123 protein-coding genes, 5 tRNA genes and 1 riboswitch (2 of these 129 only partly in view) are annotated in these 114403 nt (G+C 46.7%); of the genes, 83 read left to right on the top strand and 45 right to left on the bottom strand.

The window, feature by feature from the left end:
* On the top strand, window positions 1–3026 hold the 3' portion of the coding sequence (locus tag CTN_RS04255; protein ID WP_038067249.1) for a diguanylate cyclase. Its footprint begins 598 nt before the window's first position; 3026 of the gene's 3624 nt are visible here — the last part of the coding sequence; its start codon lies beyond the left edge, outside the window; it ends in the stop codon at window positions 3024–3026.
* On the opposite strand, the gene CTN_RS04260 is transcribed toward CTN_RS04255, so the two are convergent.
* The 7 genes from CTN_RS04260 to CTN_RS04290 all read right to left on the bottom strand — a co-directional run bounded on the left by CTN_RS04260 (window position 2992) and on the right by CTN_RS04290 (window position 5236).
* Window positions 2992–3735: a P-loop NTPase gene (locus CTN_RS04260; protein ID WP_041437606.1), complete on the bottom strand. Its 744-nt coding sequence runs from the start codon at window positions 3733–3735 to the stop codon at window positions 2992–2994. The two genes, CTN_RS04255 and CTN_RS04260, sit on opposite strands and share 35 nt — an antisense overlap.
* Window positions 3736–3745: 10 nt before the next feature.
* Window positions 3746–4102 carry a 50S ribosomal protein L20 gene (rplT, locus tag CTN_RS04265; protein WP_015919360.1) on the bottom strand — a complete coding sequence of 119 codons (357 nt, stop codon included), beginning with the start codon at window positions 4100–4102 and terminating at the stop codon, window positions 3746–3748.
* Window positions 4103–4115: 13 nt separating this feature from the next.
* The gene (gene rpmI, locus CTN_RS04270; RefSeq protein ID WP_015919361.1) at window positions 4116–4313 is read right to left on the bottom strand and encodes a 50S ribosomal protein L35; all 198 of its coding nucleotides are present in this window, start codon (window positions 4311–4313) and stop codon (window positions 4116–4118) included.
* Window positions 4314–4327: 14 nt separating this feature from the next.
* The gene (gene infC / locus CTN_RS04275) at window positions 4328–4861 is read right to left on the bottom strand and encodes a translation initiation factor IF-3 (RefSeq protein ID WP_015919362.1); all 534 of its coding nucleotides are present in this window, start codon (window positions 4859–4861) and stop codon (window positions 4328–4330) included.
* Between the two features lie 123 nt (window positions 4862–4984).
* Window positions 4985–5060: transfer RNA gene (locus CTN_RS04280), tRNA-Lys, on the bottom strand.
* Between the two features lie 19 nt (window positions 5061–5079).
* A tRNA-Arg gene (locus tag CTN_RS04285) sits at window positions 5080–5154 on the bottom strand.
* Between the two features lie 6 nt (window positions 5155–5160).
* Window positions 5161–5236: transfer RNA gene (locus CTN_RS04290), tRNA-Ala, on the bottom strand.
* A gap of 182 nt (window positions 5237–5418) precedes the next feature.
* Between CTN_RS04290 and CTN_RS04295 the strand changes: the two genes are divergently transcribed.
* From CTN_RS04295 to CTN_RS04305, 3 genes are all read left to right on the top strand, one after another.
* Window positions 5419–5619 carry a cold shock domain-containing protein gene (locus tag CTN_RS04295; protein WP_015919363.1) on the top strand — a complete coding sequence of 67 codons (201 nt, stop codon included), beginning with the start codon at window positions 5419–5421 and terminating at the stop codon, window positions 5617–5619.
* Window positions 5620–5736: 117 nt separating this feature from the next.
* Complete coding sequence (rpmE, locus tag CTN_RS04300) at window positions 5737–5952, top strand: 50S ribosomal protein L31 (RefSeq protein ID WP_038067253.1); 216 nt, start codon at window positions 5737–5739, stop codon at window positions 5950–5952.
* A gap of 32 nt (window positions 5953–5984) precedes the next feature.
* A complete protein-coding gene (locus CTN_RS04305) occupies window positions 5985–6347 on the top strand; it encodes a S1 RNA-binding domain-containing protein (RefSeq protein ID WP_015919365.1) in 363 nt (120 codons plus the stop codon).
* 32 nt (window positions 6348–6379) lie between these two features.
* On the opposite strand, the gene CTN_RS04310 is transcribed toward CTN_RS04305, so the two are convergent.
* The 9 genes from CTN_RS04310 to thiI are packed head-to-tail and all read right to left on the bottom strand — an operon-like array spanning window position 6380 to window position 13786.
* Window positions 6380–7528: a L,D-transpeptidase family protein gene (locus CTN_RS04310; protein WP_244857407.1), complete on the bottom strand. Its 1149-nt coding sequence runs from the start codon at window positions 7526–7528 to the stop codon at window positions 6380–6382.
* The gene (gene coaBC, locus CTN_RS04315) at window positions 7488–8672 is read right to left on the bottom strand and encodes a bifunctional phosphopantothenoylcysteine decarboxylase/phosphopantothenate--cysteine ligase CoaBC (protein ID WP_015919367.1); all 1185 of its coding nucleotides are present in this window, start codon (window positions 8670–8672) and stop codon (window positions 7488–7490) included. The genes CTN_RS04310 and coaBC overlap by 41 nt, the downstream gene beginning before the upstream one ends.
* A gap of 3 nt (window positions 8673–8675) precedes the next feature.
* Entirely contained in the window at window positions 8676–8915 is a 240-nt protein-coding gene (locus tag CTN_RS04320) for a DNA-directed RNA polymerase subunit omega (protein WP_015919368.1), read from the bottom strand.
* Window positions 8900–9523: a guanylate kinase gene (gene gmk / locus CTN_RS04325; protein WP_015919369.1), complete on the bottom strand. Its 624-nt coding sequence runs from the start codon at window positions 9521–9523 to the stop codon at window positions 8900–8902. The genes CTN_RS04320 and gmk overlap by 16 nt, the downstream gene beginning before the upstream one ends.
* Before the next feature lie 11 nt (window positions 9524–9534).
* A complete protein-coding gene (locus CTN_RS04330) occupies window positions 9535–9813 on the bottom strand; it encodes a DUF370 domain-containing protein (RefSeq protein WP_015919370.1) in 279 nt (92 codons plus the stop codon).
* A 12-nt stretch (window positions 9814–9825) separates the two neighbouring features.
* Window positions 9826–10704, bottom strand: coding sequence for a YicC/YloC family endoribonuclease (locus CTN_RS04335; RefSeq protein WP_015919371.1), 879 nt, complete (start codon window positions 10702–10704; stop codon window positions 9826–9828).
* 33 nt (window positions 10705–10737) lie between these two features.
* Window positions 10738–11892 carry a cysteine desulfurase family protein gene (locus CTN_RS04340; protein ID WP_038067258.1) on the bottom strand — a complete coding sequence of 385 codons (1155 nt, stop codon included), beginning with the start codon at window positions 11890–11892 and terminating at the stop codon, window positions 10738–10740.
* 5 nt (window positions 11893–11897) lie between these two features.
* Complete coding sequence (locus CTN_RS04345) at window positions 11898–12632, bottom strand: lysophospholipid acyltransferase family protein (RefSeq protein WP_015919373.1); 735 nt, start codon at window positions 12630–12632, stop codon at window positions 11898–11900.
* Window positions 12629–13786, bottom strand: coding sequence for a tRNA uracil 4-sulfurtransferase ThiI (thiI, locus tag CTN_RS04350; protein WP_038067261.1), 1158 nt, complete (start codon window positions 13784–13786; stop codon window positions 12629–12631). Before thiI ends, CTN_RS04345 begins: the two co-directional genes overlap by 4 nt.
* A gap of 107 nt (window positions 13787–13893) precedes the next feature.
* Here thiI and CTN_RS04355 point away from each other — a divergent pair, with 107 nt between their 5' ends.
* Genes CTN_RS04355 through CTN_RS04375 form a run of 5 tightly spaced genes read left to right on the top strand, consistent with a single transcriptional unit; the run spans window position 13894 to window position 19928 of the window.
* Entirely contained in the window at window positions 13894–14967 is a 1074-nt protein-coding gene (locus tag CTN_RS04355) for a tetratricopeptide repeat protein (protein WP_038067262.1), read from the top strand.
* On the top strand, window positions 14952–15674 hold the full coding sequence (locus tag CTN_RS04360) for a prepilin peptidase (protein WP_015919376.1): 723 nt from the start codon (window positions 14952–14954) through the stop codon (window positions 15672–15674). The genes CTN_RS04355 and CTN_RS04360 overlap by 16 nt, the downstream gene beginning before the upstream one ends.
* Complete coding sequence (locus CTN_RS04365) at window positions 15675–16844, top strand: class I SAM-dependent rRNA methyltransferase (protein ID WP_015919377.1); 1170 nt, start codon at window positions 15675–15677, stop codon at window positions 16842–16844.
* A gap of 1 nt (window position 16845) precedes the next feature.
* Complete coding sequence (locus CTN_RS04370; RefSeq protein ID WP_015919378.1) at window positions 16846–18048, top strand: pyridoxal phosphate-dependent aminotransferase; 1203 nt, start codon at window positions 16846–16848, stop codon at window positions 18046–18048.
* Complete coding sequence (locus tag CTN_RS04375; RefSeq protein ID WP_231556016.1) at window positions 18006–19928, top strand: HD-GYP domain-containing protein; 1923 nt, start codon at window positions 18006–18008, stop codon at window positions 19926–19928. The genes CTN_RS04370 and CTN_RS04375 overlap by 43 nt, the downstream gene beginning before the upstream one ends.
* Here the strand turns inward: CTN_RS04375 and CTN_RS04380 are convergent.
* The gene (locus CTN_RS04380) at window positions 19915–20517 is read right to left on the bottom strand and encodes an HAD family hydrolase (RefSeq protein WP_015919380.1); all 603 of its coding nucleotides are present in this window, start codon (window positions 20515–20517) and stop codon (window positions 19915–19917) included. The two genes, CTN_RS04375 and CTN_RS04380, sit on opposite strands and share 14 nt — an antisense overlap.
* A gap of 72 nt (window positions 20518–20589) precedes the next feature.
* Here CTN_RS04380 and CTN_RS04385 point away from each other — a divergent pair, with 72 nt between their 5' ends.
* Together CTN_RS04385 and CTN_RS04390 are read left to right on the top strand one after the other, a co-directional pair.
* On the top strand, window positions 20590–21954 hold the full coding sequence (locus tag CTN_RS04385; RefSeq protein ID WP_038067266.1) for an MATE family efflux transporter: 1365 nt from the start codon (window positions 20590–20592) through the stop codon (window positions 21952–21954).
* Window positions 21955–21975: 21 nt separating this feature from the next.
* Window positions 21976–22359 carry a hypothetical protein gene (locus CTN_RS04390; protein WP_015919382.1) on the top strand — a complete coding sequence of 128 codons (384 nt, stop codon included), beginning with the start codon at window positions 21976–21978 and terminating at the stop codon, window positions 22357–22359.
* Between the two features lie 2 nt (window positions 22360–22361).
* On the opposite strand, the gene CTN_RS10200 is transcribed toward CTN_RS04390, so the two are convergent.
* The 13 genes from CTN_RS10200 to murB are packed head-to-tail and all read right to left on the bottom strand — an operon-like array spanning window position 22362 to window position 32978.
* The gene (locus CTN_RS10200) at window positions 22362–22934 is read right to left on the bottom strand and encodes an LTA synthase family protein (RefSeq protein WP_280381587.1); all 573 of its coding nucleotides are present in this window, start codon (window positions 22932–22934) and stop codon (window positions 22362–22364) included.
* Window positions 22918–24120 carry an LTA synthase family protein gene (locus tag CTN_RS10205; RefSeq protein WP_015919384.1) on the bottom strand — a complete coding sequence of 401 codons (1203 nt, stop codon included), beginning with the start codon at window positions 24118–24120 and terminating at the stop codon, window positions 22918–22920. The genes CTN_RS10200 and CTN_RS10205 overlap by 17 nt, the downstream gene beginning before the upstream one ends.
* A 3-nt stretch (window positions 24121–24123) precedes the next feature.
* Window positions 24124–25866, bottom strand: coding sequence for a peptidyl-prolyl cis-trans isomerase (locus CTN_RS04400; protein ID WP_015919385.1), 1743 nt, complete (start codon window positions 25864–25866; stop codon window positions 24124–24126).
* The gene (gene lysS, locus CTN_RS04405; protein WP_015919386.1) at window positions 25863–27371 is read right to left on the bottom strand and encodes a lysine--tRNA ligase; all 1509 of its coding nucleotides are present in this window, start codon (window positions 27369–27371) and stop codon (window positions 25863–25865) included. Before lysS ends, CTN_RS04400 begins: the two co-directional genes overlap by 4 nt.
* Window positions 27372–27384: 13 nt before the next feature.
* Window positions 27385–27855 (bottom strand): transcription elongation factor GreA, encoded by a 471-nt coding sequence (gene greA, locus CTN_RS04410; RefSeq protein WP_015919387.1) that lies wholly within the window; start codon window positions 27853–27855, stop codon window positions 27385–27387.
* On the bottom strand, window positions 27852–28322 hold the full coding sequence (gene nrdR, locus CTN_RS04415; RefSeq protein ID WP_015919388.1) for a transcriptional regulator NrdR: 471 nt from the start codon (window positions 28320–28322) through the stop codon (window positions 27852–27854). The genes greA and nrdR overlap by 4 nt, the downstream gene beginning before the upstream one ends.
* The gene (gene whiA / locus CTN_RS04420) at window positions 28319–29206 is read right to left on the bottom strand and encodes a DNA-binding protein WhiA (RefSeq protein WP_015919389.1); all 888 of its coding nucleotides are present in this window, start codon (window positions 29204–29206) and stop codon (window positions 28319–28321) included. Before whiA ends, nrdR begins: the two co-directional genes overlap by 4 nt.
* On the bottom strand, window positions 29200–30144 hold the full coding sequence (locus tag CTN_RS04425; protein WP_041437609.1) for a gluconeogenesis factor YvcK family protein: 945 nt from the start codon (window positions 30142–30144) through the stop codon (window positions 29200–29202). Before CTN_RS04425 ends, whiA begins: the two co-directional genes overlap by 7 nt.
* Window positions 30145–30146: 2 nt before the next feature.
* Complete coding sequence (gene rapZ / locus CTN_RS04430; protein ID WP_015919391.1) at window positions 30147–30992, bottom strand: RNase adapter RapZ; 846 nt, start codon at window positions 30990–30992, stop codon at window positions 30147–30149.
* Entirely contained in the window at window positions 30989–31255 is a 267-nt protein-coding gene (locus CTN_RS04435) for a cell division protein ZapA (RefSeq protein WP_015919392.1), read from the bottom strand. The genes rapZ and CTN_RS04435 overlap by 4 nt, the downstream gene beginning before the upstream one ends.
* Window positions 31233–31499, bottom strand: coding sequence for a hypothetical protein (locus CTN_RS04440; protein ID WP_038067275.1), 267 nt, complete (start codon window positions 31497–31499; stop codon window positions 31233–31235). Before CTN_RS04440 ends, CTN_RS04435 begins: the two co-directional genes overlap by 23 nt.
* Window positions 31500–31518: 19 nt before the next feature.
* Window positions 31519–32094, bottom strand: coding sequence for an IMPACT family protein (locus tag CTN_RS04445; RefSeq protein WP_015919394.1), 576 nt, complete (start codon window positions 32092–32094; stop codon window positions 31519–31521).
* Window positions 32073–32978 carry a UDP-N-acetylmuramate dehydrogenase gene (gene murB, locus CTN_RS04450; protein ID WP_015919395.1) on the bottom strand — a complete coding sequence of 302 codons (906 nt, stop codon included), beginning with the start codon at window positions 32976–32978 and terminating at the stop codon, window positions 32073–32075. Before murB ends, CTN_RS04445 begins: the two co-directional genes overlap by 22 nt.
* Before the next feature lie 47 nt (window positions 32979–33025).
* Between murB and rlmN the strand changes: the two genes are divergently transcribed.
* Genes rlmN through rpe form a run of 4 tightly spaced genes read left to right on the top strand, consistent with a single transcriptional unit; the run spans window position 33026 to window position 36214 of the window.
* Window positions 33026–34057, top strand: a complete 1032-nt coding sequence (gene rlmN / locus CTN_RS04455) for a dual-specificity RNA methyltransferase RlmN (RefSeq protein ID WP_015919396.1) — start codon at window positions 33026–33028, stop codon at window positions 34055–34057.
* Window positions 34015–34668 (top strand): PASTA domain-containing protein, encoded by a 654-nt coding sequence (locus CTN_RS04460; RefSeq protein ID WP_231556017.1) that lies wholly within the window; start codon window positions 34015–34017, stop codon window positions 34666–34668. Before rlmN ends, CTN_RS04460 begins: the two co-directional genes overlap by 43 nt.
* Window positions 34665–35552 carry a ribosome small subunit-dependent GTPase A gene (gene rsgA / locus CTN_RS04465; protein WP_015919398.1) on the top strand — a complete coding sequence of 296 codons (888 nt, stop codon included), beginning with the start codon at window positions 34665–34667 and terminating at the stop codon, window positions 35550–35552. The genes CTN_RS04460 and rsgA overlap by 4 nt, the downstream gene beginning before the upstream one ends.
* Window positions 35552–36214 (top strand): ribulose-phosphate 3-epimerase, encoded by a 663-nt coding sequence (gene rpe, locus CTN_RS04470; protein WP_038067283.1) that lies wholly within the window; start codon window positions 35552–35554, stop codon window positions 36212–36214. The genes rsgA and rpe overlap by 1 nt, the downstream gene beginning before the upstream one ends.
* Here the strand turns inward: rpe and mutS are convergent.
* Together mutS and CTN_RS04480 are read right to left on the bottom strand one after the other, a co-directional pair.
* The gene (mutS, locus tag CTN_RS04475) at window positions 36183–38588 is read right to left on the bottom strand and encodes a DNA mismatch repair protein MutS (RefSeq protein WP_015919400.1); all 2406 of its coding nucleotides are present in this window, start codon (window positions 38586–38588) and stop codon (window positions 36183–36185) included. The two genes, rpe and mutS, sit on opposite strands and share 32 nt — an antisense overlap.
* Window positions 38585–39025 carry a GNAT family N-acetyltransferase gene (locus CTN_RS04480; RefSeq protein WP_015919401.1) on the bottom strand — a complete coding sequence of 147 codons (441 nt, stop codon included), beginning with the start codon at window positions 39023–39025 and terminating at the stop codon, window positions 38585–38587. Before CTN_RS04480 ends, mutS begins: the two co-directional genes overlap by 4 nt.
* A gap of 58 nt (window positions 39026–39083) precedes the next feature.
* Here CTN_RS04480 and CTN_RS04485 point away from each other — a divergent pair, with 58 nt between their 5' ends.
* Genes CTN_RS04485 through CTN_RS04495 form a run of 3 tightly spaced genes read left to right on the top strand, consistent with a single transcriptional unit; the run spans window position 39084 to window position 42264 of the window.
* Window positions 39084–40256 carry a hypothetical protein gene (locus tag CTN_RS04485; protein WP_038067291.1) on the top strand — a complete coding sequence of 391 codons (1173 nt, stop codon included), beginning with the start codon at window positions 39084–39086 and terminating at the stop codon, window positions 40254–40256.
* A gap of 3 nt (window positions 40257–40259) precedes the next feature.
* Window positions 40260–41126 carry a DMT family transporter gene (locus CTN_RS04490; protein ID WP_015919403.1) on the top strand — a complete coding sequence of 289 codons (867 nt, stop codon included), beginning with the start codon at window positions 40260–40262 and terminating at the stop codon, window positions 41124–41126.
* Entirely contained in the window at window positions 41110–42264 is a 1155-nt protein-coding gene (locus CTN_RS04495) for an amidohydrolase (RefSeq protein ID WP_038067293.1), read from the top strand. The genes CTN_RS04490 and CTN_RS04495 overlap by 17 nt, the downstream gene beginning before the upstream one ends.
* 6 nt (window positions 42265–42270) lie before the next feature.
* On the opposite strand, the gene fabG is transcribed toward CTN_RS04495, so the two are convergent.
* On the bottom strand, window positions 42271–43011 hold the full coding sequence (fabG, locus tag CTN_RS04500; protein WP_038067295.1) for a 3-oxoacyl-[acyl-carrier-protein] reductase: 741 nt from the start codon (window positions 43009–43011) through the stop codon (window positions 42271–42273).
* Between the two features lie 139 nt (window positions 43012–43150).
* On the opposite strand from fabG, the gene CTN_RS04505 reads away from it, so the two are divergent.
* The 27 genes from CTN_RS04505 (at window position 43151) to CTN_RS04635 (ending at window position 68974) form a co-directional block, all read left to right on the top strand.
* Window positions 43151–44218: a metallophosphoesterase family protein gene (locus CTN_RS04505; RefSeq protein WP_015919406.1), complete on the top strand. Its 1068-nt coding sequence runs from the start codon at window positions 43151–43153 to the stop codon at window positions 44216–44218.
* On the top strand, window positions 44219–44542 hold the full coding sequence (locus CTN_RS04510) for a hypothetical protein (protein ID WP_015919407.1): 324 nt from the start codon (window positions 44219–44221) through the stop codon (window positions 44540–44542).
* A gap of 4 nt (window positions 44543–44546) precedes the next feature.
* A complete protein-coding gene (locus CTN_RS04515; RefSeq protein ID WP_015919408.1) occupies window positions 44547–45590 on the top strand; it encodes a V-type ATPase subunit in 1044 nt (347 codons plus the stop codon).
* A gap of 2 nt (window positions 45591–45592) precedes the next feature.
* Window positions 45593–47446 carry a V-type ATP synthase subunit I gene (locus CTN_RS04520; RefSeq protein WP_038067297.1) on the top strand — a complete coding sequence of 618 codons (1854 nt, stop codon included), beginning with the start codon at window positions 45593–45595 and terminating at the stop codon, window positions 47444–47446.
* A gap of 14 nt (window positions 47447–47460) precedes the next feature.
* Window positions 47461–47892, top strand: coding sequence for an ATP synthase subunit C (locus tag CTN_RS04525; protein ID WP_038067300.1), 432 nt, complete (start codon window positions 47461–47463; stop codon window positions 47890–47892).
* Window positions 47889–48209, top strand: coding sequence for a V-type ATP synthase subunit F (locus CTN_RS04530; RefSeq protein WP_015919411.1), 321 nt, complete (start codon window positions 47889–47891; stop codon window positions 48207–48209). The genes CTN_RS04525 and CTN_RS04530 overlap by 4 nt, the downstream gene beginning before the upstream one ends.
* Window positions 48202–48786: a V-type ATP synthase subunit E gene (locus tag CTN_RS04535; protein ID WP_015919412.1), complete on the top strand. Its 585-nt coding sequence runs from the start codon at window positions 48202–48204 to the stop codon at window positions 48784–48786. Before CTN_RS04530 ends, CTN_RS04535 begins: the two co-directional genes overlap by 8 nt.
* Complete coding sequence (locus tag CTN_RS04540) at window positions 48783–50546, top strand: V-type ATP synthase subunit A (RefSeq protein WP_015919413.1); 1764 nt, start codon at window positions 48783–48785, stop codon at window positions 50544–50546. The genes CTN_RS04535 and CTN_RS04540 overlap by 4 nt, the downstream gene beginning before the upstream one ends.
* Before the next feature lie 4 nt (window positions 50547–50550).
* The gene (locus CTN_RS04545) at window positions 50551–51933 is read left to right on the top strand and encodes a V-type ATP synthase subunit B (protein WP_015919414.1); all 1383 of its coding nucleotides are present in this window, start codon (window positions 50551–50553) and stop codon (window positions 51931–51933) included.
* Window positions 51930–52541, top strand: coding sequence for a V-type ATP synthase subunit D (locus CTN_RS04550; RefSeq protein ID WP_015919415.1), 612 nt, complete (start codon window positions 51930–51932; stop codon window positions 52539–52541). Before CTN_RS04545 ends, CTN_RS04550 begins: the two co-directional genes overlap by 4 nt.
* 13 nt (window positions 52542–52554) lie before the next feature.
* Entirely contained in the window at window positions 52555–53667 is a 1113-nt protein-coding gene (locus CTN_RS04555; RefSeq protein WP_015919416.1) for an alanyl-tRNA editing protein, read from the top strand.
* Window positions 53658–54452 (top strand): Rossmann-like and DUF2520 domain-containing protein, encoded by a 795-nt coding sequence (locus tag CTN_RS04560; protein ID WP_015919417.1) that lies wholly within the window; start codon window positions 53658–53660, stop codon window positions 54450–54452. The genes CTN_RS04555 and CTN_RS04560 overlap by 10 nt, the downstream gene beginning before the upstream one ends.
* Complete coding sequence (panB, locus tag CTN_RS04565) at window positions 54418–55230, top strand: 3-methyl-2-oxobutanoate hydroxymethyltransferase (RefSeq protein ID WP_015919418.1); 813 nt, start codon at window positions 54418–54420, stop codon at window positions 55228–55230. The genes CTN_RS04560 and panB overlap by 35 nt, the downstream gene beginning before the upstream one ends.
* Window positions 55227–56438, top strand: a complete 1212-nt coding sequence (gene ompA2, locus CTN_RS04570) for an outer membrane anchor protein OmpA2 (RefSeq protein ID WP_015919420.1) — start codon at window positions 55227–55229, stop codon at window positions 56436–56438. Before panB ends, ompA2 begins: the two co-directional genes overlap by 4 nt.
* A 111-nt stretch (window positions 56439–56549) precedes the next feature.
* Window positions 56550–57554, top strand: coding sequence for a Holliday junction branch migration DNA helicase RuvB (ruvB, locus tag CTN_RS04575; RefSeq protein ID WP_038067307.1), 1005 nt, complete (start codon window positions 56550–56552; stop codon window positions 57552–57554).
* Window positions 57555–57565: 11 nt separating this feature from the next.
* Complete coding sequence (locus CTN_RS04580) at window positions 57566–58255, top strand: YggS family pyridoxal phosphate-dependent enzyme (RefSeq protein WP_015919422.1); 690 nt, start codon at window positions 57566–57568, stop codon at window positions 58253–58255.
* Window positions 58256–58552, top strand: coding sequence for a YggT family protein (locus tag CTN_RS04585; RefSeq protein WP_015919423.1), 297 nt, complete (start codon window positions 58256–58258; stop codon window positions 58550–58552). It begins immediately after the preceding gene.
* Complete coding sequence (locus tag CTN_RS04590; RefSeq protein ID WP_015919424.1) at window positions 58549–59325, top strand: NAD(+) kinase; 777 nt, start codon at window positions 58549–58551, stop codon at window positions 59323–59325. The genes CTN_RS04585 and CTN_RS04590 overlap by 4 nt, the downstream gene beginning before the upstream one ends.
* Complete coding sequence (phoU, locus tag CTN_RS04595; RefSeq protein WP_015919425.1) at window positions 59322–60029, top strand: phosphate signaling complex protein PhoU; 708 nt, start codon at window positions 59322–59324, stop codon at window positions 60027–60029. Before CTN_RS04590 ends, phoU begins: the two co-directional genes overlap by 4 nt.
* Window positions 60013–63198 carry a YjgP/YjgQ family permease gene (locus CTN_RS04600; protein ID WP_041437619.1) on the top strand — a complete coding sequence of 1062 codons (3186 nt, stop codon included), beginning with the start codon at window positions 60013–60015 and terminating at the stop codon, window positions 63196–63198. Before phoU ends, CTN_RS04600 begins: the two co-directional genes overlap by 17 nt.
* Before the next feature lie 11 nt (window positions 63199–63209).
* On the top strand, window positions 63210–64565 hold the full coding sequence (gene dnaB / locus CTN_RS04605; protein WP_038067313.1) for a replicative DNA helicase: 1356 nt from the start codon (window positions 63210–63212) through the stop codon (window positions 64563–64565).
* A 37-nt stretch (window positions 64566–64602) separates the two neighbouring features.
* On the top strand, window positions 64603–65439 hold the full coding sequence (locus CTN_RS04610; RefSeq protein WP_038067316.1) for a purine-nucleoside phosphorylase: 837 nt from the start codon (window positions 64603–64605) through the stop codon (window positions 65437–65439).
* A gap of 9 nt (window positions 65440–65448) precedes the next feature.
* Window positions 65449–66186 carry a ZIP family metal transporter gene (locus tag CTN_RS04615; protein WP_015919429.1) on the top strand — a complete coding sequence of 246 codons (738 nt, stop codon included), beginning with the start codon at window positions 65449–65451 and terminating at the stop codon, window positions 66184–66186.
* Between the two features lie 4 nt (window positions 66187–66190).
* Window positions 66191–67099, top strand: coding sequence for a DNA double-strand break repair nuclease NurA (locus tag CTN_RS04620; protein WP_038067318.1), 909 nt, complete (start codon window positions 66191–66193; stop codon window positions 67097–67099).
* Between the two features lie 4 nt (window positions 67100–67103).
* Window positions 67104–67571, top strand: coding sequence for a Mini-ribonuclease 3 (locus CTN_RS04625; protein ID WP_015919431.1), 468 nt, complete (start codon window positions 67104–67106; stop codon window positions 67569–67571).
* Window positions 67477–68205 (top strand): 23S rRNA (guanosine(2251)-2'-O)-methyltransferase RlmB, encoded by a 729-nt coding sequence (gene rlmB / locus CTN_RS04630; protein ID WP_038067321.1) that lies wholly within the window; start codon window positions 67477–67479, stop codon window positions 68203–68205. Before CTN_RS04625 ends, rlmB begins: the two co-directional genes overlap by 95 nt.
* A complete protein-coding gene (locus CTN_RS04635) occupies window positions 68195–68974 on the top strand; it encodes an HAD-IIA family hydrolase (protein WP_015919433.1) in 780 nt (259 codons plus the stop codon). The genes rlmB and CTN_RS04635 overlap by 11 nt, the downstream gene beginning before the upstream one ends.
* Here the strand turns inward: CTN_RS04635 and CTN_RS04640 are convergent.
* A complete protein-coding gene (locus CTN_RS04640; protein WP_038067324.1) occupies window positions 68954–69778 on the bottom strand; it encodes an aldo/keto reductase in 825 nt (274 codons plus the stop codon). The genes CTN_RS04635 and CTN_RS04640 overlap by 21 nt on opposite strands.
* A gap of 93 nt (window positions 69779–69871) precedes the next feature.
* On the opposite strand from CTN_RS04640, the gene ltaE reads away from it, so the two are divergent.
* The 10 genes from ltaE to CTN_RS04690 all read left to right on the top strand — a co-directional run bounded on the left by ltaE (window position 69872) and on the right by CTN_RS04690 (window position 77558).
* Window positions 69872–70903 (top strand): low-specificity L-threonine aldolase, encoded by a 1032-nt coding sequence (gene ltaE / locus CTN_RS04645; protein ID WP_038067327.1) that lies wholly within the window; start codon window positions 69872–69874, stop codon window positions 70901–70903.
* Window positions 70904–70980: 77 nt separating this feature from the next.
* Window positions 70981–71580, top strand: a complete 600-nt coding sequence (locus CTN_RS04650) for a coiled-coil domain-containing protein (RefSeq protein WP_015919436.1) — start codon at window positions 70981–70983, stop codon at window positions 71578–71580.
* Between the two features lie 160 nt (window positions 71581–71740).
* Window positions 71741–72814: a butyrate kinase gene (gene buk / locus CTN_RS04655; RefSeq protein ID WP_015919437.1), complete on the top strand. Its 1074-nt coding sequence runs from the start codon at window positions 71741–71743 to the stop codon at window positions 72812–72814.
* Window positions 72811–73677: a phosphate acyltransferase gene (locus tag CTN_RS04660; protein ID WP_015919438.1), complete on the top strand. Its 867-nt coding sequence runs from the start codon at window positions 72811–72813 to the stop codon at window positions 73675–73677. The genes buk (CTN_RS04655) and CTN_RS04660 overlap by 4 nt, the downstream gene beginning before the upstream one ends.
* Window positions 73670–74827 (top strand): butyrate kinase, encoded by a 1158-nt coding sequence (gene buk, locus CTN_RS04665; RefSeq protein WP_015919439.1) that lies wholly within the window; start codon window positions 73670–73672, stop codon window positions 74825–74827. The genes CTN_RS04660 and buk (CTN_RS04665) overlap by 8 nt, the downstream gene beginning before the upstream one ends.
* An 18-nt stretch (window positions 74828–74845) precedes the next feature.
* The gene (locus CTN_RS04670) at window positions 74846–75079 is read left to right on the top strand and encodes a 4Fe-4S dicluster domain-containing protein (protein ID WP_038067330.1); all 234 of its coding nucleotides are present in this window, start codon (window positions 74846–74848) and stop codon (window positions 75077–75079) included.
* 11 nt (window positions 75080–75090) lie between these two features.
* A complete protein-coding gene (locus tag CTN_RS04675; RefSeq protein ID WP_038067333.1) occupies window positions 75091–76146 on the top strand; it encodes a 3-methyl-2-oxobutanoate dehydrogenase subunit VorB in 1056 nt (351 codons plus the stop codon).
* Complete coding sequence (locus tag CTN_RS04680; RefSeq protein WP_015919442.1) at window positions 76143–76886, top strand: thiamine pyrophosphate-dependent enzyme; 744 nt, start codon at window positions 76143–76145, stop codon at window positions 76884–76886. Before CTN_RS04675 ends, CTN_RS04680 begins: the two co-directional genes overlap by 4 nt.
* A 1-nt stretch (window position 76887) precedes the next feature.
* A complete protein-coding gene (locus tag CTN_RS04685) occupies window positions 76888–77442 on the top strand; it encodes a 2-oxoacid:ferredoxin oxidoreductase subunit gamma family protein (protein WP_015919443.1) in 555 nt (184 codons plus the stop codon).
* A gap of 38 nt (window positions 77443–77480) precedes the next feature.
* Window positions 77481–77558: transfer RNA gene (locus CTN_RS04690), tRNA-Asp, on the top strand.
* 15 nt (window positions 77559–77573) lie between these two features.
* On the opposite strand, the gene uvrB is transcribed toward CTN_RS04690, so the two are convergent.
* Complete coding sequence (uvrB, locus tag CTN_RS04695) at window positions 77574–79568, bottom strand: excinuclease ABC subunit UvrB (protein ID WP_015919444.1); 1995 nt, start codon at window positions 79566–79568, stop codon at window positions 77574–77576.
* 116 nt (window positions 79569–79684) lie between these two features.
* Here uvrB and CTN_RS04700 point away from each other — a divergent pair, with 116 nt between their 5' ends.
* The 14 genes from CTN_RS04700 to CTN_RS04765 all read left to right on the top strand — a co-directional run bounded on the left by CTN_RS04700 (window position 79685) and on the right by CTN_RS04765 (window position 94633).
* A complete protein-coding gene (locus tag CTN_RS04700; protein WP_015919445.1) occupies window positions 79685–81592 on the top strand; it encodes a transketolase in 1908 nt (635 codons plus the stop codon).
* Between the two features lie 74 nt (window positions 81593–81666).
* The gene (gene efp, locus CTN_RS04705; RefSeq protein ID WP_015919446.1) at window positions 81667–82224 is read left to right on the top strand and encodes an elongation factor P; all 558 of its coding nucleotides are present in this window, start codon (window positions 81667–81669) and stop codon (window positions 82222–82224) included.
* A 16-nt stretch (window positions 82225–82240) separates the two neighbouring features.
* Window positions 82241–82597, top strand: a complete 357-nt coding sequence (locus CTN_RS04710; RefSeq protein WP_015919447.1) for an Asp23/Gls24 family envelope stress response protein — start codon at window positions 82241–82243, stop codon at window positions 82595–82597.
* Window positions 82598–82621: 24 nt separating this feature from the next.
* On the top strand, window positions 82622–83050 hold the full coding sequence (nusB, locus tag CTN_RS04715) for a transcription antitermination factor NusB (RefSeq protein ID WP_038067336.1): 429 nt from the start codon (window positions 82622–82624) through the stop codon (window positions 83048–83050).
* Between the two features lie 5 nt (window positions 83051–83055).
* Window positions 83056–84690, top strand: a complete 1635-nt coding sequence (locus CTN_RS04720; RefSeq protein ID WP_231556026.1) for a formate--tetrahydrofolate ligase — start codon at window positions 83056–83058, stop codon at window positions 84688–84690.
* Window positions 84691–84703: 13 nt separating this feature from the next.
* Window positions 84704–85519, top strand: a complete 816-nt coding sequence (locus CTN_RS04725; RefSeq protein ID WP_038067341.1) for a bifunctional 5,10-methylenetetrahydrofolate dehydrogenase/5,10-methenyltetrahydrofolate cyclohydrolase — start codon at window positions 84704–84706, stop codon at window positions 85517–85519.
* Window positions 85516–86697, top strand: a complete 1182-nt coding sequence (gene xseA / locus CTN_RS04730) for an exodeoxyribonuclease VII large subunit (protein ID WP_015919451.1) — start codon at window positions 85516–85518, stop codon at window positions 86695–86697. The genes CTN_RS04725 and xseA overlap by 4 nt, the downstream gene beginning before the upstream one ends.
* Window positions 86698–86922, top strand: a complete 225-nt coding sequence (locus tag CTN_RS04735) for an exodeoxyribonuclease VII small subunit (RefSeq protein ID WP_015919452.1) — start codon at window positions 86698–86700, stop codon at window positions 86920–86922.
* Complete coding sequence (dxs, locus tag CTN_RS04740; RefSeq protein WP_041437623.1) at window positions 86888–88714, top strand: 1-deoxy-D-xylulose-5-phosphate synthase; 1827 nt, start codon at window positions 86888–86890, stop codon at window positions 88712–88714. The genes CTN_RS04735 and dxs overlap by 35 nt, the downstream gene beginning before the upstream one ends.
* Window positions 88711–89040, top strand: coding sequence for an Asp23/Gls24 family envelope stress response protein (locus tag CTN_RS04745; protein WP_015919454.1), 330 nt, complete (start codon window positions 88711–88713; stop codon window positions 89038–89040). Before dxs ends, CTN_RS04745 begins: the two co-directional genes overlap by 4 nt.
* Before the next feature lie 16 nt (window positions 89041–89056).
* Window positions 89057–90643 carry a DAK2 domain-containing protein gene (locus CTN_RS04750; protein WP_015919455.1) on the top strand — a complete coding sequence of 529 codons (1587 nt, stop codon included), beginning with the start codon at window positions 89057–89059 and terminating at the stop codon, window positions 90641–90643.
* Window positions 90640–92256, top strand: coding sequence for a tetratricopeptide repeat protein (locus CTN_RS04755; protein WP_015919456.1), 1617 nt, complete (start codon window positions 90640–90642; stop codon window positions 92254–92256). The genes CTN_RS04750 and CTN_RS04755 overlap by 4 nt, the downstream gene beginning before the upstream one ends.
* A gap of 2 nt (window positions 92257–92258) precedes the next feature.
* Window positions 92259–93464 (top strand): 2,3-bisphosphoglycerate-independent phosphoglycerate mutase, encoded by a 1206-nt coding sequence (locus CTN_RS04760; RefSeq protein WP_015919457.1) that lies wholly within the window; start codon window positions 92259–92261, stop codon window positions 93462–93464.
* Window positions 93461–94633, top strand: coding sequence for a ComEC/Rec2 family competence protein (locus tag CTN_RS04765; RefSeq protein ID WP_015919458.1), 1173 nt, complete (start codon window positions 93461–93463; stop codon window positions 94631–94633). The genes CTN_RS04760 and CTN_RS04765 overlap by 4 nt, the downstream gene beginning before the upstream one ends.
* Here CTN_RS04765 and CTN_RS04770 read toward each other — a convergent pair.
* From CTN_RS04770 to CTN_RS04785, 4 genes are all read right to left on the bottom strand, one after another.
* Window positions 94524–95006: a Fur family transcriptional regulator gene (locus CTN_RS04770; RefSeq protein WP_015919459.1), complete on the bottom strand. Its 483-nt coding sequence runs from the start codon at window positions 95004–95006 to the stop codon at window positions 94524–94526. The genes CTN_RS04765 and CTN_RS04770 overlap by 110 nt on opposite strands.
* A gap of 21 nt (window positions 95007–95027) precedes the next feature.
* Window positions 95028–96062, bottom strand: a complete 1035-nt coding sequence (gene nusA / locus CTN_RS04775; protein WP_015919460.1) for a transcription termination factor NusA — start codon at window positions 96060–96062, stop codon at window positions 95028–95030.
* Between the two features lie 12 nt (window positions 96063–96074).
* The gene (rimP, locus tag CTN_RS04780; RefSeq protein ID WP_015919461.1) at window positions 96075–96527 is read right to left on the bottom strand and encodes a ribosome maturation factor RimP; all 453 of its coding nucleotides are present in this window, start codon (window positions 96525–96527) and stop codon (window positions 96075–96077) included.
* A gap of 57 nt (window positions 96528–96584) precedes the next feature.
* Window positions 96585–96675: transfer RNA gene (locus CTN_RS04785), tRNA-Ser, on the bottom strand.
* Between the two features lie 948 nt (window positions 96676–97623).
* Window positions 97624–97802, top strand: a riboswitch (Lysine riboswitch).
* Window positions 97803–97891: 89 nt separating this feature from the next.
* Between CTN_RS04785 and CTN_RS04795 the strand changes: the two genes are divergently transcribed.
* Genes CTN_RS04795 through CTN_RS04845 form a run of 11 tightly spaced genes read left to right on the top strand, consistent with a single transcriptional unit; the run spans window position 97892 to window position 107399 of the window.
* Window positions 97892–98869, top strand: a complete 978-nt coding sequence (locus CTN_RS04795) for an aspartate-semialdehyde dehydrogenase (RefSeq protein WP_015919463.1) — start codon at window positions 97892–97894, stop codon at window positions 98867–98869.
* A 4-nt stretch (window positions 98870–98873) separates the two neighbouring features.
* The gene (gene dapF, locus CTN_RS04800; protein ID WP_015919464.1) at window positions 98874–99587 is read left to right on the top strand and encodes a diaminopimelate epimerase; all 714 of its coding nucleotides are present in this window, start codon (window positions 98874–98876) and stop codon (window positions 99585–99587) included.
* Window positions 99572–100456: a 4-hydroxy-tetrahydrodipicolinate synthase gene (gene dapA, locus CTN_RS04805; RefSeq protein WP_015919465.1), complete on the top strand. Its 885-nt coding sequence runs from the start codon at window positions 99572–99574 to the stop codon at window positions 100454–100456. The genes dapF and dapA overlap by 16 nt, the downstream gene beginning before the upstream one ends.
* On the top strand, window positions 100453–101103 hold the full coding sequence (dapB, locus tag CTN_RS04810) for a 4-hydroxy-tetrahydrodipicolinate reductase (RefSeq protein WP_015919466.1): 651 nt from the start codon (window positions 100453–100455) through the stop codon (window positions 101101–101103). Before dapA ends, dapB begins: the two co-directional genes overlap by 4 nt.
* 1 nt (window position 101104) lies before the next feature.
* The gene (gene dapD, locus CTN_RS04815) at window positions 101105–101806 is read left to right on the top strand and encodes a 2,3,4,5-tetrahydropyridine-2,6-dicarboxylate N-acetyltransferase (protein WP_081434637.1); all 702 of its coding nucleotides are present in this window, start codon (window positions 101105–101107) and stop codon (window positions 101804–101806) included.
* A gap of 14 nt (window positions 101807–101820) precedes the next feature.
* Window positions 101821–103032, top strand: a complete 1212-nt coding sequence (locus CTN_RS04820) for an aspartate kinase (protein ID WP_038067403.1) — start codon at window positions 101821–101823, stop codon at window positions 103030–103032.
* A 41-nt stretch (window positions 103033–103073) separates the two neighbouring features.
* Window positions 103074–104234 carry a diaminopimelate decarboxylase gene (gene lysA, locus CTN_RS04825; RefSeq protein ID WP_038067406.1) on the top strand — a complete coding sequence of 387 codons (1161 nt, stop codon included), beginning with the start codon at window positions 103074–103076 and terminating at the stop codon, window positions 104232–104234.
* A complete protein-coding gene (locus tag CTN_RS04830; protein WP_015919470.1) occupies window positions 104235–105311 on the top strand; it encodes a M20 family metallopeptidase in 1077 nt (358 codons plus the stop codon). It begins immediately after the preceding gene.
* Window positions 105308–105736 (top strand): Fur family transcriptional regulator, encoded by a 429-nt coding sequence (locus CTN_RS04835; RefSeq protein ID WP_015919471.1) that lies wholly within the window; start codon window positions 105308–105310, stop codon window positions 105734–105736. Before CTN_RS04830 ends, CTN_RS04835 begins: the two co-directional genes overlap by 4 nt.
* Window positions 105733–106125, top strand: a complete 393-nt coding sequence (locus tag CTN_RS04840) for a hypothetical protein (RefSeq protein ID WP_038067410.1) — start codon at window positions 105733–105735, stop codon at window positions 106123–106125. Before CTN_RS04835 ends, CTN_RS04840 begins: the two co-directional genes overlap by 4 nt.
* On the top strand, window positions 106122–107399 hold the full coding sequence (locus tag CTN_RS04845) for a nucleotidyltransferase (protein ID WP_049750496.1): 1278 nt from the start codon (window positions 106122–106124) through the stop codon (window positions 107397–107399). The genes CTN_RS04840 and CTN_RS04845 overlap by 4 nt, the downstream gene beginning before the upstream one ends.
* Here CTN_RS04845 and CTN_RS04850 read toward each other — a convergent pair.
* From CTN_RS04850 to CTN_RS04875, 6 genes are read right to left on the bottom strand one after another with little or no spacing between them, the layout of a single operon-like run.
* Window positions 107369–108664: a 16S rRNA (cytosine(967)-C(5))-methyltransferase gene (locus CTN_RS04850; protein WP_015919474.1), complete on the bottom strand. Its 1296-nt coding sequence runs from the start codon at window positions 108662–108664 to the stop codon at window positions 107369–107371. The genes CTN_RS04845 and CTN_RS04850 overlap by 31 nt on opposite strands.
* Complete coding sequence (locus CTN_RS04855; RefSeq protein ID WP_015919475.1) at window positions 108661–109353, bottom strand: zinc metallopeptidase; 693 nt, start codon at window positions 109351–109353, stop codon at window positions 108661–108663. Before CTN_RS04855 ends, CTN_RS04850 begins: the two co-directional genes overlap by 4 nt.
* Window positions 109354–109365: 12 nt before the next feature.
* Window positions 109366–110586, bottom strand: coding sequence for a DUF1015 domain-containing protein (locus CTN_RS04860; protein WP_038067414.1), 1221 nt, complete (start codon window positions 110584–110586; stop codon window positions 109366–109368).
* Window positions 110541–110990 carry an rRNA maturation RNase YbeY gene (gene ybeY, locus CTN_RS04865; RefSeq protein WP_015919477.1) on the bottom strand — a complete coding sequence of 150 codons (450 nt, stop codon included), beginning with the start codon at window positions 110988–110990 and terminating at the stop codon, window positions 110541–110543. The genes CTN_RS04860 and ybeY overlap by 46 nt, the downstream gene beginning before the upstream one ends.
* Window positions 110971–112344, bottom strand: a complete 1374-nt coding sequence (locus tag CTN_RS04870) for an HD family phosphohydrolase (protein ID WP_015919478.1) — start codon at window positions 112342–112344, stop codon at window positions 110971–110973. The genes ybeY and CTN_RS04870 overlap by 20 nt, the downstream gene beginning before the upstream one ends.
* Complete coding sequence (locus CTN_RS04875) at window positions 112341–113315, bottom strand: PhoH family protein (RefSeq protein ID WP_038067418.1); 975 nt, start codon at window positions 113313–113315, stop codon at window positions 112341–112343. Before CTN_RS04875 ends, CTN_RS04870 begins: the two co-directional genes overlap by 4 nt.
* A gap of 53 nt (window positions 113316–113368) precedes the next feature.
* Between CTN_RS04875 and CTN_RS04880 the strand changes: the two genes are divergently transcribed.
* The 3 genes from CTN_RS04880 to rpsG all read left to right on the top strand — a co-directional run.
* Entirely contained in the window at window positions 113369–113788 is a 420-nt protein-coding gene (locus CTN_RS04880; RefSeq protein WP_144399105.1) for a DUF1893 domain-containing protein, read from the top strand.
* Between the two features lie 118 nt (window positions 113789–113906).
* Window positions 113907–114290: a 30S ribosomal protein S12 gene (gene rpsL / locus CTN_RS04885; protein WP_038067420.1), complete on the top strand. Its 384-nt coding sequence runs from the start codon at window positions 113907–113909 to the stop codon at window positions 114288–114290.
* 11 nt (window positions 114291–114301) lie between these two features.
* Window positions 114302–114403: the start of a 30S ribosomal protein S7 gene (rpsG, locus tag CTN_RS04890; RefSeq protein WP_015919482.1), read on the top strand. Its footprint extends 366 nt past the window's final position; only the first 102 of its 468 coding nucleotides appear in the window; it begins with the start codon at window positions 114302–114304; its stop codon lies beyond the right edge, outside the window.

Here is a 114403-nt window from a genome sequence, read left to right on the forward strand (position 1 = left end):
TTCCCCTTCTCATCTTGATAACTGGAGAACAGAGAGTTGGAAAGACGAAGATGGCATCTGTTCTGGCAGAGGATCTCAGAGAAAAAGGGTTTCTCGTGCACCAGGTTTTCTCCGTTCTGGATCTGAAAATGTGGTACGATGCTTCCGATGATCTGGATCTTCTGACCAGACTGGACGACGGTCAGAAAAAGGTGATCCTGATCGATGATCTTTCAGACGGGTCGGATCTCATCCCTCTCATGGAAAAGTTATCGACGATCTCTACCGGCACAGAAATCGTGATCATAGCAACATCCACAAAGACTTACGACTTTTTCCACGAGATCTACAGGCTTTCCCCGTTCACCCTGAAAGAAACACAGATTTTTCTGGAAAGATCCCTCGGGAAAATCCAGGATAGCACTGTGAGATTGATCCATCATCTCAGCAGAGGCCTTCCTGGATACATGGTGGAAATCCTCAAAGTTTTGAACGGAGCAGATCCTGGAAACGATGTTTCAAATGTTTTTGAACCTCTTCTTCAAAAACTTGACTCACCCGAGATCAGAGATCTGAGTGTTCTGGGTCAGAAGTTCACGGGAGATGAACTGCGTGCCCTTCAAAAGATCACCGGTGAAGATCTTTCCAGAATCGTAGAAAAAGCGATGGACACTGGTGTCATGATGGTGGAAGAGGGACACTACAGGTTCACGTTGAAAGAGTTCTGGGACTACTACTACAGGAAGGTGCCAAATGAGAGAAAAAGTTTTCTGCACGAACGGCTCTTTAAAGAACTCCCGGAAGATCTTGCTGTAAAACATGTTATGTCCATAGAAGACGTGAAAACCCGGGCCGTTCAGATTTTGAGGTACGTGAGAAGCCACTTCTGGGAGTACGAAAAAACGAGGTCGATGATCGAGTATCTGGAAGGTCTGGAAAAATCTCTTGGAAGAACTCTCTATGCCATCGAAAGTCTCAAGACAAAGCTTCTTTTCAGAATAGACCCATCCATGATAGAAAAAGAGAACTTCAGATTTTCATGGTTTGTGAGGTTCAAAGAACTTGTCAGCAACCCAGAAAAGGTGTTCGAAAAAAGCGAGCATCTTTCCTATCGTGATCTCTACGGTCTTGCTATCGCTTCACGTTCTTACAGAAGGGCTGGCAAAAGAGTGCCCCAGAAATTGCTGGAACTCATCGAAGAGGAACTCGAAAAGAAGAACTTCTCAACAAAAGAACAGAAATATCTGAAAGCCGTTCTGCTTTACGAGAAATTTTCCGCAAGTGAAGATCGTGATCTTTTAAAAGAAGCCATGTACATCGCTACGCAGGAAAGGTTTTTGGATGTGGAAATATCTGGCTACAGGTCTCTTGGTTCTCTGTCAAGAACCAGGGCAATGAGTAACTATTATTTCAACCGCTCCCTTGAGATCTCAAAAAAGATTGATCCGTCCCTTGCCATCGTCGATGAAAGCAATCTGACGTGGAGCCTTCTCTACGAGGGAAAGATTTCAGCCTTTCTCACACAGCTTCACCGCCTCAGAAAACAGTCTCAACTTTTTGGAAGTGTGACCACTCTCTCCTACACCTACTTTCTGGAGGGGCTTTACTATCTTCACAGAAAAGACTATCAGAACGCGGAGAAAATTTTCAGGATTGAACTCGATCTGGAAGAAAGAAACCATATCGAAAGACGGGCACTTCGGGGCCTTGTGATAAACCGTCTCTTCGCTGGAGATTTCGAAGGTGCAAGATCTCTTCTGAATAAAGAAGAACCGGAATTCGAAAGATTCGGTTTTGAACTGCTGAGAAAGATGGTACTCGCAGAAAGCGATGCGGAGTTTCTAAATGCGTGGAAAGAAGCAGTCGAACAACCAAGGAAGTTCTTCAACGAGGAGATCGCTTACATTTTTTCAGAAAGGCTTGCAAAGCTTGATCCAGAAGGTTTCGAAGAATTCGTTCTGGAACTGGAAAAAGAGAATGTGGAAAACACTTCCAATCTCACACTGGCACTGGTCTATGAGAGTCTTCACAGGTTCTACGCCGCTTTGGGTCAGAGTTTTAAGGCAAAGAGATTCCTGAAGAAGGCCATTTTAGTCTACAACACAATGGGATTGAAAGAGGTGTCGTCGAAGTTGGAAGCAAATCTGGGAACCTTTTCCTCGGAGAACAGAATACCTCATTACCTTTTCGTGAGTTTCATAGAACCAAACAAAGATTTCTTTGAAGTGATGGAACTCGTTGCTGCGAAACTTTCGGAGATATTACCGTATGAAGTTTTCTCTCTGAAGATAGTGGAAAGGCGAACTGGGAAGACAATAGAAGAATTCAGTACCTCTTTTTCGGGTGTTTCCGATGGAGAGGATTTTCTCGAGACATCTCCTTTCAGAACACGCATGTCCTTCAATCTGGATATGAGGCACGACATGTTGATTTACATAAGTACCAATCTGGAGTGCGATGAAGAATCGGCCTGGGATTTCGTGGAAACGCTCGAATGGTTCGGTCATACCCTCACAGCGGTGCTTAGAGAGCGTCTTTACAGGGATAGGAGTATAAAGGACTCGCTCACGGGGGTTCTTTCCAGGTGGTACTTCATGGAAAGACTCGAAGAAGAAGCGTACAAATCAACCAGGTACAGAATGCCTCTTTCTCTGATAATGTGTGATATTGATGATTTCAAGAAGATCAACGACCAGTTCGGCCATATGAGCGGGGATAGTGCTCTCAGATGGATTGGAAAGAAGTTGTTTTCAAGTCTGAGAAAGAGCGATCTTGTGGGAAGGTACGGGGGAGAAGAATTCGTGGTGGCCCTTCCCGGAACCTCCTTGAAAGAAGCCAGGCTGGTGGCTGAAAAACTGAGAAACTCCATAAAAACCGATCCTGAAAACCTCCATCATATCACCGTGAGCTTTGGAGTTGCAGAGTACATTCCGGGTGAATCCATATTTGAAACCATAAGAAGGGCCGATGAGGCCCTTTACATGGCAAAATCCCTTGGAAAAGACAGGGTGGTCACAGAGCAAGAACTTTCTCAACGATCTTTCTGAATTCTTCTTCTATCACAGTTTCTCTCTTGTAAACCACAGCAGGTTTTCCATCATCTGAAAGTGCGGCCACCTCTGGATCCATGGGAATTCTTGCAAGGAGTGGAACGTTGAACTCCTCTGCTATCTTCTCTGTTTCACCCTTTCCAAAGAGGAATATCTTTTCTCCGCACTTTGGACAAACAAGATAAGACATGTTTTCCACAACTCCAAGGATCTTTCCGTTCAATCTCTTCACAAAATTCATGGTCCTTCTCACATCGTCTCCTGCCACTTTTTGAGGTGTAGAAACTATTATTACGGCATCGGGTTTTATTATCTGAAAAGTTGAAAGTGCTTCATCACCCGTTCCCGGCGGAAGGTCACAGATCAGATAATCGATTTCTCCCCAATCCACATCCTTCGTGAGCTGCTCTATTGCCTTGTGCTTCAACGGTCCCCTCCAGATCACGGGAGCACCTTCCTGGAGGATCATGGCAAGGGAGAACACTTTGAGAGACTCTCCGTATTTTGCCGGAACGATCTTTTCTCCTTCAGAGGGGGGAAGGGACACACCGAGCATTCTCTGAACGTTGGGGCCATGAAGGTCAAGATCCAGAAGACCCACCTGATACCCTTCCGATGCCAGAGCAACGGCAAGGTTGACCGCAATGGTTGTTTTTCCAACTCCTCCTTTTCCACTCATGACAGCCAGCTTCTTTGTTTTCTCCAACGTCAACACCTCACGATGCGAGGGCTTCCTTGGCGATCCTCACGTACTCTTTGAACGCCTCTGGGTCGTTCACAGCGAGTTCGGAAAGCATTTTTCTGTTGATGGAAACACCTGCCAGTTTCAAACCGTGAATGAACTCACTGTATTTCAAACCTTCATTTCTTGCGGCTATGTTGATCCTGGTGATCCAGAGTTTCCTCATGTCTCTCTTCTTTATCTTTCTTCCAACGTAGGAGTACCACTTGGACCTTATGTACATCTGTTTTGCGAGTTTGTACCTTCTGCTGAGGGCTCCTCTGTATCCTTTTGCCTCTTTCAGGAACTTCTTTCTTTTTTTCTTTGCGTGCACAGCTCTTTTTACGCGCATAGTTCATCCCTCCTCACTTTTTCCCAAGAAGCCTGAGAACTCTGTTTTTGTCTGCACTTGACACGACGTCCTTCTTCCTCAACGCTCTCAGAACGTTCCTTCTCTTTTTCCTCGTCTTGTGGCTCTTGTAGGCATGATTTCTGATGATCTTTCCCTTTCTGGTGACCCTGAATCTTTTTGCTGCGCTCCTGTTCGTTTTCATCTTGGGCATTCTCGGGACCTCCCTTAAGAATTTTTGGGCTTCAGAACCATCCACATGTCTCTTCCTTCCACCTTCGGTGGACTTTCAACAACTGCAAGATCCTCTGTGTCTTTGATCACCCTTTCGAGAATTTCCTTGCCCTTGTCTGTGAACATCATTTCCCTACCGATAAACATAACAACCACCCGAACCTTGTGGCCTTCTTCGAGAAACCTTCTGATATGCCTTACCTTCGTTTGATAGTCGTGTTCGTCGATCTTCAACCGGAACTTCATCTGTTTCAGCTGAACAGCCTTCTTTTTGTTTTCTTTTTGTTTCTTAGTGAGCTGGTACTTGTACTTTCCATAGTCCATAATCCTAGCAACGGGGGGATCTGCGTTCGGGGCAACGAGTACAAGATCAAGCCCCTTCTCTCTTGCAAGATCCAGCGCCTTCCTGGTGGGCATGATGCCTATCTGTTTTCCGTTCTCGTCCACTACTCTGACCTTCGGAACCTTTATTTGTTCGTTCCTGGGAAGATCCACGTTTGCACCGATACCGATCGCCTCCTCCTTCACAAAAAATAGCGGGCAAAAAGCCCGCTTCCCTTTGAAGCTGATGTTCTCAGGGATATTTACCCTGGTAGCCTTCTGCTCCAGGGTGGGAAGCCGGGCTGGCCTCCACTTGCTTTTAAAAAATTCTGGTGGGCCGTGCAGGACTCGAACCTGCAACCCCCTGATTAAGAATCAGGTGCTCTACCTGTTGAGCTAACGGCCCACCTCACTGGTTTTCTCCGTGGTGCCCCCGGGAGGAATCGAACCTCCATCTGCGGATTAGGAATCCGCCGTTCTATCCGTTGAACTACGGGGGCCCCCGCTGGTGGAGCCGATGGGACTTGAACCCACGACCTCTACCGTGCCATGGTAGCGCTCTCCCAGCTGAGCTACGGCCCCACCTTCTGCTTTTATATTATAACATGACTTGTTTTCCTTGAAAAGACCTTTTTTGACACACCGGAGAGAATTATAACATGAAGATCTGGAATGTTCAATCCCTTCTTCCAAATTACTTGACACGACAGGTGGGAAAGTGTTATGATTAGTCAGTACCATCTTTTGTTAAGGAGGCATGTGGTATGAGAGGAAAGGTCAAGTGGTTTGATGCCAAGAAGGGCTATGGATTCATCACAAAGGACGAAGGAGGAGACGTGTTCGTACACTGGTCAGCCATCGAAATGGAAGGTTTCAAGACGTTGAAGGAAGGCCAGGTGGTTGAATTCGAAGTTCAAGAAGGTAAGAAAGGTCCTCAAGCAGCGCACGTAAGAGTAGTTGAGTGAAGAGACCAATCAGCCCCCATCCGGGGGCTTAAATTTTGCCTTCCTCTTGATTTTTGATCTCATGTGTGGTAGTATTTGGCATGTGAGAACATACAATGCTGGAGAGGTGAGGACCCGGTGAAAAAGGGAATACATCCAGAAATGAAACTTGTAACGGTCAAATGTGCGTGCGGTGCAGAGCATACTTTCTACACAACAGCCGATAATGTGAGAATCGATGTGTGTTCAAAGTGTCACCCCTTCTACACCTCCGGTGGAAAAGGTGGTGTCCTCATCGTCGACACGGAAGGTAGAGTGGAGAAGTTCAGGAGGAAGTACGGAGACAATTACTGATGGTAATACCACTTTTGTGAGGAGGGTTTTTTGTGAAAGTTGGTGAATTTGTGAAAGGGAAAGTTTCTAAGATCGTTAGGTACGGAGCTTTCGTGGATATCGAAGGGGGGGAAAGAGGTTTCATACACATCTCGAAGATCTCCAAAGACTACGTCAAAAGAATAGAGGACTACTTGAAAGAGGGACAGGAGATATCCGCGAAAGTGATCGGAAAAGCCAGAAATGGTGGCTGGGAACTTTCTTTGAAAGACGTGTCCGAAAACACGGAAGCGAAAACTGAGAAAAAAGATATGGATTTTGAGAGAAAACTCTCTAGATTTTTAAAGGAAAGCAGTCAAAAGTTCTCCGAGTACAAAAAGAGACTTGAGAAAAAAGGCAGAAGAAGCACGTGGTGAAAAAAGCGGGGGATTTCCCCCGCTTTATTTTTTTAGTAGAGCCTTTCTGGGAAATCTCCCTCTTCTTTTACAACGATCACTTCTGTTCCAACGCCGGCGAAGGCGTCCAGTTCTTCCACATCCCTGTTGAACATCCTTATACAGCCGTGTGATATTCTCTTTCCTATTTCCCAGGGTTTTGAAGTACCGTGAATCGCATAGGTGGGATTCGAAAGTTGAAGGTACCTGGTCCCAAGACCGTTCAACGGTGTCCTGGGTGAGATGTACTCTCCGAACCAGTAAAGAGCGGGATCGATCTCTTTCCTCAGGATCCAGTATCTTCCTGGAGGTGTAGCGTCACTCCTTCCCAGCGCCACCGGATACACCTTCAACAGGACACCATCGTAGTAGAGCCCCAGTTTGGAAGAAAACAGGTTGACGACGATTGTAACCGGATTCTCGCGAAAAATAACACGACCTATCTTCAGAACCTGCCCTGTTATGATCCTGTTCGGATCCTCCAGGCGGTTTATCAAAACCAGATCTCCCACCCTCACACCGTACCGATTCGCTATGCTCCAGAGGGTCTCGCCTTTTTGAACAACGTGCTGAGAAAACACGGTGTAATCAAAGGCTCCGTCTTCTCCTCGCATGGGAACTGCAACCCGCTTTATAACGTAAATTTCTTTCTCAACGAAGAAGGTGTAGTCCAGTGGTCCTTCGAACTGAACTTTCACAACGTGGGAGCCGTCTTCAAGGAAAGACCTAAAAACGCTGATCCACTTTCCTTCGAGTTTGAAGAATCTGAAGGTCCTGCCCGCCAGTTCCAGAGAAACCGGTGTGAAATCATCTGTTTCGACAACCACGTAGATGTAAACATCGTCCTTTTTGATATCCGAGACGATTTTTATCTTCGGCTTTTCACGGGTTAGCCGCAAAAAGGTAGGTGATACGTGATGCATTCTTTTGCCGAAAACATTGAGACCTTCGACCACTGGAATGACAAGACCATCACCCTTCAATTCAAAGGTGTATTCATCACCCTCTATCTTTTCTGGAAAAACGAATCCAGCAGGAGTGTAGAGGTAGAAACTTTTGATTTCACCGGTGTAGAGTTTTTTTACAGAAAGGGTTATCTCAGATTCATCCATGTGTTTCAACTCAACGAGATGATCCGCCAACGATATCTGAAACAATATCAAGAATACCGCCAGCCACCCGAGTCTTGTCATCCTCATCAATCCTTTTGATGAGACCTTCTCTGTTATAAATGAAGACCTCCACTCTCTCAGAGGAGAAGGCTTTCCTTGCGTCGTTTAAAACGATGAGGTCCAGGTTCTTTCTTTTCAGCTTTTCCAGGGCGTTCTTTTCAAAGTCTTCGACCTCGGCAGCAAAGCCAACGAGAAACTGATGTTTTTTCCTTTTGCCGAGTTCTTCCAGAATGTCTCTGGTTCTTTCAAGGTGAAGTGTTAGTTCTTTTTCTGTCTTCTTCAGTTTTCCACTGAACGTTTCTTTCGGTTTGTAATCACCGACAGCGGCGTTCATGATGACGATGTCCACGTCGTCGTATCTTTTCATCACTTCGTTGAACATCTCTTCCGAACTTTCCACCGAAACGAATTCGTCCACAAAATAGGGTGGTTTCAAATGTGTGGGGCCGGACACCAGATACACGGTTGCTCCCATTCTCTTTGCAACCGTTGCCAGAGCGTATCCCATCTTACCCGAACTCGCGTTGGTGATGAACCTCACAGCGTCTATTCTCTCGCGCGTCGGCCCTGCTGTTATCAGTACACGTTTTCCGAAGAGCTTTTTTTGGGTCGTGAGAAGGTAGATCGCTTCAACTATCTTCTCGTTCTCTGGGTACCTTCCCCTGCCGGTTTCTCCACAGGCGAGATGACCCTCTTCCGGTTCCACCACAAACCAGCCAATTTTTTTCAGCTTTTCGAGGTTTTCTTGAAAGACGGGATTCATGTACATTCTGTGGTTCATCGTCGGCACGAGAATCTTTGCTTTTTTGTTGAAACCCATCGCAACAAGGGTGAGTAGGTTGTCGGCGATCCCGTTTGCGATCTTCGAGATCGTGTTGGCCGTCGCAGGAGCTACGACGAACACGTCTGTTTCTCTTGAAAGCTCTGTGTGAGGAATCCAGCCGTTTTTCACTTCCATATGATCGATATACACCGGGCAATTTCCTACCGAGGAAAACACCGCCGGCGAAACCATTCTGGCTGCATCCGGCGTCATCACCACACAAAGATCGTGGTTTTCCTTTCGAAGTTTACTGACAAGATCAACTGCTTTATAGATCGCTATGCCACTGCTGACACCGACCAGGATCTTCATGTATCATTTCACCTTCGGAATGAGGGCTTTGAGAATATCTTCGTTCTTTATTCTGATGTAGTTCATACTCAGCTCCATGAAGGCGATGCTGACAGGATTTTCGTCTTCTGTGATCACAAAGGGCCTGGCGTACTCTCTTATGGCTTCCGCCCGCTTGGCCACAACGACCGGGATGGCGTACTTGTAAGGTATCTTTTCCAGAAGCTCGTCGTATTTCAGTTCGAACTTCACCATCTTTTCCATCCTTTCACCTCCATCTTGAACTGTTCTATCCTATCCAAGTTTCTGGAAACCTTCGATCTTTCCGCCGTCAGAATCGCAAGCACCGTTTCTATTGCCCTCTGGAGATCATCGTTGATCACGATGTAGTCGAACTCATCCATGAACATGAGTTCCCATTTTGCGTTCTCCAGTCTCACGAGGATGTCCGCTTCCCTTTCTGTTCCCCTCGCAAGGATCCTCTCTTTAAGATCAGAATAAGACGGAGGAGCGATGTATACAAACACCGCGTTCGGATAGTTCTTTTTGACAGACAGCGCGCCCTGCACGTCGATATCCAGTATCACATCTTTGCCTTCGGCGATGTGCGTTTCAACGAAAGAGCGAGGTGTACCGTAAAGGTGTCCGTGCACACGTGCCCACTCCAGAAACTCACCTTTTTCAACACGCCTCAGGAATTCTTCCTCTGTGATGAAAAAGTAATCCTCTCCATCCACCTCGTGAGGGCGTTTTGGCCTGGTGGTGCAGGAGACGGAAAATACCACGTTGTCTATTCTTTTGAGAACTTCTTTGATGATACTGGTCTTTCCCGCTCCCGACGGTCCACAGATGACGAAGAGTTGACCTTTCATTGTTCACACTCCTACTTTTTTCCTTCCCGAAGAGTTTTTTCTATCTCGTAGAAGTTTTCCATGAACCTCTGTGCGATCGTTTCAGGCTGTATGGCACTCAGAATGATGTGATTGCTGTCGGTGATTATTATGGACCGTGTCTTTCTTCCGTAAGTGGCGTCGATCAGTTTTCCTTCTATTTTTGCCTCGTCTTTCATCCTTTTCAGAGGCGAGGACTCCGGATTCACGATGGCTATCACGCGGTCTCCCGCTATGACGTTCCCAAAACCGATGTTGATCAACCCGTACACACTCTCTCCCCCTCATTCAACATTTTGAACCTGTTCCCTGAACTGAGAAACAAGCACTTTTCCTTCAAGGGCAAGGTTAGATATATCAACAGAAATCGATTTCGATAGAATCGTATTCAGTTCCCGTAACATCTCCTGACCAAGAAAATCCAGATTCAATCCAACGGAAGAGTCACTTTCAATCAGTTCGAGAGCCCTTTTTATGTGACTTTTGAGGCGCGTTATCTCCTCTCTTATATCAGCCTTGGTCGATATGAAGGCTATGTGGTTCTCCAGCACATCCTCTCTCACCGATATGTCTTGAGGAAGGATCTTTTCAACCTCTTCTTTCAATTTTTCCCGGTAAAGGATGGGAATTTGATCTGAGTGCTTTTCAATCTTTTCGACTCCTGCCAACAGATCCTTCAGTATCTTTTTCAGATCGGCAGCGATTCTTTCCCCTTCTTTTCGTCTCTCTTCAACCAGTTTTTCCAGCGCCTCCCTGAAGATCGGCACGAAATGATTCCAGACATTTTCGATCTCTTCGTCTGAAAGCTCCATTCGGAAAACATCCCTGAACATGAGGAGGTCCGAGAGCTTCACCGGTTCGGGCAGAGAAAGTGTGTTGACAACGTCTTCGAGCATGGAATAATAGGCCTGCACGATGTTTTTGTCGATTTCGAGCACTTTCGGTGGTTCGAGGAACTTTATCTGAACCCTGAGGTGGACTTTCCCTCTCTTTACGTACTCTTGAAGGATGCTGTTCATCTCCAGTTCCTTCATAGAGAGATACCCGGGTATCTGGTTTGTGATGTTCAGCCCCTTCGAGTTGAGAGACTTCACCTCTACCCTGAAATGGTAGGGGCCAGACACTCTTTCAACCCTGCTGAAACCTGTCATGCTTTTTATCACCGAATATTCCTCCTTCTGATTGAAATTATACCATTATCGGCGATTATTTTCGTTTATGCCCAGAAAACTCAAGATTTCTCCTGTTTTCTCCAGGAAATAATTCACTTCCTCCTCGGTGTTGTATCTGCAAAGGCTGATTCTTATCGCACCCTGAGCAATTCTGCGATCGATTCCCATGGCTGTCAGAACGTGACTGAGGTTTTCATCTTTGCTCGTGCAGGCAGAAGAGGTGGAAACGAATATTCCATGGCTGGAAAGAAGGTTCTGAAGGGTTGATCCTCTCAGATTCGAGAAAGAAACGGAGAGAGTGTTGGGGAGTGATACGTCGAGCGGTGTTATGATGTGAGCCCCTAGTTTTCTCAGACCTTCAGCGAGTTTTCTTCTCAGCCTTTCCATGTGTTTCATGGTACTTTCAAGGTTTTCAACGGCAAGTTCCATCGCCTTCGCTGCACCGACTATACCCGGAACGTTTTGAGTGCCGGATCTGAGACCTCTTTCCTGTCCGCCTCCGTGTACAAAGGGGCGTATGGGGGCACCCTTTTTTATGAACGCTATACCGACACCCTTTGGACCGTGGAACTTGTGTGCGCTGAAACTCGCATAGTCCACGTTCAACCTTTCGAGAGAAAAGGGAATCTTCCCTATCACCTGAACGGCGTCCACATGTACCAGGATCTCTTTGTTTTTCTTTTTGACGATTTTTACGACTTCCTCTATGGGTTGAATGGTACCCACTTCGTTGTTCGCAGCCATTACGCTGACAAGGAACGTGTCTTCGTCTATCATCCGTTCCAGTTCCTCCAGTTTCACGACACCTCTGGAGTCGACGGGGATGTACTTCACCCTGAAACCCCTGAGGGAGAGATACTTCAGTGTTTCAAGAACTGCCTTGTGTTCTATGGGAGTTGTGATTATGGTTCTTTTCCTCTTCTCAAAGACTTCCGCAACCGCTTTGTGTATCCAGTTTATCGCCTCTGTTGCACACGAAGTGAAGAATATCTCTGAAGGCGATACACCGAGGATCTTCGCAATCTTTTCTCTTGCCTTTTCAAGATGAAGGTTTGCTTCTATTCCCATTCCGTGGGCGGAATTGGGATTGCCGAATTTTTCCCTGTAGAACGTGATCATCTCTTCCAGTGCGCGATCGTCCAGTCTCGTCGTCGCGTTGTTGTCGAAATAAACTCTCATAATGTTCACCTCTCTTTCAGTTCCTCTACACCTTTTCTGATGATGTTTTCTACGTACTCTCTCAATTCCTTTTCACTGGAAAATCTCTGAGGATCGACGGGACTGTGTATCTTGAGAAACACTCTGCCGGGTGTGAAGATCCAGTGGTTCTTCGGGATCAGGTGGTAAGTTCCCCAGATGGACACGGGAAGAACAGGTACACCTGTCTTCATGGCAATCATGAGACTGTCCTTTTTAAACGGAAGCATTTCGCCATCTGGAGACCTTGTGCCCTCCGGGAAAACGACGAAGGTGACTCCGTTTTTCAACTTCTCGATCGCTTCTCTCAGTGCCTTCACAGCCTTTCTTGGATTCTTTCTGTCGAGGAAGACACCGTTCAGATACTTTATGTACCAGTTCACGCCCGGTATCTTCTTCAGTTCTTTCTTGGCAATGAAAGCACCCGTTGCAACAAACCCGAGTATCAAGGGAATGTCCATGATGCTCTGGTGGTTTGCCACTACGATGAAATTCCTGTCCTTCGGTATGTTCTCTTTCCCCTCGACAACCACTTCAGAGAAGAGCCACTTGAACGCTCTCCTTCCGAACTTTTCTATCTCCCCTAGAACGTACTCTCTTGCCCTTTCTCTGTCCTTCATCAAAAAGGACCTGAGGAGCACGAACCCTCCGTAGAAGACGATGTAGACAACCGCTATGAAATAAAAGTACAGGGTCACCAGTAGGTTTTTGAACTTTTTCACTCTATCACCTCGATCTTTCTTGTTCTGAACGCCTCCTCTTCAAGTGCTGAAAGATCGGGTATGCTCCGTTCCAGCTCCTCCAGAGCAGAAGGGTGGGATCTTGTGGCGGGGTTTTTCGGTGCGAAGAAAACACAACTGTCCTGGTAAGGTTTGATGGATATTTCGTACGTTCCTATTTCCCTGGCTTTTTCCACGATCTCCGTCTTGTCGAACCCCGCAAGAGGCCTGATCACCGGCCTTGTTGTGACGCTTTCAATCGACCACAGGTTTTCCAGAGTCTGGCTTGCAACCTGTCCAACGTTCTCACCGGTGTAGAAGGCGATCGCGTTGACTTCCTCTGCTATTTTCTCTGCGATTCTGAACATGGACCTTCTGTACATGAGCAGGGAATATTTATCTGGAACGCTCTTTTTTATCCTGAGCTGAACCTGCGTGAGATTCACCACATGCAATCTCAGCGGATGTCCTCCACTGAATTCTCTGAGCACCCTGAGGATGTCTTTTACCTTCTCAACAGCGCCTTCCGATGTGAACGGAGGTGACACGAAGGTGACGGACTCTATCAAAACACCCCTCTTCAGGGCGTACCATCCGGCAACCGGGCTATCTATTCCACCGGAGAGAAGTAGTATCGCCCTTCCGCCTGTGCCAACAGGAAGTCCACCGTAGCACTCCACCTTGTCTGTGAACACAAGGATTCCCTCCGGTCTCACCTCAACTCCCAGAACAAAGTCCGGATTGTGCACGTCCACGCTGAGTTCTTTGAAGTTTTTGAGAACGAGAGCACCGAGTTCGCTGTTCATTTCGTAGACGCCCTTTTTGTACTCCTTGTATGCCTTCTTCGCCTGAACTTTGAAGGTCTTGAACTCTCCCTGCTCCAGTTTCTCCTTCACCGCAACAAGGACTGTTTTTTTCACTTCCTCGAAGTCGTGGCTCACAAGAAATCCTTTGCTGAAATTCTGGATTCCAAAAATCTTCTTCAATTTGTCATCGAGATCGATACCTTCATCAACCGGTATGAGGAACCTTCCCCATTGTTTTTTTACCTTCATGCCCGTTACCCTTTCGATGTTCCTCTTCAGAGCGTCCTCGAAGTTTTTTCTGTTTTTTCCCTTGAGACCTATCTCGGCGTACCTTATTATGTAAACTCTCAATCCGTTCACCTCCGGATAGAATTTTAGCAGATGAAGGAAAAAGGTTGCCTGTCTCAGGTGTATAATGTAAAATAAAGATGAACCGAAAGTTTCAGGAGGGATGCTACATGGCAGAGTATATAATAACACTCGTTTTATCCGACGGCAAGGTGGATATCACCACCTCCACTCCGTTCGTTGTGGCTCTCAGAGATCTCCTCTACGAGGGCGACTGGGAAACATTGAAAGAGGATATGAAGACGAAGGAAAACATAATGAAAGAGGTTCAAACGTGTGAAAAACTCGAAAAGGTCGTTCATCTGGACGAGACCATCTACGAACCTCTCATCTTCCCGGAGTTTCAGGAGTGGCTCGAGGAAGAAGATATCAGTGTGAAGGACTTCAAAAACGTTTCGCTGAAAGGTCTCTACGATCTTGCCCTCGAATACGCCGATCGAAACCTTTACGATGTGGCACACGACATAATCAAGTTCATGCTCGATATCGACAGCAACTACGCTCCTGCGTACGAACTGAAAGGATCTCTCCTTGTTGAGCAGGGAAAGATAGAGGAAGGCATCAAATATCTTGACAAAGCGGTGGAGATAGATCCGTGGCTTGTACAGGCCTACGCTTCTCTGGGAGAGGCTTACTACAACCTCGGTGACTACGAAAAAGCGGTTCATTACTGGGAAAGAGAGCTGGAATATGCTCCCGATGATAAACTCACCTATTTTGTTCTGGCTGAAGCGTATCAGGAGATGAACAGAAAAGATCTTGCCGCAAGAACACTGGAAAGGTTACTGGAAAGAGATCCAAGCAACATTCCTGCTCTGTATCAGCTCTCAGAACTTTACAGGGCACTCGGCAAAGAAGAGAAAGCAAAAGAGATGGAAGAGCGCATCATGAAGATCAGGCCGGCGTATCCCACCGAGATAGAACCGTGGGCGAAAGTGATGCTCAAACATGGAAAGTACAGGGAAGTGGCGGAGGAACTGGAAAGGATAGTTGAAACGTCTCCTCTGAACACGCTTGCAAAACTCCTTCTTGTGGTTCCTTACGTGAAGATGGGAAAGATCGACAAAGCGAAAGAATTGCTTGAGGATCTCGAACAGACGAACATCTGGTATTATTATGGAAAGAAAGAGATTTTCGACGAACTTCTCACAGAGGAGGAAAAGGCAGCTTGTGGCATATCCTGATGTTCGGTCTTGGGCTGATAATCGGAAGTTTCCTCAATGTGGTGATCTACAGATCAACGAAGGAGGGTCTCAAACTGTGGGATCCTCCTTATTCATTTTGCCCTAATTGCAAAAAAAGGATACGATGGTACGACAACGTACCCCTTTTGAGTTATGTTCTGTTGAAGGGAAGATGCAGATACTGTGGCTGGAAAATTCCTCTGAGATATCCGATCGTGGAATTTCTGACAGGGCTAGTGTTTCTTTTGAATTCTCTTTTCATGAAAAACGGGCTGGACCTTCTTTTGGCGAGCGTGATATCTTCGTCCTTGATCGCCATTTCTTTCATAGATCTTGAGACCTTTTTGATACCGGATTATCTGAACTTTACGGTCGTTTCCGTCTCTTTCATAATGGCGCTGAGAGGACACTTCCTGGATCACCTGCTGGCCTTTTTCCTCGTGACGGCCATGTTTCTGATGCTGAAGTTTCTCTACAGGGAAGGTCTGGGGACAGGAGATGTGATCCTTGCAATGGGAATAGGCATTCTTCTTACTCCCTTTTCAGCCATAATCGCTGTTCTTGCCGCTTCGGTTGCTGGCATTCTGTTTGCACTGATAAAGGGAAAGGGTAAAATGGATACAAAAATGCGTATTCCGTTCGGGCCCTTTCTCGCTCTGGGAGGATACACACTGTTTCTCATATCGTACACGATGGGGTGGTTGTAGTTGGCCAGAGTATTCCTTGGAAAACTCAGCAGAAGACTATTGGGTGGTCATCTCTGGGTTTACGAAAACGAGATTTCGAGGGTAGAGGGCGACTACGAAAACGGAGAAGTTGTGGATCTTTTCCGCCCCGACGGCTCTTTCTTTGGAAAGGGGTACATAAACGACAACTCGAAAATCAGGGTGAGAATTCTCTCTCGAAAAAACGAAAGAATAGACGGTGAATTCATAAAGAGAAGAATAGAAGATGCCCTCAGAAAGAGAAAAACTCTCAAAGACACGAATGCCTTCAGAGTGGTGCACGGTGAGGGAGATTTTCTGCCTGGGCTCATCGTGGACCTTTTCGGTGATTATGCTGTCGTTCAGATCACAACGCTGGGAATGGAAAGGATGAAGAGCTGGGTTCTTGATGCTTTGATAGAACTTTTACAACCGAAGGGAATATACGAAAAGTCGTCCGGAACATTCCGCGAGAAAGAGGGACTAGAAGATCGGGAAGGGTGGATCTACGGCGCGGGCCCTGAGTTAATCGAGTTTGAGATGAACGGGCTGAGGTTTCTCGCTGACACGAAAGGACAGAAGACCGGATTCTTCCTTGATCAGAGGGAAAACGCGAAGATGGTGCTCGATTTTGCGAAAGACAAAGTTTGCCTTGATGTCTTCTCCTATACGGGAAACTTTGCGGCACATCTCCTGAAAGGCAGTGCCAGACATGTCACCCTTGTTGATTATTCCGAAAGGTCTCTGGAGATCGCAAGGGAAATACTGAAGATGAACGGTTTTGAAAACTTCGACACGATCACCGGTAACGCCTTCGACATTCTGAAGGACTTCGACAAAAGCGGAAAAAAGTACGATCTTGTGGTGCTGGATCCTCCATCCTTTGCGAAAAGTTCCAGAAGTCTTGAGAGTGCAAAAAGAGGGTACAAGGAAATAAACCTGAGAGCGATGAGGATTTTGAGAAAACCGGGAATCCTTGTGACGTCTTCCTGCACCCAGATTGTTTCTGAAGAGACGTTCAGAGAGATCCTCATGGACGCTTCCTTCGACACCGGGACGTACTTGACTGTGTTGAAAAGGGGCGGCCAGCCCTCCGATCATCCTGTCCTTCTGAACGTTCCGGAAACGCAGTACCTGAAGTTCTACATTTTCCAGGTCGAGAAGAGGTGGTAACGTGTTTTCAAAACGGGTGTTGAACTTCGAAGAAAGCCCTATAAGAAAACTCGTCCCGTACGCCGAGGCAGCGAAAAAGCGCGGCATAAAGATCTACCATCTCAACATCGGACAGCCCGATCTGAAAACCCCTGAGGTGTTCTTTGAAAGTATACGAAAAAGAACACCGGATGTTGTCTACTACTCCCACTCTGCTGGTATACCAGAGCTTCGAGAAGCGTTTGCTTCTTACTATCAGAGAAGGCAAAACGCCCATGTGAAACCTGAGAACGTTCTGATCACAAACGGAGGAAGCGAAGCGATCCTTTTCTCCTTCACTGTCGTGGCAGATCCCGGTGATGAGATACTCGTTCTGGAGCCTTTTTATGCAAATTACAAGGCTTTTGCGAAAATAGCCGGTGTGAAGCTCGTGCCTGTGGTCAGGCAGATGGAGGATGATTTTTCGATTCCTGACAACCTGGACAGATTTGTGAACGATAGAACGAGAGCGATCGTGCTGTCCAACCCCTGCAATCCAACGGGGGTGGTTTACGGCGAAAGGGATCTACGTTATCTTTTGGATTTCGTTGAAAGAAACGACCTTTTCATGATAGTCGATGAGGTCTACAGTGAGATAGTCTTTCGTGGAAACTTCGTGAGCGCAATGACATTTGAAAGCGACAGGGTGATAGTGGTCGACAGTGTTTCCAAGAAGTTCAGTGCGTGCGGTGCGAGGGTAGGATGTCTCATCACGAAAAACGAGCAAGTGCTGAACCATGCCATGAAACTGGCTCAGGGAAGGCTAGCACCACCTCTTCTTGAGCAGATAGGCTCTGTTGCCCTTTTGAACCTCGATGAAGATTTCTTCAGAACTGTCAGAGAAACTTACAGAGAACGCGTTGAGATCGTCATAAAAAAACTCGAAGAGTACGGGCTGAAGAGATTCACCAGACCTTCGGGAGCCTTTTATGTCACCGTGGAACTTCCTGTGAACGACTCGGAAGAGTTCGCCAGATGGATGCTCACAGATTTCGATCTCGACGGTGAAACGACGATGGTCGCACCACTGAAGGGGTTCTACATCACACCAGAACGTGGGAAGAGGGAGATCAGAATTGCGTGTGTACTTGACAAAGAGGTTCTCTCAAGGGCCATGGATGTTCTCATGGAGGGATTGAGAACGTGGTTGAAAAAGTTCTCTTCGGTTCAGCAATATCTTTCCTAGCCGCTCTCTATTTTTCTATCCCGAAGGTTTTCAGTTTGAAGAAGCTCCTGAAAGCTGCTCTTTTCTCCCTGCCGTTCGGTTTTGTAGGCTGGAAAATCCTTCTTGTGGCTTTTCCAGTCGCTTATGCTCTGGAGGTTCTTGGGTCGAGCAGTCTTCTGGTCCTTCTAACGCTTCCTGTTTCTTTGTTCAACGTTTTGCTCTTTCACGTATCCATCATGGTGCTTGGCTTTGTTGTGTTCTTGAGGAAAAACCCTCTTGAGAAAAACCTTTCTTTTCTGGAAGTTCTCTTTATCTTCCTTCTTGCCTTCTTTTCCATACTGGGTATCATCAGAAAAGAGTATACCTTCCTGTTTTTCACAGGTTTTGCTTTTCTAATTTTCCTACTTGAGAAGAGGTGGCGGGCAAAGAGTGAAAGAAGTCTTCAGGAGAAAACAGAGGAACTTTCCGCTGTTAACCAGGAACTCACCGCACTGAACCAGCAACTTACTGCTGTTAACCAGGAACTGGAAGCATCCTACGAGAGCCTTCAGGTGTTGTCCAATCAGCTGAATAGAACTATGGAGATCCTTGGAGAAATAGACCTTGAAACCGATCCGTTTCCTGTTCTGGAGAAGATTTATTTCGACTCAAAAAACCTGCTGGAGCCTTTCTTGGGGCTTGAAGTGAAAAATTCAAAACAAAAGTTCATGGTTGGAGAAAAAACTGAGGAGTTCCTTTACAAACAATCGAAAGATTCGAGTGTGAAACTGTTCGTGTCGAGAGATCTGGAGAAAGACGAGGAAGCGTTTTTAAAATCCATAATGAACTTTTCACTTTTCCTTTTGAGAGCACACGACTCCTATTGTGAAGTGGTTGAAAATCGGAACGCACTGTCTCACATGCTCGCTTCCCTGGAAGGGGTTCTGACGGTTTCGAGCAGAACAGAGCTTCTGGAAAAGATGCTTCACTACCTGAGGAGCATGTTTCCGGGAGTGGTTGTTTCTTCTGTCACCATGTCAGAAGATGGTGAACTGTCCACCTTCTTCTTGAGAGACGGGAAAATGGAAAAGGTGAAACTGAATCGAGGAATCGTTGTGAAAGCCTTCAGAGAAAGAAAGGACATTCTTGTTGAAGATGTCAGAGACTTTCCGGAGTTCTTCGACGTGACAGGTGGAAAGGTAAGATCTGCCGCCGCTGTTTTCTTTGAGTACGAAGGTGTGCCTTTTGTGATAGAGATAGAGAAAGAATCGGCGTTTTCTGAATTTGAGTTTTCCACATTGAAGATAATGGCCCGTGTTCTGGGTATTTTCCTTTCAAGACTGGTTCTCTACAGAAAGTTGAGGAGAACGTTCTTTCAGACCATCGAGGCGTTTTCCTACGCGGTCGAGTTGAAAGATCCCTACACCAGTGGTCACAGTGTGAGGGTTTCAGAGTATGCCCAGGAGATCGCCAAAAGGATGGGACTATCAAAGCACAGAATTGAGAGGATAAGAATAGCAGCCCTTCTGCACGACATAGGAAAAATAGGGGTGAGAGGGGCTATCCTCAACAAGGCTTCAAAACTCACAAAAGAGGAATACGAAGAGGTGAAGAAACATCCAGAACTGGGAGAAAGACTGATCAGCAAGGTAGAAACCTTCTCCGACATCGCAAAGATCGTGAGACATCACCACGAGTGGTACGGTGGTGGAGGATATCCGGATGATCTTCGGGGAGAGGAGATCCCCCTGGAGTCCAGAATAATCGCAGTGGCGGATGCCTTCGATGCCATGACCAGTGACAGACCGTACAGAAAAGCCATGAACAAAAGCACAGCCCTCGAGATTCTTCGAAAGAATGAAGGACTTCAGTGGGATCCCTCTGTTTTGAGAGTTGCCCTGGAATATTTCAGCGAACTTTGATGAACTTCATACCCGTTTTTTCACACGCTCCGTCGTTCACTTCATCGTCACCGTACATGACACAATCCTCTGGCAGAACTCCGATTTTTTCGCATATTTCAAGGTAATACCTCGGATCGGGTTTGCAGAAGTGAAAACTCTCCATGTCCGTTATCAGATGGAAATCCTTTTCTGAGAGACCTATCCAGTTCAACCTTTTCGTTATGGCTATCCTTGGAAAAACAGGATTTGTTGCAAGAACGATCTTTCCTTCTTTCTTTTTCTCACTGAGAAGATCCAGCGTTTCTCTGAAAGGCCTAACTGTGTTCCTGAGAGTGTCAAAAAGATCACTTCTGTAGAAATCCATGAAAAGGTCTTTCCATTCTTCGGCCTTTCGCTTTGTTTTGCTTTCAAGGCATTTCATGTATCTTTCGAGATTTGTGGTGCCATCCGGTTTTTTTGTTATTTCCTCCACACAATCGAGAATCAGGTTTGGCGAGATCAAAACGTCCTTTTCTTTGAAAAACGAAGTCAGATGTTTGAAATATTCCTCCGCAAACCCATTATCTTTTGCCAGCGTTCCATCATAATCGAAAAGAAAGACCTTCATTTTCTTGACCCTCCTTTTTAACTATTCTAACACTAGTTCGGTGATAGAATTTTTAACGGGAGGTGGTGCGCTCTGGAAAGAGAAACAAGAGGAATCAGACTTCTGAGGGGAGATCCCAAAAAGGCGATTGTCAAACTCTCCGTTCCCATGATGCTTGCAATGCTCGTTCAGACGATCTACAATCTGGCGGATGGAATCTGGGTGGCAGGACTTGGACCTCAGGCTCTTGCGGCAATAGGATTGTTCTTTCCAATCTTCATGATCATCATCTCGCTTGCAGCAGGTATTGGTGTTGGTGCGAGTTCTGTTGTGTCTCAGAAGATAGGTGAAAGGGACAAAACGGGTGCTGATGTTGCCGCTTCTGTTTCAATGCTACTTTCGGTGATCATCGGTTTGATGGGGATCGCTGTTTTTCTGCCCGCTGTTCCATCCATTCTCGGTTTTGCCGGTGCGCGTGGAGAAACTCTAAATCTGACTTTGGAGTATTCTGTTGTTCTCATATATTCCATGCCTCTTCTCATGTTCAACAACGTGGCCAACGGTGTTCTCAGGGGAGAAGGAGATGCAAAAAGGGCGATGATCGCAATAGCTGCAGGTTCTCTTCTCAACATAGCCCTGGATCCTCTGTTCATATACGTTTTTGGATTTGGGATCAAAGGAGCCGCTTATGCCACGGTACTTTCGATCGCTGTTTCCTCTTTTCTGATCTCCTTTTGGCTTTTCTTCAAAAAGGATACGTACGTATCCTTCCATCTCGGATGGAATTGGGAGATATTGAAGAGAATTCTAAAGATAGGAATTCCAGCGTCTCTGGCGCAGGCCATGATGTCCATAGCGATCTACATCCTCAACGTTTTTGCAGTGAAGGCTGGGGGAGATTATGGAGTTGCTGTCTTCACGAGTGCGTGGCGTGTGGTGAACTTTGGAACGGTTCCGCTCATCGGAATGGCCATGGCGGTGACTTCTGTCACGGGGGCAGCGTTTGGCGAAAGAAACGCTGAAAAACTCGAAACGGCGCATCTTTATGCCGTGAAACTTGGTTTTTTCATCGGACTGGTGGTGATGCTGGCAATACTTGTCTTTGCACCCTTCATAGCAAAGGCGTTTACCTATTCTCAGGAAGGAGAGAGGATTTACAGCGAACTCGTGAGGGCTCTTAGAGTGTTGAGCCTTTTCCTTCCCGGTGTTCCCTTTGGAATGTTCACCTCTTCCATGTTTCAGGGTGTGGGTCAGGGTTTGAAAAGTCTTGCTGTGACCATAATGAGAACTGTGATCATGCAGGTGCTCTTTTCGTGGTTGTTCGTGTTCGTTCTGAAGGCAGGGCTGATGGGTGTCTGGTGGGGAATAGTCCTTGGAAATGCCACATCCGCATTCATCACCTTCACCTGGGGAAGGTTCACGGTGAATCGGTTGAAGAAGGAGTTTCAGGCATTATAATGTCATCGAGGAGGGAGATGCATGGTCAAGATAGAGGCCTCTTATTCCACCATTGAAAAGGTCGTTTTAAAAACTGCGGAGGGTATATCTCACTTTTCGATCTCGAAAGACGAGGAAAACCTTCTGGTGAAGATGAAGCACGGGTCTTTTCCCTTTGCCATATCGGTGAAGATTAAAGTACTGTCAACCCAGCGAACACCGGACGATCCCATCGTGCTGAAGGTGGGTGTTCCTTCCTTTCTGATGGAAATGCTAAAGAGCAGAATAGAACGGGAAGGGGTGGAACTTCACGGAAACGAAATACACCTTTACCCAAGAAAGATCTCCAGGGTGTTCGAGGATCTCATAATCTCAAATGTAGAACTCAATGAAGACAGAATCATACTCCATGTGGAGGAGGCATGAATTCACTTTTTTGCGAAGTCTGAAATGGCCTTGCAATTTCTGAGGATGAAATATCTGGAAGCCTCTATCTGCTGTATGGCTTTCACGTATCCGTCCAGAAATTCCACGTAGTTTCTGTCCTCACCATTTTCAATGGCAAGACTCTTGTCCAGCCTACCGTCCCAGGAAACTATGAAGGTTCGGTCGTCGTCTATGAACGAGCCGTCCGGAACGTGATATCTCAGTGCAACAAAACCGTGGGATGTGTTCAAAAGATCGCGTCCCATGAAAAAGCCCTCCCTGTACTCTATACCCATAACGTTGAGGATCGTCGGCAGAAAATCGATCTGTCCACCTGTTGTCTTCACGATGCGGTGCACGCCGCTTCCTGGTATATGAATTGCGAAGGGAACGTTGAGAGCCTTCTCGAAGGTGTACTCTTCTCCCAGGATCTTTGGCATGTTGACTCTGACTTCTCTGTTGAACGGATACAGACCCGCATGATCACCGTAGAGAACGATCACCGAGTTGTCGTAGAGTCCTGTGCGTTTGAGTTCCTCAAGGAAAACTCCAAAGGCCTCATCCGCATAATGTATGGCCTGAAGATAGTGCCCAAACTATGGTATCACTTATCTCTTCCGGAAGGTTCAGTTTCCTGTGCTCTTCAGGAATGACGAAGGGAGTGTGGCTCGATATGGTGATCAGAAAAGCGTAGAATGGTTTTGGTGAACTCTTTAGTTTTTGAACGGCCTGTTTGAAGAAAGAAACGTCTGCAAGCCCCATTCCAAAGATTTCGTCCTGTTTGAAATCTTCAAGGCTCACAAACTCATCAAATCCTATGTGCTTGTAAACCTCTTCTCTGTTCCAGAACCAGGCAACGTTTCCATGGAACACGATCGTGTGGTAGCCGTTCGACTTCATTATTTTTGGAAGTGTTGGAAGACCGATCACAGGGTACTCTTCGTAGACCACGGCATCGCCCAGGGTGTGAAGAGAGGTGTTCACGACAAACTCGGCGTCCGCCGTGTTTCCACTTCCCACCTGTTGATAACACCTTGAAAAGTAGATCGTGTCTCTATCTTTCAGAAAGGCGTTTATGTTCGGCGTGATCTCCTGTCCGTTCACCGTGAGTCCAACAACGAAGTTCTGGAGTGACTCCATCTGAACAACTATCACGTTCTTTCCTTTTCCAATCCCGAAGAATTTCTTCTGCAAGTTGTTTTCTCTTTCCTCCACTACGGGAACTTTTTCGGCTTTGTTTTCTCTCTTTTCTTGAGGAGAAAAGAGGTCAATTATATCCTGAAGGTGATAGGAAAACATACCGTATCTGTTGAAAACAAACTTCGGTTCCAGACGCTGAGATGTATGAATGGCTGCTATGAAAGTGAAGGAAATCAGTATCAGGCTCAGCGTGAGGAAACTGCCAGATTTTTCTCTCTCCTTAAAGAGAAACCACACAAAAGGAAGATCCGCCACAAAGAAAAGGGAATAAACGTCGATGAAGTATTTTATGTCCCCTCCAAGATCGCCCACCTGGGGAATCAGGGTTATTTCCCTTATGGAAGGAAGGTTTCCAAAATTCTGGAAATACAGATAATCAACGAAAAGCAAAAGGGAGAGCACAATGTAGAGGAATCTGTGCCCTCCCCTGAAGATCAGAAACAGTATCAAAAGCCAGCCAGCCGTACTGAAAACAATCGAAACGCTGAAAGAGTTCAAAGTGACCGCATAGAACAGAACCAGTTTAACGGCAAAAAGAACCATCAAAAAGTAACTGTTCATCGTTTATTCACCCGTTGCTGTAGAGGGTGTTGATTCTTCCGTTTCCAGTTCCTTCAAAAGCGATTCCACCTGGTTGTAGGCAGACTCATAATCCATGAAGCTTGGATCCAGGTTCTTCATCTCATCGAGGTAGAACTTTGCGGATGTTGGGTCCTTCAGTGCAAGACTCATATCGTAGAGCATGTAGTAAGAGTCGAGTCTCATATCCGTAGAAGCGTCCGTAGCGTTGGCCACGGTATAGAGTCCGAGCATGGTTCTGAGAACCTGATTTGGATCGTAGCTTCCCATCGACAAATAGGGCTTGATTTGATTGTACAGGTTGGAATAGTAGTTATATCTTATGTTGATGTCGTCTGGATTCATCTGGTACGCGTACTCAAGAACGTACGTGGAGGACGGGTAGTTGGAATAGAGGTAGTTTACAACGGTTCTTTTTCGGCTCTCCACTGTATTTTTCTCGTTTTCTAGTTCCTGCTTCTTTTTGGCGACTTCCTCGAGCGAAAGTTCCCCGTACTTTTTCACAAGGTCCTCATCGGGCTCTTGAGCGTTCTTGAGGGCTTCTTCGTACTGCGTCATTTCGGCTATCTGTTGAGTGAGATCCTGTATCTTCGTGTCGGAGAGAAGAACAAAGAGTGATTTCAACTCATCGGATACTTCCTCAACCAGCCTGTCTTCCTGGAAGAGAAGATTCGATAGTTTTTCGTAAAGTCCCTCTTCGTTTTTCAGGTATCTCCACCAGTACTCGAGCACCTGGTCGTTGAACACGTAGGACAGATTCTCTTCTCTCATGAATTCTTCCAGCCACTTCTGGAATTTTTCCTGCTCCAGTTTCGTTTTCACTTCACTGTACGCATCGCTGTTTTCAAAGGCGTTGAAATCTGTGAGGACCGAAGAGGTTTGCACCCTGAATACGTACCACTGGTCGAGGAAATAAAACGGTCCTACGATCGAACCTGGCGTGGCACTGAACAGAGCCGTGTCTATTTCTTCCGGGAAGATTCCCCTTGTGGCGTTTGAGAATGGCTGCACCGTGAGTCCCATACTGGAGGCAGCCTCATCGAAACCCATCTCGCTGGCTTTTGCCAGGAACTCCTGAACTGTTGAGCTGCTGTCGAACGATATGGCCTCCAGATCCACCCTGTCGTACTGGTTTTGAAGTTCTTCTTTGTTTTCCTCAAAGTACTGTTTTATCTCATCCTCACTGACAGCACCCACTGCTTCCTGGACCTTCTTCACTGTGAGTTGGACACGTATCTGCGGTTCAAGATAATCCTTCTCGTAGACTGAAAGGCTTCCATATCTTCTCTTTATTTGATCAAGCTGATTCTGATCGTTCTTTATCGTGTTAATGATACTCTTCACTTCCTGTTCTACTTCTTTTTTGGAGGGTTTTATGTTGTTTTTCTCCGCATAATAGAGGATCACCTTTTGCTGGAGGAACACATCCGCTATCAATGCCTTAAGCCTGGGTTCTTCAAACAGGGGATCTAAAGAGTTGATCCTGTAGGAACTGAGCAGATTTGAATAATAATCGTTCACTTCCCATGGCATGAGCCAGTAAGTAGGATCGGTGAGGGCCGTTCCATCTTTTGTGATGTAAGCAAGACTCTGGTCCAGGGTATAGTTCACGTTCCTTGAGGTGCCTCTCAGGTTTATCGACACAGACCACCAGATCATACCCGCAACGAAAGCGATGGCAATCGCCCAGATGATGACTCCCTGCCATTTTTTCATCCATTTTCTCATTCCATGACCCCTCCTTCGAATTCCGCCTCTTCTTCCTCAAATTTCTTCGGTTTCACAAGCGGGAAGGGAATGATATCCCTTATTGTGGGAGAATCTGTGATGAACATGAAGAGCCTGTCAAGACCGATACCAAGGCCACCGGTGGGAGGCATGCCGTACTCGAGGGCCCTTACAAAATCCAGGTCCATCATGTGGGCTTCCTCGTCGCCTTCTTCTCTCATCTTCATCTGCTCTAAAAATCTCTGATACTGATCGATGGGATCGTTCAATTCGCTGAAAGCGTTCGCAATCTCCCTTCCAAATATGATGAGTTCGAACCTTTCAGTGAGACGAGGATCCTCCCGATGTCTTTTCGCAAGCGGAGAGATGTCAACGGGATGATCGATGATGAACGTGGGGTTCACTAGTTCTTCCTCGACGATGTCTCTGAGTTTGTCTATGAGGTGTGCTCTGTTCTTTATTTCCACCTCAACACCGTGTTCTTCCAGTTTTTTCAGAAGAACTTCATCGCTGTCTTCGAGGATGTCAACTCCGAGTTTTTCTTTGAGAAAGTCCCTCATTCTCACCCTTCTCCAGGGAGGAGTGAAGTCTATTTCCTTACCCTGGTATGTGATCTTCAGAGTTCCACAAGTTCTTTTCACCACTTCCACTATCAGTTCTTCGGTGAGATTCATCATATCGTTGTAGTCTGCATACGCCTGGTATATTTCGATGCTTGTGAACTCAGGACTGTGCTTGTACGAAATTCCTTCGTTCCTGAAGTTTTTGCCTATTTCGTATATTTTTTCAAAACCACCGACGATCAGCCTCTTCAGATAGAGCTCCGGGGCTATTCTCAGGTACATGTCGACGTCGAAGACGTTCAGGTGCGTGACGAACGGTCTTGCCTCTGCACCACCGGTGACATAATGCAATATCGGTGTTTCAACCTCCACGAATCCTCTGCTGTTCAGGAACTCCCTGATTACTCTCATTGCTTCGAACCTTTTCTTGAACCTCTCAATTGCTTCATCGCTCATGATCAGTTCCAGATACCTCTGTCTGTAGATGATCTCTTTGTCTTTGATACCGTGCCACTTCTCTGGAAGAGGTCTCAAGGCTTTGCTCAGGAGTGTGAAATCTTCCACGTAGATCGTGAGTTCTCCCGTTTTACTCTTGAACGGAAAACCTCTTACTCCGACGAAGTCTCCTATCTTCACGTGTTTTTTGAAAAGCCCCATCCTGTCCTTCCCAACGGCATCTGCTCTTATGTAGGCCTGTATCCTTCCCGTGTCGTCCTTCAGATGGAAGAAGGCCGTTTTTCCATGATGACGTATGGACATCACCCTGCCGGCAAAACTCAGTTTTTCGCTCTCCTGCACCTCTCCAGCTTGAAGGTGGTCGTATTTTTCTTTTATCTCTGAAGCCGACATTTCTTTCTCAAAACGATAGGGATAGGGTTCTATGTTCATGGAACGAAGTTCTTGAATTTCTCTGATGCGTTGTTCTTTGAACTCTTTGAGCACAAAACCACCTCCATTACCTGTTCGTTACCTCTACCACCTGATACCTCTGAACTCCACCCGGAGCCTTTACCTTAACGATGTCTCCCACTTTTCTTCCAAGAAGACTCTTTCCAAGCGGAGAATCTGCGCTCAGCTTCTGGGCAAAGAAATCAGCCTCCTGTGGGGTGACGATCCTGAACTTGTGCTCTTCTCCCGTATCGAGGTTTCTTATGGTAACCCACTTTCCGAGGGTCACCTCATCTCCTTCCTCCGAGTCTTCTATGATCTCAGCGTTGCTCAGGATTTGTTCGATTTCCATAATTCTGCTTCCCACGCGGCCCTGCTCGTTTTTCGCCGCTTCGTACTCGGAGTTTTCAGAAAGGTCTCCCAGTTCTCTGGCTTCCTTTATTCTTTCGGAGATCTCGTACATGAATTTTCTTTTCAATTCCTCCAGTTCCTGTTTCAGTTTTTCGTACCCCTCACGTGTGAGACGCACCTTTTTCATTTCCCTTCGCCCTCCTTTTCCCTTTTGAGTTCCTTCACGATCTCCAGAAATTGATCAACTTCCCGGAAATCACGGTAAACGGATGCAAACCTCACGTACGCAACCTGGTCGAGTTTTTTCAACTCTTCCATGACGAGTTCTCCTATTTTTTTCGTCTCCACTTCGAAGAGGCCTTCTTCCCGAAGTTTCAGACAGATTCTGTTCACTGCTTCCTCTATCTGGTCGTAGGTGACAGGTCTTTTCTCACAGGCTTTTATCATACCATTTTTTATCTTGTTCCTATCGAATTTTTCTCTTCTGCCGTCCTTTTTTATGACGAGAACGGGGGCTTCCTCGTACCTTTCGTAGGTGGTGAATCTTCTGCCACATGAGATGCACTCTCTTCTTCTCCTGATGGCGGCACCATCTAGAGTCGGCCGTGAGTCCAGAACCCTCGTATCCATGGAACCACAAAACGGGCACCTCATTTTACATCACCGAACCTTTCGGCTATTTTAATGATCCTTTTCAACTTGGAGTACAGTTGAGACTTTGTAAGGTTCAACCTCTTTCCAAGTTCTCTCAAAGACAATTCTTTGTTCATCAAACGGGCAAAGGCCACTTTTCTCAGATCTTCCGGCAATTTATCCAGTCCCATCCTCCTCTGTATGAGTTCTATCGCCTTCACCTGTCTTGCCGTGCTCTCAGCGGTTCTGACAGCGTTTGCCTCTATGAAATTCACCGTTCTGTTCACATCGCTTATCACCCTTCTTTCCGTCACTATCCGTTCTATCTCTCTCAGTTTCTCCTGAATACCGATGGCCTCGAGAAAGGTCATTATGTCTCTTATAGATTTTATATAAAGCTTTCTCGTGTTTGGAAGCTCCACCACACCGGAGTTTACGTTAAAAAAGAATTTCAAGGCTTTTTTTGTGGATAAAAGAACGTCTTCTTCGAACAGATTGATTTCCAGATGATAATGATGTTTTGGATCCGTCATGGAACCTCCTCCAAGGAACAGGCCCCTCAGAAATGACACAAATAGAGCAACATCAGAAAAAGGATCGATCTGCATGAAACTTTCCGAATATTCAGTCATGATTTTTATGAATCTCTTCCTTATGTTGTGGGATTTCTCCACGACTATCTCCACAACGGGAACGGATATGTACTTCATTAAGTTCAAAAGCCGCCTCGAGGCGGCAAAGGAATGAAGTGAAAAGACGAGTTGCCTCTTTTTGACGTCGAAATCTCCCCTCGCCTTTATAAAGCCAAGAAGTTCTGATCTGGCCTCATCGCGACTTCCAAAAGGTATTTTAACGAGTTCTTCCTTTATCTCTTCTGAAAAAGTGCGCCTCAGAAGGATCACCACCTCGAGATCCTCTCTATAACACCGGCAAGTCTCAGGAAATCATGACGTACCTTTTTCTTTCCGTCCAGTGGATCTACGATCTCTGTCAGAAGGGGTTCTGCGATGATCGTGTTCTGCGTGTTTTCCACATCTATCTCTACAAAATCACTCCCTTCCTTTCTGTACCTTTCGAGAACTTCTGGAGATGGTCTTTTTGTGTTCACCACCACAAAATCCACTTTCTCTTCGAGATATCTTTCGAGTTCTCTTACGTGATCGGAAACCCTGTAACCTGTTGTCTCACCGGGTTGTGTCATGAGATTGCATATATAAACCTTCCTGGCTTTTGATCTCTTTATCGCTTCTTTCACACCCTTTACCAGTACGTTGGTTATGATGCTCGTGTAGAGGCTTCCTGGTCCGAACACGATCATCTCCGCCTCAGATATCGCTTCCGTCACTCCAGGCAGAGCCTCTATAGATCTGTCGAGCCATACTTTCACTATCTTTCCATTCTTTTTGACTATGTTTGTTTCGCCCACCACTTCTTCTCCGTCTTCGAACCTTGCCACAAGTCTTGCGTGATCTTCACTCACGGGAAGCACCCTTCCTTTTATGGCCAGCACCTTCTCCAGGGTTCTTATGGCTTCAGAGAAGCTTCCTTCGATCTTGGTGAGTGCTGCTATGATGAGGTTTCCAAGACTGTGCCCTTTCAAAGATCCTTCCATGAAACGGTAGTTCATGAGTTTTGCCAGAAGGTCCTCATCTTCAGCGAGTGCAACGATGTTGTTTCTGACGTCACCCGGTGGAGGCACGTTCAGTTCTTTCCTGAGTTTTCCCGAGCTTCCCCCCTCATCCGTTACGGAAACGACAGCGGTTATCTCGAAGGATGAAAGGTGTTTTAAGCCCTTCAGCAGGGTGGAAAGTCCCGTACCTCCCCCTATCGTGACCACCTTCATCTTCACACCTTCTCCAGATCTCTGTGTTTTTCAACAACCGAAAACCCTTCTTTTTTCAGCATTTCAGCGATTTTGTGGGCGATGTAGACGGATCTATGCCTCCCACCGGTACATCCGATACCCACCGTCACGATTCTTCTACCGGATCTTTGATATTCCTTCACCGCTACGTTTACCACCTCGAAAATCTTATACACGAATTCGTCTACAAGAGAGTATTTTTTGAAATACTCCTCCACTTCCCTGTCAAGGCCTGTCTTATGGGAAAGCTCAGGCACATAGTGAGGATTGGGAAGAAATCGCGCATCGAATATGAAATCCGCGTCCATTGGTATTCCATGTTTGAATCCAAAACTCAATATTCTGACGGAGATCCCACCGGACTGGTTCATGAGTGATTGTCCCAGGATTTCCCTCAACTGGTGAGAAGTCATCTTTGTTGTGTCTATTACAAAGTCGGCCATTTCTTTAATTGGCAGCAGAATCTGTCTCTCTTTTTCAATGGCCTCTTCGAGTCCAACATCGTTTCTCTGAAGAGGGTGTCTTCTTCGGGTCAGTGCGTATCTTCTCAAAAGCTCTTCTTTTGAAGCCTCAAGGAAAACGATCAAAGCGTTTGTTTTTTTCTTTATCTTCTCTATCGCTTCAACGGGATCACTGAAATGTTCGCTTCGCACGTCCACTGCTATCGCCATCTTTTCAAGGTCTGAACTCATGAAGAGTTTCAGGAGTTCCTCCAGTATGCTTCCAGGCACGTTGTCCACACAGAAATATCCGAGATCTTCAAGAAAACCCATAGCGGTCGTTTTTCCTGCACCGGATAGACCCGTTACCACAACTACCCGCTTCAAGGTACATCTTCACCGTCCTTTAAGACGTAAGAGATCTTCTTTTTGAGTTCCCTGATCTTTTCTGCCATCTTCATGTTCTCCAGAACGGCGTTTGCCAGCATGACAAAGAGGATGTGATCTATCCCCACCTCGTCCACATATTCTTCGTATCGTTTGAAATCCTTCTCTATCCTTTCTATGGTTCTTCTCACTATCTCCGTGTCTTCGTCTGTGATCAGGTTGTACACTCGCTTTCCAAGTCTAACGCTCACTTTCTTCTTCATCCTGTATCATCTCCTGATTGGCCGTGAAGGAGAGGAATCTTTGAATCTTTTCCACCAGAGTGTTCAGAGAACGCTTGTGGTTTTCCAGTGTCTTTTCCAGTTGTTCCTTTTCTTTTTCAAGAACGAGAATTTTCTCGTTGAGTTGTTTTACTTTGCTCCACAGTTCTCTGTTCTCTTCCTTGAGTTTTCTGTAGTTTTCTATCATTGTGTCGAGCATCTTTTCCAGATCCTCGATCTCTTTCATCACATTCCCCCCTTCGTGACTATATTAACACATCCCGAACCGTTTTTGGGTTCAGTTCTTCAGGCACTTCGACGCCTCGGAGCAGAAACCTTGCACCCGTTTCCGTGTAGTTCATCTCCACAAGATCCAGTTTTTTCGTCTCGATGATCCTGAATACACCGTTCAGTTCGGAGAAAGTGGCTTCAACCTCAAACTCTTTCATGAGGCTGAGTGGCCGCAATTTTGCCCCATTCACCGCAAGTTCTGCTGCTGTTGAATATGCCTCTATGAGCCCTCTGACACCCAGTTTCACTCCTCCAAAGTACCTTGTGACCACGATGGCAGTGTTCATCAGATTGTGCTTTTTCAGAACACCAAGGATCGGCCTTCCAGCCGTCCCACCGGGCTCTCCATCGTCTGAGTAGTGCTCGAGTATTCCCTCTGTTGAAAAAATCCTGTACGCCCAGCAGTTGTGTGTGGCATCTCTTTTCGAAATTTCCTTCAGTTTTTTGCGGAAATCCTTCTCATCTTTCACAGGAAACACTGTTGCGTAGAACTCCGATCTTTTCACGTTGATCCTTTCGCTGTGTGGACTCACAACCGTTTTCCACTCCACCAGATCTCTACCTCCGTTTCCAGATCAACTCCATATCTTTCCTTCACCTTTTTCTTCACAAAATCTATGAGATGGATCACATCCCTGAAGGTTGCGTTTCCGATGTTCACAATGAAACCTGCGTGTTTCTTCGATATCTGTGCTCCTCCGATCGTGTACCCTTTCAATCCCAGGGACTCTATTGCTTTTCCCACGTAAAAATCGTTTCTGGGACGTTTGAAGACACTGCCAGCACTCGGCAAATCGATTGGCTGCTTTTCCAGACGTTTCTCCAGAAAGTCATCCATTCTCCTTTTTATGAGGTCTTTTTTTCCCCTTCTAAAGCGCATTTCAACGCGTGTTATGATCATCTTTTCTCTCCTGAAAACACTGTCTCTGTACCCAAAGAACAGATCGCTTTTCGAAAGCCAGTATCTTTTCCCTTCCCTCAAAACTTCGACTGCCTCAACGAACTCTCCGATCTCTTTCCCATACGCCCCTGCATTCATGTACACGGCTCCACCAACACTTCCGGGAATTCCGTACGCAAACTCGAGCCCTTCGAGTTCTGTCTCCATCAGTACCAGACAGAGTCTCTTCAACGGCGTTCCACTTTCAACGACAACTTTCTCTCCTTTGATCTCCACATGATTGAGCCGTTCCGTCTTCAAAACAGCAATTTCAAGGTCTTCATCCTGAACCAGAAGATTCGTTCCAAGTCCCATAATCTGAAACGGAATGTTTCTACCCAAAAGTTCAACCGCTTTTTCCAGGGATACAACATCGTTTGGAAGAACTAAATACCTGACCTTTCCACCTATTTTCATACTGGTATGACAGGATAGTCTTTCGAACATCCTGACATCGCACCCTACTTTGTAGAGATCAGAGAACAATTTGTCCAATTTACATTCCCTCCTTATAGTATAATTTCAAACTGGGAGGTGTTGACTTGAAAAACTTACTCGATCTTTCCTACGATGAACTGGTCAGCGAGATCACCAGTCTTGGTCTGGAGCGCTACAGAGCGGATCAAATTCTGGACTGGGTGTTCGACAAAAAAGTGAATAACTTCGACGAAATGACGAACCTTTCAAAACAGCATCGTGCTCTGTTGAAAGAGCACTTCACCATTCCTTTCCTGAAACTTCTGGAAAAGAGGGTTTCCAAGATAGATGGTACCACCAAATTCCTGTGGGAACTCGAAGATGGTAACACGATAGAGTCTGTGATGATCTTCCATCCAGGCAGAATAACAGCGTGTATCTCCACACAGGTTGGTTGCCCTGTCGGGTGCACGTTCTGTGCCACAGGAATGAGCGGATTTGTGCGAAATCTCACCACAGGAGAGATCGTTTCACAGATCCTGTCCATGGAGAAAGAAGAGGGAAAGAAGATAGGAAACGTTGTTTACATGGGAATGGGAGAGCCACTGCTCAACTACGAGAACACGATAAAGAGCATAAGAATCCTCAACCACAAAAAGATGGGAAACATAGGAATCAGAAGGATCACGATCTCGACTGTGGGAATACCAGAGAAGATCATCCAGCTGGCCGACGAAGGACTCGATGTGAAACTTGCGCTTTCTCTTCACGCTCCGACAAACTTCAAGAGAGATCAGCTTGTCCCGCTGAACAGGAAGTATTCTGTGGAGGAGATTTTGAACGCCATCAAGGTGTACCAGATGAAGACGGGAAAGCGAGTGACAATAGAGTACGTTCTGATAAGAGGTGTGAACGACGAGATAAGTGATGCAAAAAAACTCGCTGAAATCCTCAAAGGACTGAAGGTGTTCGTCAACCTGATCCCTGTGAACCCGACTGTGGCTGGCCTTTCGAAACCTTCCAGACAGCGTATACTGGCTTTCAAAAGAATACTGCTCGAAAACGGTATAGAAGCAGAAATCAGACAGGAAAAGGGTAGTGACATCGAGGCTGCATGCGGCCAGCTGAGATTGAAGAGAAAAGTCTCATCGCCATGAAAGTTTTCCTTGGAATATTGACGGGTGTTGTCACAGGAGGGTTGCTTTTTCTCCTCACGATCAAGTTGTACCAGAACCAGTTTGTGATAGTTCCTGATGTTACGGGACTTTCAGGAACGAAAGCTTGCGAGAAATTGAAAGAATCCGGACTGCTATGTGATAGAGCATCCACGGAGACGGTGGTCGATACGTATCCTCAAAGTGTTTCGAAGGTCAAGAAGGGAAGAATCATAAACCTGTACTACGAAAATCCTTTGAAGGACGTTATACCTCGTTTTGTGGGTGTGAAGCTTTCGGTGGTAGAGGAGATTTTGAACAAACTGGGGTGGAACTACGAAGTCGTTCGATTTCCCTTCGGTGAAGAAAAAGATAAAGTGCTTGCCACCTATCCTGAAGCAGGAAAACTCTACAACGGAAAATTGACTCTTCTTGTGGACACAGGAGAAAAGGAAGAGTATTTCGTTGTGGAAAATTATGTAGGGAAGAGTCCATCCGATGTAGAAAAAGAAGACAACGTAATTTTCGTTGGAAGCGGTAGCAGGGTGGTGTCTCAGTATCCACCGGCCGGATCCATCGCAACGGAAGTCATATTGATCCTCGGGGAGGAATGATCTTGAGAAGAAGAGGTATCGTGCTGAGTTTTCACTCGAACATGGTTACGGTCGAGGACGAAGAAACTGGGGAAAGGCTTCTCTGTAAGTTGAGAGGGAAGTTTCGTTTGCAGAATCTGAAGATATACGTTGGAGACAGAGTGGAGTACACACCGGACGGCACGGGATCCGGTGTGATAGAGAACGTTCTTCACAGGAAGAACTTGCTCGTAAAGCCACATGTTGCGAACGTGGATCAGGCCATTCTTGTTGTCACCGTTAAGATGCCAGAAACCTCGACCTACATCATCGACAAGTTCTTGGTCCTCACCGAGAAAAACGAACTGGAAACCGTTCTTGTCATAAACAAGATGGATATATACGACGAAGAAGATCTCGAAAAGGTAAAGGAACTGGAACGTATCTACTCAAAGCTTTACCCGATCGTGAAAACGAGTGCGAAAACGGGAATGGGCATCGAAGAACTCAAGAAATATCTGAAGGGAAAAATCAGTACCATGGCAGGGTTGTCTGGTGTCGGAAAGAGCAGTCTTCTCAACGCGATAAATCCCGGCTTGAAACTCCGGGTAAGTGAAGTCTCTCAAAAACTCCAGCGAGGAAGGCACACCACCACCTCCGCCCAGCTTCTGAGATTTGATTTTGGAGGCTATGTGGTTGACACTCCGGGCTTTGCAAACCTTGAGATAGGTGACATAGAACCAGAAGAGTTGAAATATTACTTTAAAGAATTCAATGAAAAGCAGTGTTTCTTCTCCGACTGTAATCACATAGACGAGCCAGAATGTGGTGTGAAGGAAGCTGTGGAAAATGGTGAAATCGCTGAAAGCCGCTACGAAAACTATGTGAAGATGTTTCACGAACTTCTGGGAAGGGGGAAAAGTTGATGGTAAAGATCGCCGCTTCAATCCTTGCGTGTGATCTTGCAAGACTCGCCGATGAGGTAAAAAGGGTGGAAGAACACATAGACATGGTTCACTTCGATGTCATGGATGGACACTTCGTTCCGAACATCTCGTTCGGATTGCCCGTTCTCAAAGCCCTGAGAAAAGAAACCAGCCTTCCTATAAGTGTTCATCTGATGATCACAAATCCAGAGGACTATGTGGACCGTTTCGTGGAAGAGGGAGCGGACATGGTGGCGGTCCACTACGAGACAACGCCGCACCTTCACAGGATAGTGCACAGGATAAAGGATCTCGGGGCGAAGGCGTTCGTCGCCCTCAACCCACACACACCGGTTTTTCTCCTGTCTGAGATCATAACGGATGTGGATGGCGTACTCGTGATGAGTGTGAACCCGGGCTTTTCTGGTCAGAGATTCATTGCAAGGAGTCTGGAAAAAATAAGGAGTCTGAAGAAGATGATAAGGGATCTGGGACTCGAAACGGAGATCATGGTCGATGGTGGTGTCAACGAAGAAAACGCTTCTATCTTAATAAAGAACGGTGCGACGATCCTTGTAATGGGGTACGGTATCTTCAAAAACGAAAACTATGTGGAACTGGTGAGATCCATCAAGCAGGAAAGAGGGGAATCTGCTGGCTGAATTTCTTTACTTTTCCATTCTTTCTCTGGCTTTTTGTTTTAAAGCCCTTTTCCATTATTTCAAAGGCCCTCCTTATGACGTTTTCTGGGATACCTGCGATCCTTGCCACCTCTATACCGTAACTCCTGTCCGCACCGTAACTCCTGTCCGCCACTCCATCCACGACCCTGTGGGTGAACACCACGTTGCTTCCCTCTTCCTTTACAAGGATCGTTTTGTTCTGAACCTGAGGGAAGGAGTTTTCCAGATTCGTCAGCTCGATGAAGTGTGTGGCAAAGAGAACCTTGCATCCTCTGGAGATGAGTTCTTCGGAAATCGCCCATGCGATGCTGATGCCATCCTGTGTGCCAGTTCCCCTTCCCACTTCGTCCAGTAGAACCAGACTCTTTTTTGTGGCCTTTAAAAGAATGAGCGCCATTTCGTTCATTTCAACAAGGAACGTGCTCCGGCCACCAGCAAGATCGTCCCTTGCTCCCATCCTCGTGAATATCCTGTCGAACACGGGAAGAACTGCCTTTTTCGCCGGAACAAAGGAGCCGATCTGTGCCATGAGAGAGATGAGTCCCACCTGTCTTATGAAAGTGGATTTCCCGCTCATGTTTGGGCCGGTTATCACCGTGAACCTCTTTTCATCGTCCATGTAGAGATCGTTTTCCACAAAATCACGTGTGAATCTTTCAACGACCGGATGTCTTCCGCCGATTATCTCCATCCTATCCTCGGAAAAGGTGGGCCTCGTGTAGTTGTAGAGAATCGCATCGTAGGCCAGGGTGGCGAGCACGTCTATCCTGGCGAGTTCTTCTGAAATCTCAAGGAGAGTCTCCTTGTGTTTTTTCACTTCTTCGCACACATTCCTGAAGAGTTCCTTTTCGAGTTCTTCTATCCTTTCCTTTGCGGCCATTATCTTTGTTTCGAATTCTTTCAATTCCGGTGTGGTGAATCTCTCGGAGTTCACAAGGGTCTGTTTCCTTTCGTAATCTTCGGGTACCTTGTCCAGGTTTGCCTTCGTCACCTCAATGTAGTAACCAAAGACCTGGTTGTATCCAACTTTGAGTTTCTGTATTCCCGTTTTTTCTCTTTCCCTTTCCTCGAACTCTTTCAATTTCTCTTCGGAGTGCTCGAGAAGATCCCTGTACTCGTCCAGTTCCGGGGAAAACCCTCTTTTTATCACCTTTCCTTCTCCCGGACTGCCCGCAGGGTCGTCTTCGATGGCTTTACAGAGAAGATCGAAGAGAGAGTCTGGAAAGTTGAGTTTTTCGAAGAAGTCGAAATTTGATAGCTCCTCGTTCAGTTCCGGCACGACACTCAAGGTCTCCCTCAGTGCCACAAGATCTCTCGGAATAGCCCGGTTGTACTCCACCCTTGAGACGATCCTTTCAACGTCTCGCACCCTGGAAAGAAGATTTCTGATCTGTTCCAGTTTCAGCCTGTCCTCCTTCAATTTCTCAACGGCGTTGAGTCTGTCCTCTATCTGCTGTCTATCGGTCAGTGGATGAAGGATCCACTTCTTCAGAAGCCTTGCACCCATGGGTGTTTCTGTGTGGTTCAGAACATCGAAGAGGTTCTTTCCCTTCTCACCAGGAATGAGGGAGAGATTCTCCACCGTGGCAGAGTCGAGTATCATGAAGTTCTTTCTGGAAATGGTGACTGGTGGTTTCAGGTTCAATTTTTCAGAGATCATCGTGTATTTGATGTACTTTATCAAAGCCGAAAGTGATTTCATGGCAAGCGAAGAGAGTTCGAAGTGGTGTATGTCCTCTATTCCATAGATCCTTTTCACTTCCTCTTCGGGCTCGGAGAAGTACCATTCATCGATAACTTCGATGTATACGCCGGGAAGCTTTTCTCTCACCTCCGATTCGAGACCTTCCGGACAGACGATTTCAGATACAGAGTAGGCCTTCATCAGGTCCAGGACTTCCTGTTCATCGATGCTTTCATGAATCAACACCTCTCCGGTAGAAACATCGCAGAACACGGCACAGTATTTCTCTTTTTCCCTGACAAGGACAACCATGTAGTTGTTCGTTTCACTGAGGAACTCGTCTTCCACTATAGCTCCAGGAGTTACAACACGTGTGACCTCCCTCCTGATGAGTTTTTTCGATTTTGAAGGCTCTTCCATCTGATCACAGATGGCGACCTTGTAGCCTGCCTCAACCAGTTTTTTCAGGTAGGTGTTCAGAGCATGGTACGGTATCCCCGCCATGGGAGCATCCTGTCTTTTTGTGAGAACGATGTTCAAAACCTTCGACACGGTCTTGGCGTCTTCGAAGAACGCCTCGTAAAAATCTCCCAGACGAAACAGAAGGATGGAATCCTTATACTGTTCTTTTATCTTCAGGTACTGTTCCATGAGAGGTGTCATCTTCATCGTTCCACCACCTTTTCCATTCTCACGTGCGGAATGTTCGCTTCGTAGAATATCTCCCCTTTTACCTCGTATCCAAGCCTTTCGTAAAATCCTTTCACTTGGATTTGAGCGTTCAGAACGAGTTTTTTCGCCCCTCTCGATACGAGTTCTCTTTCTACCTCTTTCATGAGAAACCTGCCATAACCCTTTCCGCGTTCTTCCTTTAAAATTGCAACGCGCTCTATCTTGAAAATCCCTTTGCCGATTCTTCTTATCCTGGAGACACCCACGTACTTTCCGTTCACTTCCAGAAGAGCATGCAGACTTTCTGGATCTTTTCCATCCAGTTCGTCTTCCTCTGATACCTTCTGCTCTTCTATGAACACCTTTCTTCTGATCTCAAACGCCTTTTCCATGAGATCACTGCCACCTTCGAAAAAGATCACACGCACCCTCATCACCTCTCAGGATATTTTAACTCCAGGTGGTAGAATTTCCAGGAAGGGGGTGAAGGACATGAGGTCCTTGATAATTTTATCCATCCTGTCGATGACGGTCATGGCATCACCCGTGCTTCTACTTTTCGAAGACAGTGCGATACTCATGGAAGACGTTTCTGTGGACAAAACGATGAACATCACGATACCGGAAAACTGGGATGTTATGGACGTGCTTGGGGCAGAGAGCTGGTATGTTCTACCGCAGGAAAAACTCTCCTGGGAAGATGTTATGAAGGGAAAGGTCGTCGAAATAGTGGAGAATCCTCCTGAGAGATCTGAACTTGTGAGTCTGTCGCCTCTTGTTTTCAGGAAAGGAAAAAAGTACTTCTTATACAGCACCACTCTGGAGAAATGGCTGGCGTTCGACTACGAAGAATCAAAAAGTGAGCGAACACTCGTTTTGAACGGTCAGGGAGAGGTAACGATACTGCTTCGCTCCAGCGCAGGCTGGAATGTCCAGTACTATCTTTTTGAAAATCTCCTGATCGGGAACGCTTTCCTTTCTGTCTCTGGCGTGGATCGTGCAGAAGTTTTTCTTGTTTCAAGGCGCCTGAAAGAAACATCGACGAAAGAAGTCTTTGCCATGAGCAGGGTTCTTTCCGAGAAGACACCCGAAGAATATGAAGCCGAAGAGGTGAAAATCTACCGCCTTGGAGAAGTAGAAAATCTGAACAGATCCCCCGTTGTGGAGTTTTTGCGAACGAACCTGTCGGATCTGGAGGAATTCTACGAATACGAATTCAGCGTGAGTGATCGAAGTTTCGATTTTCGGAAGACCACGTTTACAAAGAAGTTCAAAACCACCGTTGACCTTCCAAAGGGTACGGTGAACATCTTCTCGAAGGTGGCTGGAATGAATTTGTTCGTTGGGAAAACAGATATAGTGGATGCCCCAAAGAATACCCCACTGGAGATTCCAGTGACATCCTCGTGGGACGTGCGTGTGAAGGGGGATCTTCTGGAAGAAAAAGAATACAAAGATTTCCATGAGAGACACTGGAAAGTGACGATCCAGAATCTTGGAGAAAAAGAATCCAGGGTGAGAATCACCGTATATGGAAGCGAGATGACATTGCAGAAGACCGCCGTTGAGCCGTCGAAAGTGACTTCTGACACGATCGTTTTTGATCTACCCGTCTCCGGCAGTTCAGAAAAAGAGATCGAGTTCACTGTGAGGAGCAGGTGGTGAGGTTTGTTAAAAGCACTGCTCAGTCTGCTTTTCGTCACGTTCATCTGGGGTTCCACGTTTCCTCTTCAGAAAATAGCGCTGGTGGGGGCCTCTCCCACCTTTTATATCGCTGTCAGGTTCACTGTAGCAGCTGTTCTTTCTTATCTTTTGTTTGGAAAGGGAAACTTCAGGTACGGAGCGATCCTGGGTGTTGTTCTCGGTGTAGCGTACACCGCACAGACGTGGGGGCTCACACTCACCACTTCCACAAAGAGTGGTTTCATAACGTCGCTTTACATAGTGTTTGTTCCGATCTTCGCCTACTTCATAGAGAAAGAAGTTCCCACACCTTTTCAGATCGTTTCGTTTCTTGTGGGATCGCTGGGACTCTATATGATCTCTGGAAGAATCGAAGGACTCAACCTGGGGGACCTTCTGACGGTTTTCTGTGCGGTGGGCTTTGCTCTTCATGTGGTGCTGATAACACGATTTTCAAAACGGGTTGACGAAAAAGACCTTCTCTTTCCCCAGTTTCTCGTGGTCACCGTATTCAACCTGATTCTGAGTCTGTTCTTCAAAGACTGGAGATTCAACTTCCTTGCGTTTGGAAGTGCACTCTTCACAGCCGTGTTCGCTACGATACTCGCCATTTATCTTCAGGCGAAGTATCAGAAGGTGCTTGGAAACAACATATCGGCTCTTGTTTTTCTTGGAGAACCTGTTTTCGCGGCGAGTCTTTCCTATCTTGTTCTGGGGGAAACTCTCTCTTCAGAACAGATGATCGGATCGTTTCTTCTTCTGGCCTCCATTTTACTTTCCAGTCTCGAACGTGCTAAAATAGTTCGCAGTACGAACCAAAAGGGGAGGGATGAACATGAAGGTGCTCTTTAAAAACGCGATGGTATTTCCCATCTCTTCAAAACCCTTTAAAGGAGACGTTCTGGTCTCGAACGGAAAGATAGAGAAGGTGGGGGAAAACCTTGAAGATCCAGACGCCGAAATCGTTGATCTGACCGGAAAGTTCCTTTTTCCTGGCTTCATAGATGCTCACTCGCACATCGGCCTTTTCGAAGAGGGGGTAGGCTACTATTACAGCGATGGAAACGAAGCAACGGATCCTGTCACTCCCCATGTGAAGGCACTGGACGGCTTCAACCCGCAGGACCCGGCGATCGAGAGGGCTCTTGCCGGTGGAGTCACAACGGTGATGATCGTTCCTGGAAGCGCCAATCCGATAGGCGGGCAGGGAAGCGTTGTGAAATTCAAGTCCATCGTTGTGGAAGAGTGTGTGATGAAAGACCCTGCAGGCCTGAAGATGGCGTTCGGTGAAAACCCAAAAAGAGTTTACGGTGAAAGAAAACAGACCCCCTCAACGAGGATGGGAACGGCCGGTGTGATCAGAGATTACTTCATAAAAGTGAAAAACTACATGAAGAAAAAGGAACTCGCAGAGAAAGAGGGAAAAGAGTTCACCGAAACGGATCTGAAGATGGAAATCGGAGGGATGGTTTTGAGAAAGAAGATCCCCGCACGAATGCACGCCCATCGGGCAGACGACATCCTCACAGCCATCAGGATAGCCGAGGAGTTCGGTTTCAACCTTGTGATAGAGCACGGAACGGAAGCCTACAAGATCTCCAGGATCCTTGCAGAAAAGAACGTACCTGTCGTTGTAGGGCCACTTCTCACTTTCAGAACGAAACTGGAACTGAAGGATCTCACAATGGAGGCCATCGCAAAACTCATGAAAGATGGAGTGCTCATTGCATTGATGTGTGATCATCCGGTGATTCCACTCGAATTTGCAACAGTCCAGGCAGCAACCGCCCTGAGATACGGTGCAAAAGAGGAAGAACTCCTGAAGATCTTGACGGTGAATCCTGCGAAGATCCTTGGGATGGAAGACAGGTTGGGTACCATAGAGCCTGGAAAGGATGCCGATCTTGTGGTGTGGAGTGGTCATCCGTTCGACATGAAATCCAGGGTAGAGAGGGTTTTCATAGAAGGAACTGAAGTCTTCAGAAGATGAGGGGCCTCAGATCACGAGGCCCCCATCCACTCCTATCACCTGTCCTGTGATGTAACTCGACTCGTCGGATGCAAGAAACAGGTAAACCTGTGCCACCTCTTCGGGTTTTCCAAACCGGCCGAGAGGTATTCTGGAGAGCGCCGCTTCGCGTGCTTTATCCGGGAGTTTCTCTGTCATCGGTGTCTCTATGAAACCGGGGGCCACGGCGTTCACCCTGATGTTTCTCCCGGCGAGTTCTTTTGCCCACGTTTTTGTCATTCCAATGACACCTGCCTTGGAAGCAGCGTAGTTGGTCTGACCGGGATTTCCATAGACACCCACCACGGAGGATACGTTTATGATCGATCCGCTTCTTTGTTTGATCATGTGCGGAACCACCGCCTGTGTTACGTTGAAAACTCCCTTCAGGTTCACGTTTATCACCGCATCCCAGTCCTCTTCCTTCATTCTCACAAGAAGAGCATCCCTTGTTATTCCTGCGTTGTTCACCAGAACGTCGATGCGGCCGTATTTTTGAACAATGCTTTCCACAACCTCTTTTACCTGCTCTCTGTTCGTCACATCGAGTACGTAGGGTTCCACCTTTCCTGGAAGATCCTTCGCTTCCTCCACAAGGGTGTTGAGACTGGTTTCGGACACGTCACATGCGGCCACGATCGCACCTTCCTGAACAAAAAGAAGAGAAGCAGCCTTTCCTATTCCACTTGCGGCTCCTGTGATCATACACACTTTTCCCTCAAGCCTCATGGATACACCTCCTTCAGGTCTTTTTAAAATTGTACCATGCACATTGACTTAAAGGAGTGTTAACAACTGAAAGTCTCAATTGAAACACCGTAGGTCATGCAAAGGAGTATAATCTATTCACATGTAAGGAGGGTGAAAGATGCGATTGTTTCTCATAGGCATCGCGTTCACGCTGATTGGTCTTTCGGTTTTGAAGATTCTAGACACTTACATGTTTGTCATCCCTGAAAGGGATCTCATATACAAAAACATCCGGCGCATAGAAAAAGAGAAACTAACAGACAATTTTACCTTCGTTGTGTTTGGTGATAACAAAAACTCCATCTCCACCTTCTCCAAATTGATAAGTGCGGTGAACGAAGACCCTGTTGTTTCCTTTGCAATCAACACGGGTGATATGGTTTTTGATGGTTCTGTGTTCAAATGGGGATTGTATTTGAAGCAACTCAAGAGATTCAAAGTACCCGTGCTCCACGTTCCAGGAAACCATGATCTAGCGGACGATCCAGGAAATTATCTGAAAATCTTTGGACCCCTCTACTATTCCTTCCATGTGGGAAATTCCTACTTCATAGTGTTGAACAATGCGAACGAAAAATGTGTTGATTCATATCAATTGGCATGGCTGGAAGGGGAACTTGAAAAATCCAGATCTTACAAGTACAGGTTTGTCTTCATGCACGTTCCGATATACGACCCCAGGGTAAAAAAGCAACCGGGACACTCCATGAAAGACTTGAAAAATGCTCTCACTCTCTTGAACATTCTAAAGAAGTACGATATTACTATGGTCTTTGCCGGGCACATCCACGGTTACTTCAGAGGAGAATGGAACGGTGTGCCGTATATCATCACAGGGGGAGCGGGTGCAGAGCTCTTCGGCACTAATCCTGAGCACTATTTTTATCACTTCATAAAGGTTCATGTCTCACCAAAGGGTGTAAACTATGAGGTAATAAAACTTCCAACCCCCGATTTCAACATCGTTGACAGGATATTTCACACTTTCTGGATTTATACGTACTCCTTCGTGCTTCAAAACTATTGGATAGTACTCTTTGGTACAGGCTTTTTCATGCTGAGTGCTGTCGTTATCTCTAGCAAAGAACAGGAGATAGCAAACTTTCTGATGAGAAGAAGAATTATCAGATTCGTGGTGAAGATCTGGAAATCTCTCGGAAAAATGAGCGGAAGGGGGAAGATATGAGTGGAGCGCAGCGTGGAAGAGATCGTGAAAACTCTGGTGGAAAGAGAAAAGCGCTTCAAGGAACAGTTACGGAAACTGGAGGAAGAGATGGAAAGTGAATACAAAATAGAACTGGAGAAATTGAAAGTGCTCGAGGAGCAGAGGAAAAAGACGATAAACATGCGGTATGGAGAAGTCATTGAAAACGCAAAGATGGAGATAAAAAGGTTGGAAGCAAAGATAGAAAGGGAGCGTGTGGAGATGAAAGAACGCATGGAGAAAATAAGAAATCAGATCGATGAACTCGTCACAGAAATATTGAACACACTGTTACCAGAGGAGTGATAGAGTGCGATTTGCCAGCCTTTCAGCCAAAGTGAAAGCAATGAAGTCGAAGATGTTAACAAGGGACGATTTTGAACAACTAATGAAAACTAAGAGCGTTGTTGAAATAGCCGATTATCTAAAACAGAACACACATTACAGGGAGATCTTGAAGGAAGTAGATGTATCCAAGCTTCACCGGAGAGACCTGGAGATTTTACTCAGGGGATCCATTGTACAGGACCTTTACAAGGTGTACTTCTATCTTCCAAACGATGCGAAAAGAATCTTTCTGTTGTTCGAAAAGAAATTCGAGATCGAGAACATAAAATTCGCCATCCGTGTGATACACTCGGGCCATCCTGAAAATCTCAGTGAATCCAAATTATATCCAGTCTACCACAAAAGTATTGATGAAGCTCGTCTTCTTTCGGTGAAGAACATGGAAGAACTGTGGAACGTTTTAAAAGAAAGCGAATACTACGCCGGGTTAGAAAGCGCTTACAGAAATTACCAAAATTCTGGGAAAGTTCACCATTTGCTAAATGCCCTGGATCTTTGGTATTTCCTCACAGTGAAAAGAAGACTGAGCAGTACTTCATTGTATGCACAAGGCTTTAAGCACCTCTTTTACACTCACATCGACCTCACGAACATTCAGTGGGTATACAGAGCGCGATTGTTGTTCAAACTACAAACACCAGAAGTGTTGAACTTACTTACACCTTTCCAGGGTTACCTGAAAAAGCAATTTTTCTCAGAACTTTCGACCGTTTCTTCTACAAACGAATTTTTGAAAAAACTCATGCAAACACCGTATGGTAGGTACTTCGAAGACATGGAAGAATCAAAATTGCCTTTCACCATAGAAAGGATATGCGATCGTGTTCTTCTGGACAGGGCTGAAAGGCTCTCAAACGATGTTCAGAATGGATGCAATGTCGCAGTTGGATACGTTTACATCAGGGAATACGAGTACAAAGATCTAGTAACCATAATTGAAACGAAGAGATACGGTTTGAGCTCGGAAGAGGCTAAATATTACCTTGTGATCTTTGGGGAGTGGTGAAGATGCAAGAAAAACTCGTTGCATTCAGTGCTATCACCATTAAAGATACCGCTGAAATGCTTGTGAAAAAGTTTTTGGACACGGAAAACGTGGAAGTAATCCCTTTGGAGCAGGTGATTGAGGAAGAAATACTTGAGTATCTGAAATCGCCCGAGAGTGTCTCTTACAATGATATTTATGAAAAACTGATGAAACTGTACGAAATAGCAGAGGAAAAACCTTCACCCAATCCAAAGGCTGTAGATATTTCTAGGAAAGTTTCTCTAATGGATATAAAAAAGTTCATGGAAGAAACGTTTCCTGCCATAGAAACCTTGCGTGAAAGATTGGAGATATTGAGGCAGGAGAGGGATAGGAAACTTAAGGATCTGGAGATAGTTCAGAAACTTCACTCAATTGATGTGAAACTGGAAGATATGAGAGAATCAGTCTTATTTAGATATCGATTCGGTACCATAGGAAACGACTATGTTCAGCGCTTAAAAGACAGTGTGAAGAATGAAGATGCCCTGATTCTTGAAATAGAAGTTGGTGAAGAGAACACTTGGCTCCTCATAGTACACAGATTAGATCTGAATATGGAAGGCGTGTTGTCGACAGCCGGTTTTGTAGAGTACACACTCTCTGAAAACTATTCAGGAACACCTCAGGAAATCTGTTCGTACCTTGAGGATGAGTTGAAGGTTCTGGAGATGGAAATAGCGATACTGCAATCTTCTGTAAAAAAGGAATTCTTCAAAAACAGACGTTTCATAGAGAAATATTTCGATTACATGTACGTTTTGAAGAATGTACAGGAACTCTTCCAGAAAGCGGGAACTACCGAAAACTTTTTCGTAATATCGGGTTGGACAACAAGATCAACTTTGGAGGAATTAGAAAAATTTGCCAGTTTTGATCTTGGTATCATTTTTCTTCGTTGTCAGCCGAAAGAAAAGCCGCCGACTCTGTTGAGAAACAAAGGGTTTTTCAAGCATTTCGAGTACATAACACGGATGTTTGGACTTCCTTCCAGTGATGAAATAGATCCCACCCCTCTGACTGCCATAATGTTTTTAATGTTTTTCGGAATGATGTTCGGTGACATCGGTCATGGTTTGGCCCTAGCACTGTTCGGTTTTGGGTTGTACAGGAGATTCAAGAACGATCTTCTCTACATAATTGGATCGGCGGGGATATCCTCCTCCGTATTCGGGATGTTTTACGGAAGCATATTCGGTTATGATGCTCTACCACCACTGTGGAAGCGTCCAATGGAAAACATAGATTACTTCCTCAGTTTTTCCATATACGTAGGAATCTTTGTAGTTACTCTTGCCATGGTTTTGAACATCATCAACAAATTGAAAAATCGGGAAAGATTCGAGATTTTCCTTGATTACAACGGAATACTGGGAATACTAATTTACTGGACAGCCGTAGTGTCAATCCTGATCTTCTTCAAAGAAGGAACCTTTCCAAAAGCAGGTTTTGTTTTGATAGGAGTCCTCGTTGGGATTCTGTACGTTCACAGTTTCCTCTCTACACAGGCGCCTTTATCAGAGAGATTGGTACAAGCATTCTTCGAAGTTTTCGAAGTTTTAATAAGTTATTTCAGCAACACACTATCTTTTGTGAGATTAGGCGCGTTCGCTCTGAATCACGCTGGATTGTTTCTGGCGTTTTACACCATGGCGCAGATGACAAAAAGTTCCATTGCAAAATTCACCGTGCTTCTCCTTGGAAATCTGATCATACTTGGCTTGGAGGGACTTGTGGTATTCATTCAGACGATGAGGCTAGAATTTTATGAATTCTTCACCAGATTTTTCAAGGACAGTGGAAAAGAGTTCAATCCAGAAAGATACAAACTCTGATGGGAGGTGTGAACATGTTTCTTCTGGTACTGGCAACTCTTCTGGTAGTGGTGACGCTAGCGAGTGGTATCTACTTCTCCAAAAAAGCCATTAAAAAGAAAACAGCACTGGGTATCTTTTTCGGTAACATGGTAGCCTTTGCCCTCCTTGTTTCTCTTGTTGTAGTGGGGCTTTCTTCAAGTGCATATGCACAGAATACACCATCAACACAACCACCAGCTCAACAGACTTCCTCGAACGGTCTTGGCCTTCTTGCGGTAGCCCTTTCCACAGGTTTGGCTGCGGTTGGTGCTGGTGTTGCAGTAGGCATGACGGGAGCAGCCTCTATTGGCGCAATAAGTGAAAAGCCCGAGATGCTTGGAAGAACTCTCATCTACGTAGGATTGGGTGAAGGAATAGTAATATACGGTCTCATTATAAGCATTATTATTCTCGGGAGGTTATGAAGGTGAGGTTCTATTTGATCAGTGACAACATAGATACTGCTATCGGCCTTCGGTTGGCTGGTGTCATGGGAACGGTTGTTCATGGCAGAGAGGAAACTCTTGAGGCCTTCAACGAAGCACTCCAAGATGAAACCGTGGGGATACTCCTTATTACTGAACTGGCGGCAGGGGAAATCCAAGAAGAAATAAATTCTCATAAGATCTCCGGAAAACTACCTTTGGTGTTCGTTATTCCAGACAGACATGGATGGCGTGGTGATAAAAACTTCATCACAAGATACGTGGAAGAGGTGGTGGGGGTGAAAATGAATGAGTGAGAACGATATTGAGGCGAAACTTGAAACCTTTTTTGCCGTGTTCAGAAAACGTCTAGAAGAGAAAAAAGAAGAACTGAGGAAAAAATACGAACAACTGCTGAACGCTGAAAAAGAACGCATAGAAAAGGAAATCGTGGAGTTCGAGACCTCAACAATGAAGAAAGCAGAGATGGAAGCAAAACGGATGATCGACAAAGAAATCTCCAAGCTTACTGCCGAGTTGAGAAGGGAAAAGATCATCTACAAAAACAAATTGATCACGGAGATTCTCTCCCGATTGAAAGAAAAACTCATGAACTTACCTCCAGAGAGAAAAAAGCTACTCTACAAAAAGTTGTACGAGGAAGCCAGAAGGGTGGCACCGGATGAAAATTTTACTGTTTACTGTAATCCAAACGATCTTGGTATCGTTTCCGAAATTGTCGGAGGCGAGAAAATTGTTTCGGATCCGAATGTCAGGGAAGGAATTCTACTGAAAAAAGACAGAATGCTGGTTAGAAGTACCATCGACACATTTCTGGAGGATCGAAAAGAAGCCATATACGACATCATAGTGAAAAAGGTAGGTGAAATATGATGCGCATTTTGGAAATAAACGGCCCTGTCGTCAAAGTGGACAATACAGGAGACCTCTCCATGCACGAAATGGTGTACGTTGGAAAGTTAGGATTGATCGGAGAGATCATAGCACTTAGAGGGAAGATCGCCATTGTGCAAGTTTACGAAGAAACATCCATGCTAGAACCTGGTGAGCCTGTTGAAAGAACTGGAAAAATGTTGTCGGTTGTCCTGGGGCCAGGGCTTCTCGGGAACATTTACGACGGAATTCAAAGACCTTTGAGAACTCTTCTCGAAAAGGCAGGCCCGTTCATGAAAAGAGGTGTGAGAGCCTTCGGACTGGACACAGACAAATTCTGGTCAGTAAGTGTTCTAAAAAGAGAAGGAGAAAGAGTAAGGGGAGGAGACGTGATAGCGGAAGTCCAGGAAACAAACAGTATCAGGCACAGAATAATGGTGCCACCTCACATAAAAGAAGGTACTCTTGTGAACGTAAGGCAGAGTGGTGATTATAGAGTAACAGATACAATAGCGGTAGTGAAGACGGAAGACGGAATGGAAGAAATAAAACTTTATCAAGAGTGGCCCGTTCGAGTTCCAAGACCTGTGAAAAGATTTTTAGAACCCACCGTTCCACTGATTACAGGACAGAGAGTCATAGACATATTCTTCCCAATCAGTAAAGGTGGAACCGCTGCCATACCTGGTGGTTTCGGTACGGGAAAGACCATCACGCAGCACCAACTGGCAAAATGGGCCGATACAGATGTGGTTGTGTATATCGGATGCGGAGAACGAGGTAACGAGATGACGGAGGTTTTGGAAGAGTTTCCTCAACTCCAGGACCCACGGACAGGGAAACCTTTAATGGATAGAACTATTCTGATCGCCAACACATCGAACATGCCAGTCTCTGCAAGAGAAGCATCAATATACACCGGAATCACCATTGCTGAGTACTTCAGGGATATGGGCTACAACGTTGCCTTAATGGCAGATTCTACCTCCAGATGGGCAGAGGCATTGAGGGAACTCTCTGGTAGACTGGAAGAAATGCCCGTTGAAGAGGGGTATCCCTCGTACCTCGCTACCAGAATCGCTCAGTTCTATGAGAGAGCAGGGTTGTGTGAAAATCTCAATGGCACTGTAGGTTCTGTAACCATAATAGGTGCTGTCTCCCCTCCGGGTGGTGACTTTTCGGAACCTGTCACACAGCACACAAAGAGGTTCGTAAGGTGTTTCTGGGCTTTGGACAGGAATCTAGCCTACTCGAGGCATTATCCCTCTATAAATTGGATCACAAGTTATAGTGAATACGTTGAAACCCTGGAAGATTGGTTCAAAGATAACGTTGATCCTGAGTGGCCCAGGTATCGCGAGGATGCTCTAAGAATCCTGATAGAGGACGACAGGCTTCAGCAAATTATCAAGATTATGGGTGAAGATGTTCTTCCCGATGACCAGAAATTAACGGTGCTTGTAGCACGCATAATAAAAACAGGAATCCTCCAACAAAACGCCTTTAGTAAGGTAGATTCATTCTGCCCTCTTGAAAAACAATTCAAAATCTTGAAGTTGATAGTTGATACATATTATAACGCTCGAAAAATGCTCGAAAAGGCAATACCTGTTGGAAAGATCCTTCCTCCGGAGATCGTTTCGAAGCTTTCTACTTTGAAAGAAAGTGATCACTTTGATGAAGAACTGGCGGAGATAGAAAAAACTCTCACAGATCACTTTGAAGAATTAGAAAAACTCTATCCCAACAAGGCGAGGTGACACTGTGGCGGTAAAAGAATACACAGGTCTATCGGAAATTAGAGGACCCATCGTTGTGGTGGAAAATGTAAGTGGTGTTCGGTACGATGAGGTAGTTGAACTGATCCTGGAAAACGGGGAAAAGAGGACAGGAAGGGTGATCATAGCAGGGGAAAATGTTGCAATAATACAGGTGTTCGAAGGCACGGAGGAAATGGATATCGAGGGTACACGTGTTAGATTCCTCGGAAAACCCCTAGAGGTAAGTCTTTCCCCAGATTTACTTGGAAGAACACTCGATGGTCTGGGAAAGCCAAGAGACAACCTTGGCGAGATTGTTCCTGAGAAAACCGTGGATATCAATGGATCTCCAATAAATCCTTCTGCCAGAGAGTACCCGCGAAACTTCATTCAGACAGGTATTTCCAGCATAGATGTGTTGATGACGCTCATAAGAGGTCAGAAACTCCCCATATTTGCTGGAAACGGTCTACCATACAACAGACTCGCTGTTCAAATAGCACGTCAGGCGAAAGTTACCACTGAAGAGGAGTTTGCCGTGGTTTTTGCAGCAATAGGTCTGAGAAAAGATGATGCAAATTTTATTGTGAGAAGTCTGGAGGAAAGCGGAGCTATAAAAAACATGGTTGTAGTGCTGAATTTGGCAAGCGATTCCGTGGCTGAAAGGATAGCCACCCCAAGGGTGGCTTTAACAATTGCCGAGTACCTCGCCTTCGATTTGGGGATGCATGTACTGGTTATTCTCAACGATATGACAAATTACTGCGAAGCCTTGAGAGAACTTTCGAATTACAGAGGGGAAGTCCCTGGAAGAAAGGGATACCCTGGTTATCTCTATTCCGATCTTGCGTCGATATACGAGAGGGCCGGAATAATAAAGGGAAGAAGCGGGTCTATTACTCAGATACCAATTCTTACCATGCCAAACGACGACATCACACATCCAATACCGGATTTGACAGGATACATAACAGAAGGGCAAATTGTGATGTCCAGATCCCTGTTTGGAAAGGGTATATACCCTCCAATAGACATCCTTTCATCGCTATCACGTCTCATGAAAGACGGCATAGGTGAAGGATACACTAGAGAAGATCATCCAGATGTGGCTTCACAGCTTTTCAGTGCCTACTCTAGGGTGATGGAAGTGCGTTCTATCGCTTCCATAGTGGGTGAGGAAGACCTACCGGAAATTGATAAGCTCTATTTGAAGTTCGGCGAAGAATTCGAGCACCTTTTCATAAATCAAAGCTTCGACGAAGAGAGATCAATCGAACAGTCCTTGGATCTTGCCTGGAAAATTCTCTCTATTCTCCCCGAAACAGAGTTGACCAGGATCAATAGAGAGTATATCAAGAAATACTATAAAGCGAGTGATGAAACATGAGTGTAGCCCCAACACGTGGGAACCTCATAGCTTTGAAGCAGCAACTGAGACTTGCAATACAGGGGTACGATCTTCTGGAAAGAAAGCGAACTGTTATAATGAGAGAACTCGTAGGATTGATAGAGGAAGCAAAAAAACTTCAGGAGGAATTATTGAGTACCTTTGAAGAGGCGTACAGATCCCTCCAGAAAGCCAATCTGGATCTGGGGATAGAGAGCGTGGAAGAATACGCCAGTGGAATACCTGAATTCAAAGCGATGAAGATCATATTCAGTAGCGTGATGGGGGTTGAGGTACCGGAGATTCAAATTGAACGGTTTGAAACGGAGATCCCTTATGAGATATACAGTACGAACGCCGCTCTCGATCAGGCCTACTTGGTCTTTAGAAAAGCACTGGAATTGGTTGCAAGGGTCGCCGTAATTGAAAATAAAGTGTATCGGCTGGCCCACGAGGCAAAGAAAACAAAAAAGAGGGTGAACGCCCTGGAAAATTTAATAATACCTCACCTCAAAGAAACGATAAAATATATCCAGGACACACTCGAAGAACTGGAACGAGAAGAATTGTTCAGGCTTAAGCGTCTGAAAGAGAAAGTAGCGCGCTGAGGGAGGATCTTTTGTGAAAAACATTAAGATAGAAGAAGTTGTAAAAAACGAAAACCAGGTGATAGCGATTGCAAGAGAGAGTCCCTTCTATCCAGATGGGAAGGGAGGCCAGCTAGGAGACAGAGGAAAGATCGGTCCTGCAAGAGTATTGAAAGTGAAAGAAAAAAACGGCTACATCCTTCACTATCTGGACACCGAACTTGAACCGGGTGAGTACGACTGCGAGATAGATCTTTCCAGACGGAAAGACATCGCCTGTCAACACACCGCCCAGCATATACTCTCCGCCGCCTTTCTCAAGACGGCCGATCTTGAAACCGTGAGTTTTCACATGGGAGAGGAGATATCAACAATAGATCTGAACGCTCCTTTCATCCTGGAAGATGTTCTGGAGGAAGTGGAAGATTTGGCAAACGAAGTGGTGAGAAAGTGTGAAAGAGTGGAAATATCGGAAGTGGATCTGAAAGAAGCAGAAACCTTGAACCTCAGAAAGATTCCCGAGGTGAAAGAAAAGATAAGGGTGGTGAAGATAGGAGACTTCGACATCACAGCGTGTGGAGGATTCCACGTGGAGAACACTGGAGAGATAGGACTTATAAAAATCGTCGACACGGAGAAGGTCAAAAAGATGTTCACAAGAGTGTACTTTGTTGCAGGAGAGCGTGCTCTGAAGGACTACAGAAGCAAAGACAGATTGATCAGGTCCCTGACTACTGTCCTCACCACATCTTCACAGGAGCTGGAAAAAAGGGTGAAAAACCTTCTGGAAAGCGTAAAAGAAAAGAGCTCAAAACTCGAAAAACTCGCAGAACTCTGTGCTTCACTTCTGGCCAAAAGCATGGCTTCGAAGAGGGTCGGCCGCTTTGAGGTGTACGATTTTGATGGTCCGCAGGAGGTCGGAAAGTATCTTCCGAAATTCCTGGCGGACAGGGAAAACACGATCATCTTGTTGAGATATCCCGACCGGGTTGAGATCGTCTCAAACTGGCTTGATTGCAGAAAGATTTTCGAAAAGCTGAAGGAAGAACTGAACATCGAAGGTGGGGCCGGTCAGAAAAGAGCGATAGTATCGACGAGTTCTTCAAAAGTCGTGGAGAAGATCGAGGAGATACTGGAATGGTTCTGAATTTTGTGGGAACAGGAAATCTCACAAGGTTCTTCCTTGAGTGTCTGAAGGGCCGGTATGAATTCGGATACATTATCTCCCGTAGCATAGAACGAGCCACCGGTGTCACCAGACTTTACGGAGGAAAACCTGCCACTCTGGAGGATCACCCTCCATTGAACGGAGTGGTGTTCATCATCGTTCCGGATAGGCACATAGAAAGTGTGGCAGAAATTCTGAGAGTTGAAGATGGTGTTCTCGTACACTGCTCTGGTTTTCTTCCTTCGGATATTCTAAAAAGAGAAAAAAGAGCGTCACTTCATCCCAACTTCTCCTTTTCCAGCCTTGAGAAGGCTCTGAAGATGAAAGAGCAAATTGTGTTCGGTATCGAAGGAGATGAAGAAGGAACACAAGTTGCCGTGGAAATCGCTCAGGCGATATCCGGGAAATACATCGTGATTCCACCGCAGATGAAAAGGGCCTATCATCTTGCCGCCGTTATCGCCTCGAACTTTCCGGTAGCACTCGCTTACCTTTCAAAGAGGATATACTCTTCCATGGGAGTGGAAGATCCAGATCGTCTCATCTCCACTTTGATGCAGGGAGTTGCGGAAAGCATCGGAAAGATGGGTGTGGAGAAAGCCCTGACGGGGCCGGTTAGACGGGGAGACTGGGAAGTGGTGAGGGCAGAACGGGAAGAGTTCAAAAAAATCTTTGGGAATGCTTCTTTTTACGATGAGATCGTGAATCTTTTGAAGGAGGTGGCAGGGAGTGAACGTGGAAAAACTGAAGAAGATGAAGGGTAAAGAAAAGATCGTGATGGTCACAGCATACGACGCTCCCAGTGCCAGAATAGCCCAGGATGCGGGGATAGATATCATACTCGTTGGAGATTCCCTGGGAAACAACGTTCTTGGGTACGAAAACACCATCCCTGTGACGATGGAAGAGATGCTCATACATGTGGCGGCGGTCAGAAGAGGAGCACCGAAAGCCTTTGTGGTCGCCGATATGCCTTTTCTTTCCTACCAGCCGTCCCTGGAGAAGGCCATAGAGAACGCCGGAAGGTTCTTGAAGGTGGGAGCAAATGCGGTTAAGATAGAAGGTGGAGAGGAATTCGGGGAAGTCGTACAGAGGCTTGTTGAATCGGGAATTCCGGTGATGGGACACATCGGACTCACACCGCAGTTCGTGAACCGCTTTGGAGGTTACAGAGTCCAAGGAAAGACGGAAAAAAGCAGAGAGTACCTCCTGAGAAGTGCCAGAGAACTGGAAAAAAGGGGAGCGTTCGCCATAGTTCTGGAGATGGTCGTTGAAGAAGTGGCAAAGGAGATCACAGAGGGTATCTCCATTCCGACGATCGGTATTGGATCCGGCCGTTTCTGCGATGGCCAGGTTCTTGTGTGGCACGACCTTTTGGGACTGAACCCGGATTTTGCGCCACGCTTTTCCAAAAGGTACGCAAACCTGTACGAAACGATTCTGAAGGCTCTTCAGGAGTTCAAAAAGGAAGTAAAAGAAGGTATTTTCCCGTCCGAAGAACATGTGTTCACAGATAAATCCCAGGGAGGTGTATCTTCATGAGGAAGTTTCTGGCACTCGCTCTGATACTCGGAGCACTCATCGGTATCTCACAGCAGTTCAAGGACGTTCCCGTAAACCACTGGGCTTACGAGGCAGTAACGGAGATGGCAAAACTCGGTGTGATCACCGGAATGCCCGACGGCACGTTCCAGGGCAACTCCTACCTCACAAGGTATCAGGCTGCGGTTGCGTTCTACAGACTCTACAACATCCTCAAGCAACCATCCGTTGAGGTTTCTGGACTCATCAACAAGGTTTCTACACTCGAGGATCTTGTGAGCACTGCCTTGATGAAGGTTCAGAACCTGTCCGATAACTTCGGGGGAATCACGTCCGATCTTGAAAGTCTCAAAAACGACGTGGCCAACCTGAAATCAACTCTCGTGGATCTCAAAAACCTCAGAATGGAAGTCATGAGTCAACTGCAGAGCCAGTCCGACACGATCCAGAAACTCGACTCCAGAGTAAACGACGCCCTCTCCAGGATCGCTGCCCTTGAATCGAAGGTCTCTGGAGATTTTGTGAGCAAAGATTACGTGGATACCAGAATATCTCAGACTGTCTCAAGATTGAGCGATCTTGAAAAGAAACTTTCGACACTTGAGACGAAAACAGCAAACCTTGAGGCTCTTGTGAAAAACACAGAGACTTCTTTGAAGGATTACGTGGAAAAAACTCTCAAGGCGTACGCCGAAACGTTCGATCAGAAACTCTCTGAAATCTCCGCAAATCTTGAAAGAAACAACACAGCACTCTCAGGAGAAATAGGAAACCTCAAGGTTCTCGTTTCCAAGCTCCAGAGCGACCTTGAAACACAGCAAAAGACAGCAAGGGCACTTGATGCACGCGTGAGCGTCCTTGAAGGGCAGGTCACAACGGTCAACAGCCGCGTGGAAAACCTCGAAAAGAGAGTCTCTCAGGTTGAGTCCTCCGTCGGTAAGATCAGCACCCTTGAGAGAAATCTGGGAGCAGTCACCGCAAGGATCACCAAGGTTGAGGAAGAGATTCAAAGCCTCAGCCAGAGCAACACAGAACTCTCTCAGAAAGTTGACGAGATTGTCTCTTCCAAGCCGTGGATGGAAGACGTGAACAGTGTGAGCGCCACCCTCAGCAAGAAGATCTCGGACGTTCAGACCATGGCCCTTGCAGGAGTTGCCATTGGAATCGTCGGAGTGATCATCGGATTTGTCATGGGTGGTAGCAAATAACGAAAACCGACACAGAATCAGAGGGGGCGTAAGCCCCCTTTGTTTGTCAAGTTCACCCCTTTCCGCTGTGCTAAAATGAAATTTGAACAGAAAAAGCAAAGAGGTGAAACAGTGAGTGATTTTCTCTCACCGGAGAGAACCGTTTACGACAGCGGTGTTCAGTTCTTAAGGCCCAAAAGTCTGGACGAGTTCATCGGACAGGAGAAGGTTAAAAGAAAACTTTCCCTCGCACTGAAAGCCGCAAAGATGAGAGGGGAAATACTCGACCACATACTCCTTGCAGGCCCTCCCGGGCTCGGAAAGACAACACTTGCCCACATAATCGCAAGCGAGATGCAAACGAACATACACATAACTAGTGGCCCCGTTCTGGCAAAGCAGGGAGACATGGCCGCAATTCTCACGAGTCTGGAAAGAGGTGACGTGCTGTTCATAGACGAAATTCACAGGCTGAACAAAGCCGTAGAAGAGGTGCTTTATTCTGCAATAGAGGACTTCCAGATAGACATAATGATCGGAAAGGGACCGAGTGCAAAGTCCATAAGGATAGACATCCAGCCATTCACCCTCGTTGGAGCCACAACAAGAAGTGGCCTTCTGAGCTCTCCCCTCAGGAGCAGGTTCGGTATGATCCTGGAACTTGACTTCTACACAACGGAGGAACTGAAGGAGATCGTAAAACGAGCAGCCAGACTGATGGATGTGGAGATAGAAGAAGAAGCAGCAGAGATGATAGCAAAGCGTTCCAGAGGAACACCCCGAATCGCAATAAGGCTCACAAAAAGAGTGAGAGACATGCTCACAGTTGAAGGTGCAGACAGAATAGACATCAGAATCGTTCAGAAGACCATGGAGATTCTCAACATAGACGAAGAAGGACTGGATGAGTTCGACAGGAAGATTCTGAAGACGATCATAGAGGTGTACAGGGGAGGCCCGGTGGGTCTGAACGCCCTCGCCGCCTCTCTCGGTGTTGAGGCAGACACCTTAAGCGAGGTGTACGAGCCTTACCTTCTCCAGTCTGGTTTCATCGCGAGGACCCCACGTGGAAGAATCGCAACAAAAAAGGCCTACGAACACCTCAAATACGAGTTCCCAGAGAACCGCCTCTTCTGAGGTGATTTCGTATGGGGTTGAAAGAAAACCTGGAGAAAGTCATGGAGCGAATAGAAAACGCTGCCCTTCGTTCGGGTAGAGACCCTTCAGAAGTGAAACTCGTTGTCGCTTCGAAATACGCCAACGTTCAGGAGATGGAAGAACTTTTTCTCCTTGGGATTCGAGAGTTTGGTGAAAACAGAGCACAGGATCTCATCAAAAAGAGTGAGTATTTCAAAGGAAAACCCATCATCTGGCATTTCATCGGGAGAATTCAAACGAACAAGGTGAAATACATCGTGCCAAGGTGTGAACTCATACACTCCGTCTGGAGAGTGGAAGAACTCGAAGAGATTGAAAAGAGGGCAACAAAGATCAACAAGATTCAAAAGATACTGATCGAGGTGAACGTCTTCGGTGAGGAATCGAAGGCCGGCCTGTCCGTTGAGAGTGTCGAAGAGTTCCTGAAAATCTGCCAGAGGTTTGATCACGTAGAAGTCCTTGGGTTTATGACCATGGCACCGTACGTTGAAGATCCCGAAGAGGTGAGATGGGGGTTCAGAGAACTCAGAAAACTGAGAGATGAACTGTCGCAGAGATTCAGTGGAAACATAAAACTGAAGGAGCTTTCCATGGGAATGAGCAACGATTTCGAGGTTGCAATAGAAGAAGGTGCAACCATGGTTAGAATAGGAAGCGCCATATTCGAGGGAGGGAAGTGAATGTTCGTGATAGGAAACCTGTTGAGAGCGATCGCTGTGACTCTGAGGAGTTTCATCTACATAGAGATCGTTTCAATCGTGATTTCGGTGATCTTCAGCTGGGTCATGCCTTACTATTACCATCCCGTGAGGAGGTTTTTCGATTCTCTTTCTTCTCTTGTTTTGAACCCCATAAGGCGTTTTCTGCCTCCTATAGGATCGATCGACATCTCACCCATGATAGCCATATTCGCTCTTCTTTTTCTGGACGAGTTTCTCGTTGAAACTCTCTTCGATCTGGCGGTGAGGCTCTCATGAAGATAGCGATTCTGTACAGAGAGGAGAAAGAAAAGGAAGGAGTGTTGTTGAAAGAAAAGCTCTCAAGAGAGCACGAGGTGGTAAGCTTCCACGAGGCAAGTGCTTCAAATGTCGTTGATGCCGACCTGATAGTGGTGGTCGGTGGAGATGGCACGATGCTCAGGGCAGCAAGGAAAGCCGCCGACGGAACACCTCTGGTGGGATTCAAAGCAGGAAGATTGGGATTCCTCACATCTTACACCCTCGAAGAGGTGGATCAATTCCTGGAGGATCTGAGGAAGGGGAACTTTCGGGAGGAGTTGAGATGGTTCATACGTGTGGAGAGTGACATCGGTTCGCACCTGGCGCTGAACGACGCCACCCTGGAGAGAGACCTGAGTGGAAAGATGGTGGAAATAGAGGTCAATGTCGAGCATCATTCTTCCATGTGGTTCTTCGCCGACGGAGTGGTTGTCGCTTCTCCAACGGGCTCTACAGCGTACTCACTCTCCATCGGTGGACCAATAATATTCCCTGAATGTGAAGTTCTGGAGATCTCTCCCATTGCACCGCAGTTTTTTCTGACAAGGAGCGTGGTGATACCCTCCAGTTTCAAGGTCACAGTAGAATGTCAGAGAGAGATCAACCTGTTGATAGACGGAACGATGGTGGGCAAGACCAGGAGAGTGATCGTTCAGAAGGCTGAAAAGTACGTCAAAATTCTCAGACCGATCAAGTACGACTATGTGGCGGTTATAAGAGAGAAGCTGGGTTACGGGAGGCGCATCGAGTGAACAGGTTGTTGAGTGACAGGGTCGAGGAGTTCAAAAAGGGTGTCTTGAAGGCAGGATGGTTCATAGAGAAGATGTTCCGCAACTCGATATCTGCTCTCGTTGAAAGAAACGAATCACTGGCAAAAGAAGTGATCGCTGACGAAGAGGTCGTTGACCAGATGGAAGTGGAGATCCAGGAAAAAGCCATGGAAATCCTGGGGCTCTTTTCTCCCATCGGGAAACCCCTCCTGACCGTCACAGCCGGTATAAGAGTTGCAGAACTCATAGAAAACATCGCCGACAAGTGCCACGATATAGCCAAAAACGTCCTCGAACTCATGGAAGAGCCTCCGTTGAAACCACTGGAGGACATACCCAATATGGCAAACCAGACCTCAGAGATGCTGAAGTTTGCTCTGAGGATGTTCGCAGATGTGAACGTGGAGAAATCCTTCGAGGTCTGCAGAATGGATTCCAAGGTGGACGATCTGTACGAGAAGGTCAGGGAAGAACTGCTTCTCTACATGATGGAATCTCCAAAGTACGTGAAAAGGGCTCTACTCTTACTTGAGATAGCCGGTCATATAGAGATCATCGCGGATTACGCAACGAACATCGTGGGGGTCTCCGTATACATGGTTCAGGGAGAACCGTACAAGTGCTACCACGATGAGCTCCTTCTCTTCAAGAAAGCCGGAGGGGTGTTGTTTGAAAATATTGACTAAGTACCTTCTGAAACTTTCTGCAGTGCCTTTCCTGATTGGACTTGGTGGATTCATCATCTTTGTCAGCATCGAGATCCTCTATCAACTCTCAGACCTGATAGTAAGGCACAGAGTCGGCATTGGAAAACTTTTTCTACTTCTCTATTACTATCTGCCCTATTTCGTCGCAATGGGCGTTCCCGTGGGTGTGCTGCTTTCCATCTTCTGGACCTTCTCAAAGCTTTCTGAAGACAGAGAACTCATGGCCATCCAGGTTCACGGTATCTCTCAGAAAAACCTGATCGTTCCTTTTCTTTTTCTGAGCGTTCTTCTGTCGGTGATCGTGTTCTTTCTCAACGATCAGGTGGTTCCGGTGTACCAGTCCAGGGCAGAGGAAGCCATGTCGAAGTACGTCCTTAAAAAGCCGGAAGTCTTCGTTGTGGAAAACGTGATCTCGAAAATCGGGGAGGACCAGTACTTCTACGTTGAAAAGTACGATGAAAAGACGAACACCCTATGGAACGTCGTGATCTTCAAGTATGGAAGCGAAGAGAAGATCGTTACCGCAAAAAGGGTGCAGAAAAGAGAGGAAAGATGGTATCTCTTCGATGGAAGGTATTACACGGTGGATAAAGATGGTTTTTTGAAACTGGACGTTCATTTCTCCGAGATGGAACTCGACATAACCGAGGATATAGAAAACCTCCTTCGCGTGGGAAAGACACCGAGGGAAATGACTGGAAAAGAGCTCAAAGAGAAAATAGAGTTCTTCAGAAAGGTCGGCATAAAGCCCTCTCCATGGATAGTGGAACTTCAGAGCAGATACGCAAATTCTCTCACTCCCATCGTGATAGTTCTCGTTGGAGTGCCACTCTCTCTGCTCTTTCAACTCAGAAGCAAATCCTGGGGTGTGATATTCACTTTTGTTCTTGTTGTTCTGTACCAGGGAAGCGGAGCCTGGCTCAGTGCTATGGGGAAAGAAAACCTTCTGGATCCTGGTTTTGCACCGTGGATCCCAAACATCGTGTTTTCTGTTATGGGTGGTCTTCTTTTCGTACTCCTTGACACTGCCGTTGCCTACAGGATTCGGGAGTTCCTCACCAGGATTTTTCTCCTCTTGATCTTCATCCTCGGCACTTCCCTTTTCTCCTCTCAGGTAAACATCGTGTCCGATCAAATGGAAAGACTCACAGACAAGATGCTTTTTCTGGGAAATGTGGAGATCACCTACAAAGACGCGACCATACAGGCCAGCAAGACTGTTGTTCATCTCAACAAAGAAGACAGAGTAGAATATCTCGAGGCCATTGGAGAAGTGGTCTACAGAAAGAAAGACACGATTCTGGAAAGCGACCGCTTGATCTTCTATCCAGAGGGTGAAAGGAACCTTCTTTTCCACGTGAGGGGAAGTACCATCGTTGAGATAGAAGGGGAGAAGAAAAAGATCTACCTGTCAGGGGAGGAAATCACCGTCGAGGGTTCAAAAACGACTGTGGACTTTGGCTACATCACCACCTGTTCGGAGATTCCCCCTCACTACAAACTGAAGGCCACGTACATGGAGATAAGGGAAAACGACTACCTTCTGGCCAAAAACGTGGTTTTTTATCTTCTAGAGATACCGATATTCTACCAGCCCGTGTTCTTCACCTCTCTCTCCGACAAACCGCAGCCCTTTTCTGTGGAAATTGGATACGGGCAGAATCCCTATTTGAAGACCTCGTACAACGTTTCCTACGCACAGGGTCTTGTGTTCTTTTCTGTAAAGAGCGTGCTTGGGGAGGGAAACTGGAAGGAGTTCGAATGGAACCACAAACTGGGAAACTGGACGGTCAACGTCAACTACGAAGAATCACCGGACTCTCGTGAGGCTCTGGTTAAACTTTTCGACGAGAAAAACGTGATTCTCTTTTCCCAGGATGAGGGTTACAAAAGAACGTATCGGTTCGAGCGGAAAGAAAAAGTGATGAACGGAAATCTGAACATCGTGCTGGAAAAATCATCGGATGGCACCTACATCATTCCACGCGTAACTCTGAAGAGGGCTTCCTTCAAATTGAGTCAGGGAACTCTATCTGTGAGCAGTTTCACCCATGAAACCCGTGTGGAAGGTGAAGGCAGCGAAACCTCCGGAACGGTGAACCTTTCATTCCGATCGGTCCCGTTTTTTCTTCTTCAGACTGTGAACGTCAACACCACCGGAAAGTATCTCTTCGAAAACAGGATCTTCGATGAAGAAGTGAGCTTTCTCAAAGTGGACTCTGTCTGGGATTTCCAGAACCTCTCCCTCGGGAAACTTATAACACTGGATGATAAAATATACGCTGGCATCTACAGGTCCGAAGAAAGTGGATACCGCGTTGGGAATTTCTTCACAACAACACTGAAAGTACCTCTTGACCCTTTTTCCTTTGAGAGTTACTACAAACTCTACGTGGTTCGCGGGGAAAACCTGAGAAAGTTCTCACAGAATGAATCCAGAAACGAAGTGGACCTGAAGGCGATCTTTTCTTACGGAGGTTTTCACTCCTCGCTTGAGACAACGTACGATTTCATCGAAGAAGAGTTCTCCGATCCATACCTGAAGACTTCTTTCTCCTTCAAAACGGGAAATCTGACTCATACAATCAACACCACCACCCGTTTCGTTCTGGACGATTTGAAAAAGAGTTACACCAGATGGGAATTTCAACAGAGGGCTGGATCGTTGCTGAACAAACTCTACTTCACTTACTTTTACGACAAGGCGAACATCGAATACATCGAAGACCAGATGAGGATATACGGAAGGGATTTTCTATTCATGGAGGATCCAAGGATAACGGCGTATTCTAAGGTGAAGGTCGATCCTTTTAAACTGGAAAGATTCTGGATACGTGGGAACTTCAAAAGGGAAGAGATCGTACATTCCATAAAACTGGATTTCGATGGCGAGGATCTGGATCTTTCTTACGGGATGAAAAATGGAGATCCCACTTTCGATCTGTCGATCTCTCTTGAAAACTGGAGCGTCAGGTCTTTCAGCGTGTCTGTTGAGAAGGCACTCCACTGTCTCGGGGCAAGGGTATCTGCCTCTTTCGGTAGGGACTTTTCTCTGGAAAACTTCTCGGTGTTCTTCTACATAAGGGACTTTCCAAACAGTGGTATCGGTTTCGACTCGGAGGAAGGTCTGGGTGTGAACGTCTTTTGAGAGGTGATAGGATGCGAGTACCTCCGCACAACCTGGAAGCAGAGATTGCCGTTCTTGGAAGCATACTGATAGATCCATCCGTCATAAACGATGTACTGGAGATACTGAGTCACGAAGACTTCTATCTGAAGAAACACCAGTACATATTCAGGGCGATGGAAGAGCTCTACGACGAAGGAAAGCCGGTGGATGTTATTTCTGTGTGTGACAAACTTCAGAGCATGGGAAAACTTGAGGAAATCGGCGGGGACGAGGAAGTTGCCCGTCTGGCAGAGGCGGTTCCAAGTTCTGCTCACGCCGTTCATTACGCAGAAATCGTCAGAGAAAAGTCCATTCTGAGACAACTCATCGAGGTTTCAAGAAAAATCTCCGAAAGTGCCTACATGGAAGAAGACGTGGATGTTCTTCTTGACAACGCCGAAAAGATGATATTTGAAATCTCCGAAATGAAAACAACTAAATCATATGACCACCTGAGAGGAATCATGCATCGTGTCTTTGAAAACCTGGAAAATTTCAGAGAAAGGGCAAACGTCATAGAACCCGGTGTCCTCGTGACGGGACTTCCAACGGGCTTCAAAAGTTTGGACAAGCAGACCACGGGTTTTCACAACTCCGACCTGGTGATCATTGCCGCAAGGCCATCCATGGGAAAAACATCCTTTGCGCTCTCCATAGCCAGGAACATGGCTGTCAGTTTCGAAATACCAGTTGGAATTTTCAGTCTTGAGATGTCCAAGGAACAGCTGGCTCAGCGACTCCTCAGTATGGAGTCCGGTGTGGATCTGTACAGTATAAGGACGGGACATCTCGATCAGGAACAGTGGGAAAGACTCACGATAGCCGCCTCCAAACTGTACAAAGCTCCAATAATAGTCGACGATGAAACCCTTCTGGATCCGAGAACACTGAGAGCGAAGGCAAGAAGAATGAAAAAGGAGTACGATGTAAAGGTCATTTTCGTTGACTATCTTCAGCTCATGCATCTCAAGGGAAGAAAAGAAAGCAGACAGCAGGAAATATCGGAGATCTCCAGATCTTTGAAACTCCTTGCAAGAGAGCTGGATATCGTTGTAGTGGCTTTATCTCAGCTTTCCAGGGCGGTGGAGCAAAGAGAGGACAAGAGGCCAAGACTCAGTGACCTGAGGGAATCTGGAGCGATCGAACAGGATGCCGACACGGTCATCTTCATATACAGAGACGAGTACTATAAGAGCAAAAAAGACAAGGAAGGAAGCAAACTCCATGAGCCTCACGAAGCGGAGATCATCATAGGAAAGCAGAGAAACGGACCCGTTGGAACGATCACGCTCATCTTCGATCCGAGGACGGTGACGTTCCACGAAGTAGATGTGGTGCATTCGTGATAGAATTTTCTTGAAAAAGACCGGGGAGGTGTTCGAAGTGGACATAAAAGCCTACAAGGAAAGAGTGGAGAAGGCCGTTGAATATCTGAGAGGACAGATCGATGAATCGCCTGAGATAGCCATAATACTGGGTTCTGGACTGTCGGTGATAGCGGATGAGGTGGAAAAGGAAGGTGCTTCGAAAAAGATCCCTTACAGTGAAATACCCGGTTTTCCCATCTCCACAGCACCGGGTCACAAGGGAGAGTTGATCTTCGGAAAACTCTCTGGAAAGAACGTCATGCTGATGAATGGCAGGTTCCACTACTACGAGGGATACTCGATGAAAGAAGTCACCTTCCCCATCAGGGTGATGCAACTTCTCGGGGTGGAGATTTTGATCGTTACCAACGCCGCTGGTGGTTTGAACCCCGATTTCGAAGTGGGAAGGCCGATGATAATAACCGATCACATAAACTTCATGGGAGACAATCCGCTGATAGGTCCCAACGTGGACGAGTGGGGACCCAGGTTTCCAGACATGTCAGAACCCTACGACAAAGAACTGATAAATCTTGCTTACAGCAGTGCAAAAGAGCTGGGAATACCGGTTTATCAGGGAGTTTACGTGGCGGTGACTGGTCCGTGCTTTGAAACTCCAGCGGAGCTCAGAATGCTCAGAAGGCTCGGTGCGGATGCCGTGGGTATGTCCACCGTTCCCGAGGTTATCGTTGCAAGGCACGGGCAGATCAGAGTGCTCGGGATCTCTGCCATCACGGACAGGGCAGTTCCCGAGGATCTCAAGCCCTTAACCGCCGAAGAGGTTCTTGAGGTTGCAGAGAAGACGGGAAGAAAGATCGCCCAGATCATATTCGAGGTTGTCAGAAAACTCTGAGGTGAAAAAATGATTCTGAAGGGAATACTCTACAGTTCTATAGCGGGAATGGCAACCTCTCTTGGTGCGTTGCCATTCCTTTTTTTGAAACCACACCACACGAGTGACAAGACGATCGATTCGTTTCTGGGTTTCGCTGCGGGTGTCATGATAGCAGCCAGCGCTTTCAGTCTGGTTGCTCCCGCTCTCGAGATGGGAGGAATCATCAGGTTCATAGTGGGCTTTGCTCTCGGGGGATTGTTCGTCAACCTCGCAGACAAACTCATTCCACACGAGCATCTTTTGAAGGGTCATGAAGGACCAGACGTGAAAAGACTGAAGGGCATCTGGCTCTTCGTGATCGCCATAACGATACACAACTTTCCCGAGGGAATGGCAGTTGGGGTCTCTGCCTTCACCCCGCAGGCTCTGTCCATAGCCATCGCAATCGGTGTGCAAAACATTCCGGAAGGAGCCGCAGTTATGGCATCTCTGATCCCCATGAAGTACAGAAAGGGCAAAGCCTTTCTCATCACCTTCCTTACGGGTCTTGTGGAGGCAGTCGGTGGACTCCTTGGAGCAGGTATCGTCTCGATTTCACAAAGGTTGCTTCCTTACATGATGGCCTTCGCTGCCGGAGCGATGATATACGTCGTGAGCGATGAGGTGATCCCGGAGACACATTCCAAAGGGAACGAACTTCTTTCCACCTGGTGGATCATGGTAGGCTTTATCGTCATGGCGTCCCTCGATGTGGCGCTGGGGTGAGAGTGTGCGTATCGAAAGGGTGGAGAGTGTACAGAACGAGATCGAAGAGCACAGAAGGGATCAGAGTTTTTCGGAGAAATCGAACTTTCTTGAAGAAGACAGCCGAGAAGCCGGAACAGTTTTGGAGCGCATCATCTTCGTGGATGGAAAACGAAGAAGTTTCGTATGGATAGAAACCGACGAAGGCTTCAGAGGAGTGTTCGCTGAGCTCTGTGTAGGTGCTGTTGTGTGGGAAAAAGATAGGGGAACGTTTCCCCTTTTCTCACCACAATCTCCACCGGTTGTGGAAAAGGTGCTGGGGTTTTCCCAGAACTTTCCGGAAGAAGGATACGTTGAGGTGGAAGGGAGCGTTTTCAAGATAGTAAAAGGTGGAAGAGAAGCAATGGAATCGGTGGACTCCCATCTTAGGGAACTGGAAATTCAGGAGGTCAGAAAGCACCTTCAGAGTGGCACTCTCGTTGTAAAGGATGGACCCGCTGTTCCGGAATTGCCGTTCAGAGAAGGTGCAGGTCCTGTCGGTCTTGTGAAGAACGTGAACACAACGGATCTGAGAAGGGAGGATTTCAAAAAACTTCGCTCCCTCAGAAGGGGAGAGAGAAGCCAGATGTTCGTTGCAGGAATCGGTACCATGAAGAAGATAGGAGTATACGTGAAACTCGTTGATGGTGAAGGAACGAAAGGGTTGATCAGACTGGAAGCGTACGTTGAAGATGACGCACAGATTCCTTTCTTGAAAAAGACCTTCGATGACCTTGCAGCCACTCTTCCTCGTCTCACAGCAGATCTTCCCATTCCAAGACTTCCGGAGAACATTCTTCCGATCCAGTTTTTGGAAGAGAGTCTTTCCCGTTACCTCACAGACAAGCACTACATGAACACAAAACTGTTTGCGTATCTGAGGGCCGGGAGATGAAAGGGTGGAAGGTATATTCCGATTTGATACGAAGGCCGAACGTGTTCCATCTGCTGTCCTTGCCTACGTAGGAGATGCTGTGCTTGAGCTTGTGTTTCGTCTGAAATTCGCCGGCAACTACAAAATCTCCACTATACACGAGAGGGTGAAAGAGTGGACCTCAAAGCATGGGCAGGCACGGATGTTAGAATCTCTCTGGAACCTTTTGACCGAAGAAGAACGGGAAGTTGTAAAAAGGGCGATGAATTCAAAGGCCGCCAAAAGGTATGGAAACGATCCACTTTACAGGAAAAGCACGGGGTTCGAAGCGCTCGTTGGTTATCTTTTCCTGAAGAGAGATTTTCAAAGAATTCAACAACTTCTGGCGGTGATGAACGTTGAGGGTGTACGGAAGGAAGATACTGGAGGAAGCGCTCAGAAACAACGTTCCGATAAAGAAAGTTTTCTTTCAGAAGATGAAAAATCCAGGTAGTTACTTTCTTTCTCTGGTAAAACAGGTCGAAGACAGGGGCATAAGATACTCCTTTGAATCGGAGGAGAATTTAAGGAGACTTTCGGGGACAAAGAAACATCAGGGAGTGGTTTTCGACATACAGGAATACAGGTACTCCTCTGTAGAGGAGATTCTGGAATCGAAAACGCCTCCCCTGATAGTGATACTCGATCAGATCCAGGATCCACACAATCTGGGTGCCATCGTGAGGACCTCCGTTGGAGCCGGTGCGAACGGCATCATCATTCCAAAGGACAAATCTGTGAAGGTGACAGAGACGGTGGTTAAAGTTTCTGCAGGAACAGTCTTCAGAGCAAAGATAGCGATCGTGACGAACCTTGCAAGGACAATAGAGGAACTCAAAGAAAGGGGAGTCTGGGTCTACGCCTCTGACGTGAACGGCACACCCATTTACGAAGAGGACTTCACACTTCCAACTGCTTTTGTCTTCGGAAACGAAGGAGAGGGCATCAGAAGACTCGTGAAAGAAAAGTGTGACAGAGTTCTGACCATACCCATGGAGAATGATATAGATTCTCTGAACGTTTCGGTGAGTGTGGGAATCGTCCTTTTCGAAGCGGTGAGACAGAGGAGGATGAAGCGTGCTGAGTGAAATAGATCTTTTCATTCTGGATATGGATGGAACGTTCTATCTCGATGATTCTCTCCTTCCCGGTGCAGTAGAGTTCTTAGAAACACTTAAAGCAAAAGGGAAAAAAGCGGTGTTTTTCACCAACAACTCCTCCCTCGGCCCTTCCGATTATGTGGAAAAGCTGAGAAAGATGGGTGTTGACGTATCGGACGACTCTGTGGTCACCTCGGGTGAAGTGACGGCGGAGTACATGTTGAGAAAGTACGGACCAAGCAGAATCTTTCTTCTGGGAACTCCCCAATTGCAAAGGGTTTTCAAGGAATACGGGCACCTTGTGGTGGACGAAGATCCTGACTTTGTGGTCCTCGGTTTCGACAAGACCCTCACGTATGAAAAACTCAAGAAAGCCTGTATATTGCTGAGATCGGGAAAAAAATACATAGCCACCCATCCGGATGTGAACTGTCCATCGAAGGAAGGTCCCATTCCGGATGCCGGTAGCATCATGGCAGCCATAGAAGCCTCGACCGGTAGAAGACCAGACATCATAGTGGGAAAGCCGAACCCACTGGTGGTTGAGGTGATTTCGAGAAAGTTCAACGTTTCAAAAGAAAAGATGGCAATGGTTGGAGACAGACTCTACACCGATATAAGACTTGGCAAAAACGCTGGAATCGTCTCCATACTCGTTCTCACGGGAGAGACCACCCTGGAAGATCTGGAATCTTCCGGTATAAAGCCTGACTTTGTGTTCAAGAGTCTGAAGGAACTATGCGAGGCTATCCAGTAGTTTCACCTCTTCCTCTGTCAGGTTTATCTTCGTTGCCTCCAGGTTCTCCCTGAGATGTTCCACTCTGCCCGCCTTTGGTATTGCGACAACACCTGGCTTTGCAAGAAGCCACGCCAGCATGATCTGAAACACGGTGGCGTTGTGGTTCTTCGCTACATTCTCAAGGGCAGTTTTCACCTTCTCTGAAAGGAGGGTTCTTCTCAGGGGTGAGTAGGCAACCAGCGTTATGCCGTTTTTCTGACAGAATTCCAGAAGGCCGTCTTTTTCGGGTTCTCTGTCTTCGATGTTGTACTTGACCTGATCACAGACGATGGGTTCTTCCGATTTGTTGATCGCCTCTTCCAGAAGCCTTCTGTCGAAGTTGGAAACACCGATGTATCTGATGAGACCCTGTCTCACTCCTTCCGCCATTGCAGACAGAGTTTCCTCGAGTGGAACTTCAGGATTTGGCCAGTGAATGAGGTAAAGATCCACGTAATCTGTGTCGAGACGTTTCAGGGTGTTCTCCAGGGATCTCAAAAGGTCGTCTCTTCTCAGATGAGTTGGCCACACTTTCGATACTATGAAGAGATCTTCCCTTTTGAATTCTTTGATCGCCCTTCCTATGAGTTCCTCCGTGTGCCCTCCTCCGTAATACTCGGCGGTGTCTATGTGCGTGTATCCCATCTTTATCGCCGTTTTGAGAAGTTCCACCATCTCCTCGTCTTTCGAGTAATCTGGTGTTTCAAATCCACCTATTCCCCACGTGCCAAGCCCAAGGGCGGGTATTTTCTCTCCTGTTCTTCCAAGTTCTTTGTATATCATTCTTAACACCCCCTGAATTAGTCTGATATTATTATAACTCATTTTCTGGGAAACGGTGATAGAATTCAAACAAAATCGATGGGAGGTGAGGAAATGATAGATCTTCGTTCTGACACAGTTACAAAACCCACAGAAGAGATGAGAAAAGCGATGGCTCAGGCCGAAGTGGGAGACGATGTGTACGGGGAAGATCCCACAGTTAACGAACTGGAAAAACTCGCAGCGAAGATCTTCGGAAAAGAAGATGCTCTCTTCGTGCCATCTGGCACCATGGGAAATCAAGTAAGCATCATGGCACACACTCAAAGAGGCGATGAGGTGATACTCGAGGCAAACAGTCACATCTTCTGGTACGAAGTTGGAGCCATGGCAGTTCTTTCAGGTGTCATGCCCCATCCAGTTGCCGGGAAAAACGGTGTTATGGACCCCGACGATGTGAAAAAGGCCATAAGACCTGACAATGTCCACTTTCCCAGAACCTCTCTCATCACCATCGAAAACACACACAACCGCTCCGGTGGCAGGGTGATACCTCTTGAGAACATGAAAGAGATCTACTCGATAGCCAAAGAATTCGGAATAAACGTTCATGTGGATGGTGCAAGAATCTTCAACGCCTCTGTTGCCACTGGAATTCCTGCGAAGGAGTACGCCAGGTATGCCGATTCTGTCATGTTCTGTCTTTCCAAAGGGTTGTGTGCACCTGTTGGATCGGTGGTGGTCGGTGATAGCGAGTTCATAAAAAGGGCAAGGAAGGCAAGAAAGATGCTCGGTGGTGGTATGAGACAGGCGGGTGTTCTTGCCGCTGCCGGAATAATTGCTCTCACGAAGATGGTCGATCGTCTGAAAGAAGATCATGAGAACGCCAGATTCCTCGCCATGAAATTGAGAGAGATTGGATACCAGGTGAATCCCGAAGATGTAGAAACCAACATGGTGATCCTGAGAACCGACAATCTGAGAGTGAACGCTTCCGTGTTTCTGAAAGAACTCGAAGAAAACGGTGTTCTGGCATCCTCCTTGTCTGACACGGAGATCAGACTGGTGACACACAAGGACGTCTCAAGATCGCAGATAGAAGACGCTCTGAACGTTTTTGAAAAACTCTTCAGAAAACTCTCCTGAAACAGAAAAAATTTCACGCTTTTTTCACAGTCGAAGCGATAAGATGAAACCGGAAACTTCGAAGAGGAGGTGGTAGCATGAAGAAGTTTCTTGTGGTGATGATGGTTCTTGTGGCGGCCATGGGACTCTTCGCGGCGGGCAGAGGTTTTGGTGGATACCCCATGGGACCCGGATTCGACAGACACCCCATGGTGTACGGAGAAGAACACTGCTTTGGCTATGGTGCACCAGAGTACCCCATGAGAGCCGAGAGAGGCTTCAACTACGGTCTTGGATTGAGGATCAGAGACGAAGAACAGTTAAAACTCGCATTCAAAACAAGAGTGGCAGAAGCGATAAACCAGCTGAACTTAAGTGATGATCAGTTGAATGAGCTCTACAACGTCGTCAAAGAGGCAAAAGAAAAGATCGATTCCCTGAAAGAGAAACTGACACAACTGCGCGAAGAGTACTACAACGCACTGGTGAAAAGAGACACAGAAACAGCAAAAGACCTTCAGGATCAGATGTGGGACCTGAAAGATGAGATCAGCGACACCTACAGAGATTTTGTAAGAAAGGTGGATGACATCATAACAGTCGACCAGTACAGAAGACTGAGAGGACTTGAAAGAATGCTTTTTGTCCTCCTCACAGACGAAGGGTTCGAGGTACTTCAGGATATGGTTCAGGAGTGAATCTCTTTCCCCACCGCCCGACGGGCCCTGCAAGGGGCCCGTTTTTCTTTTTTTGGTTCAATGTTGATAAATTTTGATCTGAATGTTTCTATATGGTAATATTCATATGGAACATCTCTTAAAAATTACTGTAACCTTTAGATAAAAAAGAGGTGGTAGGTTGTACAGAATTCTCGTCATAAACCCTGGATCGAGTTCCACAAAGATCGCCGTGTTCGAGGACGAAAGAAAGGTGTGTGAAGATAGGATCTACCACGATCTGGGGAAGCTGAAAAATTTCAAAAGGGTGATGGATCAAGAACCATTACGAAGAAATGCCATAGAGAGATTCCTGGAAAATAACAACTACAGAATTGAAGATTTTGACGCCATCGCTGCTCGTGGAGGGATACTCGAACCGGTGCCCGGTGGCACCTATGTGGTGGACGATCACATGCTGGATTACCTTTTGAATCACTCTCCCGTAGACCACGTTTCAAACCTGGCTGCCGTCATTGGGTACAGGTTGGGCAGACCTCATGGAATACCCTGCTTCGTTGTTGATCCTGTTTCCGTGGACGAAATGTGCGATGAGGCCAGATTCTCTGGGATCCCCGAAATCGAAAGAAAAAGTTACTCTCATGCACTGAACATCAAAGCCGTGGCACGAAAGGTAGCAGAGGAGATGGGAAGATCCTTCGAAGAGGTTAATATGGTGGTTGCCCATCTTGGAAGTGGCATCTCCGTGAGTGCTCTCAAAAACGGCCGGATGATAGATGTCAACAACGCTAACGATGAAGGACCTTTCAGTGTGGAGCGAACGGGAGAGCTTCCCGTGGGAGACGTGGTGAAAACAGCCTACTCTGGTACATATTCTGCCGAGGATCTGAAGAGGGAATTCACCAGAAGTGGTGGGTTGATCTCTTATCTTGGAACAGGCGATTTGAAAAAGGCGATGAATATGATGGAAAGTTCAGACAAAGCCAGACTGATCGTTGAAGCCATGGCCTATCAGATAGCGAAGGAAATAGGTGGAATGTGTGCCGTTCTTGGGAAAAAGCCGGACGCCATAGTGATAACAGGTGGAATGGCTCAAGAGAGAAGGTTTGTGGACATGATTGTTGATTGTGTTGGAAGATTCGGGAAAGTGAAAGTAATCCCAGGAGATATGGAGATGGAAGCCCTTGCACTTGGAGTTTTGAGAGTTCTCAGGGGAGAGGAGGAAGCCAGGTATTTTCAAAGGGTGATGCGATGAGATCCTTTTCGGAACTGATAGAAACGGTGAGTTCTTTCAGGAAAAAGATGAAACTTGCTGTGGTGATGGCTCACGATGAAGAGACCATGAAGGCCGTTTTGAAGGCCAAAGAGATGGAAATAGTGGAACCCGTTCTCTTTGGAAACAAAGAAAAGATGAAACTCCTTGCAGATTCAATGGGTGTGACTCTCGACGTGGAGATAATCAACACAGAAGATCCCATCGAGGCATCCAGGATGGCTGTAGAGAGCGTTGCAAAGGATGACGCAGGCATCTTGATGAAAGGAATGGTGAAGACAGGTGAGTTGATGTCCATCTTTCTCAGAAAAGAGTACAACCTCAGAACCGAAAGAATCCTTTCCGCTGTGAGTGTTCATGAGGTTCCCACCTATCAAAAGTTGATCGTCATTTCCGATGGAGGAATGGTCATCTCGCCGAATCTTCAGCAAAGAATAGACATCGTAGAAAACGCAGTCTTTGTTGCTCACGCCCTGGGAATAGAAAAACCAAGAGTCGCTCTTCTTGGAACAGGTAAGGAAGATTCCTTGACAGCCGAGATGATCATCCTGTCGAAGATGTTTCAGCATCGAAGCGACTGCATCGTAGATGGACCGATTACCCTGGACTTTGCACTCAGCAAAGAGGCGGGCTTTTCCGATGTTCTGATCGTTCCGCACATAGAGGCGGGAAACATCCTCAGCAAAGCGCTGGTGTACTTTTCCCACGGCAAAGCCGCTATCGTCGTTGCTGGAAGCAGAGTGCCGATCATCCTCACGTCCCGAGCAGACGGAGAGGAAACCAGATTCCTCTCGATTCTCCTTGGAGTGCTGATAGCCCAGAATGGGGTGAGGTCGAATGTTTAGAATACTCGTCATAAATCCCGGTTCCACTTCCACAAAAATGGCGATATTCGAGGACGAAAATATGGTGAAGATGGAAAACATCGCTCATACACCTGAGGAGATTGGAAGGTATCAAAAGATCGTCGATCAACTGGAGTTTCGAGAAAGCCTGATAAGGAGATTCGTCGAGGATTCTGGTTATTCTCTTTTTTCCTTCTCGGCTTTCGTTGGTCGTGGTGGGCTTGTGGATCCCGTTCCAGGGGGAGTTTACATCGTCGACGATTTGATGGTTGAAACCTTGAAATCGGGAAAAAACGGTGAACACGCTTCGAATCTAGGGGCACTCATAGCGTACGATCTTTCACTTCAAACAGAAGCCCCTGCTTACATCGTTGATCCTGTTGTGATCGACGAGATGGAAGAAGTTGCACGAATCAGCGGACATCCTGATTATCAGAGAAGGTCCATTTTTCATGCACTCAACCAGAAAGCCGTTGCAAGAGAAGTGGCAGGATCTGTAGGAAGAAGATACGAAGAGTTGAACCTCGTTGTCGCTCATATGGGAGGAGGCATCTCAATTGCCGCTCATCGGAAAGGGAAAGTCATCGACGTAAACAACGCACTGGACGGTGATGGCCCTTTCACACCTGAAAGAAGCGGTACACTTCCTCTAATACAGCTCATCGATCTGTGCTTCAGTGGGCGGTTCTCGTACGAAGAGATGAGAAAGCGTGTTGTGGGAAACGGAGGACTCATCGCCTATCTTGGAACCAACGATGCCAGAGAGGTTGTAAGGAGGATCAAAGAAGGTGACAGATGGGCAGAAAGAGTCTACAGGGCGATGGCGTATCAGATAGTCAAGTGGATCGGAAAGATGGCTGCTGTTTTGAATGGAGATGTTGACTACATCGTCCTCACAGGAGGTCTTGCATATGAAAACGAGTTTCTCGTTCCCTGGATAAAGGAGAAGGTGAGTTTCATAGCGCCCGTTCTGGTCTTTCCTGGAAGCAACGAAGAAAAAGCACTTGCTCTTTCAGTATTAAGGGTTCTGAAAGGAAAAGAAAAGGCAAAAAACTACGCAGAAGAGGCAAGAAAGTGGAGAGAAAAGCACGATTTTCATCTGGAACTGATACGATCTCGGGAAAACCGTCTCAGGCAGAGTTCAAAATGAGAGAGCGGGGGTGAAAGGATGAGAGGACACATAACGATCGATTCGGAAAGGTGCAAAGGATGCGGTCTGTGCATCAGCGTTTGTCCAGTCAAGGTGATAGGCTTTTCCAAAAAGTACAACTCGAAGGGTTACCATCCAGCCGAATACAGAGGTGAGGGTTGCATAGCGTGCGGGTTGTGCTACCTCAGCTGTCCCGATGTCTGTATCACAGTCTTCCGTGATGTCAGGAAGAAGGAGAAGGTGAGGGCTTGAGGAGTGATAGTATGAAGAAGATCATGATGAAAGGCAACGAAGCGATAGCAGAGTCTGCCATAAAGGCAGGCTGCAGGCTTTACTTTGCTTATCCCATCACTCCTCAAAGTGAAATAGCCGAATACATGGCAAGAAGACTCCCGGAAGTGGGTGGGGTTTTCCTTCAAACAGAGAGCGAAGTGGCAACTGTGAACATGGTGTACGGAGCTGCCTGTACGGGAAAGCGTGTTATGACCTCAACATCCTCTCCTGGTTTCAGTTTGATGCAGGAAGGCATATCGTACATAGCAGGCGCAGAACTACCGTGTGTTTTCGTCGACGTGATTCGTGGTGGTCCGGGGCTTGGTAACATTCAGCCTTCTCAGGGCGACTACTTTCAGGCGGTGAAGGGAGGAGGGCACGGAGATTACAGGCTCATCGTTCTGGCTCCTTCAACGGTTCAGGAGGCCGTTGATCTGACACAGCTCGCCTTTGACCTCGCTGATGAGTACAGAAATCCTGTTCTCGTGCTGGCGGATGGAATGATAGGTCAGATGATGGAACCGGTGGTTCTTCCTGAGATGAGAGACATTTCCACACTGCCGGATCATTCAAGCTGGGCGTTAACTGGTGCCAGAAACAGAGAACCACACAGGATCGCCGCTTTCAATATAGATCCAGTTGGACTTGAACAGATGAACATACGCTACCAGGAAAAATACAAGCGTGTCGAGGAAAAAGAGCAGCGATGGGAGGAATACAGAACGGACGATGCCGAATATCTGTTGGTAGGGTATGGAACCGTCGGGAGGATTTTGAAGAGCGTTGTGGACGAACTGAGAGAAGAAAAACTGCCGGTGGGACTTTTCAGGCCGGTAACTCTCTGGCCTTTTCCTAAAAAAAGGTTGGGTGAAATCGCAGAAAAGGTGAAGTGTATCTTCGTGGTGGAGATGAGTTCTGGACAGATGGTGGAAGATGTCAGGCTTTCGGTGAACGGAAAAGTTCCTGTCCATTTTTATGGACGGATGGGCGGAGTTGTTCCAACACCGGAAGAGATACGTCTTGCTTTCAAGGAGGTGATACGATGAAGGTCATATTCGAAAGGCCAAAATCTCTGAACGACAAAGAGTTCACTTACTGCCCTGGCTGTCACCACGGAATAATTCATCGTCTGATAGCCGAAGTGATAGACGAACTGAACATACAGGACAGAACCATAATGGTTGCCCCTGTGGGATGCTCTGTTTTTGCCTACGAGTTCTTCGAGGTGGACGGAACCGTGGCTCCACACGGACGAGCCCTTGCGGTGGCAACGGGTATTAAGAGAGCGTTGCCAGATCGTATGGTCTTCACCTATCAGGGTGATGGTGATCTTGCATCTATAGGCATAGCAGAAACCATCCATGCGGCCAACCGGGGAGAGAAGTTGACAACGATTTTCGTGAACAACGCTGTGTACGGTATGACCGGAGGTCAGATGGCTCCAACGACCCTGTTAGGGCAAAAAACCACCACGAGCCCACGTGGAAGGAACGCGGAAAACGAAGGATTTCCGCTCCATGTTTCCGAACTCCTGAGCACGATCCCGGGTGTTGCGTACCTTGAACGCACCACCGTCAGCTCTCCTCGAGACATTCTGAACACAAAAAAAGCCATAAGAAAGGCGTTTCTTGCCCAGTTGAAGGGTCTTGGGTTTGGACTCGTGGAAGTGCTGAGCACGTGTCCAACCAACTGGAAAATGACACCTGTAGAGGCTCAGGAATGGCTTCTGAGTAACATGGTGAAGGAATTTCCGCCAAAGATCTTCGTGGACAGAGTGGGGGATTGATATGAGTTATCATGCTGTGGTGATAGCAGGGTTCGGTGGACAGGGCGTCATGCTTGCAGGGCAGATCATAGCAATGGCGGCCGTCATCGAAGGAAAAAACGCCACATGGCTTCCTTCCTATGGTCCGGAGATGAGAGGAGGCACGGCAAACTGCACGGTCATCGTCGATGAAAAGCCCATCAACTCGCCCGTTGTAGATCATCCCACAGAAGTGATAGCGATGAACTTTCCATCGATGATGAAGTTCGGTCCAAGACTGAAACATCGTGGAATTCTTTTTGTGAACTCATCGATAGTTGAACACGTACTGGAGAGAGACGACGTTGAAACAGTCAAAGTTCCTGCAAACGAAATCGCAGAAGAACTGGGGAACACAAAAGCAGCCAACATGGTGATGCTTGGAGCCTTTCTTGAAGTGACAAAAGCGGTGAGTTTTGAGGCTGTCAGAGAAGCCCTCAGCGAGAAAATAACCAGGAAAGATCTTCTGGAAATAGATCTGATGGCACTGGACAGGGGAAGGGAATACATAAAAAAATCACATAGCAGATCCTCTTGACAAGGTATCTCTTTTCTGAGAAAATAGTATTCGGTCCAGGGGACGTGGTGCAGCCCGGTTAGCATGCCGGTCTGTCACACCGGTGGTCGCGGGTTCAAATCCCGTCGTCCCCGCCAGATAACAAAAGGGGCTCAACGCCCCTTTTTCTTTTTCAACGTTTCTTTCACCCTGAAGAGCTCATCGCGCAGTGCCGCTGCATCTTCGTACCTCAACTCACTCGCAGCCCGGTACATCTCTTCCTCGAGGAGAGCCACGTATTCTTCCAGAGAAAGACTCTCTTTCATGGAAAAGATGTTTTTGATTGTATCACCATACTCGGCAGGTTCTTCTTTCACCATGAACTGTTCGAACACCTCTATTTCAAGGGGTTTCACTATGGAACGCGGTGTGATACCGTGCTTTTTGTTGTACTCAAGTTGTATTCTTCTTCTTCTGTTTGTTTCTTCGATCGCTCTTTTCATGGCGTTTGTTATCCTGTCGGCGTACATGATCACCTTTCCATTCACGTTTCTTGCAGTTCTTCCTATTATCTGAATGAGCGTTGTCTCTGAGCGAAGAAATCCTTCTGTGTCGGCATCCATGATGGCAACAAGGGAAACTTCCGGAAGATCCAGGCCTTCCCTCAACAGGTTCACACCAACCACCACGTCCACATCGCCGCGCCTCAGCTTTTTCAACACCTCAACCCTTTCTATTGCATCCAGTTCCGAGTGAAGATACAGAGACTTTATACCCAGTTCTGTGAGATGCTCGCTCAGAAGTTCCGCCGTTTTTTTGGTGAGAACCGTCACGAGGGCTCTTTCTCCCCTCTGTTTCACCTTCACTATTTCGTTTATGAGATCGTCCACCTGTCCTCTGGTCGGACGCACCTCCACCTCCGGGTCAACAAGGCCGGTCGGTCTTATGATCTGTTCAACCACCTGCTCGGAAACGGAAAGTTCAAAATCTCCAGGTGTGGCTGAAACGAATACGATCTGTCCCACCTTCTTCAGGAACTCCTCGAAGGTGAGAGGTCTGTTGTCGTAGGCAGAGGGAAGACGAAAACCATACTCCACCAGGTTCTTCTTTCTGGATCGATCACCGTTGTACATCGCCCTGAGCTGGGGCACTGTGATGTGTGACTCGTCTATGAAGACTACAAAATCATCATCGAAATAATCAAGCAGTGTGTAAGGGGGCTCTCCCGGCTTTCTTCCGTCGAAATGTCTGGAGTAGTTCTCTATGCCGGGGCAGTATCCCATGGTTTCAAGAAGTTCTATATCGTTCAGGGTTCTCTGTTTCAGTCTTTCGTACTCGAGTACTTTTCCCTGTTTCTTGAGTTCGGCAAGTCTTTCTCTGAGTTCTTCTTTTATCGATTCTATGGCTCTTCTCAGCTTTTCTTCGGTCGTTACGAACTCCACAGCGGGATAGATGATGACCTTATCGAGTCTTTCAAGGGTTGTTCGATTGAAGCGATCTATCAGGGAAATCGCGTCTATCTCATCTCCAAAAAATTCAACACGGATACCTTCATCTTGATAAGTGGGATAGATCTCCAGCGTATCACCTCTTATTCTGAAACATCCGGAGAGAGAGACATCTTCGGTTCTCTGGTATCCTATCTTTGCAAGTTTTTCTGCAAGTTCAAAAACATCCAGTCTTTCTCCCACAGAGAGTTTTATGTTCATCCTGTCGAAATCGTTTGGATCCCCTGTGGCGTAAATACACGAGACACTCGCAACGACAATCACGTCCCTTCTGGTTCTGACCGATTTCAGGGTGGACATGCGCATCCTCACAATCACATCGTTTATATCGGCGTTCTTTTCTATGTAGAGATCCTTTGTGGGTATGTAAGCCTCCGGCTGGTAGTAGTCGTAGTAACTGATGAAGAACTCCACTCTGTTTTCGGGAAAGAAGGTTTTGAACTCCTGATACAACTGTGCAGCGAGAGTTTTGTTTGGCGAGATGACGAGGGCAGGTCTGTTCACACGCGCTATCACGTTGGCCATAGTGAAGGTCTTCCCGCTTCCCGTGACACCGAGAAGCGTCTGAAACCTCATTCCTCTGTTCAATCCTTCCACCAGTTTCTCTATTGCCTGAGGCTGGTCACCGGTGGGCTCAAACTCACTCACCAGCTTGAACACAATTTTTTCCTCCTTGAAAACTTTTTAACATCTCAATAATGGTAGAATCTCAGAAGATGGATGAAAACATTTCCACACATTATTATGACTCCGATCAGAGGAGGTGAAGTTTAACAATGGAAAGATTCCCTTACGAAAAGCTTCCAGAAAGCGAACTCAAAGAACTGAAAGAACTTGGAAGACTCTGCCGCGGAGACATCCTGAAGATGACCTACATCGCAAACTCCGGACATCCCGGTGGTTCCATGTCCTCCATCGATCTGTATCTCACCGTTTTCAAATACGCAAAATTGAAACCTGTCGATGATCCCGCAAGGGATAGAATCGTGATCAGCCATGGTCACACTTCTCCGGGCGTTTACGCTGCAATGGCTCGCCTTGGTTTTGTCGATCTTGATGAAGTTCTCACGGGATTCAGACATCCCGCTTCTGTGTTCGAAGGGCACGTGACCCGTGGAGTCGGAATAGTCGACTGGACCACAGGGAACCTCGGTCAGGGTCTTTCGGCCGGTCTTGGATTTGCACTCGCATCCAGGTTCACGGGAAGAGATTACCACGTTTTTGTTCTGATGAGCGATGCTGAACAGGCAAAGGGACAGGTGGCAGAGGCAAGAAGAGTGGCGAAGAAGTACGGTGTCACAAACCTCACCGTGATCATCGACTACAACGATGCCCAGATCAGCGGACGAGCCAGAGACGTCATGCCCGTGAACATAAAGGAGAATTACCTAGCAGACGGCTGGAGAGTCATCGAAATTGACGGTCACGATTACGAACAGATCTACCTTGCCTTGAAAGAAGCAGTTGAAGACGAATTGAATCCGGTTGCCATTCTTGCAAAGACGGTCATGGGAAAGGGCGTCTCCTTCATGGAGAACGAAGTCAAATACCACGGAAAACCTCTGAACAGAGAAGAACTTGAGAGGGCCCTTTTAGAACTCGGCATCGAAAACGACGTGGATGTTTACATAGAAAAGAGAAAGAAACTTCCTGTGGAAAAGCACAGAAAAGTCTATAAAACCTACCCTGTGAAGATCGACACGGGAGATCCCATCACCTACACCGAACCTCTCGACAACAGAGGCGCCTTCGGAAAAGCACTTCTCGATCTGGTGAAAAAGAACGCGGGTAACTCTGATGCCACGCCCATCGTCGCTGTGGACTGCGACCTCAAAGGCTCGGTGAAACTGGACCTTCTGGACAAAGAATTTCCGGAAAGGGTTCTGGAAGTTGGTGTTCAGGAACACAACGCCGCCGCCATGGCAGGAGCACTTTCTGCAGAGGGTGTGATCACATTCTTTGCTGACTTCGGTGTCTTTGGAATCTCCGAGACCTACAACCAGCACAGACTGAACGCCATAAACGGAACGAATCTGAAGGTCGTCGTCACGCACTGTGGTCTCAACGTGGGAGAAGACGGAAAAACTCACCACGGACTCGATTACATTTCCGGCCCCATGAACTGGTACGGTTTCAAGGTGATCGTTCCCGGAGATCCGAACCAGACAGACAGAGCGGTAAGATACGCTGCAAAAGAGTACGGAAACTTCGTGATCGCCATGGGAAGATCAAAACTCCCCATCATTCTGGATGAAAACGGAAAACCCTTCTTCGGAGAGGGTTACGCCTTCGAGTACGGAAAGATCGACGTTGTGAGGGAAGGAAACGACGCTGCGATCGTAACGTACGGATCCACCCTCCATCTGGCGGTAGAAGCAGCCGACGATCTCAGAAAAGAAGGGATCAAAGTTTCTGTGCTGAACGTATCCTGCCCTGTGGATCTTGACATAGAGACACTGAAGATGCTCGATGGAAAGCCCGTTCTTGTGGTGGAGGATCACAACGTCTTCACCGGACTTGGAAGTTATCTTGGAACGGTGCTTCTTGAGAATGGAATCCTGCCGAAAAAATACGTCAGGGTTGGTGTTCCAGAGTTTGCCGTATCCGGAGATTACAAACTGCTCTACAAACTCTACGGTCTGGACAAGGAAGGCATCGTTTCAAGACTCAAAGAAATGCTCTGAAAACATCGCTGTTATGGTAAAATTCTACGAGGGGAGAGAATCCCCTCGTAGATTTTGTTATGGGAGGTGTCTGCATGATCGAAGTAGGTGACCTGAAAAAGGGTATGTTCATCATCTACGACGGTGAGATATACAGGGTACTCGAGGCAAGCAAACACTTCATGGGAAGAGGAAGTGGACTTGTTAGAACAAAACTCAAGAATGTGAAGACAGGTCTTGTGAGGGAAGTGAACTTCCCGAGTGGTGAAAAGGTACCCGAAGCAGAACTTTCTTTCAGAAAAGCCCAGTATCTTTACAGAGATGGAGATCACTATTACTTCATGACCCTGGACGATTACGAACAACACGCTCTCAGCGAAGAGGAAATCGGGGATGCCAAGTATTATCTGGTTGAAAACATGGAGGTAGACCTTGTTTTCCACGAGGGTGTTCCTATAGGTGTTGAACTTCCCACCACCGTTGAATTGACCGTTGTGGAAACAGAGCCTTCCTTCAAAGGTGACACTGTCTCCGGTGGTGGAAAACCTGCTGTACTCGAAACGGGACTGAAAATCACCGTTCCTTACTTCATAGAAACCGGTGATAAAATAAAGGTTGACACAAGAACGGGTGAGTACGTGGGAAGAGCATAAAAAAGGGGGGATTGGCATGGCGGAGGAATACAAGAACATCGAAATATCCGACGGAGTGATAAAAGAGATCGCGATCAGAAGCATTGGAGAATTTCTTGGGGACGTCGGCTCCAGAGTGATGAAGAAAATCAGAAAGAGTCTGGATGTCACAAGAAATCCAGATGACAGCCTCGTCATCGAGTTCAAAATCGATGTCCCTTACGGTGAACCCATTCCTGAATACGTTTCCAAACTCACCGAGAAAGTGAAACACGATATCGAGATGATGACCTCCATGAGGGTAGAGTCCATCAACGTAACCGTGGAGAACGTTTTCGAGAAGGAAGAAGAGATCGAAGAAGAGCCTGAGGAGGGCGAAGAGAAACAGGAATAAACATTCGGGAAAGGAGATCCAGACATGAAAACACCGAGGCGAAGAATGAGGCTTGCTGTCTTCAAAGCTCTTTTTCAACATGAATTCAGGAAAGATGAGGATCTTGAGCAGATACTCGAGGAAATACTGGACAACAGTTACGATGAAAAGGCAAAAAAAGATGCAAGACGCTATATTCGGAATATTAAAGAACACCTTCAAACGATAGACGATCTCATCTCCAGGTACCTTGAACGCTGGACGATAGATCGTCTCTCTGCTGTTGACAGAAACATTCTCAGACTCGGTACCTACGAACTCCTTTACGAGAAGGACATTCCCATAGAGGTTACGATCAACGAAGCCATAGAAATAGCCAAAAGATACGGCACTGAAAACAGCGGAAAATTCGTAAATGGCATACTGGATAGAATTGCAAAAGAGAACGCTCCAAAGGAAAAATTCGAGTTGTGAAGGTGATGAATTTGATTCCGATAAAGAAGATCGCAGAGAGTGTGGGGATAGACGAAAACCATCTTTTTCCGTATGGACGATATATCGCAAAGGTAGACCACAGGCTCCTGAAAGAACTCGAGGGCAGGGAAAACGGAAAGTTGATTCTTGTGACGGCGATCACACCAACACCCGCCGGCGAAGGAAAGACCACTACCAGCATTGGACTTTCCATGGCACTGAACAGGATTGGAAACAAATCTTTTGTGACGCTCCGTGAGCCTTCTCTTGGTCCCACTCTCGGCTTGAAAGGAGGAGCAACTGGAGGCGGAAAGGCAAAGGTTATCCCTTCCAATGAGATAAATCTGCACTTCACCGGCGACATGCACGCTGTGGCAAGCGCCCACAATCTGCTGTCTGCGGTTCTGGATTCTCATATAAAACACGGGAACGAACTTGGGATAGATCCAACGAGGATCTTCTGGAAACGAACCATGGACATGAACGATCGCTCTCTCAGAAAAATCGTGATAGGTCTTGGTGGATCGGCAAACGGTATCCCAAGAGAGGATGGTTTCATCATAACCGCAGCCTCCGAGGTAATGGCGATACTCAGTCTGTCTACAGATTTGAAAGATCTGAAGGATCGTCTTGGAAGAATCGTCGTTGCACTCGATTCTAGAGGAAGGCCTGTGAGAGCCTCCGATCTCGGTGTTCAGGGTGCGATGGCTGTCCTGCTGAAAGATGCAATCAATCCAAATCTTGTTCAGACGACAGAAGGAACCCCTGCCTTCGTCCATGGAGGACCCTTTGCCAACATCGCCCACGGAACAAACTCTGTTCTTGCGACGAAACTTGCCTTGAAACTCAGTGATTACGTGGTGACCGAAGCGGGGTTTGGCGCAGATCTTGGAGCAGAAAAGTTCATCGACTTTGTTTCACGAGTTGGAGATTTCTATCCTAACGCTGCCGTTCTTGTGGCGACGGTTCGAGCGCTGAAGTACCACGGTGGCTCTGACATTGACGATCTTCATGAAGAAGATCTGGAAGCGTTGAAGAAGGGATTTAAAAATTTGAAGGTTCACGTGGAGAACCTGAAGAAATTTGGTCTTTCTGTCGTTGTGGCCCTGAACAGGTTCGAAACCGACACAGAAAAGGAGATCTCTTTTGTGATGAATGAATGCGAAAAACTCGGAGTAAAAGCAGCGGTCAGTGAGGTCTTCACAAAGGGAAGTGAGGGTGGGGAAGATCTTGCAAAAGCGGTGACCGAAGCCATCAAAGATTCATCTCCTCACTTTCTCTACGAGTGGGAAGACCCTGTTGAAAAGAAAGTGGAGATCCTTGCAAGGGAGATCTACAGGGCAAAGGATGTTGAGTACACAGATGAGGCCCGAAAGGCTTTGAAGTTCATTAAAAAGAACGGTTTTGATCATCTCCCTGTGATCGTGGCCAAAACTCCGAAGTCTCTCTCCCACGATCCAAAACTTCGGGGAGCACCTGAGGGTTACACCTTCGTTGTTCGGGACGCTTACGTCTCGGCAGGAGCTGGTTTTGTTGTTGTTCTGGCAGGAGACATAAATCTCATGCCGGGTCTTCCAAAAAAACCCAACGCCCTGAACATGGACGTAGATGAAGATGGCAACATCACAGGAGTCTCTTGAAGGGGGATCGATTGTGTGGATAGACTGTAAATCCATAGCGAAGTCCATCGAAGAAGACGTCAGAAAGAGAGTGGATCTGCTTTCCTTCACTCCAAAACTCGTCAGCGTGGTGGGAACGGATGATCCTTCCACTGCTTCGTATCTCAGATCTCAGAAAAAAAAGGCAGAAAAACTGGGAATAGATTTTGAAATAATCAAAACGTCTCCGGGAGATTTTCTTTCCACCCTGGAGAAACTCGCTGAAGACAAAAATGTGAACGGTGTCTTCGTTGCAAGACCCCTGCCAGAGGGACTGGATGAAAAACGGGTGTTCTCTGCCGTGCCCGTTGAAAAGGACGTTGAAGGTGTCAATCCTGAAAACCTTGGATTTTTGCTCTATGGAGAAGAGACCTTCCCACCGTGTACCGCAGAGGCCGTTGTGAAAGTCCTAGAGAGTGTCACTGAGATTTCAGGAAAGAAAGTTACGATCGTTGGAAGAAGTGTTACCGTGGGAAAACCTCTTGCGATTATGCTTCTGAAGAAGGGAAGAGACGCCACCGTCACCGTTTGCCATTCCAGAACGCAGAATCTTGGGGAAATCACAAGGGCCAGTGATATCGTCGTCGTTGCCGTCGGAAAGGCCCATTTCCTGAAAAGAGACATGGTGAAGGAAGGAGCCATCGTGATAGATGTTGGGATCAACTACGTGGATGGAAAATGGTGTGGAGATGTGGACTCTGCCGTTGAGGAGATAGCACAGGTTACACCCGTTCCCGGTGGTGTGGGTCAGATCACAACCGCTCTTTTGTTTGAACACGTGGTGAGAGCGGCGGAGCGTCAGAAAGCATGAGAGAGATCGTCTACACCGTCACGGAGATAAGCGAGTATATAAAAAAGCTGCTTGAAGAGGATCCTTATCTCGTCAACGTGAGTGTATACGGTGAAATCACCAATGTGCGCCCTAGAAAGGGCCACATTTTTTTCTCGCTGGTCGATGAAAACGCAAAACTGGATTGTGTCCTGTTCGGTGGGGACAACATGGGAATCCGTCTTCAAGAAGGAAAGATGGCTCTCGTCGATGGCAGCATAAGTGTTTACACACCACACGGAACGTACAGGTTCGTCTGTTCGAACATAAGGTATCTCGACCACATCGGAACTTATCAGATGAAGTTCGAGACGACCCTGAAAAAACTACTCGAAGAGGGCCTTCTGTATCGTCCCAAAAGACCCCTTCCCAGATTTCCAAGGAGAATCGGTGTCATCACCTCCAGAAGCTCAGCGGCATTCCACGATGTGATAAGAACGGCAAAGGAGCGAAAATCCCCCGTTGAGATATACCTCTTCCACACTTCCGTTCAGGGAGATTCTGCGAAGAAAGAGTTGATAGAAGCCTTGAGGAAAGCAAACGAGTACGATCTGGACCTTGTTCTGATAGTCAGAGGCGGTGGATCCAGGGAAGATCTGTGGGTGTTCAACGAAGAGGAAGTGGTGCGAGAGATCCTGAAAATGAAACATCCTGTCGTGACGGGAATAGGACACGAGATAGATCGTGTCATAGCGGATTTTGTGGCAGATGTATCCATGCACACACCAACAGGAGCAGCCGAATACGTCCTTCCCGATCTCAGAGACGTCCATGAAGAACTGAAAAATCTCTATGAGAGAATGAAAGATGCCGTGCTGGAGAAGATAACACGTGAGGAAGAAAGACTGAACAGACTATTTCATTACATCAAAGCGGCAGCGAAAAGAAAGTATGAAATAAACAAATTGACAGCCATCAGGGTCAAAGAAATGGCTGGAAAACTCAGGAGTCTGGTGTTGAATTCTGTGAGAAGAAAACAGGAAAGGGTGGAACATCTCTTCAGAGTCCTTGAGAGTCTGAAACCAACAAGGTTTCTCGACAAAGGATTTGTTCTGGTGAAAAAGGAAGGCAAAATCGTGAAAGAGGCTGCCTCTTTGAACTCAGGAGACATCGTGTTTCTTATCTTCAGAGATGGTGAAAAGAAGGCGAGGGTGATCTAGGTGGACTTCGAAGAAATGATGAAGGAACTGGAAGAGATCGTCAACAGACTCGAAAGCGAAGACCTGTCTCTTGAAGAGTCCATTGAACTCTTTCAAAGAGGTGTGGAACTCTACAAAAAGTGCAGGGAGATCCTTCAGAAAGAACAGTTGAAAATCATCGATGTTCTGAAAGAACTGGAAGGTGATGAAGATGATGCTGGACGAAATCAGGAAGATGAGTCATGAAGAACTGAAAAGTCTCGCTGAGGAGATAAGACAGAGGATCGTAGAGGTGGTTTTGAAGAACGGGGGGCACCTTGCTTCCAATCTGGGGACGGTGGAACTCACACTCGCTCTGTACCGCGTCTTCGATCCCAGAGAAGACGCTGTGATCTGGGACACGGGGCATCAAACGTACACCCACAAAATACTGACGGGACGAGACGAACAGTTTCACACCATAAGAACTTTCGGTGGCCTGAGCGGTTTCGTCACAAGAAGAGAGTCACCACTGGACTGGTTCGGTACAGGACATGCTGGTACCTCCATAGCGGCTGCCCTTGGTTTTGAAAAGGCCTTCGAATTTCTCAAAGAGAAAAGACACGTGGTTGTCGTGATAGGAGACGGTGCTCTCACATCTGGTATGGCGCTCGAGGCGCTGAACCAGCTCAAAAATCTCAACTCGAAAATCAAGATAATCCTCAACGACAACGGAATGTCCATCTCACAGAACGTGGGAGGGCTTGCATACCATCTTTCCAGACTCAGGACAAACCCCATATACCTGAAGGGAAAAAAAGCCCTGAAGAAGGTGCTCGAAAAAACCGAGATAGGCTTCGAGTTGGAAGAAGAGATGAGATACTTGAGAGACGGGTTGAAGGGATTGATACAGGGAACCAACTTCTTTGAAGCACTAGGTCTGAAGTACTTCGGGCCCTTCGACGGTCACGACGTAGAACTCCTCGAAAGGGTTCTGAAGAGAGTGAAAGAATACGATTATCCGTCGGTCGTTCACGTTGTGACGAGAAAGGGCAGAGGGTTCAAAGCAGCAGAAGAGGATCCCACAACGTACCACAGCGCCTCACCCGTTGGAAAACCAAAAAGGCTATCCTACAGTGAACTTCTGGGATACACCCTCTCTAAGATTGCAGAATCCGACGAAAAGATCGTTGCCATAACAGCGGCCATGGCGGATGGTACAGGACTTTCCATTTTTCAGAAGAATCACCCCGAGCGCTTCTTCGATCTGGGAATCACAGAGCAGTCGTGTGTCACTTTTGGTGCGGCGCTGGGACTTCAGGGGATGAAACCGGTTGTTGCAATCTACTCCACGTTCCTTCAGAGGGCCTTCGATCAGATTGTTCATGATGTGGCCCTTCAGAATGCTCCGGTTCTCTTCGCGATAGATCGCTCTGGAGTTGTTGGGGAAGATGGGCCCACACACCACGGTCTTTTCGATATCAACTATCTTCTCCCAATTCCGAACATGAAGATAGTATCTCCATCTTCTCCTCAAGAATTCGTGAACGTTTTATACACCGTTTTGGCCAATCTTGATGGTCCTGTTGCTGTTCGCTATCCTAAGGAATCCTTCGAGGCAGATCTCAACTCACTCTTTGAGAACATGAGAGAGATAGACCTTGGCTGGAAAGTGGTCAGAGAAGGAAAAGACGCGGCGGTGATCGTCACCGGAACTCTTCTAAAAGAAGTGCTCAGGATCCCTCTGGATGTCACGGTGATAAACGCTCTCACCGTGAAACCTCTGGATACACATGTTCTGAGAGAGGTTGCACAGAACCACAGGCTCATATTCACCGTCGAAGAAGCCATGAAGATAGGGGGATTCGGCTCCTACGTTGCTCAAAAGCTCTGGGAGATGGGATGGAAGGGACGTGTGGTGAACATCGGGGTGAACGATCACTTCGTAACCCACGGAAGCAGAAAGGAACTCCTGGAAATGCTGGGACTTGATTCAAAAGGGCTTTCAAAAACTATGCTAACATATATTAAGGTCAGAAGCGAGGAGGGGAAAGCATGAAGATCATGCTTGAACATGGAGAACTCGAAATAACGGTGGAGGCATTGAAGAAGATCGTGTATCTTGCAACGGTTGAAAGCTACGGGACGGTCGGAATCGGAGAATCGCGTTCATTCTTTGAGAGGATCTTCGGAGGGGACAAAGGCATCAAGATTGAAGAACTCGAAGACTCTTCTCTGAACGTCGACGTGTACATAGAAGTTGAGTACGGAGTAAACATAAAAGAAGTTGCCAGAAACATCGCCGATAACGTGGCACACAAACTCAAGACACTGGCCGGTTGTGAGAATCTGAACATAACCGTTCATGTGGTAGGCATCAAATGAAACGGAGGTAGAGATCTTGAAAAAGATCACCGGAAGGTTTTTGAAAACCATCATAAAGAAAGCAACGGAAAACCTTCTAAAACACAAAGATGAAATCAACGCCCTGAACGTTTTCCCTGTTCCGGATGGAGACACGGGCTCCAACATGTGTTCGACGATGCTGGAAGCGTGCAAGTACATAGACAATCTCAAAAGTGATGACCTCTCAGAAGTGTGGAAGGCAATCAAGGAAGGAGCACTGATGGGGGCGCGTGGGAACTCCGGTGTCATACTCTCTCAAATATTGAGAGGACTGGCAGACGCCTCTCCGGAGAACTACATCACTCCAGGAGATTTTATCAAGATGATATCGAACGCAAGGAAAGTCGCGTACAGTGCCGTTATGAGACCCGTTGAAGGTACCATGCTGACGGTGGTGAGGGAACTCGACGAGAAACTGAAGGGTCGTTCCTTTGAAACGTTCGAAGAGTTGTTCGACCAGATCGTGGAGATGATAAAGGATACGGTGAACAGGACTCCCAGCATGCTCTCCAAACTAAGAGAAGCAGGAGTTGTGGATGCGGGAGCAAAGGGGCTTTACTATCTGTTCGAAGGAATGAGGGATGCGATCAAAGGAGATATAGAAGTGAACCTCGAGCAGGTGGAACAGGCCTCAGTGGAAGATCTCAAGAGGATGGCCCTGGAAGAGATAACGAACCAGTACTGCACGGAGGTGGCCGTTCGAAGAAAGCGTGTCTTCGAAAAGTCAGAACTGGAATCCTTCTTGAACGAGATAGGAGATTCCGTTGTTCTTGTAGAGCAGGACGATATCTTCAGACTGCACGTTCATACTAATCATCCGGGTCAGGTGCTTGAGAAGGTACTGGATTTCGGCGAAATAATTAAAGTAAAAGTGGACAACATGAAACTTCAGCACGAACACATCATATCCGCCCAGGTCGAAAAGGAAATAGGTGTGGTTGCTGTCTCTCCCGGGAAGGGAATTTCAGAGATCCTGAAAAGTCTGGGTGTTGACGAAATAGTCCCTGGTGGCCAGACGATGAATCCCAGCTTTGCCGATCTTAAGGCAGCGGTGGACAAAACACACGCGAAGGTGGTCTTTCTCTTTCCAAACAACGCCAACGTTCTTCTCACAGCAAAACAGGTGGCGGAATCGGTGGACGACAAAAGGGTTATCGTCGTTCAGACGTCACACGTTCAGGAGTGTGTTGCCGCGATGGTGGAATACGACCCTGACGAGGATCCTGAAGAACTAAAAAGAAGGTTCGAAGAGGCGATCAACCAGTGTGTTCCCATTTCCATCACAAGGGCGGTCAGAGACTCCAGATACGGAAAAAGGCGTATAAGGAAAGGTGAGTACCTCGTCTTTGTGAGAAAAGAACTTTTAGCGCACGGATTCAACCTCGTGAAGGCATTGAAGGACGTTCTGGAAAAGGAGAACGCAAGAGAAAAAGAGATCCTCACCGTTTTTCTTGGTGACAATTATCGAAAGGCAGAACTCGAGAAGATACAGAACCTCATAGGAGAGGAATTCCCGAACCTCGATCTTGAAATCCACGAGGGTGGACAACCCCATTATCCGTTCTTGATGCTTTTGCAATGAGGGGTGAAAACATAAAGGCAATTGTTTATCTTCCGCTCGATCCGGATAAAGCGAAACAGAACAATCTTCCAGTGAAACTTCCCGTTCTTGCAGAAGACCTTCCCAGAATAGTGGAAGAAGATCGTATCCCTCTCGATGTTGTCCTGAGAGGGCTAGAAGCACAGTACGAAGTATCAAAGGATGAGTATTACAGGTCCTACTACGTCTTCTTCCTCTACGAAAAGTTCAAGGAGCTTCTTCGCGAGCAAAGGTTCGACGAGGCAGAAAAGATCCTGGAAAAAGCGAGGGAAGTCCAATACGATTATCGCTACCACTTCTACAGAGGGCTCCTTCTCAAGCACAGGGGAAATCTTGGCGAAGCCGAGGTTGAAATGCGAATAGCAACATCCATGAAGGAAGACTTCGCGCCGGCTTATTTTGAACTCGCGAACATACTGAAAGAAAAGGGTGAAATAGAGGACAGTCTTCTCTTCTACGAAAAGGCCCATGAAACCAACAGAGATTTTCTGCTTCCGCTCCTGAAGAAAGGAGATCTTCTTCTCGAAGAAGGAAGATTCGAAGAAGCCCTTGAAGAGTACAAAAGAATCCTTGAGAAGGATCCAAACTTCACAGAGGTTTATGAAAGACTCGGGGTCATCTACAATCAACTTCAGCGTTTCAAAGAGGCAGAAAAATTCTTCAGAAAAGCGCTGGAAGCAGAACGAAAGGATCATGTGGAGTTCAACCTCTCCTACACCTTGATAAAACTCGGCAGGTTGTTCGAGGCACTGGGCATTCTGAAAAGACTCTACGAGAAGACACCCGACGATCCCATGCTGGCAAACGAGTACGGACTTCTTCTCAAAACACTCGGCCTGTACGAAGAGGCCCTCGAGGTGTTTGAAGAAGCTTACAGCCGGCACAGAGACGAAGAAATCGTGAAATACAACTACGCTACGATTCTTCTTCACTTCGACAGGGAAAAGGCTATCTCTGTCCTGTCGGAGATCACAGGAGAACTCAAAGAAAGGGCAGAACACATGATTGCTCTTGCAGAGAGCAAGGTGAAAATACCAACCTTTGAAGAATTCGAGTGGTTGAGGGATTATTTCGATGAAGAGGGCGTCATCGATGTGGTTTCCCTGGCGGAGGATCTGGCCTCTTCAAACGAAGAAGTCCAGAAGAGGATCGATGCACTCAGAGAAGGACAGTTTCCGTTTTACGATACGACGATCGACACATCAGAAATGATCGAAACCATGATGGGCATCATCTTCGAATCGCCTGACATATTCAAAATGGAAGAAAATGTCGTGAAGTTCACTTCGGCTTTCTTTGGCAGTTCCATCATGATCGCTTCGAGTCTTGTTCTTGTTCGAATCGTGCAGCATCTTCTGGTGTTCAAGGATCTGCTCATGGACGATCTTTTGAGAGAGATTGTGGCAGAAACTCAGGATATAAACTGGCGATTTGCTCTGAGAATAGCCAGGTTCAGGCACGCGGACAAATTCGATTTCGAGAAGCTCTCCGATCTCGTTGTGGCACTTCTGCAATCTCTGGAGCAGGGTGTTCCCGTTGCCGACGATGACAGACTGAAATACGTGATGGAAAAACTACGCATAAAGGAGGGATGACGATGCTTGATAAACAGAAGTTCGTCTCAAAACTTGTAACAACAAACGATACGAAGATAGTCCTGCTTGTGATGGACGGGCTTGGAGACATTCCGGTGAACGGCAAGACTCCCCTTCAGGCAGCCAGCACACCGAATCTCGACAGCCTGGCAAAAGAGAGCGACCTTGGCCAGACCGTTCCAGTCCTTCCCGGCATCACTCCAGGAAGCGGTCCTGGACACCTTTCACTTTTTGGATACGACCCCATAAAGTATCAGATAGGAAGAGGCATCCTTGAGGCGCTGGGTATAGGTGTTGAAGTTGGTGAAAAAGATGTTGTTGCCAGAGCAAACTTTGCAACCTGGGACGGGAACGTGGTGCTCGACAGAAGGGCAGGAAGGCCTGCCACGGAAGAATCTGCGAAGGTGGTTCAACTTCTTTCAGAAAAGATCAAGAAGATCGAGGACGTGGAAATCACGTTCTATCCCGGTAAAGAACACAGGTTCGTGGTGAAGTTCACCGGTGAAGGTCTTGGCGACAGAGTAACGGACGCAGATCCCCAGAAAGAAGGGCATCCGATGGTCTGGGCAGAAGGGCTGGATGAACCTTCGAAGAAGACGGCAAGGATCGCCAACGAGTTGATCAGGAAAATAGCAGAGGTTCTGAAGGACAACCCGAAGATAAACTTTGCCCTCATCAGAGGATTTTCCAAATATCCTGATCTTCCCAAATTCCCGGAGATCTACAAGTTGAGGGCTGGAGCCATCGCAACCTATCCGATGTACAGGGGCCTTGCGAAACTTGTGGGAATGGAGATAATCGAAACGGGACAAACCGTCGAAGATGAAATCAACACTCTGAAAGAAAAATGGAACGATTTCGATTTCTTCTACGTTCACGTGAAGAAAACGGACTCTTACGGTGAAGACGGAAAGTTCGATGAAAAGGTGAAGGTGATAGAGGAAGTTGACAGAGTGATACCGGAGATCCTCGCATTGAAACCGGACGTTCTTGTGATCACAGGAGATCATTCCACGCCCGTTCCACTGAAGGCCCACAGCTGGCATCCCGTTCCTCTTCTCATCTGGTCCAGGTACACGAGAAGAGGTTTGTCTCAGGCCTTCAACGAATTCGAGTGCGCAAGAGGTACCCTTGGAACGATACACGCCAGCGACGTCATGACGCTTGCTCTTGCGTACGCTGGAAGGCTGGAAAAGTTCGGAGCATGATATTGATCTTCTTTTCTCTGTGTCTGGGGGCGCTTCTGGGCGCCCTCTTTCGTTTTCCCTGGTATGTGTTCTTTCCCGCTGCAATTCCACTCTGGAGAAAAAACAAAGAAATTTCAATTGCTGTGCTCTTCATCCTTTCTGGTGCCTTCTTGTACTCACTTGGAACACTTCCACCTGGAAACTACGAACTTGTAGGACTTGTGGAAGGATCCCGTGTGACACGTGTGAAGGTATTTCAGGGAGAGTGGAAAAAGGTCCGCCCTATCAGGATAAGAACCTCAAAAGATGGGTTCATCTACGCGGTAGGGTACTACGACGGCAGCATCTTTCATCCATCCTACTTGAAAGAACTGGAGAAACCTTCTCTGAGAAGACTGAGAGAAGAGTTTTCAAAAGAAGTGCGGGGAACAGCCTTTTCTCTTCTCTTTGGAGAGAAAGATAACGCCGTGTACAGAAGTGGACTTGGTCACTTTTTTGCCGTTTCAGGTCTTCATGTGGGAATTGCCTTTTCTCTTTACACAACGCTCATTTCTTTTTTCACATGGAGGCGGATGTATCAAGAGCTTGTGGCTCTCCTTCTTCTAATTCCCTACGTGCTTTCCGTGAACACCCCCTCTGTTTTGAGGGCCTATCTGACCATACTGCTCTGGAAAGTTCTCAGGACACTTGGTTTCAAAACAACTCCCTCTTATATAACGGCAACGGTGGGGTCTTTGATGATCGTTCTTGACCCCACCGTTCTTTTCACTCCCTCTTTTCTTCTGTCCTTTTTCGTGACACTGAGTATCCTGAACTCGAAGAACATTTTTGAACTCGTCGTGAAAGCCTACCTTGCTTCCCTTCCATTCCTCTGTCTTTTCTTCGGTGAAACGAACGTTTCGGCACTCCTTTTTTCTATTCCGATGTCTTTTGCCGTGATACCTGTTACGTGGGTTTCTCATCTTTCCTTCCTTCTTTTTCTGCTGGGCCTGAAGACTCCATCGATGGTAGCAGCAGACGTAGCAAACATCGTATCGTTTCCTGTGGATGTACTCGTAAGACTTTCGAACATGATGCCCATCATCCCTCTTCCGAAATTTCTGTTCTTTGTCCTGATTCCGGTGCCTTTGATTCTTCTTTTTGACATTCGGGGCATAATCCGTAGAACTTCAGGTCGTGCCATTTTATGACGTACCCCGTCTTTTCTGAAATGTCCGACACGATCTTTTTGACCTGTTCTGAGTTGATCTCGACTATTTTTCCGCATTTCTGACAAATCACATGCTGATGCGATTCGCGTGTGCTTCGATCTATCAGCTCGTATCTGTACAGTCCTTCTCCGAAGTTTAACTTTCTCAAGAACCCAAGTTCGACCAGAAGTTCCACCGCTCTGTAAACTGTGGCTTTGCTTACTCTGACGTTTCTGTTCAAAAGTTCCCGATAGACTTCATCCACACCCAGATGCCTTCCTTTGGATTCAAGAAAGATCTTGAGGATCATTTCCCTCTGAGCGGTGATTCTGTATTTCCTTTTTTTCAATTCATTTCTCAGTTCTTCGTACATCGAGGCACCTCCTTTTCTGCTTCATAGGTTCATAATGGGTTTGATATCTATCTTCCATCCTGTGAGTTTTGCTGCGAGCCTGGCGTTCTGGCCACCTTTTCCTATGGCAAGAGAGAGCTGCGTTGGCGGTACAAGTACACGCGCCGCTCTGTTTTCTTTGTCGAGTATCTCCACTTCTATGACGGTGGCAGGGGCCAGGGCGTTCGCTATGAGCTGTTTTGGATCGTCTGACCATTTCAAAACGTCCAGTTTTTCACCTTTGAGTTCTCTGAGTATGGCTGCGATCCTGGAGCCACCCTCACCTATGCACGCACCTATCGGATCGACATTTGGATTGTTGGATGTCACAGCCACTTTCGTTCTCACACCAGGTTCTCTGGCGATGGCTTTTATTTCCACGATGCCATTTTCTATCTCCGGAATTTCCAGTTTCATGAGTCCGATGACGAACTCAGGCACCCTTCTGCTTACAAGAATCTTTGGGCCTTTTGTCGTTTTCACTACGTCGATGATATAGACCTTCACCAGGTCTCCCGGCTTTATTTCCTCACCGGGGATCCATTCTTTCTTTGGAAGCCTGGTTTCTAGTTTTCCAATTCGGATGTCTGCCCAATCGCTCGTAACTCTTATCACCTCAGCGGTTGTAACCGTTCCTTTGAGTTCTGAGTACTTTTCGAACTGTTTTTCCTTCTCCAGTTCTCTAATCCTCTGAATGAGCACCTGTTTTGCGGTTTGGGCTGCGATTCTTCCGAAGTTTTTAACATCAAGTTCTTTTTTGATGATCGAACCTATCTCTGCTGTTGGGTCGAGTTTCTTTGCCTCTTCCAGAGAGATCTGAGTGGTGGAATCCTCCACATTTTCCACCACTTCGAGCAACTGATACACCTTTATGTTTCCGGTGTTTCGGTCTATCACCACTTCGACATTTTTTGAACTTCCAAAATTCTTCCTGTAGGCGCTCACCAGAGCCTTTTCCAGAATGGGAATAACCTCTTCTTTGGATATTCCTTTCTCCTCCTCAAGCTGATCCAGAGCCTCGAGCAAGCCTATGTTCATGGGAACACCTCCTTAAAATTCTATTTCCAGATTTGCCTTCCTCACATCTTCGATGTCTATCTCGTGTTTTCCTTTCTCATCGGAGATGGTTACTATTCCATCGACGAAGGATTCGATTCTTCCTATGAACGTTTTTCCATCTTTTGTGATGATTTTCGCAAGTTTCCCGGTGAATCTTTGATAATCCTTCGGACCCCTCAAGGGTCTGTCGAGTCCAGGAGACGACACTTCGAGAGTGTACGAATGCTCTATGAGATCTTCTCTATCCAGAAACCTCTCCAGTTCTCTGGAAAAGAGTTCGCAGTCTCTCACACTCACGTATCCCACCGGGTTGTCTATAACGACCCTGAGGACCCAGCCTCTGCTTTCTCTTCTGTACTGTATGTCGAAGATTTCCAGGCCTTGCTTTTCAGCAATTCTTTCCGCTTCTTTTCTAACCTTTTCTACAATCATCTCTTCGAACATACTATCAACCACCCCCTAGTGAACGAAAAACCGGGACACGAAGTCCCGGCCTTTCTCTGGCGGAGAGGGTGGGATTTGAACCCACGGGTGGCTTTTGGCCACCACACGCTCTCCAGGCGTGCGCCTTAGACCCCTCGGCCACCTCTCCTCTCCGTACCAAGAAAGTATTATACACTTGTTTTTTCAATAATTCAAGAGGAGCGTGTTTGTTTTTTTAATTTCATGCATTTGAAAGGAGAACCGAACAGAAAGATTGAAAAATTTCTATACTTTGTTTCCATACCTCTAAGGAAGTATTGAAACCTTTATCAGATGATCAAAAGGCTTGAAAAGGAGGATGGTTTCCATACCTCTAAGGAAGTATTGAAACAGTCCAGAGCCAGAGCCATCCACGTTCTGGAGTTTTGGTTTCCATACCTCTAAGGAAGTATTGAAACCCGCATAGTCCAGGTCAGAAAACGGCCCTCCGATGGGTTTCCATACCTCAAAGGAAGTATTGAAACCCGTTGGATTTCAAAGAAATTATACCACAAAGCATATCAAAAAGCAAGAGTATATGAGGACATACAGAAGGTGTTTCATCACAGGTGATTCTAACACACAGAAAGACCCAGTCAAGTACTGTTTGGAAAAATGGAATAAGGGAGCCTAGGTCAGGCTATTTCGGTGTGTTTTATGGGAAAATCAACTAGTTCCTGTTTTCACAAGTTTGTTTAAAAAGGTACTCCTTAAAAGGTTAGAGGCTAAGTATGTGGTTTCTTTATTTGTGCCAGATACATGAACACAGATGAAGACATATTCTCATATCCTATTTCATATTCTCGCTCACTATTCCATTTTCCATGCATACATCACCTCTCTCAAACCCGCATGAATTTTTTCGTTACCGGTAATTGCATACTCCACATCCTTCTTCTCATGCCCGTTACAATCACCACCCGCTTTGTGAATAAATGGAACTTACCGTGGTTTAGTGAATAAAAAATAGTTGCTAGCATCTTATATATTTCCTTCTAAGTTTCCATAGAGTTCAATGTTAACCTTCTCTTAATTGTTCCCGTTTCAAAACACTGGTACAATAGATCTAAAATGAATAAGACCCGACGGAGGAGCGCCCGAGATGAGTAGGCTGTCCCTTCAGGGGAGGAATCGGGGGCAGCTGAAAGGCGAGGGCGCCGAAGGGTATAGGGTTCCTCCCGCCCTATACGCCTGGGGGTATGGGGAACACCCATGCCACTGTCACGGAGGTCTCTCCGTGGAGAGCCGATCGGGTCTGGAATCGAAAGAATGATTTCAGACCTGATTTGGCGTCTCTTCGGGGAGCGAAGAGACGCTTTTTTTATTAAGACCAGGGAGGGAAGAAGATGAAAGTAGGAGTGGTAGGTGCTACAGGAGAAGTTGGACGAGCGATGGTAAAGGTTCTTGAGGAGTTCAACGTTCCGGTTACAGAACTCAGGCTGTTTGCCTCCGAAAGATCCGTGGGAAAAGAGATTGAGTTCAGAGGAGAAAAGGTAAAAGTGGAACTCCTCACAGAGGAAGCGATGAAGTGGGATTGCGATTACTTCCTGTTTTCGGCGGGTGCAAGTGTTTCACGGAAATTTGCACCCATAGCCGCTGAAAACGGAGTCACGGTGATCGACAACTCTTCTGCTTTCAGAATGGAAAAGGACATACCCCTCGTTGTTCCCGAGGTGAACGCTCATCTGCTCAAGGGGTACACAGGCATAATAGCAAATCCCAACTGTTCCACGATACAGATGATCCTGTCCATATACAAGTTGCACGAAGTTTATGGAATAGAAGAGATCTTTGTGGCAACATACCAGTCCGTTTCAGGAGCAGGTCACAAGGGTATCGAAGAACTTCTATCCCAGGAAAGAGGAGAGAATGTTGTCAGAGTGTTTCCAAAGCCAATTCACAGAAATGTCATTCCCCTCATAGGGGATGTTCAGGACAATCTCTTTACACAGGAAGAGATGAAGATGATAAACGAAACAAGGAAGATCCTCAACGATTACTCGATAAGGGTTTATCCAACAACCGTGAGGGTTCCTGTTCTTTACGGCCACTCCGAAGCAGTTATGGTGAGATTGAAGAGGCCGTTTGAGTCACTGGAGAAGGTGAAAGAGATCATAGCATCGGGAGAAGATGTTGTTGTGACGGATGATCTGGTGACAGCCGTTGACGTTGCCGGAAAGAACGAAACGTACGTCTGCAGGCTGAGAAAGGGGGACGAGCGTTCCATCCTGTTCTGGAACGTGGCGGACAACATCCGTGTGGGTGCCGTAACCAATGCGGTGAGAATCTTGCTGAAGCACGCAAAGATGAACGGAAGGATGTGAAAAAGTGGTCTGCTATTCTGCGAACGGAAACACTTTCCTGATGGTAGACAATACCGAAAAAAAGATCTCCGAGAACGAAAAGCCCGATTTTGTGCGAAATCATGTTGGTGATCTGGATGGTGTGATATTCGTAGAAAAAGTGGGCGAGAAGTTCTTCATGGATTATTACAATCGTGATGGAAGCATGGCAACCTTCTGTGGAAACGGTGCCCGTGCTTTTTCGCAGTATCTGATAGACAGAGGATGGGTGAAACAGAGAAAATTCACCTTTCTTTCAAGAGCGGGGGAAATAAAGGTTTTCCTGGACGATGGAATCTGGGTGAGGATGCCTGCTGTTTCAGAAGTGAAAGAACTCGAAGTGGACGGTTACAGGGGACATTTTGTGGTGGTGGGGGTTCCCCATTTCATTCTTGAAGTGAAGAACGTGGATGAAGTGGATGTGGAGAAACTCGGAAGGCTCTTGAGACACAAAACCAATGCCAACGTCGACTTTTATGAGGTTGCCCAGGGCTTTCTGAAGGTAAGAACGTACGAACGTGGTGTGGAGAGGGAAACGAAAGCCTGTGGAACTGGTGTAACTGCTGTTTTCTTCGTGCACCACAGCAGAACAGGTTCTAAGGAGATGAAAGTTCTGGTACCCGGGGGAACGCTTTTCCTCAGAGAAGAGAATGGGGAAATCTATTTGAAGGGGGATGTGAGAAGATGTTCAGAGGAGTAGGAACTGCGATCGTCACACCTTTCAAAAACGGAGAACTCGATCTGGAGGCTTACGAGAGACTGGTCAGGTATCAACTTGATGGTGGCGTGAGTGCGCTGATCGTTCTTGGAACGACAGGAGAAGCTCCCACGGTGAACGATGACGAGAGGGAAAGACTTGTCTCAAAAACTCTCGAAATCGTTGATGGAAAGATTCCCGTGATTGTGGGTGCCGGGACGAACTCCACGGAAAAAACCCTGAAACTTGTCAAACAGGCAGAAAAACTTGGAGCCGACGGTGTGCTCATAGTCACTCCCTACTACAACAAACCCACTCAGGAAGGGCTCTACCAGCACTACAAATACATTTCAGAAAGAACAGACCTGAAGATCATCGTCTACAACGTTCCGGGAAGAACAGGGGTGAACGTTCTTCCGGAAACCGCTGCAAGGATAGCATCCGATCTCAAGAACGTTGTCGGAATAAAAGAGGCCAATGGAGATATCGACCAGATAGACAGAACAGTCACCCTTACCAAGAGCGCAAGAAGTGATTTCATGGTCTGGTCTGGAAACGACGACAGAACGTTCTATTTGCTGTGTGCAGGTGGAGACGGTGTGATCTCTGTGGTGTCCAACGTGGCACCGAAACAGATGTCTGACCTTTGTGCCGAGTTCTTCAGCGGAAATATCGAAAAAGCAAGGGAGATCCACAGAAAACTCAGACCACTCATGAAGGCCCTCTTTGTGGAGACGAACCCAATACCTGTAAAGGCTGCTCTTTCTCTCATGGGTTATGTGGAAAACGAGTTGAGATTGCCTCTTGTTCCCGCAAGTGAAAAGACTGTGGAGCTCCTCAAGGGAGTTCTCAGGGAGAGTGGTCTGTTATGAAGTATGGAATCGTGGGGTACTCCGGGCGTATGGGACAGGAGATTCAAAAGGTATTCTCCGAAAAGGGACACGAACTCGTCTTAAAGGTGGATGTGAACGGCAAAGAGATAAAAGACTCACCCGACGTGATCGTGGACTTTTCCTCGGCGGATGCTTTACCAGAAACCGTTGATCTGTGCAGAAAATACAAATCTGCCCTTGTTCTGGGGACCACTGCCTTGAAGGAAGAACATTTCGAGATGCTGAGAGAACTTTCAAAAGAAGTTCCCGTCGTTCAGTCTTACAATTTCTCCATAGGGATAAACGTTCTGAAAAGGTTCCTTTCGGAACTTTCGAAGGTTCTTTCAGACTGGGACGTGGAGATCGTGGAGGCGCACCATCGTTTCAAGAAGGACGCCCCCTCCGGAACTGCAATCCTTCTGAAAAATGCCCTGGGAAAGGAAGTTCCCATTCACTCTTTGAGGATCGGTGGAATACCCGGTGATCATGTGATCGTGTTTGGAAACGTGGGTGAAACGATAGAGATAAAGCACAGGGCGATCTCCCGAACGGTCTTCGCCATAGGAGCATTGAAAGCCGCTGAATTTCTCGTTGGAAGAGAACCTGGTTTTTACAGTTTCGAAGAGATCGTGTTTGGAGGTGAATGAAGTGGATGCAAGAGAGATCATAGAGATGATAGCAAAGTCAAAAAAGAAAACTCCCATTGTCGCTTACATAAAGGGAAAACTCGATGGGATAGATTTCTCTAAATTCAAGTTTTTCGGTAACGATCAGTTTGGAGTTCTTTTTGGAGAGTACGAGGACTTCAGAGAGTTACTCGAAAAGTATGGTGAAAAGATAGAAGACTACCATCTGGAAGTGAAGGCAAGAAACTCCGCCCTTCCTCTTGCAGACATCACCAAGTACAGGGCTCGAATCGAACCGGGTGCGATCATAAGGGATATGGTGGAAATCGGTGAAGGTGCCGTGATCATGATGGGAGCAGTGATAAACGTTGGAGCGGTGATTGGTGAGGGAACAATGATAGACATGAACGCTGTCGTGGGTGGAAGGGCCATCATAGGAAAGAAATGTCACATTGGAGCGGGTGCGGTTATCGCCGGTGTTATAGAACCTCCAAGTGCAAAGCCAGTGGTAATAGAAGATGAGGTGGTTGTCGGAGCAAACGCTGTGATACTGGAGGGTGTCACGGTTGGAAAGGGGTCTGTGGTGGCTGCCGGAGCCGTTGTAACAAAAGATGTTCCGCCGTACACCGTGGTTGCAGGTGTGCCTGCGCGTGTGATAAAGCAGATAGACGAAAAGACAAAGGAAAAGACCAGGATCGTTGACGAATTGAGAAATCTCGAATGACGGAGGTTGTAGAGATGAAACTGGTGGTACAAAAGTACGGTGGTAGTTCAGTTGCCACTCCGGAGAGGATAAAAAACGTCGCAATGAGGATAAAGAAGAAGGTTGAAGAAGGTTTCAAAGTGGTTGTTGTGGTCTCTGCCATGGGAAAGACAACCGACGAACTCATAAAACTTGCAAAAGAGGTTTCACCAAAACCCGACGCAAGAGAACTCGATATGCTCCTGGCAACGGGAGAGCAGGTTTCCGCTGCTCTGCTTTCGATGGCTCTGAAGGATCTCGGTGTGAAAGCAAAGTCTCTGAACGCCTTTCAGGTGAGGATAAAAACCACACCGCATCACACGAGTGCTCGCATCATGGACATAGACGATAGTGTGATCATGGAAAACCTCAAGGAGCACGACGCTTTGGTTGTAACCGGTTTTCAGGGAGTGAACGAGAGGGGAGATCTCACCACACTCGGACGTGGTGGATCGGATACATCGGCGGTTGCCCTCGCCGCAAAGTTAAGAGTTCCCTGTGAGATCTACAGCGACGTGGATGGTATCTACACGTGCGATCCCAGACTCATCCCGGGGGCAAAAAAGTTGAAGTACATAACTTATGACGAAGCCCTTGAACTCACCGCACTTGGGGCGAAGGTGCTTCATTCCAGGTCCGTTGAGATTGCCAAAAAGTACAGAATACCTGTGTACTGTGCTTCTTCTTTTGTTGAAGAGGAGGGAACCATGGTGGTGGAAAGACTTCCCGAATGGTTGGAAGAACCCGTTGTGACGGGTGCAACAATTTCACACGGACAGATAAAAGTTTCGATCTCTTTTCTTCCAAAAGAGGCAGAATACATCACTGCCATATTCGAAGAAGTGGGAAAGCGTTCTCTGAACGTCGATATGATCTCCCTTGTTCCATCGAACGGAAAGGTGTTTCTGTCTTTCACAATACTGGAAGATCACAAAGACGATCTCGACGAGGCGCTCAGAAATGCCTTGAAAAACGTTGAAGGCTGGAAATCCTCCTATGAAGAAGGCTTTGCCAAACTCTCAATCGTCGGTGTTGGAATGAGAACAAGTCCTGGAGTTGCGGCAAGGTTCTTTAGCGCTTTGAAGAGGGTTGGTGTTACTCCAGAACTCGTCACCACGTCTGAGATAAAGATCTCCTGTCTTGTGCCAGAAAAAGATGCTGAAAAAGCTCTGAAGGCGGTGGTTGACGAGTTCGACCTGGCCGAGTAACTGCATCCGGGGAGGTGTGTGCCATTAAAACGTCGAGCACAATGGAAGCACTGAAAAAAGCAGCGGAGATCCACGGGACACCTCTTTATGTGTATTTTGAAGAAACAATACGTGAGCGTGCCCGAAGGGTAAAAGAGGTTTTCCATGGGATAAACCTTCTTCCCACCTTTGCCGTGAAGGCAAACAACAACCCCAATTTGCTTGCAATTCTAAAAGAAGAAGGCTTTGGAATGGATGTGGTGACAAAGGGAGAACTCTTCGCTGCCAGACTCGCTGGAGTTGATCCTTTTCTGATCGTCTGGAACGGAAACGGAAAGAGCAAGGAGGAGATGCTCCACTTTTTGAAAGAAGGAGTAAGAACGATCAACGTTGACTCCTTTGAGGAGATGGAGATGTGGGAAAGTCTGAGTCCAGAAGACGTGAACTTTTTCGTCAGAGTGAATCCGGAGGTGGATGCACGGACTCATCCTCACATCTCCACCGGACTCAAAAAACACAAATTCGGTATTCCTCTGAACATGCTGGACAGTTTCATGAAAAGATTCAAAGGGATGAACATAAAAGGCCTTCATGTTCACATAGGTTCTCAGATAACGAAAGTAGATCCTTTCCTTGAAGCCTATGAAAAGGTGGTAGAAGCCTCCAGAAGATACGGCTTTGAAGAGATCAACATAGGAGGAGGATGGGGAATAGACTACCAGGGAGAAGAACTGAACGTTCAAGAGTATCGGGAAAAGGTTGTACCACTTCTTGATGGATTCAAAAGGGTGTTCGTTGAAATTGGAAGATACATCATCGCTCCTGCCGGCTTTCTAGTGCTGAAAGTCATTCTCGTCAAAAGAGGAGAAAACAAGGTGTTTGTTGTAGTGGATGGTGGAATGAACACACTCATAAGACCTGCCCTGTACTCTGCCCATCACAGGATCTTCGTCTATGGAAAAGAAGGATCAGACTTCAAGGCAGATGTTGTAGGCCCCCTGTGTGAAAGTGGAGACGTGATAGCGTACGATCGAAACCTTCCAGCGGTTGAACCGGGAGATTTCCTGTTTGTGGAAAACGCGGGTGCGTACGGTTACACCATGGCGAACAACTACAACTCGACATCAAAGCCTGCAGAGGTCTTGGTGAAAAAAGATGGCGAACTTGTATTGATAAGAAGAAGGGAAAACATAATGGACATCTTCAAGGACGTGGTGATGTGAATGGACGAAATAGAACTGAGACATCTTCTCCACATGAATCCAGAACCCTCCTTTAAGGAATTCAAGACCCAGGAGATTCTCAAATCGGCGATCCAGAAGATCGGTTACGGAAAGATAATGGAGGTTGCCGGAACAGGCCTGGTCGTTGAGAAGAAGGAAACAGAGGGACCCTACGTTGTGTTGAGGGCGGAAATGGACGCACTTCCCATCAAAGAGGAGACAGGATGGGAATTTGCCTCAAGAAACGACTACATGCACGCCTGCGGTCACGACTTTCACATGAGTGCCCTCTTCGGTGCCATGAAACGATTGAAGACTGTACGAAAGAATTTCCTCTTTGTTTTTCAGCCTGCCGAAGAAACCGGTGGTGGCGCAAAGGAGGTTGTTGAGTTTCTAAGAAAAAACTACACCATCAAAGCCGCTGTTGGATTCCACGTGACGGACGAGTACGATGTGGGGACGGTGGTGTCGAGAGCCGGGGTGTTGTTTGCCTCGGCGACGGAATTCGATGTATACTTTAAAGGTGTCCCTGCTCACATTGCCTTTGCCGAAAAAGGAAAAGACGCTTTGAAAGTGGCTGTTTCTTTCCTGCACTGGCTTTATGGCAGAAAGTGGGATGCCCTCGTTGGTGTTGGGAAAATCGTTGGTGGTCGGGTGAGAAACGTGGTTCCTTCAGAGGTGAAGATAGAAGGTACCATAAGAGCAAAATCGTTGAAGATAGCAGAAGAAATATTATCAGAGATGAAGAATCAACTTTTGAGTCTCAAAGATAGTTCTGGTGTTGATTTTTCTCTCGAAAAGGGAAGTGTCTATCCGGAGGTGAAGGTCAACGCAGACCTTCTGGAGATATTGAAGAAAACCTGTGAAAGATTGAACCTCAGGTTCATCGAATGCGAAATGAAGAAGACTGGAGAAGACTTTGGATACTTCACGCAGGTGTTTCCATCTCTTTCCTTCTGGTTTGGTGTGGGAGAAGGGGAAAAGAGAGTTGGACTTCATCATCCTTGCTTTCTTCCAAAGGACGAGTACATACCTCTGGCATCTGAGCTTCTTGCCTTTCTTGCGGAGGCAATATGAGGAGTGTGAACGAGATGAATCTGGAAGAGATTGTCGAACAGTTGAAAGCAAAAAAGATCAAGTTGACGACACAGAGAATGGAAATCATAAAGTTCGTATCGAAGATGGAAAAAGGACACTTCGAAGCAAAGGAACTGTTCTCTGTCCTTTCAAAAAAGATACCATCCCTTTCCATAGCAACGCTGTACAGCACCCTGTACCTTCTTGTGGATCTCGGTGTGATATACTCTTTCAGCGATGGGCAGAAAACTATCTTCGACTTCAACCCTGCACCACACGGACACTTCGTATGCAGGATCTGTGGAAAGATAGAAGACATCGAGATAAAAAAACTGGATCTTGAAAAGATCAGGGGAAAGAGAGAGAAGATAGAAATCGTCATACGTGGTGTGTGTGAAGATTGTCTGAAGAGGGTGAAAGATTGAGGTTTTTCACCCAGTTGTTGTCTATTCTTCTGATAGTTGTGGGCACAATTGGATTTATAGGATGGGTGGCTTTTTATTTCCTTGAACCCTACATTTCCACTTTTCTGGGGGTTAGCGTTCCGAAGAACTTTCTTGCGGTGTTGCTTTCTTTGTTTCTTCCGTTTCTCTTTTCGGGAATTTCCTTGAACTATTACACTTCTTCTGGAAAGAAATGGCTTGCGGTACTTGGTTTTCTTCTTCTTTTTCCTTCCCTGGTAGCCCAGCTCTATGGTCTTTACGTCTTTGGAAATCTTGTTTCCAGACTCATCGGTGTATACGTTCTCTTTTTACTCTTCACCGTGGTGTTGCTTGCCTTCTTTTTGACTGTCATCAGGAGGGATGAGTCCTGAAAGTCCTCGGTGTTGTGGTTGAATACAACCCGTTCCACAACGGCCACCTCTATCATCTGACACAGGCTAGAGAGATCGTAAAACCTGAATACACAATTGCTGTGATGAGTGGGAACTTCTGTCAAAGAGGAGAACCTGCGGTGATAGATAAATTTGCCCGCGCCGAGATTGCCCTGAAAATGGGGATAGACGTTGTCCTGGAACTTCCAACGACTTTTGCCATCCAGGATGCGGGTGGTTTTGCGTTCGGTGCTGTGAGTCTGCTCGACGCAACTGGTGTTGTCACAGATGTTGTCTTTGGAAGCGAGTCCAACGATATAGATTTCCTGTGGCAGGTGGCGAAAATCCTTTTTGAACAGCCTGAGGAATACAAATCGTTTCTGCATGAAGAATTGAAGAAGGGCCATTCTTTTCCAAACGCGCGCAAATTTGCTTTGATGAGGTACTTTTCCCTCAAAGGATGGAACGAAAAGAACGTTCTGAGACTCGAAAAGTCCAACGACATCCTTGGAGTTGAATATCTTCACTCTGCCCTTCGAATAGGATCTTCGATCAGGTTTCACACGATAAAGAGAGTGGGAGCAGAAGAAAAGGACGGTTCTTTCAAAGGAAAATTCTCAAGCGCCACAGCGATCAGAAATCTTTTGAGAGAGAAGAGATGGGACGAGACCAGGGAATCCCTTCCGGATGCATCCTACGAGATCCTGATGAGAGAGTTCAAAGAGGGAAGAGGCCCTGTGTTTCTGGAGCACATGGGAGATTTCATGCTGGCGTTTTTCAGGTTGAAAGACAGAGAATACTTTGAAAAAATACACGGGTTTTCCGAGGGGCTGGAAAAAAGGTTTCAAGAGTGTGCCAGACAGACGGGGTCGTACAGAGATTTCCTGGAGTGCGTCAAGGCGAAAAGATTCACTTTTTCACGAATAAGAAGACTGTCTCTCTTCTCTGTTCTGGAAATGAGCAAGGAATTCGTTGAAAAAAGCAACGAAAAGGGGCCTCAGTACATCAGAGTGCTTGGTTTCACTGAAAGAGGAAGAAGGATCCTGGCGATCATGAGAAAGAAAACAAAACTACCCATCGTAACCAACATGTCTCTTTACAGAAAGGTGCTGGAAAAAACAGACCTGCCTGTGGATAGAAACCTCTTCATTGAGCAACTGAAACTCGATGTGAAGGCAACCAATTTTTACTCCACGTTCTTTCCGTCGAGGGAAGAAAGATGCGGAGAAAGGGACTTTGCAATTCACCCGGTTTTTTTGAGGGCAGAGACATAGAACGGTGTAAGGGTCTCGTCTGGTAGCATCAGAAATCCAAAGCCGTCCCACAACCCTTCTACTCCGTAATCCTCCAATCTTTTTCTCAAATCGATCACTTCAACATCAGGGGTTTGCTCAGCGAAGGCTTTTATGACCTCTGTGTTCTCTTCTTTCGTTATGGTGCATGTGCTGTACAGCAAGATGCCTCCTTTCTTCAAGAGTTTCCACGACTGAGAAAGTATTCTAAACTGTTTTTCCGAAAGTTCTTTGAACTCTTCTTTTTTTGCTCTTCTCAACACCTCTGGATGGTTTCTTGCCGTCCCAAGAGAAGAGCACGGTGCATCCACAAGGATTCGATCGAACTCATCTTGAATGAACTCCGTGAGGCGCTCCGCATCTGCGAGTTTGATCTTCACAGAGGAAAGTTTCAGGCGTCTCACGTGTTTTTCGACCAGTTGTAACCTTTCCATGCTCACGTCTGTTGCCAGAATTTCACCTTTATCCTTCATCAGTTCAGCAATGAAGGTTGTCTTTCCACCCGGAGCAGAGCATGTGTCCAGTACTTTCATATTCGGTTCCAGATCCATGAGGAGCGGTACGATCTGAGAAGATTCTCCCTGAACCGTGGCAAGGCCTTCCGTTATGACCTTCGAATCGTTCAGAGGTACTCCCAGTTTCTTTATCACAACAGAAAATGGAGAATGTTTTCCATAAATAGCTTCTGTTCCCTCTTTTGAGAGGATCTCTATGACTTCCTCTCTGGTCGTAACAAGCGAGTTCACACGAAGCACGGTTGGAAGCGGTTTCTGATACCACTCCATGATCCTCAGCACAACTTCTTCTGGAAGAAAGGACCTCCAGTAGTCGACTAGCCACTTTGGATGTGAATAAACAAGATGAAGGTCGCTGGGAGGTGGGACACTCTTCACTCTTCTCAGCACAGCGTTGACAAGTTTTTTGAAGTTTTCGTTTTTGACCAGTTTCACCGTTTCACTCACTGCGGCGTAATCCGGCACACCATCCATGAAGAGAAGCTGATAGACTCCCATTCTCAAGGCTACCCTCACGGCTGGTGGAATGTCTGGATTTCTGAGAAGTTGGTTTATATACCAGTCCAGGAGTTCTTCCTTCCTCATGACTCCCCACACGAGTTCCTTGAGGAATCTCCTGTCTCTATCGTTCAAAACAGAGAGGACGCTGTCCACGTCCTCTCTGTCCAGAAATTTTTCCTTTTCATACTTTCGAAGGAGCCTGTAAGCGAGTAATCTCACGTTTGTTCTCATCTTCTATCACCAAAAAGTCCTGCCAGAGCTATCATTCTGAGAAGCTGGAGGAATGCTGTCAAAGACGAAGCAACGTATGTGAGGGCGGCTGCACTCAGAACCTCTTTGACGCCCTTCAGTTCGTACTCGGGCATCAGCATAGAGGTTTCAAGAAGTTTCACCGCCCGTCTGCTGGCGTTGAACTCCACAGGAAGAGTGATCAGTGTGAAGAGCACTACCAGTGAAAACAGGATTATACCCAACCTTATCAAAAACGGTGTGTAGAAGATGAGACCGAAGAGGAAGATGAACCACGAGAGGTTCGATCCCATTGCAACCGCCGGTACCATCATGTTTCTCAAAGCAAGCAGAGGATACTTTTCTGCATCCTGCATGGCATGCCCCACTTCGTGAGCCACAACTCCAAGAGAGGCAACAGAGGTTCCTTTGAAGTTCTGTGGAGAGAGTCTGAGAACTTTCTTCACAGGGTCATAGTGATCGGAGAGAAATCCAGAAACGACTTCTATTTTTACATTGTAAATACCTGCATTTTCAAGCAATCTCTTTGCGAGTTCGTACCCTGTGAGTCCCAGAGAGGATCTCACCTGTGAGTACCTGGCGTAAGCTGTCTGAACCCGTATCTGTGCCCAGAGTGCCAGCAGCAAGCCCGGAATGAGTATGATGAAGGTCGGATCAAAGAAGAAGAACACACTATCACCTCCTCAGCCAAAGACGTGGACCACCAGACCGCTCAGAAGTTTTGGTTCAAACCAGGTAGACTTTGGTGGCATGGTTTTTCCTTCATCTGAGACTCTCATCAGCGTTTCTATGTTCACGGGATACAGAGCAAAGGCCACATCGAATTCTCCTTTGTCAACGATTCTCTCCAGTTCACAGAGCCCTTTTATCCCACCTATGAAGTCTATTCTATCGTCCTCTCTCGGGTTGGAAATTCCGAAAACTGGTTCAAGAAGTTCGCTCTGGAGTATGTTCACGTCTAGACTTTCGACAACGTCTTCAGGGATTTCCCTGGGAATTAACACATACCATTTTCCATTTCCCACGTACATCGTTATCTCGTGCTCTCTTGAAGGTCTTGCGGGAACAACATAGGACCTGTAAAAGTCGAACTTTTCTGAAACTTGCTCTAGAAGTTCTTCCACAGTGATGTGAGAACGAACAACCCTGTTGTAATCGAATATCCTGAGCTGGTTATGGGGGAATACCGTTGCCATGAAATAGTTGTGTGGTCCCTTTCCTATTTCCTTGTCGAGAATATCACTCACCCTTGCGGCTGCGGCTGCTCTGTGGTGTCCATCTGCTATGTACAGGTTTTCTATGTTTTTGAAAAGGTTCTTTATTTCTTCGATCTCTTTTTCATCGGAGACAACAAAAAATTCGTGAACCACATCCAGGTCGTCCGTTAGCCTGTAAATGGGTTCCAGAGAGTCGGCAAGCTCCATCAGTTTCCTGTCCAGCACTTCCATGGATCTGTAGAAGAGGAAGACCTGTCCCGTGTGAGCCCTTGTTGCCAGGATGTGCTGAACCCTTTCCTCTTCTTTCTTTTTTCTGGTGAGTTCGTGTCTCTTTATGTGACCTTTTTTGTATTCTTCCACGGGAAACAACGCCACAAGACCCGTCTGTATGTGATCTCCCATCTTTTGACGGTATATGTACAGGGCTTCTTTTTCTTCCTGGATCAGGATGCCTTTTTCTATGAATTCCTCAAGGTTTTTTCTGGCTCTCTCCATGTCTTCAGGGGTAGGATCCATTTCTATTTCATGCGTTTCTGCCTCAACCCTCGTCACTCTGAGGAAACTGAGCGGGTTGCTTTTGATGGTCTCCTTGGCTTCGAGGAAGGACACCACGTCATAGGGTTTTGCCACGAACTTTTCAACTACGTCCCTTCTTGGCCGGTACCCCCTGAAAGGCTTGATCTCCATTCGTTCCATACCTCCTCTACATAGATATGTTGTTTTTCGAACATCTCTTTTGCGTTTTTATCTTCGAACTCGTGATCGTACCCTGCAAGGTGAAGTATCCCGTGTATTACAACTTCTATCAGTTCTTTCTCAAAGGTGTTGTTGTATTCCTTCGCATTCTCTTCAACGACCTCGGGACAGATGTAGATTTCTCCGTAAACTTCCTCGAAGAGAGGAAAGGTAAGCACATCTGTTGGGAAGTCTTCACCACGGAATTCTCTGTTCATTTCTTTTATTTGATCTTTACTCACGAGTATCACGTTCGTGTTGACGTTTCCTATCTCCTTCTTTACGATTTCGTCTAATTTTTCACTCAAACTTTTTAAGATCTCTTTTCCTTTTCCTTCACCCAGAATTTTGATCATTTATCCTTACCACCTTCTGCAATTTTGCCTCTTCCGGGTATTCTATCCTGGAACTGAATATGTTGACGAGCACCTGTAGGAAGGCATCTGAAATCTTTTCCAGTTCGCTCAGGGTAATACCGGATTCATCGAGTTGTCTTTCAAAGAAGATGGAGGAAATGACATCCTCTACGCATTCTTTTATCTGAGTAACGGAAGGATTCTTCAAACTTCTGGATGCTGCTTCCACAGAATCAGCCAGCATGATGATAGCAGCTTCTTTGAACTGTGGTTTTGGTCCTGGGTAGCGAAACTCTTCCTCTGGTATGTCTTCAAATTGTTGTTTGGCTTTGTAGTAGAAGTACTTCTGTGATCTTGTTCCATGATGCTGAGGGATGATGAACTCCACGAGCAAAGGAAGGCGATGTTTACGAGCAAGTTCTATTCCGTATTTCACATGCTCGTTTAGAACAAGGTGACTCAAAGAAGGTGTTATGTCTTCGTGAGGGTTCTTGCCGTCCCTTATGTTCTCTGTGAAAAAGTGGGGTCTTTTCATCTTACCTATATCGTGATAATAAGCACCAATTCGAGCCAGGACAGGATTTGCACCTATCTTCTCTGCAGCCGCCTCTGCCAGATTTGCCACGATCACACTGTGATAGTATGTCCCCGGTGCTTTCATGGCAAGCATCTTCAGGAGAGGATGGTTCAGGTTTCCAAATTCTATGAGGCCGAGGTTGGAATAAAGACGACTCGTGTACTCCACGTATGGAAGAATACCCAGTACCATTACACCCGAGAGAATCGGGTTGAGAAGAGCCGCTAGAAGATCGTATGGGGTGTACTCAATGTTCAGGCCAAATCTCATGAAGAGGTGAGTTCCCGTAAGTGTCAGTGATGTCAGAGCGGACGATTTCATAACATCGAGTCTTCTGTCAGCGTTTGAAAGGGTTTTTGTGGCGATCAAAACCGTCAGAAGGAAAGGCATGATCAGATTTATATCGTAATACCATCTGTATATGGAAATGATGGAGAGAAGAACACCACTTGTGAGGGCAACTTCAAAATTGAACAGCAAACTCATCAGCGCAACCGGTATGTAAAGTGGTGTCATGAAGGGGCCGATTTCTGGAAGGGAAAATCCTATGAAAACAGTTCCCAGCAGTATCAAGGATAGATGTGTGTAAGTGTAAACCTGGCTGAGAGAGTATTTTCTGAAGTGTCTGACACTTGTTTCCACCAGTGAAAACCAGATTGTGAAAGCAACAATGGCTTCGGATATCATGTTCAGAGGACGAAATCCCGTGCGAATATGTACTATGAACAGGGACAAAAGGATGGTCACCGCTATGACAAGCAGGCGTCTTCGGCTCATGACTTTCTCGACCTTTCGTACTCTTCGTAAGCTTTTATGATCTTTTTCACGAGAGGATGTCTCACAACATCGCTTTCATCAAGGTACACGAATTCTATACCGGGTATACCTTTCAGTATCTTCTGGCACTCTATTAGACCGGATTTCCCTTCCTCTATATCTACCTGGGTGATGTCACCGGTCACAACCGCCTTTGAATTGAATCCGAGTCTAGTCAGAAACATCTTCATCTGCTGATAAGTGGTATTCTGTGCTTCATCCAGAATAATGAAAGAGTTATTCAATGTACGCCCTCTCATGTAGGCAAGTGGCACGATTTCTATGATGCCCCTTTCACGATAACTGTTGAATTTATCTGGAGAAGTGATGTCGATTATGGCATCGTACAGAGGTCTCAGATAGGGTTCCACTTTTTCTGTCAAATCTCCCGGTAGAAATCCAAGTTTCTCTCCTGCTTCAACCGCTGGTCTTGTCAGGATGATTCTGTTCACTTTGCCCATTTTCAGGTAATCAAGGGCGATGGCCACTGCCAGGTACGTCTTTCCTGTACCGGCTGGCCCTATCACGAAAACCACGTCGTTTTTCTCGACAGCTTCCAGGTATCTTTTTTGACCCAGAGTCTTGGGTTTCACCTTTCTTCCAAGAACAGGTCCTCCGTTGCTTTTAGAATAGACATCCTTCACGCTTTCTGCATTTGAAACCTTTTCCACCAGGTACTCAAATTCGGTCCAGTCCAGTAAATGGCCGTCTCTCGTTATGGATATGATCTCGTCCAGGACGCGGTGTGCTGCTTCTACACTCCTTTCGTCTGAACCTCTTATGAGAATTTCACTGCCTCGAACGGTAAGATCCACGTTGAACGTTTTCCTGAGGTATCTTGCCCTTCTGTCGTACTGGCCGAATATCTCCAGCACACCTACATCTTCGGGGATCCTGACTTTCCTTACAGTGATCGTGGTTTCCACCTCCAGACCTGTTATACTTTTTCAAGGAAATTATACTACACATCAGGAGAGTGAAAGTTGTGAAAGATACTGTTGAAAGAGCAAAAAGACTCATTGAGGAAAGAGGTTTGAGTTTGATAGTGATGAGAGACGATCAGGTGATCTTTGAAAGCACAGAAAGCGGTCTGAAACCCCTTGTTGAGGTTTATACGACCTTAAAAGATCTGTCCGGGTGCGTGGTGGTGGACAGACTCGTTGGAAGAGCAGCAGCCTTCTTTTTTGTGGAAATGAGGCCTTCTTTCGTTCACGCCTTTATCATCAGTGAAGGTGCCATCGACCTGTTGAAGAAACACGGTGTGAAATTTTCCTGTGAAGAGAAAGTACCTTTTGTGTTATCAAGGGATGGAAAAAGCATGTGCCCCTTTGAGAAGATCCTCCTGGATGTGAATGATCCGAAAGAAGCCATAGAAAGAATTCTCTCAAAGTTCACCTTATCTTAAACAAACCCTCAAGCTACTTGTGGTAAATTGTTCAGAGGTCTCTTGTGTTGACAATCTTCCGTTTGAAGAGTAAAATAAAACCCTGGCTTGGTCTGAACGAAAGGAAGGGAGGATGAAGATGCCGACCATTAATCAATTGATCAGGCATGGAAGGAAGCCTAAAAAGAAGAAATCTAAGGCTCCTGCTCTTCAAGGAAATCCTCAAAAACGAGGTGTCTGTATAAAGGTTTCCACCATGACCCCGAAAAAGCCGAACTCTGCTCTCAGAAAGATCGCAAGGGTAAGGCTTTCTAACGGTATAGAAGTCACAGCATACATACCCGGTATAGGCCACAACCTTCAGGAACACTCGGTGGTCCTCGTAAGAGGCGGAAGGGTGAAAGACCTTCCTGGTGTCAGGTACAAGATCATAAGAGGTGCCCTGGACGCGGCTGGAGTTGAAGGAAGAAGGCAGTCCAGGAGTAAATACGGTGCCAAGAGGCCCAAGGACCAGAAAAAGTGAGGTGACTGTGGGTGCGTAGAAGAAGAGCTGAAAGAAGACAAATACCACCTGATCCAGTTTATGGAGATGTTCTGGTGGCAAAATTGATAAACAAAGTGATGTGGGATGGAAAG

The organism is Thermotoga neapolitana DSM 4359 (genome assembly GCF_000018945.1).
Taxonomy (GTDB): Bacteria; Thermotogota; Thermotogae; order Thermotogales; family Thermotogaceae; genus Thermotoga; species Thermotoga neapolitana.

What these genes read in the sequence shown, in the direction of transcription:
- CTN_RS04580 (WP_015919422.1), top strand. Translation starts at nt 57,566, where the DNA reads ATGGGGTTGAAAGAAAACCTGGAGAAAGTCATGGAGCGAATAGAAAAC.
- CTN_RS04480 (WP_015919401.1), bottom strand. Translation starts at nt 39,025, where the DNA reads ATGAGGGTGCGTGTGATCTTTTTCGAAGGTGGCAGTGATCTCATGGAA.
- greA (WP_015919387.1), bottom strand. Translation starts at nt 27,855, where the DNA reads ATGAAAAAGGTGCGTCTCACACGTGAGGGGTACGAAAAACTGAAACAG.
- nusB (WP_038067336.1), top strand. Translation starts at nt 82,622, where the DNA reads ATGAAAACACCGAGGCGAAGAATGAGGCTTGCTGTCTTCAAAGCTCTT.
- rpe (WP_038067283.1), top strand. Translation starts at nt 35,552, where the DNA reads ATGGTAAAGATCGCCGCTTCAATCCTTGCGTGTGATCTTGCAAGACTC.
- CTN_RS04795 (WP_015919463.1), top strand. Translation starts at nt 97,892, where the DNA reads ATGAAAGTAGGAGTGGTAGGTGCTACAGGAGAAGTTGGACGAGCGATG.
- CTN_RS04380 (WP_015919380.1), bottom strand. Translation starts at nt 20,517, where the DNA reads ATGAAGGTCTTTCTTTTCGATTATGATGGAACGCTGGCAAAAGATAAT.
- ltaE (WP_038067327.1), top strand. Translation starts at nt 69,872, where the DNA reads ATGATAGATCTTCGTTCTGACACAGTTACAAAACCCACAGAAGAGATG.
- dnaB (WP_038067313.1), top strand. Translation starts at nt 63,210, where the DNA reads ATGCGAGTACCTCCGCACAACCTGGAAGCAGAGATTGCCGTTCTTGGA.
- CTN_RS04820 (WP_038067403.1), top strand. Translation starts at nt 101,821, where the DNA reads ATGAAACTGGTGGTACAAAAGTACGGTGGTAGTTCAGTTGCCACTCCG.
- CTN_RS04435 (WP_015919392.1), bottom strand. Translation starts at nt 31,255, where the DNA reads ATGAAGAAGAAAGTGAGCGTTAGACTTGGAAAGCGAGTGTACAACCTG.
- CTN_RS04400 (WP_015919385.1), bottom strand. Translation starts at nt 25,866, where the DNA reads ATGAGAAAATGGATGAAAAAATGGCAGGGAGTCATCATCTGGGCGATT.
- CTN_RS04590 (WP_015919424.1), top strand. Translation starts at nt 58,549, where the DNA reads ATGAAGATAGCGATTCTGTACAGAGAGGAGAAAGAAAAGGAAGGAGTG.
- CTN_RS04425 (WP_041437609.1), bottom strand. Translation starts at nt 30,144, where the DNA reads ATGAAGGTGGTCACGATAGGGGGAGGTACGGGACTTTCCACCCTGCTG.
- CTN_RS04525 (WP_038067300.1), top strand. Translation starts at nt 47,461, where the DNA reads ATGTTTCTTCTGGTACTGGCAACTCTTCTGGTAGTGGTGACGCTAGCG.
- CTN_RS04860 (WP_038067414.1), bottom strand. Translation starts at nt 110,586, where the DNA reads ATGGAGATCAAGCCTTTCAGGGGGTACCGGCCAAGAAGGGACGTAGTT.
- CTN_RS04520 (WP_038067297.1), top strand. Translation starts at nt 45,593, where the DNA reads ATGCAAGAAAAACTCGTTGCATTCAGTGCTATCACCATTAAAGATACC.
- CTN_RS04745 (WP_015919454.1), top strand. Translation starts at nt 88,711, where the DNA reads ATGAAGATCATGCTTGAACATGGAGAACTCGAAATAACGGTGGAGGCA.
- CTN_RS04760 (WP_015919457.1), top strand. Translation starts at nt 92,259, where the DNA reads ATGCTTGATAAACAGAAGTTCGTCTCAAAACTTGTAACAACAAACGAT.
- CTN_RS04295 (WP_015919363.1), top strand. Translation starts at nt 5,419, where the DNA reads ATGAGAGGAAAGGTCAAGTGGTTTGATGCCAAGAAGGGCTATGGATTC.
- CTN_RS04550 (WP_015919415.1), top strand. Translation starts at nt 51,930, where the DNA reads ATGAGTGTAGCCCCAACACGTGGGAACCTCATAGCTTTGAAGCAGCAA.
- mutS (WP_015919400.1), bottom strand. Translation starts at nt 38,588, where the DNA reads ATGAAGATGACACCTCTCATGGAACAGTACCTGAAGATAAAAGAACAG.
- CTN_RS04700 (WP_015919445.1), top strand. Translation starts at nt 79,685, where the DNA reads ATGGAAAGATTCCCTTACGAAAAGCTTCCAGAAAGCGAACTCAAAGAA.
- CTN_RS04495 (WP_038067293.1), top strand. Translation starts at nt 41,110, where the DNA reads ATGAAGGTGCTCTTTAAAAACGCGATGGTATTTCCCATCTCTTCAAAA.
- rsgA (WP_015919398.1), top strand. Translation starts at nt 34,665, where the DNA reads ATGATCTTGAGAAGAAGAGGTATCGTGCTGAGTTTTCACTCGAACATG.
- efp (WP_015919446.1), top strand. Translation starts at nt 81,667, where the DNA reads ATGATCGAAGTAGGTGACCTGAAAAAGGGTATGTTCATCATCTACGAC.
- CTN_RS04710 (WP_015919447.1), top strand. Translation starts at nt 82,241, where the DNA reads ATGGCGGAGGAATACAAGAACATCGAAATATCCGACGGAGTGATAAAA.
- fabG (WP_038067295.1), bottom strand. Translation starts at nt 43,011, where the DNA reads ATGAGGCTTGAGGGAAAAGTGTGTATGATCACAGGAGCCGCAAGTGGA.
- CTN_RS04650 (WP_015919436.1), top strand. Translation starts at nt 70,981, where the DNA reads ATGAAGAAGTTTCTTGTGGTGATGATGGTTCTTGTGGCGGCCATGGGA.
- rplT (WP_015919360.1), bottom strand. Translation starts at nt 4,102, where the DNA reads ATGCGCGTAAAAAGAGCTGTGCACGCAAAGAAAAAAAGAAAGAAGTTC.
- ompA2 (WP_015919420.1), top strand. Translation starts at nt 55,227, where the DNA reads ATGAGGAAGTTTCTGGCACTCGCTCTGATACTCGGAGCACTCATCGGT.
- CTN_RS04675 (WP_038067333.1), top strand. Translation starts at nt 75,091, where the DNA reads ATGAAGAAGATCATGATGAAAGGCAACGAAGCGATAGCAGAGTCTGCC.
- CTN_RS04560 (WP_015919417.1), top strand. Translation starts at nt 53,658, where the DNA reads ATGGTTCTGAATTTTGTGGGAACAGGAAATCTCACAAGGTTCTTCCTT.
- dxs (WP_041437623.1), top strand. Translation starts at nt 86,888, where the DNA reads ATGATGCTGGACGAAATCAGGAAGATGAGTCATGAAGAACTGAAAAGT.
- CTN_RS04320 (WP_015919368.1), bottom strand. Translation starts at nt 8,915, where the DNA reads ATGGAAAAGATGGTGAAGTTCGAACTGAAATACGACGAGCTTCTGGAA.
- coaBC (WP_015919367.1), bottom strand. Translation starts at nt 8,672, where the DNA reads ATGAAGATCCTGGTCGGTGTCAGCAGTGGCATAGCGATCTATAAAGCA.
- lysA (WP_038067406.1), top strand. Translation starts at nt 103,074, where the DNA reads ATGGAAGCACTGAAAAAAGCAGCGGAGATCCACGGGACACCTCTTTAT.
- CTN_RS04615 (WP_015919429.1), top strand. Translation starts at nt 65,449, where the DNA reads ATGATTCTGAAGGGAATACTCTACAGTTCTATAGCGGGAATGGCAACC.
- xseA (WP_015919451.1), top strand. Translation starts at nt 85,516, where the DNA reads ATGAGAGAGATCGTCTACACCGTCACGGAGATAAGCGAGTATATAAAA.
- CTN_RS04535 (WP_015919412.1), top strand. Translation starts at nt 48,202, where the DNA reads ATGAGTGAGAACGATATTGAGGCGAAACTTGAAACCTTTTTTGCCGTG.
- CTN_RS04770 (WP_015919459.1), bottom strand. Translation starts at nt 95,006, where the DNA reads ATGTACGAAGAACTGAGAAATGAATTGAAAAAAAGGAAATACAGAATC.
- CTN_RS04835 (WP_015919471.1), top strand. Translation starts at nt 105,308, where the DNA reads ATGAGGAGTGTGAACGAGATGAATCTGGAAGAGATTGTCGAACAGTTG.
- CTN_RS04640 (WP_038067324.1), bottom strand. Translation starts at nt 69,778, where the DNA reads ATGATATACAAAGAACTTGGAAGAACAGGAGAGAAAATACCCGCCCTT.
- CTN_RS04870 (WP_015919478.1), bottom strand. Translation starts at nt 112,344, where the DNA reads ATGAGCCGAAGACGCCTGCTTGTCATAGCGGTGACCATCCTTTTGTCC.
- CTN_RS04355 (WP_038067262.1), top strand. Translation starts at nt 13,894, where the DNA reads ATGGCAGAGTATATAATAACACTCGTTTTATCCGACGGCAAGGTGGAT.
- rpmI (WP_015919361.1), bottom strand. Translation starts at nt 4,313, where the DNA reads ATGCCCAAGATGAAAACGAACAGGAGCGCAGCAAAAAGATTCAGGGTC.
- CTN_RS04390 (WP_015919382.1), top strand. Translation starts at nt 21,976, where the DNA reads ATGGTCAAGATAGAGGCCTCTTATTCCACCATTGAAAAGGTCGTTTTA.
- CTN_RS04340 (WP_038067258.1), bottom strand. Translation starts at nt 11,892, where the DNA reads ATGAGAGTTTATTTCGACAACAACGCGACGACGAGACTGGACGATCGC.
- CTN_RS04485 (WP_038067291.1), top strand. Translation starts at nt 39,084, where the DNA reads ATGAGGTCCTTGATAATTTTATCCATCCTGTCGATGACGGTCATGGCA.
- CTN_RS04755 (WP_015919456.1), top strand. Translation starts at nt 90,640, where the DNA reads ATGAGGGGTGAAAACATAAAGGCAATTGTTTATCTTCCGCTCGATCCG.
- CTN_RS04440 (WP_038067275.1), bottom strand. Translation starts at nt 31,499, where the DNA reads ATGAAAGAGATCGAGGATCTGGAAAAGATGCTCGACACAATGATAGAA.
- rimP (WP_015919461.1), bottom strand. Translation starts at nt 96,527, where the DNA reads ATGTTCGAAGAGATGATTGTAGAAAAGGTTAGAAAAGAAGCGGAAAGA.
- CTN_RS04660 (WP_015919438.1), top strand. Translation starts at nt 72,811, where the DNA reads ATGAGATCCTTTTCGGAACTGATAGAAACGGTGAGTTCTTTCAGGAAA.
- CTN_RS04585 (WP_015919423.1), top strand. Translation starts at nt 58,256, where the DNA reads ATGTTCGTGATAGGAAACCTGTTGAGAGCGATCGCTGTGACTCTGAGG.
- CTN_RS10205 (WP_015919384.1), bottom strand. Translation starts at nt 24,120, where the DNA reads ATGAACAGTTACTTTTTGATGGTTCTTTTTGCCGTTAAACTGGTTCTG.
- nrdR (WP_015919388.1), bottom strand. Translation starts at nt 28,322, where the DNA reads ATGAGGTGCCCGTTTTGTGGTTCCATGGATACGAGGGTTCTGGACTCA.
- CTN_RS04540 (WP_015919413.1), top strand. Translation starts at nt 48,783, where the DNA reads ATGATGCGCATTTTGGAAATAAACGGCCCTGTCGTCAAAGTGGACAAT.
- CTN_RS04680 (WP_015919442.1), top strand. Translation starts at nt 76,143, where the DNA reads ATGAAGGTCATATTCGAAAGGCCAAAATCTCTGAACGACAAAGAGTTC.
- nusA (WP_015919460.1), bottom strand. Translation starts at nt 96,062, where the DNA reads ATGAACATAGGCTTGCTCGAGGCTCTGGATCAGCTTGAGGAGGAGAAA.
- rpsL (WP_038067420.1), top strand. Translation starts at nt 113,907, where the DNA reads ATGCCGACCATTAATCAATTGATCAGGCATGGAAGGAAGCCTAAAAAG.
- ybeY (WP_015919477.1), bottom strand. Translation starts at nt 110,990, where the DNA reads ATGATCAAAATTCTGGGTGAAGGAAAAGGAAAAGAGATCTTAAAAAGT.
- gmk (WP_015919369.1), bottom strand. Translation starts at nt 9,523, where the DNA reads ATGAAAGGTCAACTCTTCGTCATCTGTGGACCGTCGGGAGCGGGAAAG.
- CTN_RS04850 (WP_015919474.1), bottom strand. Translation starts at nt 108,664, where the DNA reads ATGAGAACAAACGTGAGATTACTCGCTTACAGGCTCCTTCGAAAGTAT.
- CTN_RS04720 (WP_231556026.1), top strand. Translation starts at nt 83,056, where the DNA reads ATGAATTTGATTCCGATAAAGAAGATCGCAGAGAGTGTGGGGATAGAC.
- CTN_RS04765 (WP_015919458.1), top strand. Translation starts at nt 93,461, where the DNA reads ATGATATTGATCTTCTTTTCTCTGTGTCTGGGGGCGCTTCTGGGCGCC.
- CTN_RS04670 (WP_038067330.1), top strand. Translation starts at nt 74,846, where the DNA reads ATGAGAGGACACATAACGATCGATTCGGAAAGGTGCAAAGGATGCGGT.
- CTN_RS04505 (WP_015919406.1), top strand. Translation starts at nt 43,151, where the DNA reads ATGCGATTGTTTCTCATAGGCATCGCGTTCACGCTGATTGGTCTTTCG.
- CTN_RS04685 (WP_015919443.1), top strand. Translation starts at nt 76,888, where the DNA reads ATGAGTTATCATGCTGTGGTGATAGCAGGGTTCGGTGGACAGGGCGTC.
- buk (WP_015919439.1), top strand. Translation starts at nt 73,670, where the DNA reads ATGTTTAGAATACTCGTCATAAATCCCGGTTCCACTTCCACAAAAATG.
- dapB (WP_015919466.1), top strand. Translation starts at nt 100,453, where the DNA reads ATGAAGTATGGAATCGTGGGGTACTCCGGGCGTATGGGACAGGAGATT.
- CTN_RS04830 (WP_015919470.1), top strand. Translation starts at nt 104,235, where the DNA reads ATGGACGAAATAGAACTGAGACATCTTCTCCACATGAATCCAGAACCC.
- CTN_RS04530 (WP_015919411.1), top strand. Translation starts at nt 47,889, where the DNA reads ATGAAGGTGAGGTTCTATTTGATCAGTGACAACATAGATACTGCTATC.
- dapA (WP_015919465.1), top strand. Translation starts at nt 99,572, where the DNA reads ATGTTCAGAGGAGTAGGAACTGCGATCGTCACACCTTTCAAAAACGGA.
- CTN_RS04460 (WP_231556017.1), top strand. Translation starts at nt 34,015, where the DNA reads ATGCGGCCAGCTGAGATTGAAGAGAAAAGTCTCATCGCCATGAAAGTT.